Source organism: Roseibium sp. (assembly GCF_965229775.1).
Classification (GTDB): domain Bacteria; phylum Pseudomonadota; class Alphaproteobacteria; order Rhizobiales; family Stappiaceae; genus Roseibium.
In genome coordinates, this window is the sequence record NZ_OZ245929.1 from 4,735,366 (window position 1) to 4,850,708 (window position 115,343).

At 59.1% G+C, this 115,343-nt stretch carries 102 protein-coding genes, 1 tRNA gene and 1 pseudogene (2 of these 104 only partly in view); 58 read left to right on the top strand and 46 right to left on the bottom strand.

From position 1 onward, the window contains the following. Positions 1-921: the 5' portion of an alpha/beta hydrolase gene (locus ACO07N_RS21335; RefSeq protein ID WP_421982955.1), read on the bottom strand. 96 nt of this gene lie to the left of the window's left edge; only the first 921 of its 1,017 coding nucleotides appear in the window; its start codon is at positions 919-921; its stop codon lies off the left edge, out of view. Between the two features lie 120 nt (positions 922-1,041). Between ACO07N_RS21335 and nagZ the strand changes: the two genes are divergently transcribed. From nagZ to ACO07N_RS21390, 11 genes are all read left to right on the top strand, one after another. Beyond that, the gene (nagZ, locus tag ACO07N_RS21340; protein ID WP_421982956.1) at positions 1,042-2,061 is read left to right on the top strand and encodes a beta-N-acetylhexosaminidase; all 1,020 of its coding nucleotides are present in this window, start codon (positions 1,042-1,044) and stop codon (positions 2,059-2,061) included. 11 nt (positions 2,062-2,072) lie between these two features. Further along, positions 2,073-2,912, top strand: coding sequence for a segregation and condensation protein A (locus tag ACO07N_RS21345; RefSeq protein WP_421982957.1), 840 nt, complete (start codon positions 2,073-2,075; stop codon positions 2,910-2,912). After that, complete coding sequence (gene scpB, locus ACO07N_RS21350; protein ID WP_421982958.1) at positions 2,902-3,600, top strand: SMC-Scp complex subunit ScpB; 699 nt, start codon at positions 2,902-2,904, stop codon at positions 3,598-3,600. The genes ACO07N_RS21345 and scpB overlap by 11 nt, the downstream gene beginning before the upstream one ends. Then, on the top strand, positions 3,600-4,739 hold the full coding sequence (locus ACO07N_RS21355; protein ID WP_421982959.1) for an ABC transporter ATP-binding protein: 1,140 nt from the start codon (positions 3,600-3,602) through the stop codon (positions 4,737-4,739). Before scpB ends, ACO07N_RS21355 begins: the two co-directional genes overlap by 1 nt. Positions 4,740-4,872: 133 nt before the next feature. Next, complete coding sequence (locus tag ACO07N_RS21360) at positions 4,873-5,097, top strand: twin-arginine translocase TatA/TatE family subunit (protein WP_305985536.1); 225 nt, start codon at positions 4,873-4,875, stop codon at positions 5,095-5,097. Between the two features lie 40 nt (positions 5,098-5,137). After that, positions 5,138-5,596, top strand: a complete 459-nt coding sequence (gene tatB / locus ACO07N_RS21365) for a Sec-independent protein translocase protein TatB (protein WP_421982960.1) — start codon at positions 5,138-5,140, stop codon at positions 5,594-5,596. Beyond that, positions 5,593-6,393: a twin-arginine translocase subunit TatC gene (gene tatC, locus ACO07N_RS21370; RefSeq protein WP_421982961.1), complete on the top strand. Its 801-nt coding sequence runs from the start codon at positions 5,593-5,595 to the stop codon at positions 6,391-6,393. The genes tatB and tatC overlap by 4 nt, the downstream gene beginning before the upstream one ends. 72 nt (positions 6,394-6,465) lie before the next feature. Next, positions 6,466-7,746 carry a serine--tRNA ligase gene (gene serS / locus ACO07N_RS21375; RefSeq protein WP_421982962.1) on the top strand — a complete coding sequence of 427 codons (1,281 nt, stop codon included), beginning with the start codon at positions 6,466-6,468 and terminating at the stop codon, positions 7,744-7,746. 109 nt (positions 7,747-7,855) lie between these two features. Beyond that, positions 7,856-8,614: a 5'/3'-nucleotidase SurE gene (surE, locus tag ACO07N_RS21380; RefSeq protein ID WP_421982963.1), complete on the top strand. Its 759-nt coding sequence runs from the start codon at positions 7,856-7,858 to the stop codon at positions 8,612-8,614. A gap of 20 nt (positions 8,615-8,634) precedes the next feature. After that, positions 8,635-9,327 carry a protein-L-isoaspartate(D-aspartate) O-methyltransferase gene (locus tag ACO07N_RS21385; protein WP_421982964.1) on the top strand — a complete coding sequence of 231 codons (693 nt, stop codon included), beginning with the start codon at positions 8,635-8,637 and terminating at the stop codon, positions 9,325-9,327. 280 nt (positions 9,328-9,607) lie between these two features. Continuing rightward, complete coding sequence (locus ACO07N_RS21390) at positions 9,608-10,954, top strand: peptidoglycan DD-metalloendopeptidase family protein (protein WP_421982965.1); 1,347 nt, start codon at positions 9,608-9,610, stop codon at positions 10,952-10,954. A 46-nt stretch (positions 10,955-11,000) separates the two neighbouring features. Here the strand turns inward: ACO07N_RS21390 and ACO07N_RS21395 are convergent, their stop codons facing one another. Next, positions 11,001-11,873 carry an ATP-binding protein gene (locus ACO07N_RS21395; protein ID WP_421982966.1) on the bottom strand — a complete coding sequence of 291 codons (873 nt, stop codon included), beginning with the start codon at positions 11,871-11,873 and terminating at the stop codon, positions 11,001-11,003. Between the two features lie 238 nt (positions 11,874-12,111). Between ACO07N_RS21395 and yajC the strand changes: the two genes are divergently transcribed. From yajC to ACO07N_RS21420, 5 genes are all read left to right on the top strand, one after another. Beyond that, positions 12,112-12,444, top strand: coding sequence for a preprotein translocase subunit YajC (yajC, locus tag ACO07N_RS21400; protein ID WP_421982967.1), 333 nt, complete (start codon positions 12,112-12,114; stop codon positions 12,442-12,444). Positions 12,445-12,512: 68 nt separating this feature from the next. Then, entirely contained in the window at positions 12,513-14,123 is a 1,611-nt protein-coding gene (gene secD / locus ACO07N_RS21405; RefSeq protein WP_421982968.1) for a protein translocase subunit SecD, read from the top strand. Positions 14,124-14,138: 15 nt separating this feature from the next. Next, positions 14,139-15,089, top strand: a complete 951-nt coding sequence (gene secF, locus ACO07N_RS21410) for a protein translocase subunit SecF (RefSeq protein WP_421982969.1) — start codon at positions 14,139-14,141, stop codon at positions 15,087-15,089. Positions 15,090-15,100: 11 nt separating this feature from the next. Beyond that, complete coding sequence (locus tag ACO07N_RS21415; RefSeq protein ID WP_421982970.1) at positions 15,101-15,478, top strand: Mth938-like domain-containing protein; 378 nt, start codon at positions 15,101-15,103, stop codon at positions 15,476-15,478. Between the two features lie 27 nt (positions 15,479-15,505). Next, positions 15,506-16,357 carry a phytoene/squalene synthase family protein gene (locus ACO07N_RS21420; protein ID WP_421982971.1) on the top strand — a complete coding sequence of 284 codons (852 nt, stop codon included), beginning with the start codon at positions 15,506-15,508 and terminating at the stop codon, positions 16,355-16,357. A 38-nt stretch (positions 16,358-16,395) separates the two neighbouring features. Here ACO07N_RS21420 and trmFO read toward each other — a convergent pair whose 3' ends face one another. The 4 genes from trmFO to uvrA all read right to left on the bottom strand — a co-directional run bounded on the left by trmFO (position 16,396) and on the right by uvrA (position 22,027). Beyond that, a complete protein-coding gene (gene trmFO / locus ACO07N_RS21425; protein WP_421982972.1) occupies positions 16,396-17,814 on the bottom strand; it encodes a methylenetetrahydrofolate--tRNA-(uracil(54)-C(5))-methyltransferase (FADH(2)-oxidizing) TrmFO in 1,419 nt (472 codons plus the stop codon). A gap of 359 nt (positions 17,815-18,173) precedes the next feature. Continuing rightward, positions 18,174-18,323 (bottom strand): DUF1127 domain-containing protein, encoded by a 150-nt coding sequence (locus tag ACO07N_RS21430; protein ID WP_421982973.1) that lies wholly within the window; start codon positions 18,321-18,323, stop codon positions 18,174-18,176. Between the two features lie 391 nt (positions 18,324-18,714). Further along, complete coding sequence (locus tag ACO07N_RS21435; RefSeq protein WP_421982974.1) at positions 18,715-18,867, bottom strand: DUF1127 domain-containing protein; 153 nt, start codon at positions 18,865-18,867, stop codon at positions 18,715-18,717. Positions 18,868-19,096: 229 nt separating this feature from the next. After that, the gene (uvrA, locus tag ACO07N_RS21440) at positions 19,097-22,027 is read right to left on the bottom strand and encodes an excinuclease ABC subunit UvrA (protein WP_421982975.1); all 2,931 of its coding nucleotides are present in this window, start codon (positions 22,025-22,027) and stop codon (positions 19,097-19,099) included. Between the two features lie 452 nt (positions 22,028-22,479). Between uvrA and ACO07N_RS21445 the strand changes: the two genes are divergently transcribed. Continuing rightward, positions 22,480-23,010, top strand: coding sequence for a single-stranded DNA-binding protein (locus tag ACO07N_RS21445; protein ID WP_421984468.1), 531 nt, complete (start codon positions 22,480-22,482; stop codon positions 23,008-23,010). 540 nt (positions 23,011-23,550) lie between these two features. Next, entirely contained in the window at positions 23,551-25,485 is a 1,935-nt protein-coding gene (locus ACO07N_RS21450) for a L,D-transpeptidase family protein (protein ID WP_421982976.1), read from the top strand. A 71-nt stretch (positions 25,486-25,556) separates the two neighbouring features. Here the strand turns inward: ACO07N_RS21450 and ACO07N_RS21455 are convergent, their stop codons facing one another. Further along, positions 25,557-26,762: a zinc ABC transporter substrate-binding protein gene (locus ACO07N_RS21455; RefSeq protein ID WP_421982977.1), complete on the bottom strand. Its 1,206-nt coding sequence runs from the start codon at positions 26,760-26,762 to the stop codon at positions 25,557-25,559. A gap of 117 nt (positions 26,763-26,879) precedes the next feature. Here ACO07N_RS21455 and ACO07N_RS21460 point away from each other — a divergent pair, with 117 nt between their 5' ends. Together ACO07N_RS21460 and ACO07N_RS21465 are read left to right on the top strand one after the other, a co-directional pair. Next, positions 26,880-27,362, top strand: coding sequence for a DUF3291 domain-containing protein (locus ACO07N_RS21460; RefSeq protein ID WP_421982978.1), 483 nt, complete (start codon positions 26,880-26,882; stop codon positions 27,360-27,362). A 273-nt stretch (positions 27,363-27,635) separates the two neighbouring features. Continuing rightward, the gene (locus tag ACO07N_RS21465; protein ID WP_421982979.1) at positions 27,636-28,913 is read left to right on the top strand and encodes an HlyD family type I secretion periplasmic adaptor subunit; all 1,278 of its coding nucleotides are present in this window, start codon (positions 27,636-27,638) and stop codon (positions 28,911-28,913) included. Between the two features lie 98 nt (positions 28,914-29,011). Here the strand turns inward: ACO07N_RS21465 and ACO07N_RS21470 are convergent, their stop codons facing one another. Then, on the bottom strand, positions 29,012-39,298 hold the full coding sequence (locus ACO07N_RS21470) for a cadherin domain-containing protein (RefSeq protein WP_421982980.1): 10,287 nt from the start codon (positions 39,296-39,298) through the stop codon (positions 29,012-29,014). A 200-nt stretch (positions 39,299-39,498) separates the two neighbouring features. Between ACO07N_RS21470 and ACO07N_RS21475 the strand changes: the two genes are divergently transcribed. Together ACO07N_RS21475 and ACO07N_RS21480 are read left to right on the top strand one after the other, a co-directional pair. Continuing rightward, positions 39,499-41,214, top strand: coding sequence for a peptidase domain-containing ABC transporter (locus ACO07N_RS21475; protein WP_421982981.1), 1,716 nt, complete (start codon positions 39,499-39,501; stop codon positions 41,212-41,214). After that, positions 41,211-43,424: a peptidase domain-containing ABC transporter gene (locus tag ACO07N_RS21480; RefSeq protein WP_421982982.1), complete on the top strand. Its 2,214-nt coding sequence runs from the start codon at positions 41,211-41,213 to the stop codon at positions 43,422-43,424. The genes ACO07N_RS21475 and ACO07N_RS21480 overlap by 4 nt, the downstream gene beginning before the upstream one ends. Before the next feature lie 110 nt (positions 43,425-43,534). Here the strand turns inward: ACO07N_RS21480 and ACO07N_RS21485 are convergent, their stop codons facing one another. The 8 genes from ACO07N_RS21485 to ACO07N_RS21520 all read right to left on the bottom strand — a co-directional run bounded on the left by ACO07N_RS21485 (position 43,535) and on the right by ACO07N_RS21520 (position 52,569). Then, entirely contained in the window at positions 43,535-44,830 is a 1,296-nt protein-coding gene (locus ACO07N_RS21485; protein WP_421982983.1) for a BatD family protein, read from the bottom strand. Next, positions 44,827-46,341 carry a VWA domain-containing protein gene (locus tag ACO07N_RS21490; RefSeq protein WP_421982984.1) on the bottom strand — a complete coding sequence of 505 codons (1,515 nt, stop codon included), beginning with the start codon at positions 46,339-46,341 and terminating at the stop codon, positions 44,827-44,829. Before ACO07N_RS21490 ends, ACO07N_RS21485 begins: the two co-directional genes overlap by 4 nt. Next, entirely contained in the window at positions 46,338-47,321 is a 984-nt protein-coding gene (locus ACO07N_RS21495; RefSeq protein ID WP_421982985.1) for a VWA domain-containing protein, read from the bottom strand. The genes ACO07N_RS21490 and ACO07N_RS21495 overlap by 4 nt, the downstream gene beginning before the upstream one ends. Continuing rightward, positions 47,314-47,790, bottom strand: a complete 477-nt coding sequence (locus ACO07N_RS21500; RefSeq protein WP_421982986.1) for a DUF4381 domain-containing protein — start codon at positions 47,788-47,790, stop codon at positions 47,314-47,316. The genes ACO07N_RS21495 and ACO07N_RS21500 overlap by 8 nt, the downstream gene beginning before the upstream one ends. Next, positions 47,783-48,790: a DUF58 domain-containing protein gene (locus ACO07N_RS21505; protein WP_421982987.1), complete on the bottom strand. Its 1,008-nt coding sequence runs from the start codon at positions 48,788-48,790 to the stop codon at positions 47,783-47,785. The genes ACO07N_RS21500 and ACO07N_RS21505 overlap by 8 nt, the downstream gene beginning before the upstream one ends. A 10-nt stretch (positions 48,791-48,800) precedes the next feature. Continuing rightward, on the bottom strand, positions 48,801-49,796 hold the full coding sequence (locus ACO07N_RS21510; protein ID WP_421982988.1) for an AAA family ATPase: 996 nt from the start codon (positions 49,794-49,796) through the stop codon (positions 48,801-48,803). 62 nt (positions 49,797-49,858) lie between these two features. Continuing rightward, the gene (locus ACO07N_RS21515; protein WP_421982989.1) at positions 49,859-50,725 is read right to left on the bottom strand and encodes an HAD family hydrolase; all 867 of its coding nucleotides are present in this window, start codon (positions 50,723-50,725) and stop codon (positions 49,859-49,861) included. 239 nt (positions 50,726-50,964) lie between these two features. Further along, positions 50,965-52,569: an arylsulfatase gene (locus ACO07N_RS21520; protein WP_421982990.1), complete on the bottom strand. Its 1,605-nt coding sequence runs from the start codon at positions 52,567-52,569 to the stop codon at positions 50,965-50,967. Positions 52,570-53,212: 643 nt separating this feature from the next. Between ACO07N_RS21520 and ACO07N_RS21525 the strand changes: the two genes are divergently transcribed. The 5 genes from ACO07N_RS21525 to ACO07N_RS21545 all read left to right on the top strand — a co-directional run bounded on the left by ACO07N_RS21525 (position 53,213) and on the right by ACO07N_RS21545 (position 58,573). Then, a complete protein-coding gene (locus tag ACO07N_RS21525) occupies positions 53,213-53,935 on the top strand; it encodes a response regulator (RefSeq protein ID WP_421982991.1) in 723 nt (240 codons plus the stop codon). Positions 53,936-53,940: 5 nt separating this feature from the next. Then, positions 53,941-55,110 (top strand): FIST N-terminal domain-containing protein, encoded by a 1,170-nt coding sequence (locus ACO07N_RS21530; RefSeq protein ID WP_421982992.1) that lies wholly within the window; start codon positions 53,941-53,943, stop codon positions 55,108-55,110. Beyond that, the gene (locus ACO07N_RS21535) at positions 55,107-57,350 is read left to right on the top strand and encodes an ATP-binding protein (protein ID WP_421982993.1); all 2,244 of its coding nucleotides are present in this window, start codon (positions 55,107-55,109) and stop codon (positions 57,348-57,350) included. The genes ACO07N_RS21530 and ACO07N_RS21535 overlap by 4 nt, the downstream gene beginning before the upstream one ends. Positions 57,351-57,443: 93 nt before the next feature. Continuing rightward, positions 57,444-58,166: a hypothetical protein gene (locus ACO07N_RS21540; protein ID WP_421982994.1), complete on the top strand. Its 723-nt coding sequence runs from the start codon at positions 57,444-57,446 to the stop codon at positions 58,164-58,166. Beyond that, the gene (locus ACO07N_RS21545) at positions 58,163-58,573 is read left to right on the top strand and encodes a hypothetical protein (protein WP_421982995.1); all 411 of its coding nucleotides are present in this window, start codon (positions 58,163-58,165) and stop codon (positions 58,571-58,573) included. Before ACO07N_RS21540 ends, ACO07N_RS21545 begins: the two co-directional genes overlap by 4 nt. A gap of 86 nt (positions 58,574-58,659) precedes the next feature. Here ACO07N_RS21545 and ACO07N_RS21550 read toward each other — a convergent pair whose 3' ends face one another. Then, positions 58,660-59,442: a quinoprotein dehydrogenase-associated SoxYZ-like carrier gene (locus ACO07N_RS21550; RefSeq protein ID WP_421982996.1), complete on the bottom strand. Its 783-nt coding sequence runs from the start codon at positions 59,440-59,442 to the stop codon at positions 58,660-58,662. Positions 59,443-59,752: 310 nt separating this feature from the next. Here ACO07N_RS21550 and ACO07N_RS21555 point away from each other — a divergent pair, with 310 nt between their 5' ends. Beyond that, on the top strand, positions 59,753-60,790 hold the full coding sequence (locus tag ACO07N_RS21555; RefSeq protein ID WP_421982997.1) for a quinoprotein relay system zinc metallohydrolase 2: 1,038 nt from the start codon (positions 59,753-59,755) through the stop codon (positions 60,788-60,790). Between the two features lie 8 nt (positions 60,791-60,798). On the opposite strand, the gene ACO07N_RS21560 is transcribed toward ACO07N_RS21555, so the two are convergent. Further along, on the bottom strand, positions 60,799-61,371 hold the full coding sequence (locus ACO07N_RS21560) for a hypothetical protein (protein ID WP_421982998.1): 573 nt from the start codon (positions 61,369-61,371) through the stop codon (positions 60,799-60,801). A gap of 216 nt (positions 61,372-61,587) precedes the next feature. Between ACO07N_RS21560 and ACO07N_RS21565 the strand changes: the two genes are divergently transcribed. The 7 genes from ACO07N_RS21565 to ACO07N_RS21595 all read left to right on the top strand — a co-directional run bounded on the left by ACO07N_RS21565 (position 61,588) and on the right by ACO07N_RS21595 (position 68,058). After that, a complete protein-coding gene (locus tag ACO07N_RS21565; RefSeq protein WP_421982999.1) occupies positions 61,588-62,700 on the top strand; it encodes an S-(hydroxymethyl)glutathione dehydrogenase/class III alcohol dehydrogenase in 1,113 nt (370 codons plus the stop codon). A gap of 11 nt (positions 62,701-62,711) precedes the next feature. Then, positions 62,712-63,575, top strand: coding sequence for an S-formylglutathione hydrolase (fghA, locus tag ACO07N_RS21570; RefSeq protein ID WP_421983000.1), 864 nt, complete (start codon positions 62,712-62,714; stop codon positions 63,573-63,575). Continuing rightward, positions 63,572-63,994: a c-type cytochrome gene (locus ACO07N_RS21575; RefSeq protein ID WP_421983001.1), complete on the top strand. Its 423-nt coding sequence runs from the start codon at positions 63,572-63,574 to the stop codon at positions 63,992-63,994. Before fghA ends, ACO07N_RS21575 begins: the two co-directional genes overlap by 4 nt. Positions 63,995-64,132: 138 nt before the next feature. Beyond that, on the top strand, positions 64,133-65,932 hold the full coding sequence (gene xoxF5 / locus ACO07N_RS21580; RefSeq protein ID WP_421983002.1) for a lanthanide-dependent methanol dehydrogenase XoxF5: 1,800 nt from the start codon (positions 64,133-64,135) through the stop codon (positions 65,930-65,932). Positions 65,933-66,121: 189 nt separating this feature from the next. After that, positions 66,122-66,598: a c-type cytochrome, methanol metabolism-related gene (locus tag ACO07N_RS21585; protein WP_421984469.1), complete on the top strand. Its 477-nt coding sequence runs from the start codon at positions 66,122-66,124 to the stop codon at positions 66,596-66,598. 31 nt (positions 66,599-66,629) lie between these two features. After that, positions 66,630-67,475, top strand: a complete 846-nt coding sequence (locus ACO07N_RS21590; RefSeq protein ID WP_421984470.1) for a substrate-binding domain-containing protein — start codon at positions 66,630-66,632, stop codon at positions 67,473-67,475. A gap of 1 nt (position 67,476) precedes the next feature. Then, positions 67,477-68,058 carry a PQQ-dependent catabolism-associated CXXCW motif protein gene (locus ACO07N_RS21595; RefSeq protein ID WP_421983003.1) on the top strand — a complete coding sequence of 194 codons (582 nt, stop codon included), beginning with the start codon at positions 67,477-67,479 and terminating at the stop codon, positions 68,056-68,058. Positions 68,059-68,081: 23 nt separating this feature from the next. Here the strand turns inward: ACO07N_RS21595 and ACO07N_RS21600 are convergent, their stop codons facing one another. After that, on the bottom strand, positions 68,082-68,582 hold the full coding sequence (locus tag ACO07N_RS21600; RefSeq protein WP_421983004.1) for a DUF3280 domain-containing protein: 501 nt from the start codon (positions 68,580-68,582) through the stop codon (positions 68,082-68,084). A gap of 108 nt (positions 68,583-68,690) precedes the next feature. On the opposite strand from ACO07N_RS21600, the gene ACO07N_RS21605 reads away from it, so the two are divergent. The 6 genes from ACO07N_RS21605 (at position 68,691) to ACO07N_RS21630 (ending at position 73,822) form a co-directional block, all read left to right on the top strand. After that, a complete protein-coding gene (locus ACO07N_RS21605; RefSeq protein WP_421983005.1) occupies positions 68,691-69,899 on the top strand; it encodes an ABC transporter substrate-binding protein in 1,209 nt (402 codons plus the stop codon). A 30-nt stretch (positions 69,900-69,929) separates the two neighbouring features. After that, positions 69,930-70,931, top strand: coding sequence for a PQQ-dependent catabolism-associated beta-propeller protein (locus tag ACO07N_RS21610; RefSeq protein WP_421984471.1), 1,002 nt, complete (start codon positions 69,930-69,932; stop codon positions 70,929-70,931). 151 nt (positions 70,932-71,082) lie between these two features. After that, positions 71,083-72,012, top strand: coding sequence for an ABC transporter substrate-binding protein (locus ACO07N_RS21615; RefSeq protein WP_421984472.1), 930 nt, complete (start codon positions 71,083-71,085; stop codon positions 72,010-72,012). A 27-nt stretch (positions 72,013-72,039) separates the two neighbouring features. Continuing rightward, positions 72,040-72,765 (top strand): ABC transporter permease, encoded by a 726-nt coding sequence (locus tag ACO07N_RS21620; RefSeq protein ID WP_421984473.1) that lies wholly within the window; start codon positions 72,040-72,042, stop codon positions 72,763-72,765. After that, positions 72,762-73,394, top strand: coding sequence for an ABC transporter ATP-binding protein (locus ACO07N_RS21625; protein ID WP_421983006.1), 633 nt, complete (start codon positions 72,762-72,764; stop codon positions 73,392-73,394). Before ACO07N_RS21620 ends, ACO07N_RS21625 begins: the two co-directional genes overlap by 4 nt. Next, positions 73,391-73,822 carry a hypothetical protein gene (locus ACO07N_RS21630; RefSeq protein WP_421983007.1) on the top strand — a complete coding sequence of 144 codons (432 nt, stop codon included), beginning with the start codon at positions 73,391-73,393 and terminating at the stop codon, positions 73,820-73,822. The genes ACO07N_RS21625 and ACO07N_RS21630 overlap by 4 nt, the downstream gene beginning before the upstream one ends. A 319-nt stretch (positions 73,823-74,141) precedes the next feature. On the opposite strand, the gene ACO07N_RS21635 is transcribed toward ACO07N_RS21630, so the two are convergent. From ACO07N_RS21635 to ACO07N_RS21645, 3 genes are all read right to left on the bottom strand, one after another. Continuing rightward, positions 74,142-75,128: an aminopeptidase gene (locus ACO07N_RS21635; protein WP_421983008.1), complete on the bottom strand. Its 987-nt coding sequence runs from the start codon at positions 75,126-75,128 to the stop codon at positions 74,142-74,144. A 3-nt stretch (positions 75,129-75,131) separates the two neighbouring features. Beyond that, a complete protein-coding gene (locus ACO07N_RS21640) occupies positions 75,132-75,530 on the bottom strand; it encodes a cupin domain-containing protein (protein ID WP_421983009.1) in 399 nt (132 codons plus the stop codon). Between the two features lie 135 nt (positions 75,531-75,665). Beyond that, on the bottom strand, positions 75,666-76,559 hold the full coding sequence (locus ACO07N_RS21645) for a LysR family transcriptional regulator (RefSeq protein ID WP_421983010.1): 894 nt from the start codon (positions 76,557-76,559) through the stop codon (positions 75,666-75,668). 87 nt (positions 76,560-76,646) lie between these two features. Between ACO07N_RS21645 and ACO07N_RS21650 the strand changes: the two genes are divergently transcribed. Beyond that, entirely contained in the window at positions 76,647-77,834 is a 1,188-nt protein-coding gene (locus ACO07N_RS21650; protein WP_421983011.1) for an amidohydrolase family protein, read from the top strand. 25 nt (positions 77,835-77,859) lie between these two features. Then, on the top strand, positions 77,860-79,242 hold the full coding sequence (locus tag ACO07N_RS21655) for an amidase (RefSeq protein WP_421983012.1): 1,383 nt from the start codon (positions 77,860-77,862) through the stop codon (positions 79,240-79,242). On the opposite strand, the gene ACO07N_RS21660 is transcribed toward ACO07N_RS21655, so the two are convergent. From ACO07N_RS21660 to ACO07N_RS21675, 4 genes are all read right to left on the bottom strand, one after another. Then, complete coding sequence (locus ACO07N_RS21660; RefSeq protein ID WP_421983013.1) at positions 79,216-80,895, bottom strand: ABC transporter ATP-binding protein; 1,680 nt, start codon at positions 80,893-80,895, stop codon at positions 79,216-79,218. The genes ACO07N_RS21655 and ACO07N_RS21660 overlap by 27 nt on opposite strands. Before the next feature lie 3 nt (positions 80,896-80,898). Beyond that, positions 80,899-81,837 (bottom strand): ABC transporter permease, encoded by a 939-nt coding sequence (locus ACO07N_RS21665; protein ID WP_421983014.1) that lies wholly within the window; start codon positions 81,835-81,837, stop codon positions 80,899-80,901. After that, complete coding sequence (locus tag ACO07N_RS21670; RefSeq protein WP_421983015.1) at positions 81,834-82,784, bottom strand: ABC transporter permease; 951 nt, start codon at positions 82,782-82,784, stop codon at positions 81,834-81,836. Before ACO07N_RS21670 ends, ACO07N_RS21665 begins: the two co-directional genes overlap by 4 nt. 75 nt (positions 82,785-82,859) lie before the next feature. Beyond that, positions 82,860-84,488 carry an ABC transporter substrate-binding protein gene (locus tag ACO07N_RS21675; protein ID WP_421983016.1) on the bottom strand — a complete coding sequence of 543 codons (1,629 nt, stop codon included), beginning with the start codon at positions 84,486-84,488 and terminating at the stop codon, positions 82,860-82,862. Positions 84,489-85,048: 560 nt separating this feature from the next. On the opposite strand from ACO07N_RS21675, the gene ACO07N_RS21680 reads away from it, so the two are divergent. Next, a complete protein-coding gene (locus tag ACO07N_RS21680; RefSeq protein WP_421983017.1) occupies positions 85,049-85,846 on the top strand; it encodes an MBL fold metallo-hydrolase in 798 nt (265 codons plus the stop codon). A 9-nt stretch (positions 85,847-85,855) separates the two neighbouring features. On the opposite strand, the gene ACO07N_RS21685 is transcribed toward ACO07N_RS21680, so the two are convergent. The 6 genes from ACO07N_RS21685 to ACO07N_RS21710 form a co-directional block, all read right to left on the bottom strand. Then, complete coding sequence (locus ACO07N_RS21685) at positions 85,856-86,668, bottom strand: hypothetical protein (RefSeq protein ID WP_421983018.1); 813 nt, start codon at positions 86,666-86,668, stop codon at positions 85,856-85,858. Beyond that, positions 86,668-87,285, bottom strand: a complete 618-nt coding sequence (locus ACO07N_RS21690; protein ID WP_421983019.1) for a cysteine hydrolase family protein — start codon at positions 87,283-87,285, stop codon at positions 86,668-86,670. The genes ACO07N_RS21685 and ACO07N_RS21690 overlap by 1 nt, the downstream gene beginning before the upstream one ends. Before the next feature lie 19 nt (positions 87,286-87,304). Beyond that, positions 87,305-88,111: an ABC transporter permease gene (locus ACO07N_RS21695; protein ID WP_421983020.1), complete on the bottom strand. Its 807-nt coding sequence runs from the start codon at positions 88,109-88,111 to the stop codon at positions 87,305-87,307. After that, a complete protein-coding gene (locus ACO07N_RS21700) occupies positions 88,108-89,130 on the bottom strand; it encodes an ABC transporter permease (RefSeq protein ID WP_421983021.1) in 1,023 nt (340 codons plus the stop codon). The genes ACO07N_RS21695 and ACO07N_RS21700 overlap by 4 nt, the downstream gene beginning before the upstream one ends. Next, complete coding sequence (locus ACO07N_RS21705) at positions 89,127-90,242, bottom strand: ABC transporter ATP-binding protein (RefSeq protein ID WP_421983022.1); 1,116 nt, start codon at positions 90,240-90,242, stop codon at positions 89,127-89,129. Before ACO07N_RS21705 ends, ACO07N_RS21700 begins: the two co-directional genes overlap by 4 nt. 152 nt (positions 90,243-90,394) lie before the next feature. Beyond that, a complete protein-coding gene (locus ACO07N_RS21710; RefSeq protein WP_421983023.1) occupies positions 90,395-91,507 on the bottom strand; it encodes an ABC transporter substrate-binding protein in 1,113 nt (370 codons plus the stop codon). Positions 91,508-91,837: 330 nt separating this feature from the next. Here ACO07N_RS21710 and ACO07N_RS21715 point away from each other — a divergent pair, with 330 nt between their 5' ends. Beyond that, complete coding sequence (locus tag ACO07N_RS21715) at positions 91,838-92,956, top strand: isopenicillin N synthase family dioxygenase (RefSeq protein ID WP_421983024.1); 1,119 nt, start codon at positions 91,838-91,840, stop codon at positions 92,954-92,956. Here the strand turns inward: ACO07N_RS21715 and ACO07N_RS21720 are convergent. The 6 genes from ACO07N_RS21720 to ACO07N_RS21745 are packed head-to-tail and all read right to left on the bottom strand — an operon-like array spanning position 92,953 to position 97,709. After that, positions 92,953-94,029 (bottom strand): hypothetical protein, encoded by a 1,077-nt coding sequence (locus ACO07N_RS21720; protein ID WP_421983025.1) that lies wholly within the window; start codon positions 94,027-94,029, stop codon positions 92,953-92,955. The two genes, ACO07N_RS21715 and ACO07N_RS21720, sit on opposite strands and share 4 nt — an antisense overlap. After that, positions 94,026-94,601, bottom strand: coding sequence for a helix-turn-helix domain-containing protein (locus tag ACO07N_RS21725; protein ID WP_421984474.1), 576 nt, complete (start codon positions 94,599-94,601; stop codon positions 94,026-94,028). The genes ACO07N_RS21720 and ACO07N_RS21725 overlap by 4 nt, the downstream gene beginning before the upstream one ends. Positions 94,602-94,603: 2 nt before the next feature. Beyond that, positions 94,604-95,572 carry an isopenicillin N synthase family dioxygenase gene (locus tag ACO07N_RS21730; protein ID WP_421983026.1) on the bottom strand — a complete coding sequence of 323 codons (969 nt, stop codon included), beginning with the start codon at positions 95,570-95,572 and terminating at the stop codon, positions 94,604-94,606. 59 nt (positions 95,573-95,631) lie between these two features. After that, positions 95,632-96,210, bottom strand: a complete 579-nt coding sequence (locus tag ACO07N_RS21735; RefSeq protein ID WP_421983027.1) for a carboxymuconolactone decarboxylase family protein — start codon at positions 96,208-96,210, stop codon at positions 95,632-95,634. Between the two features lie 8 nt (positions 96,211-96,218). Further along, complete coding sequence (locus ACO07N_RS21740; protein ID WP_421983028.1) at positions 96,219-96,965, bottom strand: amino acid ABC transporter permease; 747 nt, start codon at positions 96,963-96,965, stop codon at positions 96,219-96,221. A 15-nt stretch (positions 96,966-96,980) separates the two neighbouring features. Continuing rightward, positions 96,981-97,709 carry an amino acid ABC transporter ATP-binding protein gene (locus ACO07N_RS21745; protein ID WP_421983029.1) on the bottom strand — a complete coding sequence of 243 codons (729 nt, stop codon included), beginning with the start codon at positions 97,707-97,709 and terminating at the stop codon, positions 96,981-96,983. 145 nt (positions 97,710-97,854) lie between these two features. On the opposite strand from ACO07N_RS21745, the gene ACO07N_RS21750 reads away from it, so the two are divergent. The 4 genes from ACO07N_RS21750 to ACO07N_RS21765 all read left to right on the top strand — a co-directional run bounded on the left by ACO07N_RS21750 (position 97,855) and on the right by ACO07N_RS21765 (position 101,308). Then, entirely contained in the window at positions 97,855-98,631 is a 777-nt protein-coding gene (locus ACO07N_RS21750) for a transporter substrate-binding domain-containing protein (RefSeq protein ID WP_421983030.1), read from the top strand. 62 nt (positions 98,632-98,693) lie between these two features. Then, a complete protein-coding gene (locus tag ACO07N_RS21755) occupies positions 98,694-99,320 on the top strand; it encodes a glutathione S-transferase family protein (protein ID WP_421983031.1) in 627 nt (208 codons plus the stop codon). Beyond that, positions 99,317-100,081: a creatininase family protein gene (locus ACO07N_RS21760; protein ID WP_421983032.1), complete on the top strand. Its 765-nt coding sequence runs from the start codon at positions 99,317-99,319 to the stop codon at positions 100,079-100,081. The genes ACO07N_RS21755 and ACO07N_RS21760 overlap by 4 nt, the downstream gene beginning before the upstream one ends. 846 nt (positions 100,082-100,927) lie before the next feature. After that, a complete protein-coding gene (locus tag ACO07N_RS21765) occupies positions 100,928-101,308 on the top strand; it encodes a hypothetical protein (RefSeq protein ID WP_421983033.1) in 381 nt (126 codons plus the stop codon). A gap of 10 nt (positions 101,309-101,318) precedes the next feature. Here the strand turns inward: ACO07N_RS21765 and ACO07N_RS21770 are convergent, their stop codons facing one another. From ACO07N_RS21770 to ACO07N_RS21790, 5 genes and pseudogenes are all read right to left on the bottom strand, one after another. Continuing rightward, positions 101,319-101,855 (bottom strand): hypothetical protein, encoded by a 537-nt coding sequence (locus tag ACO07N_RS21770; protein WP_421983034.1) that lies wholly within the window; start codon positions 101,853-101,855, stop codon positions 101,319-101,321. A 123-nt stretch (positions 101,856-101,978) separates the two neighbouring features. Beyond that, positions 101,979-102,389 carry a hypothetical protein gene (locus tag ACO07N_RS21775; RefSeq protein WP_421983035.1) on the bottom strand — a complete coding sequence of 137 codons (411 nt, stop codon included), beginning with the start codon at positions 102,387-102,389 and terminating at the stop codon, positions 101,979-101,981. Positions 102,390-102,674: 285 nt separating this feature from the next. Further along, positions 102,675-102,764 (bottom strand): annotated as a pseudogene (locus ACO07N_RS21780) (hypothetical protein); the annotation flags it as partial. Between the two features lie 179 nt (positions 102,765-102,943). Beyond that, positions 102,944-103,017, bottom strand: a tRNA-Gln gene (locus ACO07N_RS21785). A gap of 287 nt (positions 103,018-103,304) precedes the next feature. Then, entirely contained in the window at positions 103,305-103,523 is a 219-nt protein-coding gene (locus ACO07N_RS21790) for a hypothetical protein (protein WP_421983036.1), read from the bottom strand. A gap of 30 nt (positions 103,524-103,553) precedes the next feature. On the opposite strand from ACO07N_RS21790, the gene ACO07N_RS21795 reads away from it, so the two are divergent. The 5 genes from ACO07N_RS21795 to ACO07N_RS21815 all read left to right on the top strand — a co-directional run bounded on the left by ACO07N_RS21795 (position 103,554) and on the right by ACO07N_RS21815 (position 109,075). Continuing rightward, a complete protein-coding gene (locus ACO07N_RS21795; RefSeq protein WP_421983037.1) occupies positions 103,554-104,981 on the top strand; it encodes a Ppx/GppA phosphatase family protein in 1,428 nt (475 codons plus the stop codon). Between the two features lie 2 nt (positions 104,982-104,983). Further along, a complete protein-coding gene (locus tag ACO07N_RS21800; protein WP_421983038.1) occupies positions 104,984-105,694 on the top strand; it encodes an RlmE family RNA methyltransferase in 711 nt (236 codons plus the stop codon). Positions 105,695-105,729: 35 nt separating this feature from the next. Next, the gene (locus ACO07N_RS21805) at positions 105,730-106,083 is read left to right on the top strand and encodes a YunG family protein (RefSeq protein WP_421983039.1); all 354 of its coding nucleotides are present in this window, start codon (positions 105,730-105,732) and stop codon (positions 106,081-106,083) included. 148 nt (positions 106,084-106,231) lie between these two features. Then, positions 106,232-107,734 (top strand): IMP dehydrogenase, encoded by a 1,503-nt coding sequence (guaB, locus tag ACO07N_RS21810; protein WP_421983040.1) that lies wholly within the window; start codon positions 106,232-106,234, stop codon positions 107,732-107,734. A gap of 51 nt (positions 107,735-107,785) precedes the next feature. Beyond that, a complete protein-coding gene (locus ACO07N_RS21815; RefSeq protein ID WP_421983041.1) occupies positions 107,786-109,075 on the top strand; it encodes an RsmB/NOP family class I SAM-dependent RNA methyltransferase in 1,290 nt (429 codons plus the stop codon). A gap of 38 nt (positions 109,076-109,113) precedes the next feature. Here ACO07N_RS21815 and ACO07N_RS21820 read toward each other — a convergent pair whose 3' ends face one another. Further along, positions 109,114-110,319 (bottom strand): tetratricopeptide repeat protein, encoded by a 1,206-nt coding sequence (locus ACO07N_RS21820; protein ID WP_421983042.1) that lies wholly within the window; start codon positions 110,317-110,319, stop codon positions 109,114-109,116. A gap of 266 nt (positions 110,320-110,585) precedes the next feature. Here ACO07N_RS21820 and guaA point away from each other — a divergent pair, with 266 nt between their 5' ends. Then, positions 110,586-112,142: a glutamine-hydrolyzing GMP synthase gene (guaA, locus tag ACO07N_RS21825; RefSeq protein WP_421983043.1), complete on the top strand. Its 1,557-nt coding sequence runs from the start codon at positions 110,586-110,588 to the stop codon at positions 112,140-112,142. A gap of 69 nt (positions 112,143-112,211) precedes the next feature. Next, the gene (locus tag ACO07N_RS21830; protein WP_421983044.1) at positions 112,212-112,751 is read left to right on the top strand and encodes a hypothetical protein; all 540 of its coding nucleotides are present in this window, start codon (positions 112,212-112,214) and stop codon (positions 112,749-112,751) included. A 9-nt stretch (positions 112,752-112,760) separates the two neighbouring features. Here ACO07N_RS21830 and ACO07N_RS21835 read toward each other — a convergent pair whose 3' ends face one another. After that, positions 112,761-113,093, bottom strand: a complete 333-nt coding sequence (locus ACO07N_RS21835) for a TraR/DksA family transcriptional regulator (RefSeq protein ID WP_421983045.1) — start codon at positions 113,091-113,093, stop codon at positions 112,761-112,763. A gap of 151 nt (positions 113,094-113,244) precedes the next feature. Here ACO07N_RS21835 and ACO07N_RS21840 point away from each other — a divergent pair, with 151 nt between their 5' ends. Further along, positions 113,245-113,622 carry a hypothetical protein gene (locus ACO07N_RS21840; RefSeq protein WP_421983046.1) on the top strand — a complete coding sequence of 126 codons (378 nt, stop codon included), beginning with the start codon at positions 113,245-113,247 and terminating at the stop codon, positions 113,620-113,622. 262 nt (positions 113,623-113,884) lie between these two features. Here ACO07N_RS21840 and ACO07N_RS21845 read toward each other — a convergent pair whose 3' ends face one another. Next, the gene (locus ACO07N_RS21845) at positions 113,885-114,520 is read right to left on the bottom strand and encodes a MarC family protein (RefSeq protein ID WP_421983047.1); all 636 of its coding nucleotides are present in this window, start codon (positions 114,518-114,520) and stop codon (positions 113,885-113,887) included. A gap of 226 nt (positions 114,521-114,746) precedes the next feature. Here ACO07N_RS21845 and gyrA point away from each other — a divergent pair, with 226 nt between their 5' ends. Further along, positions 114,747-115,343, top strand: the beginning of a protein-coding gene (gene gyrA / locus ACO07N_RS21850) for a DNA gyrase subunit A (protein WP_421983048.1). Its footprint extends 2,226 nt past the window's final position; only the first 597 of its 2,823 coding nucleotides appear in the window; it begins with the start codon at positions 114,747-114,749; its stop codon lies off the right edge, out of view.

The following is a 115,343-nucleotide window of genomic DNA, read 5'->3' on the forward strand; positions in this document are numbered from 1 at the left end:
GTCGACGCCGTGTGCCTCGAGTTTTCTGCGCAATCGTCTTGCGCCGTAAACGAGATTGTATTGATCGACGGAACCGCAATCGATCCACAGGCCCTTCAGCGACTTCAAGGCCGGGATATGGCTGTCGATCATCTCGACCGGATCCCAGGACAGCCAGGCTTGCCAGCGCTCCTGGATGATTTCACAGGTCTCCATGTCGACGGGTAGCCTGATGCCGCAAAACACCTCGGGATCCGGATCCGGGTCATAGGTCGCCGCCATTGCGAGCGTCATCAGGTCATGCAGCGCATTTCCAGGGTACTTCGGCCCCTGCTCGAAGCCGGTGACGAAGGCTTCGATCGATCCGGCCTTGGCGATCGCCCGAACGGCGTTTGGCATCTCCGGCAGGTAGCACAGTTCGAATGCCATGTCGCCGGAGTGACATGCGGCTGCCGACCAGACGTCAGAATGCATCATCGCATGCACGATGGAGCCGTAGCCCCCCGAGGACTTGCCGAACAGCGCCCGCAAACCGGGGCCGCCGCATTTGAAGCGTCCCTCGACATCTTCCAGCATTTCCGTTGTCAGCCAGGTTGCCCAGGGGCCCATGACATGGCTGTCGATATACTGGTTCCCGCCAAGCCGGGTGAAGCAGTCCGGGAAGACGACGACGACCGGCGGCAGCTCGCCGTCATGGATTAGCCGATCCAGCCGTTCCGGCACGTTTTCACCGAAATTCTTCCAGTTGGCATGTGCGGGACCGCCCGCGGTGAAACCGACAATGTCGACCAGCAGTGGCAACCCCGCGCCATCGTGCCCGTGTGGCAAATACACGACAATTTCGCGGGTCGCCGTGTCGCCGAGCCGGTTCTGACCCAGAATTTCGGACCGGTGGGAGACCCTGTGGAGCGTGCCGGCCGGAATGTCTAGTCGTGCGCGCATGGGGTCTCCAATCCTGACTGAGTGAGCAATTGACTGCCTAGATTGCAAGTTCAGGGGATGGACGCAAGAGGAAGCTCTCGGTTTCTTGACGCGTTATGGGGCGGCGTTTAAGCCGGGACCATGACCAAGGCTTTTGTGTCCGGCTGCGCCGGAGTGACACTCACCCAGGATGAAATCGCGTTCTTCAGGGAAGCGGATCCCTGGGGCCTGATCCTGTTTGCCCGCAACGTGGAATCGCAGGATCAGCTTCGTGCGCTGACATCCGCGTTTCGAGAGGCTGTCGGAAGGCCTGACGCTCCCGTTCTTGTTGACCAGGAAGGCGGCCGCGTCCAGAGGATGAAGCCGCCGAACTGGCCCAAATATCCGGCACCGAAGCTCTATGGCGATCTTTTCCGGTCTGACCCCGGAAAGGGTGAGCGCGCCGCGTGGCTGGGCGCGCGGCTGATCGCGTCGGATCTGACCGAGGTTGGCATCACGATCGATTGTCTGCCCTGCCTGGATGTGCGGTTTCCGGACACCGTTGATGCAATCGGTGATCGATCGCTTTCCGGCGATCCGGACGTCGTCACGCGTCTTGGCCAGGCCATGATCGACGGTGCTGTTGCCGGGGGTGTCCTGCCGGTGATCAAGCATATTCCGGGTCATGGCCGCGCGCAGGTGGACAGTCATCTGGAGCTGCCGCGTGTCGATGCGGACATTGCCGCACTGAAAAGCGTGGATTTCCGCCCCTTCAAGGCACTTTCGGGCGTGTCATTGGGAATGACTGCCCATATCATTTACACTGAGATCGACCCGGAGACGGCCGGAACGCAGAGCGCGAAGGTTATCCAGGATGTGATCCGAGGGGAAATCGGATTTGAAGGCTGTCTGATGAGTGACGATATCTCGATGAAGGCGCTTGGAGGTGACTACGTCGAGAGATCGCGGAAGATCATAGCGGCGGGATGCGACATTGTCCTGCATTGCAACGGCGAGATGAGCGAGATGATTGCCGTCGCCGAGGCAGTGCCCGACCTGGCCGGCGTATCGGCGCAGCGATGCGCAACGGCGCTGGACGGGTTGAAACCGCCCGAACCCGGCTTTGATTTGGCTGCGGCCCGGGATGAGTTTCGTGACATCACCGGGTTGACCATGGCCTGACCGGAGAGTGAATGGCTGAACTGGAAACGCATAGGCAGATTTCGGACGACGGGTCTTACGACCTGCTGAGCACTGTCGGCGCCGAGGAAGAACGTGCGATCTCCGAACCGCAGCTTGTCGTGGATGTCGAGGGGTTCGAAGGCCCCCTGGATCTTCTGCTCGGCATGGCGCGCACGCAAAAGGTCGACCTTGCGAAAATCTCCATTCTGCAGCTCGTCGAACAGTACCTGACCTTTGTCGCCGAGGCGCGGCGGATGCGTCTGGAGCTGGCGGCCGACTATCTTGTCATGGCGGCATGGCTTGCTTTCCTGAAATCCAAGCTGCTTCTGCCGGAGCAAAAGGACGAGGACGAACCGACCGGTGAAGAACTGGCGGCAGCTCTCGCGTTCAGGCTGCAGCGGCTGGAAGCGATGCGTGAGGTGTCGGAAAAACTGATGAACCTGAACCGGCAGGGGCGGGACGTCTTCCATCGCGGCGATCCCGAGACCATGTCGGTGCAGCAGAAGAGCATCTGGGATGCCTCCATCTATGACCTGCTCTCGGCCTATGCCATCCAGCGGCAGAGGCAGTCGGTCACGTCGGTCAGGGTTCTGAAGCGGACAGTCTGGTCGCTGCAGGAGGCGCGGGAACTCCTCACCAGGCTGGTCGGCCGCGTCAGTGAATGGGCGCCCTTGAACGCCTATCTGCGGGACTATCTCTACGACAACAAGGACTGGGCAACGATCGTTGCGAGCACCTTTTCCGCAAGCCTGGAAATGGTGCGCGAGGGGCAGGTCGAAATCCGCCAGGGCGAAGCATTCTCGCCGGTCTATATCCGCTCCATCGTGAAGGAAGACGCGCATGACGTCTGAGGATGGGCAGCCGGATCTCGTCGGACACTCCGAAATAGACGTCCATGCCGATCTGGCCGGCCAGCGAATGGTCGAGGCTTTGCTGTTTGCCTCAAACGAACCGCTTTCGCTTGAAGAACTGACCCTTCGCGTGCCTGAGGGAACGGATGTACTTGCGCTGCTGGAGCGGCTGCAAAAGCTCTATGAACCGCGCGGTGTCAACCTGGTGCGCCTTGCCGGCAAATGGTGTTTCCGGACGGCCGAGGATCTCTCGTATCTGATGCACCGCAATGTCGAGGAACAGCGCAAACTGTCGCGGGCCGCGCTCGAGACCCTTGCAATCATTGCGTATCATCAGCCGGTGACGCGCGCCGAAATCGAAGAGATCAGGGGCGTTTCGACGTCCAAGGGCACGCTGGACGTCCTGCTTGAAACAACCTGGATCCGGATGCGGGGCCGCCGGCGGACACCGGGACGGCCGGTGACCTACGGTACCACGGAACAGTTCCTGGTCCATTTCGGGCTTGAAAACGTGAAGGATCTGCCCGGGCTCGAGGAGCTGAAAGGCGCCGGTTTGCTCGACAGTGCGGTTCCCGCCTCGTTTGTTGTCCCGACACCCAACGACGAAGTGGCATTGACGGAGGACGAAGATCCTTTAGAAGACGGGTCTTTCTTTGATGACGACGCGGAAGAGACCGCCGGAGCTTGATGCCACAGGAAGACAAGCCGCAATTTTCCAGCGGAAACGGACATTCGCTGAACTGGGGTGCGCCCGGAACGGCCGGTGCCACCATCGCGGCCGGTCTCGTCTTTGAAGACATCTCCCATGACTATGATGGTGTGCCCTCCGTCAGGCATCTGAGTCTCTCGGTCGCGCCCGGTGAGATTCTCTGCCTGCTGGGCCATTCGGGCTGCGGCAAGACGACCCTGATGCGGATCGCTGCCGGCGTTGAACGGCAAAGCCATGGCAAGGTCCTGATCAATGGACGTGAAATCGCAGGCGACACGGTGTTCCTGCCGCCGGAAAAACGCGGCGTTGGCCTGATGTTCCAGGACTATGCGCTGTTTCCGCATATGACCATTCTGGCAAATGTGATGTTTGGTTTGACCGGCCTGTCGAAGACGGAGGCGCAGGCCGCTGCCTTTGCCGCGCTTGGCCGGGTCGGTCTTGCGGACTATGCCGCGGACTACCCGCACGCCTTGTCGGGCGGCGAGCAGCAACGTGTCGCGCTGGCCCGCGCGCTCGTTCCGCGGCCGGGCATCCTCCTGATGGATGAACCTTTCTCCGGCCTCGACAAGCGCTTGCGGGACAGCGTGCGGGATCAGACGCTCGCCGTGATTCGGGAGACACGCGCAACCTGCATCATCGTCACCCACGATCCGGAAGAGGCGATGCGCATGGGCGACAAGATTGCGCTCATGCGGCAGGGACGGCTGGTGCAGCACGGGACGGCCGCTGAACTCTACAACAAGCCGGTCGACCTGTTTGCGGCCCGTTTCTTTTCCGAACTGAACCAGATCGAGGGAAAAGTAACGGCCAAGGGTGTTGAAACTGCGCTTGGACTTTTGAAAATTGAGAATTGCGAAAGCGGCGAGCGCGTCGACGTCTGCATCCGCCCGCAGGGCATATGCCTGAACAAGGCGGGGCTGTGCGGTGTGCCCGGCCGGATCACGTCGAAAAGATTTGTCGGCGAGGTCGATTTGCTGTCTGTTGCGATCGATGGTCTCGATCATCCGGTGCAGGCCAGGGTCCGTGCCGGAAGCGACTGGGAAGCGGGAATGGACGTTGCGGTTGATACTGATCCGAAAGACGTGCTTGTTTTTTCCCGCAAGGAGTCCCAAGTCTAGGTAAAGACAAGGCCCTGAGTGTCATCAATCTGTCTAACGGCGAAAAATGTTCTTCAGGTGTATGTTGCAGGGTGAGTGCCCTTTTTGTAAAAGGGCCGAAGGGCTTTAAAGCCGTTTATCAGGAGTTTGGCGTATGGGCATTAGTATTTGGCAGATCTTGATCATCGCAGTGGTGGTGGTTCTGCTTTTCGGACGTGGCAAGATTTCCGAGCTTATGGGTGATGTTGCCAAGGGAATCAAAAGCTTCAAGAAAGGCATGGCCGAAGACGACACCGCCGATGCTCCGAAGACCATCGATCATCAGGCCGGCGACGCGGCTCCGTCTGCGAAAGCTGAAGATCAGACCAAGGCGAGCTGATCTAATCTGCATCGCGTCTCCTTAAGGGACGAGAGTTCTCATGTTCGATATCGGCTGGACCGAGCTCATGGTGATTGCGTGTATTGCAATCATCGTTGTAGGGCCAAAAGACCTGCCGCGCATGTTGCGCACGCTTGGGCAGACACTGGGAAAAATGCGGCGCATGTCGCGTGAGTTCCAGTCGACGTTCAATGACGCCTTGCGCGAAGCCGAGCAACAGGCCGACATTGCCGACATGAAAAAGCAGGTCGAGGATGCGGCAAACTTCAATCCGCTTGGTGATCTGAAGAAGTCGATCGAGGAAGATGCGGCGCAAAAGGCATCCCGGCCCATGACGACCAAACCGGCGTCAGCCGAGAAGGAACCGGCGACGGAAGCCGCTCCCGCTCCCCCGGACGAGGCTGGCACCGCAAAAGCTGAATCAGACCCGGCAGCCGCGAAGGCCGATACCGCCAACACGCCGGCCAAGGCACCGGCGACGGAAGATGTTAAGGCATGAGCCAGGATGATATCGACGCCTCGAAGGCGCCCTTGATCGAACATCTCATTGAACTGCGCCAGCGGCTGATGTGGTCTATCGGCGCCATCCTGGTGATGTTCGTCGTCTGTTTCTATTTCGCGACCGACATCTACAACATCCTGACGATCCCCTATCTGCGCGCCGTCGGCGAGGGACATCCGGTGGAGATGATCTTCACCGCGCCGCAGGAATGGTTCTTCACCCAGTTGAAACTCGCCTTGTTCGGCGCGCTTTTCCTGGCCTTTCCCGTGATCGCGAGCCAGATCTACATGTTTGTGGCTCCCGGCCTCTACAAGCATGAACGCGGTGCGTTTCTGCCGTTCTTGATCGCGACCCCGATTCTCTTCCTGATCGGCGCGTGCCTCGTGTATTTTCTCGTCATGCCAATGGCGATGGGATTCTTCCTGTCCCAGGAGCAGCTTCCCGGCGAAGGCCAGGTTGCCATTCAGCACCTGGCGAAGGTGAGCGAATATCTCGGGCTCATCATGATCCTGATTTTCGCCTTTGGACTGGTTTTCCAGCTGCCGGTCGTTCTGACTCTGATGGGACGGGCAGGTCTCGTCAGTTGCGAAGATCTCAAAAAGAAGCGCAAATATGCCATTGTCGGTGCCTTTGCAGCTGCTGCAATTCTGACCCCCCCTGATCCGATCTCGCAGATCGGTCTTGCGCTCCCCACTTTGCTTCTCTACGAAGTCTCCATTCTGTCCGTGAGGCTGATAGAACGCCAGCGCGCGCAGCGGGAAGCTGAACGCGAAGCGGAAGACGCAACAGCCTGATCCTTTTCAGTCAGCGTTTTTTGGTCTCCCGGACGGAGTTTTTGGACAACGACCGTCATTCGGGAAGCGAAGATGTTTGACATAAAGTGGATACGGGAAAACCCGGACAGTTTTGACCAGGCTCTGGCCAGACGCGGATTCGAAGCGTCGTCGGCCCGACTGATTGCACTGGATGATTCCCGCCGCTCTCACATCACCAAGCTTCAGGAAGCACAGGAACGGCGCAACGCTGCGTCCAAGGAAATCGGCAAGGCAAAGGGCTCTGGCGATGACGCGCGCGCGCAGGAACTGATTGACGAAGTCGCCCAGATCAAGGCCTTCATTCAGTCCGGCGAAGAAGAAGAACGCCGGCTGGTCGGCGACCTTGAAGCCGCGATGGCGGTCATTCCGAACCTGCCGCATGACGACGTGCCGACAGGCAAGGACGAAAACGACAACGCCCTTCTTAAAACGCACGGCGAAAAGCCGGCCTTCCGGTTCAACGAGGCTCCGAAAGAGCATTATGAACTCGGCGAGGCGCTCGGCGACATGGATTTCGCGGCCGCTGCGAGGCTGTCCGGCTCGCGCTTTGTCGTGCTGAAGGGTCAGATCGCGCGCCTGGAGCGGGCTCTCGGCCAGTTCATGATCGACCTGCATACCGAGGAGCATGGCTATACGGAAGTGTCGCCGCCGCTTCTCGTCAATGACGCGCCGCTTTTCGGAACAAGCCAGCTGCCCAAGTTCGAAGAGGATCTCTTCAAGACGACCACGGATCACTATCTGATCCCGACCGCGGAAGTGCCGCTGACGAACCTGGTGGCCGGCGAAATCGTTCCGGAAGACAGCCTGCCGCTTCGCGTGACGGCGCTGACCTACTGTTTCAGGTCCGAGGCCGGGTCTGCCGGACGCGACACGCGCGGCATGCTGCGCCAGCACCAGTTCCAGAAATGCGAGCTGGTTTCGGTGACAACGCCCGACACGTCCCTGGCCGAACTGGACCGCATGCTCCAATGCGCGGAGAAGGTGCTGCAGAAGCTCGGGCTCCATTACCGGGTCATGACCTTGTGCACGGGAGACATGGGCTTCGGCGCGCGCAAGACCTATGACATCGAGGTCTGGTTGCCGGGGCAGGATGCCTATCGCGAAATCTCGTCCTGCTCTGTCTGCGGAGATTTCCAGGCAAGGCGCATGAACGCGCGCTTCAGACCGGCCGACAGCAAGCAACCTCTTCACGTACACACCTTGAACGGATCCGGCATCGCCGTCGGCCGGGCCCTGATCGCGGTTCTGGAGAACTACCAGAATGGCGACGGAACGGTCACTGTGCCGGACGTTCTGCGGCCCTATATGGGCGGTCTGGAAACGATCGGCTAAGTGAATTGACCCGAACGGGCGGCAAGCGAACGGGCTCGCCGCCCGTGAACATTTCATTGCACCAGGCGCCAAGTTTGGTTTTTCTCATTCCGGAGGGGGACACTTCCGCATGCGTATCCTGATCACGAACGATGATGGAATCCACTCCCCGGGACTGACAGCCCTGGAACGTATCGCCCGCACGCTGTCGGACGACATATGGGTCATTGCACCTGAGACCGATCAGAGCGGCGTTGCACACTCTTTGACGCTGAGCGATCCGCTGAGGCTGCGTGCGCTTGATGAGCGGCATTTCGCCGTCAGGGGCACACCGACGGATTGCGTGATCATGGGCGTGCACAACGTTCTGAAAGGCAAACCCGACCTTGTCCTGTCCGGCATCAACCGCGGACAGAACATTGCAGAAGACGTCACCTATTCCGGAACGGTTGCCGGGGCGATGGAAGGGGCGATCCTCGGTATTCGATCGATTGCCGTGTCGCAGGCCTATGACTGGGATGTCAGGGCAGAACCGAATTTCGCCGTCGCGGAGACCCACGCGCCGGAGTTGTTCGCGAAACTCATCGACTTCGAATTGCCGCCCTACAGCCTGCTCAACGTCAATTTCCCCGCATGCGCGCCTGACGCCGTGAAGGGCACAAGGGTCACGGTTCAGGGGCATCACGAACAAAGCGGGCTGACAATCGACGAGCGTCAGGACGGTCGTGGTTACCCCTATTATTGGCTCCGATTTCGCGAAAGGGGCAAATCCGTATTTGATAATTCGGACCTGCAGGCAATTGCCGATGGATATGTGTCCGTTTCCCCGCTACGCATAGATCTGACGGCGCACGATCTTGTGGGTCATTTGAATGATGCGCTGAAATAAGCCCTTGAAGGGAGTTGTGCATGGCCGGTCTCCCGCCCGGCGACGATGGGGCAAGGCAATCGACGGCATTGCCGGACGAGGCGGAAGCGCGTGCCGCGCTTGTCCTGACGCTGAGACAGCGCGGTGTCGGTGCCAGAAATGTCCTGACGGCGATTGAACGTGTGCCGAGGCGCCTGTTTCTTCCTGCCCGCCATCATGGCCTGGCCTATGAGGACGTCACCTTGCCGATCGAATGCGGTCAGACGCTGTCGGCACCGTCCATGGTCGCCTACACGGTTCAGGCGCTGGATATCGCGCCGGACCATTCGCTGCTCGAGATCGGTACCGGATCAGGTTATCAGTCGGCTGTCATGGGACACCTGGCGGAAAGGGTCGAGACCGTCGACCGTTTCGCGACTTTGACTGATCTCGCCAACCGCCGTTTCGCGGCCCTGAAACTTGACAATGTCACGGCCACCCAGGCAGACGGTTTCGACGGATTGAAGCAGAAAGGCCCGTTTGACCGCATCGTGGTCACGGCTGCGATCACGGCCGTCCCGGACAAATGGGTTCAGCAACTCAAACCAGGCGGTATCCTGGTCGCCCCGATCGGGCAGGCAAAGCAACCGCAGTCCCTGATCCGGTTCACAAAGTCCGAGAGTGTGATGACGGCGGACACGCTGATGCCGGTGAGAACGGTCATGCTGCAACCTGGAATCGCAATGACGCTTTGAGACCTGCGTGCTGTGAAATGGGATGCAGGCAGACGAATCCCTTGGGGTGAGTCGTCGGCCGATTTACTATGTTGCGCGGGATGGAACAGGTATTCCAAACGAAAAATCGACGGAAACAGGCCGATTTCATCGTATTCGCCCCGCATCTTTAGTCTTTATAAACCTTACTGCCGTTTACTCTTAACCATAACAGCCATTGTTAGCGGTATGAGTATAGGCGATGAAAAAGCGGATGCGTTCCCTCCGCGGGGATCTACTGGGTAAAGCAGCGACAGCATCATTGGTCGCAGTATTTCTCTCGGGTTGTTCCAGCGCCGTCGAGCGGTTTGGAGAACCTCCTTACTACACGGGAAACACGCAAAATCAGCGTGAGATCCTGAACGGGGCTCCAGCGCCTGCTCAGCCGACATATCAGGACATTGCCAACGGTCCGGGCGGAACATCCGCGGGATTGCCGCAGTCGGGTTCGGCCCCGGTCACGACGGGTTCCGTTTCCAGGCAGCGGTCGGACATCCAGTCAGCGCCATTGCCCGCGCCGGCGGTGGCGTCAGCGCCCGTCAGTCAGTCCGCGGCACCGGTCTCCACGCTGCCTGCGCCTGAGACTGTCAGTGCTGCAAACGGCAAGAACTGGAAAGGCTGGACCGGAACCGGCGGCACACGCGTCACGGTTCGCCAGGGCGATAGCCTCAATTCGATTTCCCGCCGCTACGGTGTGCCGGTGCAGGCCGTTGCCTCGGTCAACGGCATCAGCGATCCAAACCAGGTCAAGCCCGGGCAGAGCATCATCATTCCGACATACGTCTATTCCGAGCGCAACGGCCATTCCAGCGCGACGGAAGGCGAGAGCGGCAAGGTCAAGCTTCCGGCGGTGGCAAGGAACGAGACGGTGATCACGGGTTCAGTGCCGACGAATTCAGGAACTGCACCGCGTCCCGGACGCAAGCCGGCTCAGCAACCGACGTTCACGCAGATCAGTGTCAGCGAAGCCGTTGTCGAGGAAGTGGACGTCGTGCAGGTTACCGCGCTCCCCAAGCGCAAGCCCGCGGTCTCGAACGCCAGCCTGACGACAGCATCCATTGCCACGGCGACGCCTGCAAAGACCACGGCTGCACCGGCAGTTGCCGCGCCGTCCGCACCGGTACAGAAAGTTGCCCTGCCGCAACCCGCTTTGACACAGGAACCCCGTCCGACGGAGCCTATCAAGACCCCGAAAGTCACCAACACGCCCAAGGAGGCGGTGACATCGGACGCGAAGTTCCGCTGGCCCGTGCGCGGCCGGATCATTTCCGACTTCGGTACGAAGCCGGGCGGCGGCAAGAACGAAGGCGTCAACCTGGCTGTCCCGGAAGGCACGCCCGTGAAGGCCGCGGACGACGGGACCGTGATCTATTCCGGCAACGAGTTGAAGGGTTACGGCAATCTCGTGCTCGTGCGGCACAGCGAAGGCTGGGTGTCCGCCTATGCCCACAACAGCGAGTTGAAGGTAAAGCGCGGCGACACGATCCGCCGGGGCGACGTGATCGGTCTTGCCGGTGCCACCGGATCGGTGAACCAGCCGCAGGTGCATTTTGAACTGCGCAAGGGCAACAAGCCTGTCGACCCGCTGAACCACCTGCCGAAGCGGTGACGGACCATCTTCGAAAAGTTGAGAGCCCGGCTAATGCCGGGCTTTTTCATGTCAGCGGTTTCCCCAGCCGTCCCGCCAGATCCTGAATGAACTGGTAGGCAACGCGTCCGGAGCGGCTGCCGCGGGTGGTTGCCCATTCCAGGGCCTCGGGCCGCCATTCTTCCTCCGGCAGCTCAAGATTGTGAAACGCGACGTATCCACGGACCATTTCCAGATAGTCGTCCTGGCTGCATTTGTGGAAGCCGAGCCAGAGACCGAAGCGGTCGGACAGCGAAACCTTCTCCTCGACGGCTTCAGCGGGATTGATGGCTGTCGATCGTTCATTCTCGATCATGTCGCGCGGCAGAAGGTGCCGCCGGTTGGACGTCGCGTAGAAAATCACGTTGTCCGGGCGGCCCTCGATTCCGCCCTCAAGTACCGCCTTGAGTGACTTGTAGGACGTGTCGTCGTTGTCGAAGCTCAGATCATCGCAGAAAATGATGAAGCGAAACGGCGCCGTCCGGATCAGGGACATGAGGCCGGGCAGCGATTCGATGTCCTCCCGGTGGATTTCGATCAGCTTCAGGTCGGAGCTTTGCCTTTCCTGATTGATGGCCGCGTGCGCTGCCTTGACCAGCGAGGATTTGCCCATGCCGCGTGCACCCCAAAGAAGGGCATTGTTCGCCGGCAGCCCTTCCGCGAACCGCCGTGTGTTGTCCATCAGAAGGTCGCGAACGCGCGACACGGCGCACAGGAGCGAGAGTTCAACGCGGTTGACCTTCTTCACGGCCTGGAGGTTTCCGGGGTCCGGTACCCAGACAAAGGCGTCGGCGCTTGTCCAGTCCGGTGTCTCCGCCCGAAGTGGCACGGCTCTGCCGATCAGCTCGATCAGGGAATCGAGTTTGGCATTCAAAGAAGCAAGGTCGTTTTGCGAGTTCATTTTTCTTGCAACCCCATTCAAAAAGGCCCATGTGAGGCCCTGAAGCACGTGGCGGGAGGATTAGCATGGGGCAGGGAAGGCGAAAACATCTGTTATTCCCATACCGGTACGCCAGAATCCGCTTGCAAAGCTTGAAATGAGGCGCGCCGCCGTTATAGTCCGCGCCACCAGAATTCAGTGCGTTTGACCGTTTTGCGAAGAGGCAAGACGCCTAACAAACGCCACCTAGGAGAGTTGAATGTTCATCACCCCAGCGTACGCGCAATCCGCCGGAGCTGCAGGTCCGGGTTTCCTGATCCAGATCCTGCCCTTCGTGGCCATTTTTGCGATCATGTATTTCCTGATCATCCGGCCGCAGCGCCAGCGCATGAAGCAGCATCAGGAAATGGTGTCCAACCTGCGCCGCGGTGACACCATTGTGACCACGGGTGGGCTTATCGGCAAAGTCTCCAAGGTGGTAGATGACAGTGAGCTTCAGGTGGAACTGTCCGAGGGGGTCAAGGTTCGCGTGGTGCGCTCCATGGTTCAGGAAGTGCGCTCCAAATCAGAGCCCGCCAAAGAGAACTCCTGACAGAACGGCCCGCTCCGATCTATTTGCCGGCCGGACAGGGGTCCGTCCGGCCGTATTAAGGCTTAAACATGCTCCATTTCGCCCGTTGGAAAATTGTGCTGATCCTGATTGTCGTCGCCGCAGGTTTCATCACGACGCTGCCGAATTTCTTCACGGCCAAACAACTGGAAAGCTGGCCTGACTTCCTGCCGAAGAACCAGATGGTGCTGGGGCTTGATCTTCAGGGCGGGGCCTATCTTCTTTATGAGGTGGATCAGGCCGACTACATCAAGAAACGCTTCGAAGCGCTCGAAGGCGATGTGCGTGACACGCTGCGGGAAAACCCGAGAATTGGGTATACAGGGCTGGACGCCCGGCCGGATTCCGTTCAGGTCAGGATCCGGGATCTGACACGCCTGGACGAGGCACGGGAGCGGCTCGCACCGCTGGTCAACCCGCTGGTTTCCAACCTGTTCAGCGGTCAGCCGGTCGACGAGTTCGAAATGACGGTCGAAGACAACGGGCTCGTGCGGTTCACCTATTCCGATGCGGGCCTCGACAACCGGCTTCAGGCCATCGTTCAGCAGTCGATCGAAGTCATCCGGCGCCGTGTCGATGACCTCGGCACGACGGAACCGAACATTCAAAGACAGGGTACGGACCGGATCCTCGTGGAAGCACCGGGTGAAGGTGATCCCGAACGTCTGAAGGAAATCATCGGCACGACGGCCAAGCTGACCTTCCATCTTGTCGACCGCAACATGACCGGCGAACAGGCGATGCAAAGCCGGCCGCCGGCCGGAACGTCGGTGTTCCTGTCCGTCGACGACCCGCCGATTCCGTATCTTCTTGAAACCAGGCCGCTTCTGGGTGGTGAGGACCTGGTCGATGCCCAGGTCGCCTTCGGCCAGTATTCGAACGAGCCAGTGGTGACCTTCCGTTTCAACCAGTCGGGAGCGCGGGAGTTTGCGCGGATCACGACCGAGAACGTGAACTACCCCTTCGCGATCGTGCTGGATGAGGAAGTCATATCCGCCCCGGTGATCCGTGAACCGATCATCGGCGGGTCGGGCCAGATCTCCGGTGATTTCACCATCGAGGCAGCACAGGACCTTTCCACACTGCTGCGCGCAGGTGCACTGCCTGCGCAATTGACCGTGATCGAGGAACGTTCCATCGGGCCGGGTCTCGGTGCAGACTCGATCGAGGCCGGCAAGATCGCGTCGATCATCGCCGGTGCTGCCGTCGTCATCTTCATGATCCTTGCCTATGGCCGCTTCGGCATCATTGCCGATCTGGCCCTGATGACGAACATTTTCCTGATCTTCGGCGCGTTGACGGTGCTTCAGGCCACGCTCACGCTGCCGGGTATCGCCGGCATCGTGCTGACGATCGGCATGGCGGTTGATGCCAACGTGCTCATCTTCGAGCGAATACGCGAGGAATCTCGAGCGGGAAGATCGGTCATATCCGCCATCGACGCAGGCTACAGCCGTGCGCTCGGGACCATCCTTGACGCGAACATCACCACGCTGATTGCGGCGGTCATCCTGTTCCAGCTGGGGTCCGGACCCGTGCGCGGCTTCGCCGTAACGCTCGCGATCGGGATCTTCACGACCGTCTTCTGTGCGTTCACCTTCAGCCGTTTGCTGGTTGCGCTTTGGATACGGCGCCGCCGGCCTTCCGTACTTCCGATCTGATCCGGGGAAAAAGAAATGTTGCTAAGACTCGTTCCGGACAACACGCACATCAAGTTCATGTGGCTGCGGAAGTTCAGTTTTCCGTTGTCGATCGTGCTTGTCATTGCCTCCCTTGCCGGGTTTTTCACCGTTGGCATGAATTACGGGATCGACTTCAAGGGCGGGACGATCATCGAGATCAAGACGGACGGACCCGCCGATATCGGTGCGATCCGCTCCGAACTGTCATCGCTCAATCTCGGTGATGTCCAGGTGCAGGAATTCGGTGCACCCGACGACATTCTGATCCGCGTTGAGGAGCAGCCGGGCGGGGAACTCGCCCAGCAGACCGTTGTGCAGAACGTGCGCACGATCTTTGAAGACGACAATGTCGACTTCCGCCGTGTCGAAGTGGTCGGTCCGAGGGTCTCGGGAGAGCTGGCCCAGGCCGGTGCGATCGCGGTGGCGGCTGCGCTTCTCGCGATCATGATCTATATCTGGTTCCGCTTCGAGTGGCACTTCGCGGTCGGTGCGATCCTGACGACAGCGAACGATGTCGTGGTGACGATCGGTCTCTTCGTGCTTTTGCAGCTCGACTTCTCGTTATCGAGTATCGCGGCGGTCCTGACTATCATCGGTTATTCGCTCAACGATACCGTGGTGGTCTATGACCGCATCCGGGAAAATCTGCGCAAGTACAAGAAGCGTCCGCTGACCGACATCCTGGACCAGTCGATCAACGAAACCTTGTCGCGCACGACGATGACCTCTGTCACGACGCTTCTGGCGCTGATCGCGCTCTATGTGTTCGGCGGCGAGGTGATCCAGTCCTTCACGCTTGCCATGATCTTCGGCATCGTGATCGGGACCTATTCGTCGATCTTCCTTGCTGCTCCGTTCCTGATCCTTCTGAACCTGCGCCCGGACGCCATGTCGCGGAACGACGGGGATGGCGAGAAGGAAGCAAAAGAAAAAGCGACGGCTTAAGAGCCGTCCTGATGGAGATCCGCGACGCCCACTTTCCGGGCCGTGCCCCCATTGATGCCTATGGCAATGGCGGGTTCCGTTTTGCAAACATGTCGCACAAGGGGGCGCTGCTGTGCGTCCCCAGCGGCATTTACGGCTGGCACGTCGATGATCCCTCGCAATTCAGCGAAGAGGCGTTCGAACGGGTGTTTCAGGAACAGTCCGATATAGAGGTTCTGCTGGTCGGAACCGGTGTTGACCTGCGCCCGCTGCCATCGGATCTGAAAACGCTGTTTCGCGAGGCGTCAATCCTGTCCGACCCGATGTCGACAGGGGCTGCCATCAGAACCTTCAACGTGCTGCTGTCCGAGGACCGGGCCGTTGCGGCTGCCCTGTTGCCGGTAGACTAATCTCGAACCAGTGCCATATGGGCGTTTATGACAACCGACTTCGATCATGCAGCCGAAACGGCACGCCTCTATGACCGGGACAGGTATCTGTGTGCGCTTCTGGCCCCGGAGGCACATCGCGCCGCACTGATGTCGCTCTATGCGTTCAATGGGGAGATCGCGCGCGTGCGTGACGTTGTTTCCGAACCGCTGCCCGGCGAAGTCAGGCTGCAATGGTGGCGCGACCTGCTGGAGGGAACCGAACACGGCGCGGCGGCATCCAACCCGGTCGCGAACGCTCTTCTCCAGACGATCGCGGCCTACAACCTGCCGCGGCAAAGCCCCATCGCCATGACCGAGGCACGGATCTTCGATCTTTATGACGATCACATGCCAAGCCTCAACGACCTCGAAGGCTATGCTGGTGAAACCGCTTCAAGCCTGATCCAGCTTGCCTGCCTGGTTCTCAACGCGGGTGAGGACCCGGGTACGGCGACGGCCGCGGGGCATGCCGGCGTTGCCTATGCGCTTACCGGGTTGATGCGGTCATTGTCGTGGCACGCGTCGCGCCGGCAAATGTTTCTGCCGCGTGATGTCTGCGAGAGGCACGCGCTCGATCCGGAGACGGTATTCCGCGGAGAAACGACACCAGAACTACACGCCGTACTCAGGGAATTGCGGGATCATGTGCGCCATCACTTGATGCGTGTCCGCAAGGAAAGCGCAAACGTTCCTGAGGCCTGCTGGAACGCCTTTCTGCCGCTCGTCCTCGTTGAGCCATATCTCAAGCTGCTGGAAACCCGGACCCCGGACCCGCTGAAACAGCCTACGGACATGTCGCAGCTCAGGATACAATGGCTCTTGTGGCGCGGATCAAGACGGCCGTTCGACCGCCTCTGAGCGTTAGGGTCCGTACCCTGAGGCGCACGGAACGCGCGTCACTCTGCCGCGAGCACATCCACGCCGAGATCCGCCTTCCATCGCGCGAAATCCTCTTTGGCGCGGTTGGTCATGGCCAGTTTCTTCGCCCTGGATTTTTCCTTGCCCTTGAGGCGCTTGCCGTCTTCATCCCTTGTCGGCGTTTCGACTGTCGGAAACAGACCGAAATTGACATTCATGGGCTGGAACGAGCGGGGTTTTCCGGCGCCGTCCTCGCGCGTGATATGGCCGCCGGTGATATGGCCGAGCAGGGCCCCCATAGCCGTCGTCGCAGGCGGGGAGATGACCTGTCTTCCCTGGGCCTCCATGACGGCGAAAAGTCCCGCCATGCAGCCGACGCTCGCAGATTCGACATATCCTTCGCAGCCGGTGATCTGGCCTGCGAACCGGATGCGGGGATCCGCCTTCAGGCGCAGGGAACCGTCCAGCACCTTCGGAGAATTCAGGAACGTGTTCCGGTGCAGCCCGCCAAGCCGCGCGAATTGGGCATTCTCGAGCCCCGGTATCATGCGGAAAATGTCGGCCTGTGCGCCGTATTTCAACTTCGTCTGAAACCCGACCATGTTGTAGAGCGTGCCGAGGGCATTGTCCTGCCGGAGCTGAACGACGGCATAGGGTTTAACGTCGGGCTGGTGTTCGTTCGTCAGCCCCATCGGTTTCATCGGCCCGTGACGGAGCGTCTCCCGTCCCCTGGACGCCATGACTTCGATCGGTAGGCATCCGTCGAAATAGGGCGTATTGGCTTCCCATTCCTTGAAATCAGCGGTTTCTCCGGCAAGAAGTGCATCGATGAACGCTTCGTAGCCGTCCTTGTCCAATGGGCAGTTGAGGTAATCCTTGCCCGTGCCGCCGGGTCCCACCTTGTCATATCTCGACTGGAACCAGGCTTTTGACAGGTCGACCGTGTCGAAATGCACGATCGGTGCGATCGCGTCGAAAAATGCCAGCGAGTCTTCTCCGGACGTTTCCAGCACGGCCGCCGAAAGCGCTGGCGAGGTGAGGGGGCCGGTCGCAATAATCACCTTCTCCCAGTCCGCGGGCGGCAATCCGGCGACTTCCTCCCGGTCGATACGGATGAGCGGGTGCTCCTCAAGCGCCTCCGTCACCGCATTCGAAAAACCCTCCCGGTCCACGGCCAGCGCGCTTCCGGCGGGAACCTGGTTCGCATCGGCGGCTTCCATGATCAGGGAGCCGAGCTGCCGCAGTTCGTGGTGGATCAGCCCGACGGCGTTCTGTTCCGAGTCGTCGGAGCGAAAGGAGTTGGAACAGACCAGTTCTGCAAGTCCGTCCGTCTGATGCGCGTCTGTCTTGCGGACAGGCCGCATTTCGTGAAGGACGACGTCTAGTCCGGCCTGGGCCATTTGCCAGGCCGCCTCGGATCCGGCCAGGCCGCCACCAATGACATGAATCGGGCTCATTTGAGTATCCTGGGGTCTTGTCGGGGCCCTGGGAACGCGATTTGTCTGCGTACCGGCCCGGTCAAAATCATGACGCCCTGATTACAGGCATCGGCCGGTCTCCGCAATGACTTCAGGGTACATCGAGCCGGCCACCTGCAGCTTATATGTTGCCAATCGGATGGCTGGCCTGCGAAATTGCGGCATTTACAGAGTCGGTCACTGGACTGATGCAGCGGCTCCCCTGACCACGCACAAAAAAACACCTGCCGGTGGGAGGAGGTACCGGCAGGTGTTTTTTATGAGCACCTGCGCAAGAAGCGCAGAGCAAACGCAGTCCGGAAACTGGGAGGAGGATGTTTCCGGACTGCAATCAGGTATTACTTGACGGCCTGACGTGCAAAGCGGCTGATGTCGGCACGTGCAATGCCGAGATCGTCCAGTTCACGGTTGGTCAGGCTGGACAGCTCGTCATAGGTCTGACGGAAGCGTTTCCAGTTATTGTATTTGCGTACAACAGTATCGATCATGGTTTAGGCCTTTCGCTATCTCTTGGCCATGGCACCGCGGATCGGCGTCTGGCCCGTTCATCTCTTGCAATCGACATATAGAGATATTGTGCACTGCGAGGTAGTGGGAAATTCGCGAAGCTGATATGCAAAAAATGCAAGGATACAGATAGTTAACGATTCAATCGCATGGCATAAGACACACGCTTGCCGATTCTATCTCGCAAGTGCGAAATAGACGTGACGACTGCTGCGATGTCATGAAACCGGATGCCGGACAAACGAACGCCCGCCAGTGGGAGGAGGTACTGGCGGGCGTCGTTTCGACGATGCAGGACTGGGAGGAGGATGTCCTGCGTGTCACACGTCGTCAGGCTGGGAGGAGGATGCCCTCGGACGCGATCTCTAATTTCTAGCCGTCAATTCCCCGGCGAGCGACGAACTTGATGTCGCTACGGCTGATGCCGAGATCCTGGAGTTCTCTGACCGAAAGGCGGGACAATTCGTCAACCGCACGACGGTAGCTCACCCAGTTGCTGTACTTCTTGCGCACAGTGTCGAACATTTTCTTATTCCTTGTTGCGCAGCACGTTCTGCCGTCTGCGTCGTTGTTGATTAGATATATAATTCACCAAGTGAAATAAAAGAAGTGCCATATCCGCATGACAGGCATGCAATTTGTGCAATGCAATAAATTTTATGTGATCGGAAATGCGCGCATCAAGAAAACTCTCTTTATTCAGTTACATATAGAGATAAGTGCGACGCACAAGAATTCAAGAGGCGCGATGCCGCTATTCAGCGGCGTCCGACGCGCGGTGGGGGCGGCGCTGAAGAAGTTCTCTCAGGAACTGTCCCGTGTAGCTTGCCTCGATTTCAGCAACATCCTCGGGGCGCCCGGTGGCGACGACCGTGCCGCCGCCGTCGCCGCCCTCCGGACCGAGATCGACGATCCAGTCCGCGGTCTTGATGACTTCGAGATTGTGCTCGATCACCAGAACCGTGTTGCCCTGGTCCACGAGTTCGTGCAGCACGTCGAGCAACTTGGCAACGTCATGGAAATGAAGGCCGGTCGTCGGTTCGTCCAGGATATAGAGCGTGCGCCCCGTCGACCGCTTCGACAGCTCCTTGGCAAGCTTGACGCGTTGCGCTTCACCGCCTGACAGCGTCGTCGCCTGCTGTCCCACCTTGATATAGCCGAGACCCACGCGCGCGAGGGTTTCCATCTTGTCCCGGACAGCCGGAACTGCGGAAAAGAAACCTGCGGCTTCCTCGACGGTCATGTCGAGAACATCGGCGATGGACTTGCCCTTGAATTCCACTTCAAGCGTTTCGCGATTGTAGCGTTTGCCCTTGCAGACATCGCAGGTCACATAGACATCCGGCAGGAAGTGCATTTCGATCTTGATGACGCCGTCGCCCTGGCACGCTTCACAGCGCCCGCCCTTGACGTTGAACGAAAACCGGCCGGGCTGGTAGCCGCGCGCCTTGGCTTCCGGCATGCCCGCAAACCACTCGCGAATGGGGGTGAAGGCACCGGTATAGGTCGCCGGGTTCGAGCGTGGTGTACGGCCGATGGGCGACTGGTCGATATCGATGACCTTGTCCAGCACTTCGAGGCCTTCGATGCGGTCATGTGGGGCCGGGTTGTCGCGGGCGCCGTTCAGGCGCCGGGCGGCAGCCCTGTACAGCGTGTCGATCAGGAAGGTGGATTTGCCGCCGCCCGAAACGCCGGTAACGCATGTGAACGTGCTCAGCGGGATATCGACGTCAATGTCCTTGAGATTGTTGCCGCGGGCGCCCCGGACGGACACCTTGCGCTTCTTGTTGATCTTGCGCTGACCGTCCGCGCGCGAAATCATCCTGCTGCCGGACAGGTATTCACCGGTCAGGGATTTCGGATTGGCCATGATCTCGGACGGCGATCCCTTGGCGACAACCTGCCCGCCATGCACGCCCGCACCCGGTCCGACGTCAACAACATAATCCGCCGTCAGAACGGCATCTTCGTCATGCTCGACGACGATGACGGTGTTTCCGAGATCACGCAAATGCTTCAATGTTTCCAGAAGCCTGGCATTGTCGCGCTGGTGCAGGCCGATCGACGGTTCGTCCAGAACATAGAGAACGCCGGTGAGGCCGGAACCGATCTGGGAAGCCAGGCGAATACGCTGGCTTTCGCCGCCCGACAGGGTGCCGGAGGAACGCGACAGGGTCAGGTATTCCAGGCCGACATCATTGAGAAATTTCAGCCGCTCGCGGATTTCCTTGAGGATCCTGCCGGCGATCTCCGATTGCTTGTCGTTGAGCTTCTCGGGGAGGGCATCGAACCAGTCCCTGGCGCTGCGGATAGAGAGTTCGGTGATCTCGCCGATATGTCGATCGGCGATCTTGACGGCGAGCGCTTCGGGTTTCAGCCGGAAACCGCTGCAGGCGGGACAGGCGTGATCGGATTGGAAACGCGCGAGTTCTTCGCGTACCCAGGTGGATTCGGTTTCGCGCCAGCGGCGCTCGATATTGCCGATGACGCCCTCGAACGCCTTTTCGGTCCGGTAACTGCGCACACCGTCGTCATAGACGAATTCAATCTCCGTCTTTCCGGTTCCATGAAGGATCGCGTCCTGAACCTCCGCCGGCAGATCTTTCCAGGGCGTCGACATCGTCACCTTGTAATGCCTGCAGAGCGCCTCGAGTGTCTGCGCATAGTAGGGAGATGTCGATCCCGTTTTCGCCCACGGCAGAACCGCGCCTTCGCGCAGGGAGAGCGAATGATCCGGCACGACAAGATCCTCTTCGAAGGCGAGCGTCGTTCCCAGGCCGTCACAGGTCGGGCAGGCGCCGAAAGGATTGTTGAACGAAAACAGGCGCGGTTCGATTTCCGGGATCGTGAAACCGGAGACCGGGCAGGCGAACTTTTCCGAAAATATGATCCGCTCCGGGTCGCCCTTGTCGTCGGTCTTGTCGGCGAACTCCGCAATGGCGATGCCGTCCGCGAGCTTGAGCGCCGTCTCGAGGGAATCCGCAAGCCTGCCCGCGATATCATCGCGCACGACAATCCTGTCCACGACAACATCGATGTCGTGTTTGAATTTCTTGTCGAGGGCGGGAGCCTCGGAGATTTCGTGAAAGGTTCCGTCGATCTTGACGCGCTGGAAACCCTTTTTCATGAGTTCCGCGAGTTCCTTGCGGTACTCGCCCTTGCGCCCGCGCACCATCGGCGCCAGCAGATAGAGCCGGGCTCCTTCCTCCAGTTCCATGATCCTGTCGACCATCTGGCTGACGGTCTGGCTTTCGATCGGCAGTCCGGTTGCCGGCGAGTAGGGAATGCCGACGCGCGCAAACAGAAGACGCATGTAGTCGTAGATCTCGGTCACCGTTCCGACCGTGGACCTGGGGTTCCGCGACGTGGTCTTCTGCTCGATGGAAATCGCCGGCGACAGGCCGTCGATCTGGTCGACATCGGGCTTCTGCATCATTTCCAGAAACTGCCGCGCATACGCGGACAGGCTCTCGACATACCGTCTTTGCCCCTCGGCGTAGATCGTGTCGAACGCGAGCGAGGATTTGCCGGAACCGGACAGGCCGGTCATGACGATGAGCTTGTCGCGCGGAAGATCGAGGTCCACACCTTTGAGGTTATGTTCCCGCGCACCGCGAATGCTGATGACCTTGGTGGGGTCATGCGTCCAGTTATCTTCTTTCCGACTGTTTCCGGACTTCGACATTCTGAAATTTCCTGCCGTGAGGTGCGCCGGTCCGAGCCCGCCGCTGAATGGATTGCAACTGGTTTTGACCGCGTGGCACCAGGTCGCCTCTACCCGATATAGCAGCTATGTGCGCAACATCCAGTGAGACCAATTGGCCGCCTTCAAAAATACGCTGAATGCGGCCCTTCGATTGAATTCCTTTTACAGAAATGATAAGAACAAAACAAGTACATCGCTGCTGGAGGCGGTCGGATTTGCCCCGCTGTCGGCAAGAAGGCAGGCCGCATCCCGGTTTTCCCGGGCCTGCCTTGTGGAAAATGAGGGCAGCCACCGGAAAACTGCGGCGAAACGGTTGGAGTGTCGTTACGGTTCTGCTTTCTGGCAGCTTCACAGGCAAGCGGTCTGTCGTGGACATGCGTGTGAGCGGCACGAAGAGCCGGAACGGCCGTGGTAATGAACAGGAGTACAGGATGGCGGGCAGCGTCAACAAAGTCATATTGGTCGGCAATTTGGGTGCCGATCCGGAGATCCGCCGGACCCAGGACGGTCGTCCGATCGCCAATCTTCGCATCGCGACGTCTGAAACCTGGCGTGATCGCAACAGCGGCGAACGGCGCGAAAAAACCGAATGGCACCGCGTTGTGATCTTTAGTGAAGGGCTGTGCAAGGTCGCCGAGCAATACCTGCGCAAAGGCTCCAAGGTCTATCTGGAAGGCCAGCTTCAGACACGCAAATGGCAGGATCAGTCCGGTCAGGACAGATACTCGACCGAAGTGGTTCTTCAAGGGTTCAATTCCAACCTGACCATGCTCGACGGACGCGGCGAAGGCGGGCAACCGGGCGGTTTGCCCGACTACGGCAACGACTCCCAGGGCGGCGGCGGCTTCGGCGGCGGCGGTGGCGGATATGGCGGCAGTTCGGGTGGGGGCGGCTCACAGGGCGGCGGCTTCGGCGGCCAGAGTGGTGGCGGCGGCCCGATGGACGACGAGATCCCGTTCTAGGCTGGGCTGTCGAACTTTCGGCGGAAACAAGAGCTGTCCGGCTATCCTAGCCGGGCAGTATTGGCAACGGAAGCTGCAAGTTGCGCAAAGGTTTAAGCGCGGTCATGATCTCGCAGAGCACCCACTGACGGCCTGCCGGCGCTCTTGTCGAAACGGTGCACATGTACTGCTTTCGGGTGCCGGATGACCGGCGATCCCGAACACGCGCGGCAAATTCGTCACACTGTTTTGAATTCAAAAGCTGTGAATGAAGCTTGCTCTTAACCATCTCATCAAGACTGATATAGTATTAACCAGTTTGCTTTTCGTATTTCGCGGCCGTTTTCCGGACTTTTTCCGAATGAATTGGGCCGTAACGCGAGGGGACTTGGTGCGGGAGGGCAGCCTTCCGGGCAAATGATTTACGTCGGTGCGCGACGAGTGACGGCTTGAGGTGGCGCGCTGATTTTTGACCGGTTTACGAATTCGTGGGTTGAGACAATGCAGGCAAACAAGATGAAAAGTGCAACGGACGGTGCTGGCGTTTCGAGACGGGGCGGGATGAGAAGACTGTCCGTCAATTCCCTGAAAGCCTGTCTGATGGCAACTGTCCTTGCATCCGGCTTCAGTGTCGCGATGCCTGAAACGGCGTCGGCGCAGGGCCTGTTCCAGCGCCTTTTCAATCCTGAAAATCACCGCAGGCAACAGGAGCGCCAGCGTCAGGAAGAGTTGCGGAAAAAGGCGGTTTCCGTGAAGGTCGCGGCGCCGCGCTATCTCAACTACACGCCCGACACGCTGAAAAAAGTGTCCCTGGCACCGCTGTCGGAAAAGAAAACCGCGGAACTTCAGCCGGCAAGCGAAGGTGCCGAAACCGCTGACGCCGCAAACGTCGAGACGGATATCGCCCCGGTCGAGCCCGTCGTCCTGACGGCCTTCGACGAAGCGCGCCCGGCGCTGAAGGGCCTTTCGGTCACCGTTCTTCCCGAAGTCGGCGAGGCGCTGATTGCCTATTACCGCGAGCATCCGGACTTTGTCTGGGTCGACGATAACGGCGTCACACTGAAAGCTGCAAAAGCACGTCGGGAGATGGCGTCCGCCGCCGAGTACGCGCTCGTTCCCGAAGACTATTTTGTACCGCTCCCGGCGCTTTCCGGTCTTGGGGAAACAGATCGCGACGCAGCGCTGATGCGGTTTGAAATGCAGATGAGTGCCGCGGCACTGTCCTATGTCCTTGATGCAACACGCGGCAGGGTCGATCCGAACAAGATCTCCCAGTATCACGACCTGCCGAGGCACGACGTGGATCTGGTCGCAGCTCTTGAAGGCCTTTCTGCGGCGGAAGACATGCAAAGCGAGTTGGTCTCGCATCAGCCGCAAAACGATCATTTCCGGGCGCTTGCATCCGAACTGAAGCGCCTCAAGGCCGAGGATGAAGAGGCTGACCAGATCGTCATTGCACCGGGAACGTTCCTGAAAGCCGGCAAATCGAGCCCGGAGATGAAGAACATCGTCGCGGCAATCGGGAAAAACGGCTCGGACGAACTGAAGGCCGCCCATGGCGACACTCTGAGCGGATATGACGGCTCCGATGCTTACGCTCCGGCTCTGGTGAGCCTGGTGAAGGCATTTCAGAAGGAGGCCGGACTGACGCCGGACGGCATCGTCGGCAAGAACACGATCAAGGCTCTTGTCGGCGAAACCAACGCCGCGAAGATTGCGAAAGTCGAACTTGCAATGGAGCGCAGCCGCTGGATCCCCGAAGAACTCGGCAACCGCAAGGTGTTCATCAACCAGGCGGCATTCACCGCAACATATACCGCTCCGGGCGAAGATCCCCTGTCGATGCGCGTCGTGGTCGGCAAGAAATCCAACCAGACCAATTTCTTCTACGACAAGATCGAGATCGTTGAATACAATCCCTACTGGGGCGTTCCGTATTCGATCATCGTCAACGAGATGGTTCCCAAGCTTGCACGTGATCCGTCCTACCTCGACCGGGCCGGTTACGAAGTGACGACACCGGGTGGCCGCAAGATTTCCTCAGCCTCGGTCAACTGGTATGCCGTTGCCGCAAAGCAGACATCGGTGAATGTGAGGCAGTATCCGGGCCGCTCCAACGCGCTGGGGGAAGTCAAGATCCTTTTCCCGAACCGGCATCACATCTACATGCACGACACGCCGTCGAAAAACCTGTTCAACAAGGACGTGCGCGCCTACAGCCACGGCTGCATCCGTCTGCACGATCCGAAGGGCATGGCGGCGGCCGTTCTCGGCAAGTCCAAGGACTATGTGACGTCCCGGATTGCTGCGGGGCAGAACGAGCAGGAACAGGTCACGGGCGACATTCCGGTTTATGTTTCCTACTTCACCGCCTGGCCTGAACTGGATGGCAGCGGCATCGGCTACTACTCGGACATTTATGATCGCGACCGTTACCTGTTGAAGGCGATCGAGAAAACCGAGGCCGAGCGCGCAAAGGCACGGTCTGCAGGCTAAGACCAGACCCTTGAACGTGAAACGCCGGGCAACATGCCCGGCGTTTTTTTATGGCGTTTGTCGTGTGAGCGCTACGACTGTCCGGAGAGGCAGTCCGCGAGAGATTGCGACATGCTGGTGAGAAGGTTCGGATAGAGATCCGGCCCGTTCTCCAGTTCTGTTCCAAGCGGATCCAGAGTGCCTTTCCGTGCTTCGGTTCCTTCCAGGACAACATCGACAAGCTTGGCGTCGAACTGCGGTTCCTGGAAGACGCAGGTTACGTTCAGGTCGGACATCTGGTCCCGGATTTCCGCGATACGGCTGGCACTTGCGACGGTCTCGGGCGTGAGCGTGACCGCACCGCTGGCCTCGATGTCGAAGTGATGTTCGAAGTAGTGGTAGGCGTCGTGGAAGACCACGAAGTTCTTCCCTTTCGCGGGCGCCAGCGTTTCGGCGAGGTCGTCTTCGAGCGCTTCAATCCGTTCCGCGAAAGCGGCGGCGTTTTCCCGGTAGGTTGCTGCGTTATCGGGATCGACTTCTGAAAGCGTCTCCGCCATGGCGGCCGCAATCGCGATGCCGTTGTCCGGGTTCAGCCAGATATGCGGATCCATGCCGCCTGCATGGTCATGTCCTTCATGATCCGCGTGTCCGGCATGCTCTTCGTGATCATGCTCGTCGTGATCAGCATGTTTTTCATGATCGTGTTCATCATGGTCATGTTCAGCATGTTCTTCATGCTTTTCGTGGTCATGATCACCATGCTCAGCATGTTTCTCATGATCGTGTTCATCGTGATCATGCTCGGCATGTTCTTCATGCTTTTCATGGTCGTGATCATCATGCTCGGCATGCTCTTCATGATCGCCGTGATCGTGATCATGCGCGTCGAAACTGGCACCCTCGCGGAAGGGCAGCAGGTCGATACCCTTGGCCTCAAGCAGTTCGACTTCAACTGCGTCGGCAGTCATGGCTTCGATCGGCTTGGCAAGGGACGAAGACAGGGACGGGCCCACCCAGAACACGACATCTGCGCCCTGGATGAGGGCGGCCTGGGATGGCTTCAGGGCAAAACCATGTGGTGATGCTGCCCCATCGATGAGGATCTCAGGTTCGCCAACACCGTCCATGACTGCCGCAGCGATGGAGTGGATCGGCTTTATCGTCGTGACGACGCTGGGTGCATCCGCGTTTGCAGCCGACATTCCAGCGGCCAGAGCGAAGGAGCCTGCCAACACGGACCTGGTCAGCGTGCGGCCGGATTTCCTTGCGGTGTCGGAGAGGGTGGTAGAAGGTATCATGTGTCGAACCGATCGGCAGAGTAATTGTGTAACGCGTAACTTTATAACGTTGCTTCAGATCCGGCGCAAGCGCACATGCTGCGACAATGCGGCCGGAGAACACGAGGATGGGTCCAAATGCGGGAACATTACATCGCGGAACTGAATATCGCCCGGCTCAAATACGAGATCACCGATCCGCGCGTCGCTGATTTCGTCAATAACCTCAACAGGGTAAATGCGGTTGCAGAACGAAGCGAAGGGTTTGTCTGGCGTCTCGTCGAAGATGCAGGCAAGGGCGAAACGACCGTGATCATGGATGATCCCCGGGTCATCCCGAATCTCTCGGTGTGGAAGGATGTCGTCTCGTTGGAAAAGTTCGTGTTCCAAACGGTCCACAGACGCGTCTATGCGCGCAGGGCGGAATGGTTCGGGGCCATGGAGAAGATGCATTTCGTCATGTGGCCCGTGCCCGCCGGGCACCGTCCCGATCTGTCCGAGGCCCTGGACCGGCTCGACAGGCTCAACACGCTTGGGCCATCTGAAGAGGCGTTCGGATGGGACTATGCGAGAACCAACGAAATCTGGCGGACGCAACGCTGCTCCGAGACGGCTGCCTGAAGGAATCTCGTTCTTTGGCACGACCGCGCGGAGCTTCTGGCCTGCATTCAGTTGTTTACGTTGTCGGGAAAACGGAAACTGAGACCAAAAAACAAAAAGCGCATAAGAAGTAATAACTTATAGCTCATCTGAAAGAGGCGGTCGGACGCAGGAGACGCGCCCGGATTCAGCAGATGTTTACTTTAATGGCGCACTGTTCAGCCACGAGTTTCAACGTGGTTCCAGTCCGTCATGTTTCGCCGCAAGTCAGCCAAAGAAGAGTATTCACTGGATATGCCCCTGGAGCTGGAGGAGGGACCGCCTCCTTTCGCATACAGGCGCATTCTGCAAGTTCTGTCCCTGGGCGCAGCCGCCTTTCTGGGCTGGTCGGTCGTCGGACAGGTTCGGGAAGTCGCGAAGGCATCCGGGGAAATAGTCCCGGCCGGAAAGGTTCAGACCGTCGGACACCTTGAAGGCGGCATTGTCGCCGAAGTCCTGGTCCAGGAAGGCCAACTCGTCGAGAAGGGAACGCCGCTCGTCCGTCTGCAGGAAACCGCGACGTCCAGCGACCTGGAGCGCGTGCGCACACGGCTTCAGTTTCTTGAGCGCGAGGAACAGCGTCTTGTCCTCAATCCGGATTTCTCGAACATAAGCGACTTGCGATCGGGCGAGGGGTTCGATTTCAGCGAAGCCCAGCAGGCAGCCTCCGAGGCGCAACAGCGCGCGCGCGAACAGGAGCAAGAGGCCTTGAAGGCCAGGATCGATGAACGCGAGGCGGAGCTTGCCAGCGTCGTGGAGCGAATTGCGTTCCAGCGGACGCAGGTCGAGATCGAGCAGGAGAAGTTCACGATCCAGCAGACACTCTTTGATCAAGGCTATTCATCCAAGCGGCGTTTTCTCGACGCGAAATCCGCGCTTCAACTGTCACAAAGTGTGTTGAGTGAACTTGTCGGCAGGAAGGGTCGAACGGAAGCCCAGCTTGCAGAAGCAAGGGCAAGCCTCGAACGGTCGATAGCTTCTGCGGCCGAAGAGTTGGCCGAAGAGCGGAGCAGGGTTGTTCAGGAGCGAAACGAACTTGCCTTCGAGGCGGAAAAACAAAGGGACCGGTTTGACAGGCTCTTTGTGAGAGCGCCCGCGAGCGGTCATATCAAGGCGCTCAATCTCAAGGGGCCTGGCAGCGTCCTGGCTCCCGGAGATGTCGTTGCCGAAATCGTCCCGAGCAACAGCGATCTTGTCGCCGAAGTGCGCGTGTCACCGCGGGATATCGGCCACGTGGAAGTGGGCGACGAAGCCGAGATCGCAGTCACCACCTTCGATCCGAATATTCAGGGAACACTGAAAGGCGAGGTCACCGTCCTGTCCGCTTCCAGTTTCCGCGATGAATACGGCAACTACTATTTCAAGGCGTCTATCCCGCTCTCATCCAACATGATTGGGCGCGGTGCCCAGGCGGAAACGATTTCGCCGGGCATGGTCGTCGACGCCAAGATCGTCACCGGCTCCAAATCCGTCATGCAGTATCTGCTCAAACCGGTGACGCGCGCCATCGGCGATCCGTTGAGCGAGCGCTGAACGACGCGCAATGCGCGGCGAAGTCTGCAAAGAAAAGCCCGGTCGAACCGACCGGGCTTATCTGTATGTGCGCCGATAGTCGTCGGCACCTGGCTCGCCTACCAGCGAATCTCCTCGATCTGGGCAAAGTCGATCTTGCTTCCATCGCTGAAATCGATGGTCCCTTCGGCGTCTTTCGAGAGCTCCAGCCTGCCGTTCTCGGTGTCGGTCTTTTCAACCGAGCCGTTGGTGATCGTCACGGTCCAGTCGGTACCGTACTCGCCGGCTGCTGTCACGCCCGGTCCGCCGCCAAGGTCGATAACGTCGGTCCAGGCCGTGCCTGCACCGCCTTCGATGACATCGTTGCCGTCACCCAGGCCATGCATGAACAGGTCCGACCCGTCACCGCCGGAAAGCGTGTCGTCTCCGGTACCGCCGACTATGATATCGTCGCCGGAACCACCCGATATCGTGTCGTTACCACCGTCTCCGAACAGGAGGTCGCGCCCGCCATTGCCGGTAATCAGGTCATTTCCCGCCACCGATCCGCCTTCGATGCGGTCATTGTGGTCGCCGGTTGTGATTGTGTCGTTGCCTCCGACGCCGTCGACGGAATACGAACGGTCGCCCGTGCCGGTGAAACTTCCGTCGGCGAGACCGCCGGTCATTTCGTAGCTGTAAGTGCCGTTCACGTTGACGGTGAAGGTCTCGGACGCTTCCTTGCCATCCGCGGCCGTGGCCGTGACGGTGAGATCGATCGAGCTTTCCACCTGACTGTCGAAGAAAGCGTGATCGGCGATCGTCACGACACCATCCGCGTCGATGCTGAAGCGGTCGTCGCTCAGCGCATAGGTGAGGGCGCCATCGCCGGGTGTGAGTGCGGAGACGGATATGCCGACCTCCGACCCCGCGTCTGCGGTTTCGTGAATTTGGTTGCCGGTCGAGTTTGAATCAAGCAGCGTGATTTCGCTGCTGAGTGACAGGTCACCGGCGGCAACCTTGCCATCCGCGAAAGTGAACTCTTCAACATTGCTGATCGTCTTGGTGCCGTCCGGCGACCCGGAACGCGTGTCCACGATGGTGTGGCTGCCGTTGCCATTGTCGTAGATCGCATAGTCGGCCTGGTTCCCGGACAGAACCAGCATGTCGTTGCCTGCGCCGCCATCGATGCTGTCATTTCCACCGAACCCGAAAACGACGTCGTCTTCATCCGTACCGACGATCGTGTCGGCGTCCGTCGTGCCAAGTTCTATCCCGACTGTCTTGTCAAAAGTAGCCCCCTCGGCATCTGCGACCTGAACCGTGACCGTGTCGCTTTTCGCCGTGCTCGCATCGTGTTCGCGCGCGAGCGAAACAGACCCGGTATTCGAATCTATCTGGAATGCGCCGTCGCCGTCGTCCAGGAAACTGAAATGGAACGTGTCTCCGCTGTTTTCGTCGGCGACTGACTCAATGCCGGTCAGCGTTGAGCCTGCTGCGATGGTCTCTTCCCCGGCACCATTCGAGACGATGACGGCATTGCTGCCCGGGTCACCCCAGTCTCCTCCGGAAACCGGATGTTCGGTGAGGCCGGTGATGGTGGCGTCGCCGCTGACCGTGATCTGGTAGGGTCCGGTCGATGAACCGGACGTCGGATAGTCAGATCCGCTATCCAGCGCTTCGCCGCTATCGAGAGGATAGCTTCCGATGACAACCATGTAGGTTCCGGCTTCAAGACCGGTCTGGCTCAGGTAGCTGTCATAGGACGAGGTGCTGCCGTCACTGCCTGCGGCACCGTCATCATTGCTGGCAACGAGGGTGAAATCACCGCCGCCATTGTCCCGGTAAAGATAGATCTGGCTGTCGAGGCTGCCTGATTCATATCCCCCGGCCAGCACGTCGATGGTCAGGTCGCCGCCATCGTGACTGATTGACCAGTGATCGACCGACTGGTTGCCGAACCCGTCGGAAACGATCTCGCCCGTGACCACCGCATCGCCGCCGACAACTTCAGTGATCGATAGGCTTTCATTGGCGGTGAGGGTAACGTCGGTCGGTGCCAGATTGACGATGTCGGCGAGTGAATAGGTGCCGTCGGCGAATTCGAAATTTTCGACATTCGTGAGCGTATCCGTTCCGTCGGGTGAACTGGGCCGGGTGTCAACGATCGTGACGGTTCCGGCATTCTCGGAAACGGTGTAGTCCGAAAGATTGCCGGAAAAACGGGCCGTGTCCGTACCCGTGCCGCCGTCGATGGTGTCGTCACCCTCGCTTCCCGCAAGTGTATCGTTGCCAGCGCCGCCGATGATGTTGTCGTCGCTCGTCGATCCGGTAATGGCATCATCCCGGTCCCGACCTTCGATCTGGTCCACGCCGGTCAGTTCGACACCGGTGAAGTCCCAGTCGATCTGGGAATCGCTGCGCTGTGCTCTCAGCGTTTCGCCGGAGACGCCGCTTCCGTCGATTTCCTCGATTCCCTGGGTCGCCGCATTGAAGGTATCTTCCAGCTCGAACTCGGTGCCGGTATTCTCGGAAAGAACGATCCGGTCCGTTCCCGTCGTGCCGGTGTCCGATATGATGTCCGCCCGGCCGTCGCCGTGAAGCATGTAGGTATCGCTGCCTTCGCCGCCCTGCAGGGCATCGTTGTCCGCGCCTGCGCCGCCGTCCAGCGTGTCGTCACCGGCACCGCCGATGATGGTGTCCGTGCCGTCGCCCCCATCCATGTCGCCGCCATCGTCATGTGCGGTGATGGTATCGTTGCCGGTTCCACCCGTGATGGAGCTTTCCGCAACCCCGGTATCGGTCATCGTGACGCCGGTGTCCGCCAGTTCCATGCTTTCGGCGACATCGGCCACGTTGATTGTGAAAGTTTCCTCGGAGGTCGAACCGTCCGTCGAGGTTGCCGTGACGACGACATCAATGCTCGGCTCTGTCTCGTAGTTGAATTCCGCGCCGGCTGCGACAGTGACTGTACCATCGTCCGCCACCTCGAAGCGGGCGTCATCGACGGAATAGGAAACGCTATCGGATACATTGGAGTCTTCGGCGCTGACCGTGACGCCGACGCTGTCTCCGGCCGCCGCGTTTTCCGAGATCGCGTCGTCCGATGCGTCCGTGTCACTCACGGCGCTGACCCGTTCCGCGATCAGGTCGCCGGCCAGCACGTTACCGTCGGCAAAGGTGAAGATCTCCACGTCATGGACTGTATCCGTCCCATCAGGCGAATCCGGGCGCGTATCGGAAATCGTGTAGGACCCGTCGGCATTCTGAACGATGTCGTAGTCGTCGCGGTCTCCGGAATAGATGGCGGTGTCGGTGCCGCTGCCGCCGGAAATCCGGTCGTTACCGGCGTCGCCCTGGAGCGTATCGTCGTCTTCCTCGCCGGAGAGGTTGTCGTTTCCGGTGCCGCCGAGAAGCGTGTCGTCGCCGCCGCCGCCATAAATGGTGTCGTTGCCGGAGCCTCCATCCAGCAGGTTTGCTTCGGTGTTGGGTCTTGTTCCCATCTCATCGTCGATGAAGTCGTCGCCGTCGCCGCCGTAAACCGTATCGGCGCCTGTGCCGAACTCGATGTGGTCATCGCCCTTGCCGCCGTGGATGGTATCGTCGCCGCCGCCACTGAAGATTTTGCTGCCGTCGTCATGCGCGGTGATGGTTTCCGCTGCGTCCGTTCCGTGGATCTCCGGTTCGGCGACACCTTCATCGACAAAAACGGTTTGACCGGGCTGCAGACTGAATGTCTCGGCAACATCGGAAACGGCGATCTCGACGACGTCCTGCGAGCTCGTTCCGTCAGAAGAGGTGGCCGTGATCGTGAGAGAGATGGTCGGTTCGGTTTCGAAATCGAACGAAGCACCGGACGCAACCGTGACCGTGCCGTCGGCAGCGACATCGAAGCGCGCATCGTCAACGGTGTAGGTCACCGCGTCGGTGATATCGGCATCGGCGGCCGATGCCGTCACACCGACGGTTGTTCCCTCGGTCGCATCCTCGGCAATGGTGTTTGCGCTGCCGTCCGTGTCCGTGACGGCGGTAACGCCGGTTTCGTTGACATCGGATACGTCGATCGTGAAGGTTTCTTCAGACCTTGAGCCGTCGGAGGAGTGAGCCGTGACCGTGACGTCGATCGAGCCTTCCGTTTCCGCATCGAACGACGCACCTGCGGCAACAGTCACCGTGCCGTCGGCAGCGACGTCGAAGCGCGCATCGTCAACAGTGTAGGTAACCGTGTCGGTGATATCGGCATCGGTGGCCGATGCCGTCACACCGACTGTTGTTCCCTCGGCTGCATCCTCGGCAATGGTGTTGGCGCTGCCGTCCGTGTCCGTGACCGCGGAAACGCTGGTTTCGTTGACGTCTGATACGTCGATTGTGAAAGTTTCTTCAGACGTTGAGCCGTCCGAGGAGTGAGCCGTGACCGTGACGTCGATCGAGCCTTCCGTTTCCGCGTCGAACGAGGCTCCCGCAGCAACGGTGACTGTGCCGTCGGCGGCGACATCGAAGCGAGCATCGTCGACGGTATAGGAAACCGTGTCGGTGACATCGGTATCGGCGGCTGATGCCGTCACGCCAACCGCCGTTCCCTCGGCCGCGTCCTCGGAAATCGTGTTGGCGGAAGCGTCCGTATCCGCAACAGCGGACACGCCGGTTTCGTTGACATCGGCCACATCGATTGTGAAGGTTTCTTCGGATGTCGATCCGTCCGAGGAATGAGCCGTGACCGTGACGTCGATCGAAGCTTCCGTTTCCGCGTCGAAGGAAGCGCCTGCAGCAACGGTGACCGTGCCGTCGGCCGCGACATCGACGCGCGCATCATCGACGGTGTAGGTCACCGTGTCGGACGCATCGTCGTCGGCGGCCGCTACAGTCACGCCGACCGTCGTTCCCTCGGCCGCATCCTCGGCAATCGTGTTGGCGCTGCTGTCCGTGTCCGTGACGGCTGTAACCGCAAACTCGTTGATGTCGGCGACCGTGATCGTGAAGGTTTCCTGGGACGCGGAGCCATCGGTCGACGTGACCGTCACCACTACATCGATCGTTCCCTCCGTTTCCGCGTCAAACGTCGCTCCGTCGGCGACGGTCACCGTGCCGTCGGCGGCAATGTCGAAACGGCTGTCATCGACCGAATAGGACACGGCATCGCTGACGTCTCCGTCGGACGCTGACGCGGTAATACCGACTTCGGTGCCAGCTGCGGCGCTCTCTGCAATCGAATTGACCGAAGCATCCGTATCCGTGACGGCGGACACGTCCATTTCGTCGACATCTGCGATCGCGATTTCGAAAGTTTCGGACGACGTCGATCCGTCGCTGGAGGTCGCGGTGATGGTGACGTTGACGGTTGCTTCGGTTTCTGCGTCGAACGTCGCACCTTCCGCAACAGTAACCGACCCGTCATCGGCAACGGTGAAGCGGTCGTCGTCGACCGTATAGGAGACGGTATCGGTTGCGTCGTCATCCGTCGCGGCAACGCTCACGCCGGTCTCTTCACCCGCGCCCGCATCTTCACTCAGGATGTTGGCAGCCCCATCCTCGTCCGTAATCGCCGAGACGGAATATTCCGAGATGTCGGAAATGAAGACGGTCACGTCTTCGCTATAGGAGAGGCCGCCTGAGTCGGTTGTCGTCACGGTCAGCGTGACGCTGTCGGCGCTTTCGCGATCAAGGCTCTCGGTGTCCCTGAGCTTCAGCACCATCAAGCCGATGCCGTTTGCGACGATCTCGAAGCGGTTGTCCGAGACGGAATAGGTGTGCTTGTCGCTGACATCCGCGTCGGTGGACGAGACGCTTCCGACCACCGCGCCATTCACGCCTTCGGCAATGGTCAGCGGAATTTGGGTCAGGGAAATGTTGTCGAGCAGCGCGCCGTAGCTGTTGTTGTCTTCCGCCGTTTCGCGGAACTCGAGAACATCTTCCCCACCGGTGCCGACAACCTGAAGGTCCATTGACGCCCAGTCGCCGGTCTCCGGATCGAACCGCGAGATCAGTTCGTCGTTCCAGTAGACCTCGACCGTGCTGGTCTCGGAGCTTGACCGCGCCATTGCATCGAAGGACAGGTCATAGACCTGCCCAAGTGTCGTTTCGACGGACTGCGAGATCGAATTCACACCTCCGTCCGAATCGAGTTCCAGATGCTTGTCACCGTCCGTGGCATCGACGCTGCCGAGATTGTTCCAGACTTCGATTGATCCTTCCGAGGACCAGGAACCGGAGGGATCGGACTTGGTGTGTGTCCAGGACCCGTTCGAAACGTCAAAGGCTTCGAAACTTCCATTCTGGATCAGGTTTCCGGGCTGTCCCGTGATCAGAATATCCGTCGGCGCGTTGTCGTTGACGTTTCTGACCTCCACGGTGAAGGTCTGCGAAGAGGTCGAACCGTCCGAGGATTCCGCCGTGACGGTGACATCGACCGAAGCCTCTGTTTCAGCATCGAAGGATGCGCCTTCGGCAACCGTAACCGTGCCGTCATCAGCGATCTCGAAGCGCTCGTCGTCGACCGAATACGTGACGGTGTCCGAGACGTCGTCGTCCGCGGCGTAGGCCGTGACCCCGATTTCGGTGCCCGAAGCGGCATCTTCGGAAACGATGTTTTGGGACGCATCAACGTCCTCGACATCGGAGGCATCGAACTCGTCGACATCGGCGACCGTGATCGTGAATGTCTGCTGGCTCGACGTTCCATCGCTCGATACTGCCGTCACGACGACGTCAAGCGATCCTTCGGTTTCCGCATCGAACTCCGCGTCTTCCGCAACGCGCACCGTGCCGTCCGCATCGATTTCGAAACGGCCGTCGTCGACGGAATAGGAGACGGTGTCACTGACATTCGGATCTTCGGCATGCGCCGTGACGCCGACAAGCGACCCGGCTGCTGCGTCCTCCGAGAGCGTGTTTTCGGCATCATCCGAGTCTGTGATTGCAGTTATATCTTGCGCGATGAGATCGCCAGCGAGAACATCGCCATCCGAAAAGCGGAAATTCTCGACATTGCGAACGGTATCCGTGCCATCCGGCGCGCCATCGCGCATATCCGTGACCGTAAAACTTCCGTCCGGGTTCTCGGTGATATCGTAGTCATCGCGGCTGCCGCTGAAGACCGCCGTATCGGCGCCCGCGCCGCCGTCAAGTTGATCGTCTCCGGCGCCGCCGGTCAGCGTGTCGTTGCCATCCGCGCCGTCAATGACACCGCCGTCTTCATGCGCGGTGATCGTGTCATTGCCGGAACCGCCGGTAATGCTGGTTTCGGCGACCCCCGTATCGGTGAAGACGACACCGCCGTCATTCAAGATGAGGTTTTCGGCGACATCGTCGAAGCCGACGGTGAAGGTCTTTTCGATGGAGGCTCCGCCGGGATCGGTCGCGGTCACGGTGACCTTGACGGACGGGTCGGATTCAAAATCGATGCTGACGCCGTCCTTCAGCTTCAAGGTGCCGCCGAGGACCTCGAAACGGTCGTCGGAGACGGCATAGGTGTGCACGTCGTCATTGTCCGGATCCGAGACGGACAATGCACCGACAATGGCGCCTGCGCTGTTTTCGGAGAGGGCGGCGGTGTTGAAGTTGTCCAGCGTCGCATCCGCATAGACGGAGAGACCTTCGTCGTGGATTTCTCCAAGGAAATCTCCGCCGACATGGCCCTGACTGTGTCCTGAAATGTCGCCGACACCGATACCGTCGCCACCGTCCCAATCGCCGTCAGGCCATCCGGAGCGCTGCGCTGCAAGGCTGTTGCTCCGATCCATATCGTCGAGCGCAAGCGTATCCGAAAGAAGCAGCGTGATCGTGCCGGCATCCTTGCTGAGTTCCAGAAGGAAATTGTAATCGGTGCCGGGAGATATTTCCGCGCTCAGTTCAAGATTGTTGCTGTCGCCCGCGTAAACGTTCAGCCGCCCGTCTTCGATGACGACATTGAGCCCGAAGACATTGCCGCCCGTTTCAAAAAGCGTTTGTGCCGTGGAGACGTCCCCGGCCGTCGTAAACGACAGGGCAAAGACGTTGTTGTCGGTTTCAAGCCCGAGTTCTGAGATGCTGGTGCTGGATGTGTAGCCGTCGGCGGCGGTGAAATCGGCCTTGTTTTCCGTATCCAGTTCAAGCGTGGCCGGCGCTTCATTCACATCCTGGACCGCGATCGAAAACTCTTCGGAGTGGCTCAACCCGCCGGCGTCCGTCACCTTGACGGTGATCGTGTGGGTGTCGGCGGTTTCGTGATCGAGAAGGGCGCCGTCCTTGACGCGGATTTCGTCGCCAACGATCTCGAAATAGCCGGACGGATCGTTCATGATCTCGTAAGTGTGTGTGTCCCCGTCATCGGGATCTGTTGTCGAGAGCCGCGCGACGACCGTTCCACCCGCGCTGTTTTCGTCAACAACCGGCTGCATGTAGGTCTCGAGGGTCGCATCGGCATAGACCGAAACGCCGTCGTCGCCAATGGTTCCGAGGAAGTCGCCTCCCGCGTGCCCCTGGCTGTGGTCCGCCAGTGTGCCGACGCCAATGCTGTTGCCCCCGTCCCAGTCGGTATCGGTCCAGCCATCCTTTTGGTCAGCGAGGCTGTTGTCCGCGTTCATCTCGTTGAGAGGCAGTTCGTCAGATACCAACAGGGTGAGGGTGTTCGTTTCCTTGTTGAGTTCAAGCGCCAGATTGTAGTCTTTCCCGGCCTCGACAGGCGTGCTCAGTTCGACATTGTTGCCTTCGCCGGCATAGACATTGAGGACGCCGTTCTCGATGACGATGTTCAGGCCATAGTAGTTCCCGCCGGTTTCAAACAGTGTCTGCGCGGTCTCCACGTCGCCGGACGTGGAAAACGAGACGGTCACGACAGTCCTGTCTGCTTCCAGGCCGAGGTCGGAAATACTTGTCGGAGATGTATAGCCGTCCGAAGCCGTGAAATCCGCCGCGGCAACCGAAGCGCTGAGATCGATATCTCCGGGTGTCTCGTTGATGTCGTTGACCGCGATGGTGACATCTTCCGAATAGGAATGACCGGCCGCGTCCGTGACCGTGAGGGTCAGAGTGTGCTCTTCCGCCGCTTCATGATCGAGCAGGGCGCCGGTCTTGACCCGGATCTCGTCTCCGACGATCTCGAAATAGCCGGACGGATCATCCGCGATTTCATAGACATGTGTATCGCCTGCATCCGCATCGGAGACGGACAGCTTCGCAACGACCGTTCCAGCGGAACTGTTTTCATCGATATCGGCGTCTGAAAGCTGGATATCGGACGGGGTTTCGTCGTTGATGTCCGTGACGCTGATCGAAAAGGTTTCGCTCGAGCTGGAGCCATCGCTCGACGTCGCCGTTACCGTGAAGCTGACATCGCCTTCCGTGTCGGCATCGAAAACGGCGCCTTCTGCCAGCGTGACAACGCCGTCCGCATCGATCTCGAAACGGGGATCGTCGACTGCGTAAGAGACGGTTGCCGTGGCGTCTTCGTCGGTGGCCCGGGCCGTGACGCCGACAGCAGTCCCGGCCCCGGCGTCTTCGCTGATCCGGTTTGCAGCGCTGTCGACATCCGTTACGGCCGAAATGTCGCTCTCATCGACGTCGCCCACCTCGATCGTGAAAGTTTCTTCGCTTGATTGACCGTCCGCGGCAAGGGCGCGCACGACAATATCGTGCGAACCGGCCGTTTCGGCGTCCAGTTCACCGGCAACGGTCACCACGCCGGTCATGGGGTCGATGGCAAACAGGCCGTTCGCGTCGTCAACCAGGCTATAGGTGACACCGGAGGCGTCGGCTGTTTCGGCGTTCGCGGTAATGCCGGTGAGCGCGCCGATCGCGGCATCTTCGTCAACGGCATTCTGATCGTTGTCGATATCCGAAACGCCGGACAAATCGGAACTCGTCTCTGTTGCCGGCTCTTGTTCCTCGTTCGAACCGGCGACCGGCACGGAATCTGTTGCCGGAATCGCGGCGGCCTGAGCCTCGGAATCCGGCTGACCGGTCGCGGGATCGACGGCGGCTGGATCGTTGAGGCTGACGCCTGACGGCTCTGCCCGTTCAACGAGGGGCGCTGAAGCGGAACTGCCGCTGTTCTTGACGATCGTATCGGTGGAGGGGCGCTCGTCGGCTCCGGGTTCGGCAGTTCTCTCTGCGCCCTCGTCGGCCGCACCCGCGGCGACAGGCGCGTCGTCCCTTGTTGGCTGCGCACCGTCTTCAGTACTGGGCGAGGGTGCGCCGTCCTTGAGGTCTTCCTCCGGCAGGGGTTTGTCCAGGTGGCTGCCCAGGTGCAGATTGGAAATCACCTGCTCGCTGGAAGCGCCCATGTCCTGTTCAAGGTGATAGTCGTGTGCCTTGTCGAGATGCCGGTCTTTGGAATCGAGAAGGCCGGAATGAAGATATTCGTCGGAACCCAGCGTCGAACTGGAATCCCCGCTGCCATCATTGGCCTGGGGCTTGCTGTCGGAGGTCCGATTTTCGGTGTCTTTTGCCATGCGGCCGCCTGCTCACACGATTTCCATCATGCGAGTGAACGATGTTGTCCTTAATAAAGCGAAAAATTTCCGAGAAAATTCTTTTTAATTTCAGAAATATATTCGTGCGCAAGCCCTTAAGGTAAACGTTTTTTTAAACCCGCCGGAGCACCTTGTGAGGACGTGGGGACGACTCTGGTTAGTCAATGTTGAAATCATTCTTGTCATCTTTTTTTCTGCGCAGAATGCGTGTCGCGCATTCTCCAAGCGGCAAATGGATATCGTCTCCGCGACTTCCCCGGGATGTTGTGGTCGCTTCGATCTTCGCAAATATCCTCGGTCTGGCAATGCCGCTCGCTGTGCTTCAGGTTTATGACCGGGTTCTGCCGAATGCATCGACGGACACATTGCTGGTTCTCACATTCGGGGTCGTTTGCGTTCTTGCCGCCGATGGTCTCATCAAGGTCGCGCGGGCTGCCGTCGTCGGCAGACTGGGGGCAAGTTTCAATCACCAGGCGCACAAGGAACTGTTCCGGCGCGTGCTGGATGCAAAACCCGAAAACTTCGCCGGCACGCCGGTCTCACTTCAGGTTCACCGGCTGAGATCGCTGCAGTCCATCGCCGATCACTACGGCGACCAGGGGCGGTTGCTCGCAATCGATCTTCCTGCCGGAGGAATTTTCCTCGCGGTTCTGGTCTTCATAGCCGGACCATTGGCTCTGGTGCCTGTTGTCCTGCTCGCGGTCTTCATCCTGTTCGCGCTTCACCGCAGCCGGGTGCTTCAAAAGGTGGTTGCGGACCGGGCCGCGCAGGACGACCGGAAATCCGATTTCGTGCTCGAAGTGCTGTCTGGCGCCAAGACGGTCAAGTCGCAGTCGATGGAAGCATTGATGATTCGCCGTTTCGAGCGCTTGCAGAAGGAAACGGCGAACCTGAGCGCCCGCTACATGCTTCTGGCGGGGCAGGCCCGCGACGCCTCGACGGTGTTTGCGACACTGACGACCGTCTTCGTCGTCCTGTTCGGTGCCGTCATGGTCATCAACGACGGCTTCAGCATCGGCGGTGTCGCGGCGAGTACGCTTTTGTCCGGGCAGTTCGTGCAACCTTTTCTTCGCGCGATCAACCACCTGACGGACATGCAGCGCCTGAAGCATGATTATGCGCAGGTCGAAAAACTGTTCGATCTTCCGCCGGTCGAAAAACGGGCGGAACTGAAGACGGATCCGGTCGGTTCAGTCGAACTGATAAACGTCTCGATGGATATCCAGAATGCGCGGCGGCAGGTTTTCACGAATGTGAATTTGTCGATCAAGCCGGGTGAATTTGTCGGCTTCAGCGGCGCGGACGGGAGCGGCAAGAGCACCTTGATGAAGCTCTTCGCCGGGGAACTGTCGCCTCTTGCCGGGGACGTCCTCGTCGGTGGGCATGATTTCTCCGGTCCGTTGAAACATGCCCTGCGCAAACACGTTGCCTATGTCGACAGCCGGTCGGCTGTGTTCAACGGCTCGATCATCGAGAACCTGACCATGTTCGGCGCGGTCTCCGACATCGCGCGCGCCCGGATGGCCGCTAAACTGATCGGTCTGGAAAAGGAAATCCATCTGCTTCCGAGAGGTTACGACACGCAGCTCGGCGCCGATCTCGGAGGAAAGGTCCCGGCCTCGACCTTGCAGCGCATTTGCATCGCAAGGGCGCTGGCGGGGGAGCCGAAAATCCTGATTCTCGACGAGGCAAATGCACAGCTGGACCAGCAGGCTGAAAAGGGACTCATCAGCGCGCTCTACCGCTTGAAGGGACATCTGACCGTCATCATCGTTGCGCACCGCCCGTCAATGCTTGCCGTCGCCGACCGCCAGTACCGGCTTGAAGACGGCAGGATCCACGAGATCACGCAGGAAACCGGACCCAATCCGCAAAGTGTGGAGATTTCAGCGTGACCCGTGCCCTGTTCGATCTTGAGGACCTGAACCCGCAGACCAATCCCGTTCACCGTCAATGGAATGAATTGTCGGATCAATTGGGAAACGAAGCCGCCGAAACGGCCTTCAACAAGCTGAGTGAAGGAAAGACCCCGGCCGAGAGATGTCTTGTGCCGTTGCTGCGCGAGATGAACTGGCAGGGCAATGACCGGCTCCTGTTCGAAGCTCTGCCGCACTTCGACCGGATCGCGTCGATCCAGGACCTCAGAACGGTCCTGAACAGGATAAACGTTTCGTCCACCCGCTACCGCGCCAATCCCGCCGACATTGCCGTTTCGCAACTTCCGTGCATCAGCGTGACGGCCGACGACGTTCTGGTGCTCGCGACCAAAACCGAGAGCGGGGACTTTCGCGCCTTTTCCGGCTTGAAGGGTGAAGCCGTCATCGTCTCGGCGAAGGACATCGCGCGGCACGAGGTCTACACGGTCGCGGAAGAGACGGAAACGGACAGGAACGCTTCCGGCAACCGCCGTTGGTCGTCACTGGCGTCAAAACAGTTCCGCACCAGCATCGTTTCAATCCTGGCGATCGGCTTCGTGCTCAATATTCTCGCTTTGGGGCCGCCATTGTTCATCATGGCGATCTACGACAAGGCGATGGGTGCCAAGTCGATCGAGGTGCTTCTGACGATGGCAGCAGGCATTGGCATCATCGTCCTGAGCGAACTGGCTCTGCGCAAGACCAAGAACACCCTGCAGTCCTATCTCGGCGGGCGCGTCGACGCGATTGTCGGCAACAAGACTTTTGAGAGGATTTTGCATCTTCCCTATTCGATGCTTGCCGAAGCCCCGATCGGAACCCAGGTCATGCGGTTGCGGTATTTCGACAGCGTTCGCGACATATTTCAAAGCGCGCTTTTCACCGCGATCGTCGATATCCCGTTCACGCTGATCTTCATTGCAGCGATCTTTCTGATCGGCGGGCCTGTTGCCTATCCGCCGCTTGCACTGCTTATCATCTATTCTGTCATCGCCGTTTACGTGTTGCCCAAGGTCCAGCGCGAAGTGGCCGCGGTCGGCGAGCACAAGTCGAAGCTGAACAGTTTCATGATCGAAACGCTTCGAAACCAGCGTACCCTCCGGGATCTTTCGGTCGAAGATACCTGGCTCGAACGCTTTTCCGGCCTGTCAGCCAACTTCAACAAGTCTAACATCCATGCGCGCAATCTGACTCACCAGTTGCAGACGGTGTCGCAGACGCTCATGACGATCTGCGGCGTGTTTGTGCTGGGAATAGGCGCGTTGCAGGTGATGAACGGCGACATGAGTCTCGGGGCGCTCATTGCCACGATGGCCTTGTCCTGGCGTGTTCTCAACCCGATGAACCAGGCCTTCCTGAGCATCACGCAGCTTGCACAAAGCAGAACGGTGCTCGAGCAGATCGACAATCTGATGAAGGTGCCGCTGGAGCGCGAACCCGGCTATCTGCCAAGGATCACCCGCGACATTCAGGGAGACCTGAAGATCACCTCGCTCGTGCTGCGCTATCCCGGTGCCACCGAGGCGTCGCTGAAAGGCGTCGAACTGACCGTCAAACAGGGTGAACTGCTCGCGATCACCGGCCCGAGCGGCTCCGGCAAATCGACCCTCTTTCAAGCCATCACGGGTCTCTATCAGCCCCAGGTCGGGTCCATTCTTTTCGACGGACTGGACGTTCGCCAGCTGGACTCGGCCGAATGGCGATCGCGGATCGGCTACGCACCTGACGACCTCGATTTCTTCTACGGAACCGTCAAGCAGAACCTGCTTCTTTCAGAGCCGGGAGCGAGTGACAGCCGGATCTTCGAAACCGCCGAAGGCCTCGGTCTCCTGTCCTATCTTGAGGAAAACTTCGAGGGCCTGGAGACGCGCCTGAACAGCGAAGTTCTGAAGAAGATTCCGGACAACATGAAACAGCGCATCGTGCTTGCCCGGGCGCTCGTCAAGAGGGTGCCGCTCTACCTCTTCGACAACCCCGGCATGCATCTCGATTTCGACGGTGATCGCAAGTTCATGGACATGATCGGACAGCTGCATGGCAAGGCCACCGTTCTGATCAACACGCAACGTCCAAGCCACATGAAAATGGCCGACCGCGTGGTCGTGTTCAATTCCGGCCAGATCGCGATGATGGGCCCGCCTAGCCAGGTCGTTCCGGTCCTGATGGGACAGACCGCCAAGGCCGGCTGAGCCTGGTGCGCAGGAAAGAGTGCAAATCAAGTTGTTTAGGGTCGAGACCCGTCAATCGGCATGGAAACGGTTGCGGAACACGGGGCTGGGCAAAAGGCAGTGCTGCCGATCTAGCGGGGATTGATGTCGGGCAGACGGGCATGCGTTTCCGACTGCCTTTTCCTGTGGAGGCTCAGGCGCATGCCTCGAACGGTTTCAAGAAGATGTCTCCAACGGGTGTCGGTATCCTCACGCCCGTTTGGCCTTGCTGGTGAGTAGGAAAGCGCGCTGCATGCGTGAACTGCCCGCTCAAAATCCTTCCAGTCGCCGGATCGAATGTTGCCGTCAACGGCGGTCTTCCACCTGGACGCACGCTGCAGCGTCCCGTTGAGGTCGTGCTGTCTTATTGCGGCGGTCAACTTGCGGAACAGATAGCTTTCCGACGTGTAGTATCGTTCCTTGAGTGCCGCTGCTGATCGCTTGGCACCCGGAGACAGCAATCGCCACGCGACCGTGGCCAGAACGGCGACAAGCGCGATCAGGACGAGCCATCCGAACAGGCCCCGCCAATCGAACGGATCTGCCTGCTGCTCCGGCTGTGCCCCCGCGGTGCCCGTCACTTGAAGCGCGATCTCCGGAACGGTGGCGGTTTCGATTTTGCCGCTTTCAAGATTGTACCAGGAAAGGCTTTTCTCCGGGATCGCATACGAACCTGCGGTCTCTGCGACCAGAGACGTTTCCTCGCTTCTCGTGCCAGAAAGCAGGCCCCTGTCTTCCTTTTCGTCGAGAACCGGCTCCTTCGGATAAGAGGCCAGCCCGTCGCCCGGATCCGCGTCGGAGAGCGGCGGCACGAACATCGGGGCTACACCCGTCACCTTCACGGTCGTGGTTATGGTCAGTGCATCGCCCACTTTCATGCTTTCGGGAGTGCCTTTGACAGTCCGTTCCAGTGTCAGCGACTTCGCGGCAAGAAACGGGTCGAGGCCCTGGGCGCCTTCGGGGATCTCTCCGGTGATTTCGAACCCGTCTGTCTGGGCGTCGACGACGACCGGTTGCTGGTTGTCCGGATCCGCGTAGGTCACCTTGATGGTGCCGGGCGGTATCTGAAACGTGCCCGCCGTCATGGGATAGAGACGGTAAGATCGCGTCACGCCGGACCATGTCTCGCCGCTAATCGTCTCACTCGTCGGGCCCGATGCCCGCGACGGCAGCCGCACAACGACGTTGGGCGTTTCGTAACTCGGAAAAACGGGCGGCGAGGGGAGCCATGTGGGGACGAGCACCGTGACCCTGTAGATCAACGGCTGGCCCGGAATGGCGGTGTCCTTTTCCAGAGACGTCCTGATTTCGGGGATCTGGGCGTCCTGTGCCCAGACGGGGACGGCAATCAGAAACATGGCAAGGACCAGCAGCCGGACGATCGTCATTGCGGCCCCCTTGCGTTTTCGAGGGCGAACCGGCTTTTCAGAAAATCGCCGGTCTGCGTATCGACGGTGCGCATCCATTGTTCGGCCGTTTCCGGCATCGTTTCACCGCTTTGCTGCTGGGTCTCCGTGCCGCGGCCGGCTTCGTTGTCATAGACGGTGTCATCAGCGCCGATGCCCGCCTCTTCGCTTGTATCGGACTGCTCCCGGGTTCTTTCGATATACTCCAGTATGTACTTGGCGAGCTCCAGGTTCTTCCTGGCGGCCTCGTTCGCCGGATCGCGGTCAAGCGCCTTTTGAAACGCGTCTATGGCGTCCCGGTAGGACCGCGACTTCATCAGCGACATGCCTTCGCCGAGGGCGGCATCGGAGCTGTCCTGCCAGGCATAAAGTTTTGCGGCTTCCTCGTATTTGCCGGACTTGTAGAGCGCGTAGGCCTTCCAGGAGGGATCGGTGAAGAGCTCGGCCGCCTTGGCGAAATCCTTTGCCTCGAAGGCCATTCGACCCTGCTGGTCGGGCGTGAAGAACCAGTCACGCCATCCCTCCGCACGTGCGTCATCTGCAGGGAGTGACAACACCGCGACAAACAGGAACACCGACCATCGCATGGACCACCCGCGCCGGAACCAGAACAGCAGGATCAGCGCGGCGGGCCACGCGAACCAGACGCCCTGATCACGCCACTTGGCCTTTTCGTCCTGCGACAGAGCCGCCTGATAGGCCGCGTCTATGTTCCTGACGGCTTGTTCCACATCGCGCGTGTCCGCGCTGACCGTCACAACGCGCCCCGGCGGGAGGTCACCCGTATCCCTGCTGAAGACCCAGAAACTCAGCGAGGCGCCGCTGGCAGGATCCCTTCCGGAAATCGAGGCCTGTTCCTCACTTGAGAGCGTATCCAGCATGAACAGGATCGAACCGGGCTCCTCCTGACCGTCCAGCAGGGATTGCGCAAGCTGCAGCGCGCTTCCTGCGGCACTGCCCTTCACGGGCATCACGCTTGGGTCGAGACCTTCGAGAAACGGTTTGAGAACGTCGGGATCTTCGGTGAGCGGGACAACCTGGTGGGCGGAGCCGGCATAAGCGACCAGGCCTGTTTTCGCGCCGGCGCGCGCCTGCAAAAGATCCAGTATCTTGTGTTTCGCGCGCTCCAGGCGGGTTGGCGGGATATCCGGCTCCATCATCGATTCAGAAACCTTGAGCGCGATCACAAGGGGCGCTTCATCGGACACCAATGGATTGGGTTGCCGCGACCATGTGGGGCCGGCCGTCGCGACAACCAGCAACGACAAAACGAGCGCAACCGTATCGATGGGCCGCAGAACGGTCCGTTTCTCCGCCCCGATCGTCAGGGCGGCGGCAAGATGCGGTGCGATGACGGACGGCATCTCGGTCCTCGGCCCCGATCTGAAACGCGCATACCACCACAGACCACCAATGACCGCCAATGAGAGCAGCCACCAAGGCCTCAGAAAATGAAACTGCGAAAGAGCCTGCGCCAGATTATCGAAGGTCATGCGGTTCTCCTCAAGGAAGAACCGAGCACGATCGATCCAAGCGCGAGCAGTCCGATCAGGACTGCAAGCCCGAGAAAGTACGGGCCAAGGGCATCCCTTGGACGGTAGCTGGCCGTATCAACTTCGCGCGGGGCGAGGGCATCTATTCTGGCGTAGATTTCGCTCAGCGCATTTTCGTCGCTGGCGAAGAAATACTGTCCACCGGCCGCGTTCGCGATGTCTTTCAGGCTCTGTTCGTCCAGCCGCTGTTCTCCCGTGCCGGCCGGGTCACCGACACCGATGGTGACGATGTCGATGCCCTCCTTGGCGGCAATGCCTGCGGCATTGATGGGCGTCATGCGGCTGCCCGTGTCGGCTCCGTCGCTAAGAAGGATTAGCAGCCGTTCCTCGATCTGGCTGGCCTGAAAGGTCTTGATTGCGAGCCCGATGGCATCTCCTATGACGGTTTGCGGGCCGGCCATGCCGACTTCGGTCTGGTCAAGCAGGGCACGGACGGACGAAAGGTCTTCGGTGAAGGGCGCCTGTACGTAGGCCTTCGACCCGAAAACGATCAGGGCGACCCGGTCGCCGTCCCGCTCGGAAATGAAGTCGCCGACGACGCGTTTGACGGCGTCGAGCCGTTGTGCGCGTTCGCCGTCGCTGGAAGGAAAGTCGACCTGATCCATGGACCCGGAAATGTCGATCGCCAGCATGACGTCGCGTGCTGCCTTTTCCTGTACGATCGGATCGCCGACGCGCACGGGCTGCGCAAGCGCGCAGACGACCAGGCACCAGACAAGAGAGGCTGCAAGAGACTGAAGGCGCGAACGGCTGATCACCACGGAACCGGATGTCGGCTGCTGTCCGGCTGCCGAGGCAATGCTGCGGAAATACGGGAACCGCACGGAGGAAACACGCTCCTTGTGCGCCGGCAGGAGCAAGAAGACCAGCAGCGGCAACGGCAGCATCAGGAAGGCGAGGGGCTGGTCGAATTCAATCATCCGAACGCTCTCTTCGGTGCCGCTTGATCCACTCTTTCACAAGCAGTCTGAGGGGTTCACCGACCGGCTCCTCTTGGTAGGGAGCCGTTGCAAGCACCTTTCCCGGGCCGTTGGAAAATCCGCTACCGCCATAGGCTTCGTCCAGAAACGTCAGCCATCTGTCGCCGAAAAGCGAAGCGACGGCCGACCGGGGATAGGCGGCAAGCGCCGTCCGCCGCACGAGATGGGCGAGGGATGACGCATCCTGTGCGATGTTTCCGAGTTCAGCCAGAGCCGCGCGGCGGTAGGCGTCCCGGCGCCAACGTCGAAAGAACATCCCGACGAGTGCGGCGCCAAGCACCAGCAGCACCAGCCCCAGCCAGACCCAGCCCATTGTCTGAGGGGTCATCGAGATCGGCCCCGGTTCCGGGACGGGCTCCAGGAGGTCAATCAACTCGGCCAGGCTCAGGCCTTTCCACTCCTCATGCATCGGCAGTTTCCCGGCGCCTGGAGCGAAGACCCATGAGGCGGCGCATCTGGTCGACCGTGTCACTGCCGGCGCTGAGCGGCAGCACGGGGGTTCCGTATTTCTGTTGCCACTTCAGGATCTCCGCAATGCGGCCCGACGCGAAGTCCGACAGCTTTCGGTGGGCTTCCGTCGTGCCCGTATCAAGTTCGACCTGAAGTTCGCCATCGGAGACGACAAGCTTCATGTTCCTGGGCACATCTTCCGAGATCGGGTCGGTGACCGGACACAGAATGACATCATTGTGCCTGGCGATGGTGCCGACGAGCTTTCCGGTCCGCGCGTCAAGGCCGTCGAAGTCGCTGATCACGATAACGAGATGGTCCCGGCGGGCGATGCGGGCGACCGAGGCGAGCGGCTGGTTCAGGAACAGCGGATGGTCGACTCGCGGTGCCTCGGCATGAAGCATCCGGTTGGCACGATCAAGTGCCGTCAGGAACCGGTTGACCGCCGTCCGTCCCCGTTTGGGGCGAAATTCGGAGACATGACCGTCTCCGAAAATGACGGCACCGACACGATCGCCCTGGTCGAGAACGCGAAAGGCAACAAGGGCCGCCGCCTCTGCCGCTGTCACCGATTTCATGTTCAGCCGGGTTCCGAAAAACATCGACATGCGCTGGTCTACGACAAGCAATGCCGGACGGTCGCGTTCTTCGCTATAGACCCTGACATGGGCTTCGCCCGTTCTTGCCGTCACTTTCCAGTCAATCGTTCGAGGATCGTCTCCCGGCAGGTAACCCCGCAATTCCTCGAAATTCAGCCCTCGGCCACGCAACCTGGACGCATGCCGTCCGTTCAACACGCTTGAAACCGGCTGTCGCGGCAGCAGGGTGAGCTTCCTGGCCCGGCCTTCGAGAGACCGCAGATGCGGCAGGTTGACCCTTACTCTCGTATCGATCTCTTCAGGCCCTGGATCTGCGGCCGAAGTCAGACCGGCTCGGGACCTTGCAGAGGCATCACGCATTCTGGCCTCCTCACGTCAACGCGACCTGCGCCACGATTTCATCGACGACCTTGTCGGGGGAAACACCGTCCCCGTCAGCCTCGAAACTCAGGCTCAGCCGGTGGCGCAGCACATCATGGGCAATGGCCCGGATATCAAGCGGATCGACATAGTCGCGTTCCTGCAGCCAGGCATGCGTGCGGCTGCACTTGTCGAGCGCGAGCGAGGCTCTCGGGCTCGCCCCGATTTCGATCCAGCGCCCAAGATCCGCGGAGAACCTGTCAGGGGTCCGTGTCGCCTGGACCAGATCCGCCATGTAGCGTTCGCTTGCCTCGGACACGTGGATCGCGGCAATCTCGGACCGCGCCTTGAAGATGGCGTCCTGTTCGATCGGAGCAGACGCAGTTTTTCCGCCACCGTCGCCGGTTCCGGAACTGAGGGTCGCCGTTTCCTCGCCGCGCACCAGCCGGATGATCTCGATTTCGTCCTCCACCGGCGGATAGGTGATCAGCACATGCATCAGGAATCTGTCCATCTGCGCCTCGGGAAGCGGGTAGGTGCCCTCCTGTTCAACCGGGTTCTGCGTCGCCATGACCATGAACAGCGGCTCCATCTTGTGGGTCTTGCCGCTGACCGTGACCTGGCGTTCCTCCATCGCCTCCAGCAGAGCCGCCTGAACCTTGGCCGGTGCCCGGTTGATCTCGTCGGCCAGGACGATGTTGGCAAAGATCGGGCCTTTTTCGAAACGGAACGTCCCGGTCCCGCCGGACTGGTGGTAGACCTCTGTGCCGGTCACATCCGACGGCAGCAGATCAGGCGTGAACTGAATGCGGCTGAAATCCGCTTCCATGTTCTTGGCCATCGCCTTGATCGCACGCGTCTTGGCCAGCCCCGGCAATCCTTCGACCAGCAGATTGCCGTTCGCAAGCAATCCGATGATCAGACGGTCGATGACATCTTCCTGTCCGACAATCGCGCGCTGCATGAGCTCCTTGAGCTTTTGCACCTGTTGAAGTGCTTCCGACATTTGAAACAGTCCGTGAATCGTTTAGGGGAGTGGTTGCGAATAAGATCTGGTATCGGTCGGGCTCAGTTGCCGGTTCCCGACCAGATACGTTTCCAGTCTTCGGCCATGTCGACAAGCAACCAGCCGCGTGCTTCGGCTTCGTCGAGCCCTCTGACCAGCTTGCCCACATGGCTGTCCCGATCATAGGCCCATTCCCTTTCGCCGTCCGTATGGTGCACGATCAGGCCGAGACTTGGTCCTTCTCCCGCGGTGGCCCACTCAAGCATCTCGAAGTCGCCGTCGGAGTTGCCTCCAACGAAAATCGGGCGCTTTCCGATCTTGCTGTCGATGCCGATTGGTTTTCCAGCCTTGTCATCAATGAAGGCGATCCCCGGATCCTTGATGATCGTCGGCACACCATCGACGACCTCGTAGCGCGTTTTGCCGGCGCTGCCGATGACATTATTCGGCGGCACACCATAGGCTTCCTCGACGAACGCGCGCATGAAATGAATGCCGCCACCGGAGACCAGATAGGTCTCGAAACCTTCGTCCCGCAGATATCTCAAGAGTTCCAGCATCGGCTGGTAGGTCATGTCGGTATAGGCGAGATCTTTGGTCGGGTGCCTTGCCGTTTCGATCCAACTGGCAACATCAGCCTGAAACTCCTGTACCGACAGATCTGAGTGAGACACCATCACTATTTCAAGGAGGCCGTCTTCACCAGCCTTGGCGACGGTCTCCATGTCGCCGGCTGCAGCCGCCTTCAAGACATCGCTTGAGAGAATGGAAGGGTCCTTCGCGGCCATTTCCTTGAGCCGGTCAAGTGCATAAAAGAGCTGGAAATAGACAGGTTGCTCAGACCAGAGCGTCCCGTCATTGTCGAAGACGGCGATCCTGTCTGCTGGCGTGACATATGTTTCCGACGTCGGGTCGGTCACCTCGTTCACAAATTTGATGATCCGTGACTTTGTTTCACCTTCTTGCCAGGAGGGAAGTGGGTCAGCGATTGCCGGTCCCGCCAAAACAGCCAAAACGGCAACACACAAGGAAAATTTCATACCGCTCTCCGGGAAAACGACCTGCAATAACTCATGTTCGATCATGAAAACCGGACGCGTACTCGCGTCATGTTCAAGATCCGCCGGCGGCAAACGCACGCTGCCGCCGGCTGACAATTGCTGTGGAATTATTGGGCGCCGTGGGGCGCGCTCAACTTGTCCATGACCTGATCCAGCGAGAAGCTGGCGGCTTTCTGGCGTGGCGGGAATTCCTGGAACGTCGCCAGGAACTCACCGACATATTGCTGGGCGGGAACCAGAAGATAGACACGATCGATCAACCAGTCGTAATAGGTGTTCGATGTCCTGTATGACCGCTCGTACGGATCCCGGCGCAAGTTGAAGATGAGTGGAACGCGCAAAGGCGTGAACGGTTCGATCCAGGCTCGAAGCGTCGCATATTCCTTCTGCTCCATGAAGATCATTTTCCAGTCGTTGTAGCGAAGGGCCGTCAGGTCGCCATCATCCGAGAAATAGAAGATTTCCCTGCGCGGGCCTTCATCAGCTTCGCCAAGCAGGACGGGCAGGAAATTGTAACCGTCCAGATGGACCTTGTATTCCCGGCCGATCGCCTGGACGCCGCCTTCCTTCAGCTGTTCCTTGATATCCGGCACACCGGCAGCCGCCAGGTAGGTCGGCAGCCAGTCCATGTGGTGCATGATCTCGTTGGAAATGGAACCGGCTTCGATCTTGCCGGGCCAGCGCACCATGGAGGGCACACGCCATCCGCCTTCCCAGTTGGTGTTCTTTTCACCGAAGAACGGCGTCGCTGCCGCATCGGGCCACGTGTTGTAGTGCGGGCCGTTGTCCGTCGAATAGTGGACAATGGTGTTGTCGGCGATGCCGAGTTCATCCAGGAGGTCAAGAAGCTGGCCGACCTGCATGTCATGCTCGATCATTCCGGCGGTGTATTCATCGACATTCCGCCCGGCGATCTGGTTTGCCTGCTCGCGCATTTCCGGTTTCACGTGGGTGCGGAAATGCATGCGCGTACCGTTCCACCAGACGTAGAACGGCTTGCCTTGCTCGTTGGCGCGCTTGATGAAGTCGATTGCAGCGGTAATCGTTTCCTCGTCGACCGTCTCCATGCGCTTCTTGGTCAGCGGGCCGGTATCTTCAATGGAACCGTCCGCAGACGACTTGATGACGCCGCGCGGGCCGAAGGTTTCACGGAACGTCCGCCCGTCGGCCATGACCGCATCACCCGGATAGTCCTCGTTTTCCGGCTCTTCTTCTGCATTCAGGTGGTAGAGATTGCCGAAGAACTCATCGAAGCCGTGGTTGGTGGGGAGGTGCTCATCCTTGTCGCCCAGATGGTTCTTGCCGAACTGACCGGTCACATAGCCCTGCGCCTTGAGGAGACCGGCGATTGTCGGGTCCTCTTCCTGCATGCCGAGATCAGCGCCGGGGAGGCCGACCTTGGACAGGCCCGTGCGGAAAACGCTCTGGCCCATGATGTAGGAGGACCGGCCCGCCGTGCAGGATTGTTCGCCGTAATAGTCGGTGAACATCATGCCTTCCTTGGCGACGCGGTCGATATTCGGCGTCTGGTATCCCATGAGGCCGAATGTATATGCGGAAATGTTGGACTGCCCGACGTCATCTCCCCAGATGACGAGAATATTGGGCTTGTCTTCCGACTGCGCCAAAGCCGGCGCAAAATCCGCCAGTGCAAGCGCGCCGAAAGCGCAAACGGCCAGTCTGGCCGCGTTAAAATTATGCCTGAATTTCATGACTCATTCCTTCCCCTGCGCATTCGCAGCGTGTCAAAAAAGTGAAACACGCCAATGCCTTGGTGATCGGCAGAACAATCAGAAAATGAATTTTCCGCAGCGTCAATGATCGAGGCGGATTAATCTGGCCCGCATGCCAATAATCAGTCGCCGAACGCCAAGCAAATTAATGTTGGAGAAGGCGGATGGTCTCCGCCCCGCGAACCTGCGGAGATGGACAATGTCTATTTTACGGAGGTTGCGAAATTTTTTCTTGCGCGCTCGCGTCAAATCGTTGGCTTGATCGCGTCTGCGTGAATCGTCTGACCGGTAAAGGTGACACATCCCGTCACACGGCAAAGGATCACGCAGCGGCAAGACTATGAACGTCAGCAGGCCAAACGTGGTTAAGTCTCGCACCTGTAGAATGAATTCATTTTAAAATATCGCGAAATTAATCTCAAAATAAGGAGAATGATCGTTATCCAGTGATTGCTTGCAGGCTAAATTGAACCAAAATTTTCGTGAATAAAATCAACGTGCAGCCAAACCAATACTTAAGTATCGGTTTCAGTGTGGGTCATGATATTTTTATCAGTATTATCCTTGCAACTTTTGCAAAGTAAAAGGTACTTTGTTCGCCAGACTGGGAGGAAACAGTCTCATGAACATCAGTGCCAAGAAGCAGGAACCCGTTCAGATCCGTTCGATCCTGGTGATTGACGATCACCCTCTGTATTGCGATGCACTTGCATCCACACTGGAGCGGCTCTTCAAGTCCCGAACGGTCAAAAAGGCGAATTCCCTTCAGGACGGGTTGCGGCAGGTCAATTCGCGCCTGCGCCCCGATCTGGTCATTCTGGACCTGAAACTTCCGGACGCCACCGGTATCAGCGGTTTCATGAAGGTGAAGAACCGGCTCCCGGACGTACCCGTCCTCGTGATTTCCGCTGAATCCTCGGATGAGTCGGTCAGCGCGCTCATGTCGGCCGGCGCGGCCGGCTTCATTCCCAAGGACGCCTCGGTCAACGTTTTGCAGGAAGCGCTTTTTGAGATCCGGGAAGGGCTTCGCTTTTTCCCGCCCGGATTCACCCCGACGAAGAGATCGGCGCAATCGGACCTGACGTCCCAGGAGATCGCCCAGAAGATCGCCGACCTCACGCCGCAGCAGAACCGCATCATGAAGCTGATTTGTGCGGGCAAGCCAAACAAGCAAATCGCCTACGAAATGTCGCTCGCCGAGGCGACCGTGAAAGCGCATATCACGGCCCTGTTGCGACGGTTGAATGTCAGCAATCGCACGCAGGCGGCCGTCATGGTCAAGAGTGTCAGTCTCGACGGCGCGCCGCCGATACCCGAAGCCGATGCGAGGGCGATGCTGAGCTGATCGGGATGACGGTTCTACTGGAAAAAAGGCTCGACAAGCCGAAGGCGGTGCAGATCGGCGTGTCGCATGCAAATTCAGAGGCGGACGCGGTGCGGGAGGCCATTGCGGACTTCAACACCGACGCAATCTGCTTCGTCCTTTTCTTCATGCCTGACCATCTTGATCCGGAAAAGGTTTCGAACGAATTCGCGCGGCAGATGTCGTCTGCAACGGTCTTCGGCTGCTCGACGGCGGGGCAGATTACGGCACAGGGCTACGAAAAGCACGCCTTGCTGGTCATGGCCTTTCCAAGGCGCCACTTCCGCTGTTCCTCCGCTCTAATCAAGCCGCTGAAGCCCCTGTCGATCGAGCGGACCGCGAACCGGGCCAGGGTGCTCGCGGAAAGGTTTCCAAGAACCGGCAACTGGAGGACCGTGGCACTTGTCATCGCCGACGGCATGTCCAAGCAGGAGGATCTGCTCGTCGCAGCTCTCAATGCCGGCCTGGGAGAAATCCCGGTATTCGGGGGGTCAGCCGGAAATGGCCTCGCATTCGGTGAAACCTACGTGTCCCACGGGGGGCACGCGCACAGGAACGCTGCGCTTGTCCTCCTCATAGAAACCGACCTGTCTTTCAGGGGCATCGGTTTCAATCATTTCCAGCCAACCAGCCGGCAGATGGTCGTGACGCGCGCTGTGCCGGAAGAAAGGCTTGTGCTGGACATAAACGGTGTCCCGGCCGCACGCGAGTATGCGCGTTACGTGAACTGCCCGGTGGAGCAACTCTCGCCGCAGGTGTTTGCGGAGAACCCTGTCCTGATCAGAAGCGGACAGAGCTGGCATGTGCGCGCAATACAGCAGGTTGAAGAAGGCGGCGGTCTCTGGTTCCTGTCCGCGATCGACGACGGCCTGGTTCTCACGCTCGGACAGGGAAGGGAGATCCTGCAAACGTTGGATTCAGGGCTCGATCATTTTCGCGAACACAACCAGAAGCCTGACTTCATCATCGGATTCGACTGCTATCTGCGCAGGCTGGAAATCGAGCAGAAGAACCTCACGGCGGATGTTTCGGCAATCCTGCGCGAGAACCACGTCTTCGGTTTCAACACCTATGGTGAGCAGCATCTGGGTGTGCACGTGAACCAGACGTTCATAGGGGTCGCCTTCTTTCCGCCAAGCGACGGAGCACTCTATTGATCGATCCGAGCGAACCCCTTGAGACCCAACTCGAGCGCCAGGGCAAAATAATCGAGGCGCTCATGCAACGGGCTGCCCGGGAAAATGACGTTGGCCGGTCCGCGTATTCCCTGTTTCAGTCTGCCATCGCGCTTCAGGGTGAGGTCTGGGAGAAGACGAAACATCTCGAACAGGTTCTGGACACGCTCGGGCAGGCGAGCAACCGGCTCAAGAATTCCGAATTCGCCCTTGAACAGACCGAACGCAACCTGGCCGACGCGCTGGACGCAATGGAAGGAGGCTTCGCGCTTTTCACCGGAGATGCGCTCGAAGTCTGCAACGCACAATTCAGGAACATGGTGCCCGGCATCTGCGAGAAGATCGTCAACGGGATCAGTATCGCCGATTATTTCGAAGCCCTTGATGGCTGCCCGCAGGTCATAACGAAAGGCGCGTCGCTGAACAAGGCGAACGGCGCAAACAGCCGCAACGACGCCGGGTCCGCGAAATATCCTTCCGTGTTCGGCCTGAAGAACGACCGGTGGTTCCAGATTACGCAAAAGCGCACGTCACCGAGAAAAACGGCACTGCTCTCGACGGAAATCACCAATATCGTTCTACAGAACCGAATCGAGAAAGACCAGCTGATCGACAAGCAGTCGGTTTTCATGAAGGCGGCGTTCGAACATATTTCCCAGGGGGTGTGCACCTTTTCGCCGTCAGGCTCCCTGATTCTGCGGAACGAGCGCTTCCGCAAGCTTCTGCGTCTTCCGGTGACGCTTGTCCGGAAGGGCACGCCACTCGGCCAGATCCTTGCCTTCTTTGCACGCCACGAACTGGCGGCTGAAACGGGTGCAAGCATCGAGGAGGAATTCCTTGCCGCGATCGCACCGGACCGGGAAGGCATAGACCGCAAGGTCAGGCTGACCTCGGGCGACATACTGAACATTGGCATTCACCGTCTTCCCGACACCGGACTCATCATGAATGTCATCGACTTCACGGCCGAAGCACAGATGACGGACGTGCTGGAAAAAAGAGTTGGCGAGCGCACGCGCGAGCTTACGGAAGCCAATGAGCGTCTGCAGCGCCAGCACGAAGAGCAGATCCGGATCGACGACCAGCTGCGCCAGGCCAAGGAGCGCGCGGAAGAGGCCGTGTCTTCGAAAACCAGGTTCTTCGCGGCCGCGAGCCATGATCTGCTTCAGCCCGTGAACGCGGCAAAACTTCTCATCTCCACGATGACCGAAAGCACGTCGGAAAAGGTTGTCGCGGAAACGGTCTCCCGCCTTGAGCGCTCATTCAAGTCGATCGAGTCCCTGCTGCATGCTTTGCTGGACATCTCCAGACTGGACTCCACGGGCACGGAACTCAGCCTCAGCACATTCAACATCGGAGAGCTGCTTTCGACGGTTCAACGGGACTGCCGCCAGCTTGCCGAGGAGAAGGGTATCAGACTTGATATCGTCCCGAGCAGCATCTGGGTCAGAAGCGACCAGCGCTATCTCGTCCGGTCGGTGCAGAACCTGATCGTGAACGGCATTCAATACACGCAGGAGGGCCGCGTGCTGGCCGGGTGCAGGCGCAAGGGCCCGAACGTCGTCATAGAAGTCTGGGACACGGGCATCGGTATCTCCAAGAAGGATCAGAAGCGCATTTTCAACGAGTTCACCAGAGCCGCGCCCGACAGCGCAGGGGTCGGTATGGGGCTCGGGCTGTCGATCGTGGATCGCGCCTGCCGCCGGTTGAACCATTCCGTAAACGTGCGATCGAAACCGGGGGTTGGATCCGTCTTTTCGATTACGATACCGATCTGCGACGCGCCGGCGGTGACCGAAAACAGTGAAAACACGGCCTTGCCGCGTGTCCCGGGCGCCATGGATGTCATCGTGCTGATCGTGGAGAACAATCCGGATGTCATGTTCGCGACAGCCCGGCAAATCGAATCCTGGGGCGGCAGCGTTCTGACGGCCGCATCGACGAAGGAGGCGCTCACCTGCGTGCGCGAACTCGGCATGCCGCCGGACATCATTCTGGCCGACTACCAGCTTGATGCGGACGACAACGGCATCAAGACAATCGTCGAATTGAGACGCGCGACAAAAACCGACATTCCCGCGATCATGATCACTGCAAACCGCGAAGAGGATCTTGCCGAACAGAGCAGGGCGCATGGCTTTACCATCCTGACCAAGCCTGTCGAGCTTTCGAGACTGAGGCCATTGATCGACTGGGAGACGAGACAACTGAACGCCGGCTGAGCGGCCCGGCCCCTGGACCCCGGGGCAGGACACGGGGAATACAGACAAATGTCTGTGCTGACTTATGCGGCGGCACCGGTAGAATCTGAACGCATGGCAACACGACAGATCGAGACCCTGAAGGCCGCGACAGGACTGCGTCCGGTTGCGATAGGCCTGTTGACGCTCGCACTCCTGTGCGCGGCGATGTCTCCGGGATTTGCCGCGGGGACGCACGAGCTCTTGTTCCGGGAAGGGACGCTCGACACCATTTCCGACAAAGCGACGCTTGAATACCGGCGCAGCGTGTCGGCACCCGGCAGCCGGCCGCTCGAGCAGAAGAATACCGGACCGATCAGCTTGCAACTGACCTCCGATGACATGGCAGAAATCCATTTCGGTGCGCAAGGTGACCGCAGGCGCGTCGGAGCGTTTCCGGCCAGCGTCGGCAATCCGCTTATCATGTATTTTCTGGAAACCGTGGTCAGGGACCTGTCCGGACTTGCCGGGGGCAGTCCTTACTACATGCGCAACAGGATCAAGGCGGAGCTGCTGAAGGAACACCCGGTACAGGAGGTGACCGTGAAATGGGGGGATCGTCAGGTCGAGGCGCAGTCGGTCGTGCTCTATCCTTTCTGGAATGATCCGGCCAGCGACAGGATGCGGGGGATCGAGACACTGGCTCTGTCCGTGACGGTCTCCGGCGAAATCCCCGGCTGGTATTACGCTCTGAAGGCAGAAACGAGCGAAGAGCGCGGGACGCGTTCAGCGCTTCCGGACACGTTGCCCGCCTATAGCAGTACGATCCTTTTCCAGGGCCTGGAGGGTGAAGAATGAGCGCTGACATCCACGTGTATGCCGGTCGACAGGTCCAACCGCGCCGGCGTCTTGTCTGTGCGTTGGCCCTTCTGGGAACACTTGCCGTGACCGCTCCTGCGTTCGCTCAAGCGGATAGGGGATTGCAGCACCTGAACGACTATCCGACCGAGGCGCGAGCCGAATACGTGTTTGCCTGCATGGCCACCAACGGGCAGAGCAGCGACGTTCTGCGCCGGTGTTCATGCTCGATCGACATCATCGCGACCATCATTTCCTATGAGAGATACGTCGAAGCGGAGACGGTATTGTCTCTGCAGCTTGTGGGCGGCGAACGCATGTCCCTGTTCCGCACGGCAGCCAGTGCGAAGAAACTGGTCTCGGATCTCAGAAGAGCCCAGGCGGAAGCCGATATCCGCTGCTTTTAAGATTGCATGGCTCCGCAACGGGCCGGATGCACTCCGTATCCACCCGGACGCGCCTTCCTTGACAGGGAGCGATCTGGCTTTTCTGCTCAGCTCTGTCTGTCCTTGGGAACGGTCTTCTCCCATTCATTGCCTTCGGTGTCCTCCGCCCGGATCACCAGGTCGTCGGTGCCGTTGTCCGTGTACTGGAAACGGATCACGGGGTTTTCGGACAGGGAAATACCGCCTTCGACCGTAAACAGCGTTTCATCGCCCTGGCGCACTTCAATGAAATTGACAAAATGCGCGGAAATGAACAGCTGCGTGACCTGATCGCGTTGCAGCCCGGAATAGTTGGGATGCCGGATCATGATCTGGGCCTCCCGCCGGTTGGTCGATTTCTCGACGGCCGGCGTGAAGTGCTTCGCCCGGATCTGACCCATTTGCGACATGGCAAGTTCAGGCGATTTGGTGGCCGGTGCCGAGCAGCCTCCCGAGGCCTTGACGAAGCGTCCCGCCATGACCGGGCCATCTGCCGTGTCGGCGACGACCCGGACATTTGAGTATTGATTGACGCGTACCCTGATTTCCATGTCGATCGGATGCATCGAGCCGCTGAAGGTGAGTTCTGCAGCCACAGGTGCCGGGTTTTCGTCAATGACCAGAAGTGCCTTGCCGATTGTAGGCGAATTCGGTGAGGACTGGCGTATCACGATTGGGACCGTGGCCGCGTCATGCGCGCGGTAGGGCGCATCAAGTTCTATGATCCCGTTGGCGGGCTTCGGCAGGGTGTCACCGACAATGTCCCCCCGCAGCTCAGTCCAGCTGCCTTTGGGCTGCAGAGGATTTCTGATCGCATCCGTGTCTGCAACCGCAAAACTTGCAGAAAGCAAGACTTGCAAGCCCACAAAGATCGCGGCTGGTCCGGAAATGCCGGCTTGCAGCAAATTTTTCGGTATTATCGTCATCGTCCAGGTCTCTCCCGTCGACCCGTCAAGAACACGCCCGCAGACTTCTGCCGACTACTCGCTGGACGCGCACCAGACTGCGATTTCTCAATTTCCGGCATCTCGGGAATATTAGCATCTTTGCGGTGTTACCAAAATCAATCCTTTGGGATGTATTGCGGCGACCTTTGCCGGTTGAAAGACTGGGTGCCGACGATCAAGTGAACCGGAAAGTCCAGACAGGGATGCAGCGCAGATGTATGAAATTCTGATCAGTTTGTGCCTGCTGGAAGATCCGGGCGTTTGTCGTCAGCAGCTTCTTGCCGGTCACGAAACACGAACGGAACAGGAATGTGTCGAGCGCAAGGAAAACATGGATGCCGGTACCTTCGCATTGGACGAAACGAAATATAGGGCGTCCGGCGCGGTTTGCGCCATCTCCGCCGCCGGTTTGCCGCTGCAGCAAGTCGCAGAAGGCATCTACGTGCACACGGGAGCGGTAGCGGAGCCAAATCCCGGCAATGGTGGAGACATCGCCAATCTAGGCTTCATTGTGGGTGACAAGGCCATCGCCGTGATCGATGCAGGCGGATCCCGTGCCGTGGGAGAAGCGTTTTACCGGGCAATCCGTTCTGTCAGTTCGTTGCCGATTTCACATCTTGTCCTGACCCATGTCCATCCGGATCATCTGTTCGGGGCGTCGGTCTTTGCCGAAGCCGGTGCGACGGTCATCGGCCATCCAAATCTTGAAAGAGCCCTCAGGGACCGGGAAGAAAGCTACTTGTTGACCTTCGAAATCGGCGTCGGACAACGCGGGTTTCTGGGAACGGAGACGGACTTTGCCGTATCTGCGCTGAGCGAAATCGATCTCGGAGGACGCGTTCTTGACTTGATGTCCTGGCCGGTTGCCCATTCGACAACCGATCTCACCGTTTGGGACCGCGCCACGGGGACATTGTTCGCGGGCGATCTCGTGTTCAACCGGCACATTCCCGTCCTCGACGGATCATTGAAAGGTTGGTTGCAGGTGCTTGATCAAATAGAGGAAATCGACCCAAAGAAAATCGTGCCCGGTCATGGCGCACCCTTGATGGAACCGGCCGCGGCGATTGCACCGGTCCGCGCCTATCTCGACCTCCTGGAGAAGGACACGCGCGCGTCGCTGGACGCCGGCAATCGCATGAGCGACGCGGTTGGGACCATCGGCCTTGCGCAAGGAGGGAAGTGGGAGCTGTTCGAAGTCTATAACGCCCGCAACGCAACGGTCGCCTTTACGGAGCTTGAATGGGAGTAGGGCGCACCCTAACGCGCATATTTCAGAAGCAACTGGGCGATGGCATAGAGGCGTTTTTCGATCAGAACCGGGGTCTCGCAGACATGTGTCAGCGACCTTGTCCGGTCACGGAACACCCGTTCATCCCAATCCAGCTGCTCCTCTAGGAGGTCAATCCTGTCGAAGTCCGGATCGGCGGTTTCTTCGATGTCCCGCATTTCCGAGCGCGTGGTTTCGATCCTTTCCGACAAGGCGATCTGTTTCAGGGAATATTGCTCGATGCCACTGATGACATCGCGGCGTGTCTTGCCAAGCGTGGTGAAAATCTCGGCAAAGATGAACAGCATGGTTTGCGGGTCGGCGAATTCGGTATTTCCTGAAAAAGACTTTACCGCGTCTTCCGCCTCGACCAGCGACACGCGGCGCAACGATAGTAGCGCAACAAGATTGCGTGCCTCTTCTGGAAGAGGGCGGCGTGTGTCCAGGTCGAAAGCGTCGGGGAGCGCCCGGTTCCACATGAGACCGATGGACAGCTCCTGAACCTTTCGCTGCTGGCAGGGCCAGGTGGGGTCATCGAACATGGCCGCCTGCGCGTTGCCCATGGCGAAACCGGCAGAAAGTAGTGATGAAATAAAAAATGATCCTATTTTCGCACTATATTTCATATTCTGCGTCCTCGTTCGTATTCATTGTAAGCGAGGCAGAAATTTTGTCTACACGCCGAAACACACACTAAGGTCGCAATTGTCTCAAAAGGGCTTGGGAATATAGTCGCTGATACAGACGGACACTTCAATATTTCCGGACGGAGACTTTGTATGAAAACTCGTGCAGCAGTTGCAGTTGCCGCCGGAAAACCGCTTGAGGTGACCACAGTCAATCTGGAAGGTCCGCGTGCCTTCGAGGTGCTTGTGGAGGTGAAGGCCACGGGCATTTGCCACACCGACGAGTTCACGCTGTCCGGTGCGGATCCGGAAGGTCTGTTTCCGGCGATCCTGGGTCACGAGGGTGCCGGTGTCGTCGTGGAAGTGGGGCCGGGGGTCACCACGCTGAAGCCGGGCGACCATGTCATTCCGCTCTATACGCCCGAGTGCCGCAACTGCGAATACTGCCTCAATCCGAAGACCAATCTGTGCCAGGCGATCCGCTCCACCCAGGGGCAGGGGCTGATGCCGGACGGCTCGTCCCGCTTCACCACGCTCGATGGCGATCCGATCCTGCACTACATGGGCACCTCGACCTTCGCCAACTACACGGTTGTGCCAGAGATCGCGCTGGCCAAGATCCGGCCCGACGCGCCCTTTGACAAGGTCTGCTACATCGGCTGCGGCGTGACCACCGGCATCGGTGCGGTGATCAACACGGCCAAGGTGGAAGAAGGCTCGCGCGCCATCGTCTTCGGCCTCGGCGGCATCGGCCTGAACGTGATCCAGGGTCTGCGCCTTGCCGGTGCGGACCAGATTGTCGGTGTCGACCTGAACCCGGCCAAGGTGGAGATGGCGACGCGTTTCGGCATGACGGATTTCGTCAACCCGAGCGAAGTGGAGGGCGATCTCGTTCCGTATCTGGTCGATCTGACCAAGGGTGGTGCGGACTACACCTTCGACGCGACGGGCAATGTGCAGGTCATGCGCGCAGCGCTTGAATCGGCTCACAAGGGCTGGGGCGAGAGCATCATCATCGGCGTGGCCCCGGCCGGGGCCGAGATTGCCACGCGTCCGTTCCAGCTGGTGACGGGCCGGTCCTGGCGCGGCACGGCCTTCGGCGGCGCGCGCGGACGCACGGACGTGCCGAAGATTGTCGACTGGTACATGGACGGCAAGATCGAGATCGATCCGATGATCACCCACACCATGCCGCTCGAGGACATCAACAAGGGCTTCGACCTCATGCATGCAGGCGAATCCATCCGCTCCGTCGTTCTTTACTAGGTAGCCTAGCCATGGAAACCCTTGCCGAAAGCAAATGTTTTGGCGGCGTGCAGACCGTTTACAAACACCAGTCTGCAGCCTGTTGCTGCCAGATGACGTTTGCGATCTTCCTGCCTCCCCAGGCGGCAGAAGGGGCGGTGCCCTGCCTGTGGTACCTGTCGGGACTGACTTGCACGCATGAGAACGCCATGACCAAGGCCGGTCTTCAGGCGCACGCGGCAAAACACGGCGTGGCACTCATATTTCCCGACACCAGCCCCCGCGGCGACGGCGTCGCCGATGACGAAGCCTACGATCTCGGTCAGGGAGCCGGATTTTACGTCAATGCGACGAAGTCCCCCTGGAAGACGCATTTCCGGATGTACGACTATGTCGTGAAGGAATTGCGCGAACTGGCGCAGATTTCCTTCCCGATCAGCGAGCGGCACGGGATCACCGGTCATTCGATGGGCGGCCACGGCGCGTTGACCATCGCGTTGCGCAATCCCGGGCTCTATCGATCCGTATCCGCGTTCGCTCCGATCACAAATCCGACCCAGTCTGCCTGGGGCCGCAAGCAGCTCACGGCGTATCTGGGCGACGATGAGGCCGCATGGGCCGACTATGACGCCACGATCCTGCTGCGCGAGCGTGGCTGGAACGGCGACATCCTGATTGACCAGGGTGCCGACGATCAATTCGTCAATCTGCTCAGGCCGCAGGCGTTCGCCGGCGTGGTGACGGAGACCTGTCAGCCGGCCGTGATCCGCATGCAGAAACGCTACGATCACTCTTACTTCTTCGTTTCGACATTCGCTGGCGATCATATCGCTTGGCACGCCGAACGGCTGAAGAGCCAATCTCGGCAACAGGAAAACGGCAAGGGGACCGCATGAGAACACCGGTCTCATCACGGCGAAGCCTGCCGCTTTTCGCTCTTTCATTCCTCTGGGCCCTGCATCCGGCGAATGCTCTGGAACCGGGTGACCCGGTCAATGGCGAGAAGGTTTTCCGCAAATGCAAGGCCTGTCATGCGGTCGGTGTGGACGCGGCCGTGAAGACGGGCCCGGTTCTGAACGGTGTCGTTGGTGGCGCCGCGGCAAATCAGGCGGATTTCAAATACTCCAAGGCGCTGCGGGAAGCTGCGGAACAGGACCATCTGGTTTGGACCGTCGAGAACCTGGACGTCTTTCTGACCAAGCCGAAGAAATTTCTGCCCGGCACCAAAATGAGCTTTGCGGGGCTTCGCAAGGAAACGGACCGGCAGGACATCGTCGCTTACCTGGCGACGTTCGAAGAAGAGGGAGGGAACTGAGACCAACAGTGGAACAGACGGCTTGTCTGACCGCCGTATCGGACCCGGGCGCCTGCAGTCGCGCACTCCGGCAGCCCGAACGGCCGTCGGCGATGGCCTGACGCATGAAATGCCCCAGTCTCGCTACGGGAGGAAGACATGAGACACATACTCATATCCGCAGCTGTGCTGGCTTTAGGAGCCGGAACAGCCCACGCAGATGCGAATCTGCAGAAAATGATGGACGACCCGAACCAATGGGTCATTCAAACGGGTGATTACAAGAACCAGCGCTTTTCCAAGCTGGACCAGATCAACAAGGACAACGTCAAGGACCTCCAGGTCGCCTGGACGTTTTCCACTGGTGTGCTGCGCGGACATGAAGGCTCGCCGCTTGTCGTCGACAACGTGATGTATGTGCATACGCCTTTCCCGAACACGGTCTATGCCCTCGATCTCGACAACGACGGCAAGATCATCTGGAAATACGAACCGAAGCAGAATGCCGACGTCATTGCCGTGATGTGCTGTGACACGGTCTACCGCGGCGTTGCCTATGCCGACGGCAAGATCTTCCTTCACCAGGCCGACACGAAACTGGTCGCCCTCGACTCCAAGACGGGTGAGGAAGTCTGGAGCGTCGTCAACGGCGATCCTTCGGTGGGCGAAACCAATACCGCAACCGTCATGCCCGTGAAGGACAAGGTCCTGGTCGGCATTTCCGGCGGTGAGTTCGGGGTCCGCGGATCCGTGACAGCCTACAACATCAAGGACGGTTCTCTCGCATGGCGGGCCTATTCCATGGGTCCTGACAGCGACATTCTGGTCGATCCTGAAAAGACCATGCATCTCGGCAAGCCGGTCGGCAAGGACAGCGGCCTCAACACCTGGGAAGGCGATCAGTGGAAGATCGGCGGAGGCACCACGTGGGGCTGGTATTCCTATGATGCCGACGAAAACCTGATGTACTACGGCACCGGCAACCCGTCGACCTGGAACCCGGCGCAGCGTCCGGGCGACAACCGCTGGTCCATGACAATCATGGCCCGCGACGTCGACACCGGTGTTGCGCGCTGGTTCTACCAGATGACGCCGCATGACGAATGGGACTACGACGGGGTCAATGAAATGATCCTGACGGAGCAGGAATTCGGCGGCGAAACGCGCAAGCTCCTGACCCACTTCGACAGGAACGGCTTCGGCTACACGCTGGATCGCGTGACGGGCGAACTACTGGTCGCGGAAAAGTTCGACCCGAAGGTCAACTGGGCGACGGAAGTGGTCATGGATCCGAATTCGGACCAGTACGGCCGGCCGCAGGTTGTTGCGCAATACTCGACCAAGCAAAATGGCGAAGACGTCAATACAACGGGCATCTGTCCTGCTGCACTTGGTTCCAAAGACCAGCAGCCGGCGTCCTACTCGCCGGAAACCGGTCTTTTCTACGTGCCGACCAACCACGTCTGCATGGACTATGAACCATTCCGCGTCAGCTACACGGCAGGTCAACCCTATGTCGGCGCGACCCTGTCCATGTATCCAGCGGGTGACAGCCATGGCGGCATGGGCAACTTCATTGCCTGGGACAACGAAAAGGGCGAGATCGTCTGGTCGATTCCGGAACAGTTCTCGGTCTGGTCCGGTGCCCTCGCAACCTCCGGAGACATTGTCTTCTACGGCACGCTTGAAGGCTATCTGAAGGCCGTGGACGCCAAGACCGGTGAAGAGCTGTACAAGTTCAAGACACCGTCCGGGATCATCGGCAACGTGATGACCTATACCCACAACGGCAAGCAATACGTTGCCGTCCTGTCCGGGATCGGAGGCTGGGCCGGCATCGGACTTGCAGCCGGATTGACGAACCCGAACGAGGGGCTTGGTGCGGTCGGCGGGTATGCCGCGTTGAGTGACTACACCGCTCTCGGCGGTCAATTGACGGTCTTCGCGCTCCCGAACTGACCGGCATCCTGACGCCTTGGGCCGGCGCGGATTGCCGCGCCGGCCTTCGCCGAAATCCAAGCGAAACGCCGCCGGTACCAAGATCCCCAGGGCGGATCCGAAGCCATCCGGCGAGCCAGCCCCGAAGGACAGTTGATGCGCACGAACACTCTTACCGGCATCCTGGCGGCAGCGGCCTGCATGTTGACGATGGCAACTGCCTCGAACGGCGAGAATGTCGTTGACGACGCCCTTGTTGCGGTCGCGTATGAAGAAGGTGGCCGGTATTTCACGGATGATGACATTCCGACATACAGGATCCAGGAGGACGGAACCGTCGACTGGCTGACCTATTCGGGCTTTCGCCGCTACCACTCCGAATGTCACGTCTGTCACGGACCTGAAGGCGAAGGGTCGACCTACGCGCCTGCCTTGAAGGTTTCCGCCATCGAGATGGACTACTACGACTTTGTCGATGTGGTCACGAATGGACGGAAGAAGGTCAACGCCTCCGCGAATTCCGTCATGCCAGCATTCGGAACCAATCCGAACGTCATGTGTTACCTCGACGATATATACGTCTATCTGAAAGCACGCGGCACCGATGTCGTGGCGCGTGGCAGACCGAGCAAGAAGGAAGCGAAGTCGGATGACATCCGGGAGCAGGAAAATGCCTGCCTCGGGTAACCGGCGAGGGCAGGTGGCTTCAGACCGGTGGATGAACAGGCTCGCCGCACTTCTGGCCGCGTTGGTTGCAGTGCCGGCTGGATCGCTTCAAGGCACCGTTGACCGTGCCTTTGCGCAGACGTCGGATCTCGTGTCCACATCCGAGTTCCGCGTGTGCGCCGACCCTGCGAACTTGCCCTTGTCGCACGAATCCGGATCGGGTTACGAAAACCGGCTGGCGGAGTTGTTCGCCGGGAAACTCGAGCGACCGGTTGCGTACACATGGTTTCCGATGGCAACCGGCTTCGTACGCAATACGCTCAGAGCGAACCGCTGCGACGTGATCATGGGCTATGCGCAAGGCCATGAACTGGTTCTGAACACCAACCATTACATGACTTCGGCCTACGCCCTGATCGTGCCGAAAGACAGTACCCTTTCCGACGTGAAAACGCTTTCCGACGCTGCCCTGAAGGGCAAGCGTCTCGGCATTGTCGCGGGATCGCCGCCTGCGTCGCACCTGGCCCGAAACGGCATGATCGCAAAGGCGAAACCCTATAACCTGTTCGTTGACCGCAGGGTGGAGTCACCCGCAGTCGACATGCTTGACGACCTGAGGGCGGGGACCATCGACGCAGCGGTGCTCTGGGGCCCGATCGGCGGGCCTCTGGTAAAGTCGGATTTTCCGGAATTCCAGCTCACACCTCTGCTGCAGGAGGAAAATCCACCGCGCCTGTTTTTCCGCATCACCATGGGGGTCAGGCCAGGCGAGAAGGTGTGGCAACGCAAGCTCAACTCCCTCATTCGCAGAAACAGAACCGAAATCAACGCCATTCTTCTGGACGCCGGTGTTCCGCTGCTGGATGACATGGGAACGCAGACCCTGAAGGGAGACTGACATGGGTTTCGCGGCCGCTTCTCCGAGGATCAGCGGTATACGCCACGGCCTGGCCATTCTTGTCCTGGCACTTCTCGTGACACCGCTGGCAGCCCAGGACATCGCCGAGCCGGACGGCTATCGGGGCAAACCCTACCGGGCACCTGTGCCGGGCACCTTGGCCGGCGCCACGGTTCTGTCGACTGACGAGGCCCACCGGATATGGAAGAACGGGGAGGCGCGTTTCATCGACGTGTTGCCGCGGCTTCCCAAACCGGCAAAGCTCCCGGAAGGAACCGTCTGGCGCGACAAGCCGCGGAACAGCATCCCCGGAAGCATATGGCTGCCGAACGTGGGTTATCAGACAATCCCTGAGATTGATGCGGCTTATTTCAGGCAGGGTCTTGCGGCTGTAACGGCAGGCGACAAGTCGCAACCTGTGGTGATCTTTTGCCAGGCGGATTGCTGGATGTCCTGGAATGCGGCGAAACGGGCTGTCGAATATGGCTACACGGACATCCATTGGTATCCGGACGGCACGGATGGCTGGCGTGCGGCAGGCTATCAGCTTGAACGGGTAGAACCGGAAGAGCGGCCCGATTGACTGAATTCTGGTCCTGCGATGCTCTAATCCCGGAAGACGCCGTTTTTCAGAATGTAGGTCATGCCCCGTCGCCAGGACGTGTCGGTGTTCGATCGCACATCGACAGCCATTGCGCGCAGGATTTCTCCCGTCCGGACATCCTTCACGGACAGGTTCATCGAGACAATGAGGTTCGAGATCTTATGGACGGAACCGGCCACGGCATAGTCGGCGCCAAGTGTTTGGCCAAACCGGATATCGCAGCCGTAGCACTGGCCCGGATTGGCAATGTTCGCAAGTTTGTTCTCGATCGGCGCCAGGTCCACAAGCATCAGACCTTCATCCAGAAATCTCTGTTCCACGAGACGTTCAACCAGCGCCAGCCGCTCGGTTTCGTCCGCGCGTACGCCGTTGTAAGCGCCTTCTGTGGACATATCCACGAAGCCGAGCCCCAGAAACGCGACCTTGGCACCGTGACGCAGGCCTTCAGCGGACGCGGCCGACATCATCGCGATGCTCGTCAAAGCTGCAATGAACCCTCTCATCCTATCAGAATACGGCGTTAAAAATGCACGACAATCGATCCTAAAGTATCGATTTTGCGACGGTAATTTCTTTGGCAAAATCTGGAAAAGCAGGGATCGGACCGGTTCATGATACGCTCTTTGATTGTAGCTGCCACTTGCTGCTTCGGTTTCGCGACCGGCCTGCTCGGTCATGCAATCCCGAGCCCGGCCTGGGCGCTGGATATCAATGTCGGGGTCCTGCGGGTCGATCGTCCGGTTCTGGCACCCGTCTCCCGTTTTGACCGTAGACCCGACAATCTGGGGTTCGCGGGTGCACTGCTCGGAAACCAGGACAACGAAACGACCGGGTCCTTTCTGGGGCACAGCTTCTCCTTCGAAACACGACCCACGACACCGGAAAACCTTGAGGCGGATGCCGCGGGCCTGGTCGAGGCCGGGGTCAGGATCATCGTTGTTCTGGGCCGGGGAGAGGACGTGCTGACGGTCGCCGACAAAGCCGGCCCGGAGGCTCTTGTCTTCAACGCCGCAGCGCCCGAGGTCGAACTGAGGGGAGAGAACTGCCGTCCCAACCTGCTTCATGTCGCACCAAGCCGGGCCATGCTCGCCGACGCGCTCGCACAGTTTCTGGTCTGGAAGAAATGGACCCGCTGGCTGCTGATTTCCGGATCCAATCCGGACGATAAGCGGCTTGCCGAGGCCTATCGCCGTTCCGCAACGAAATTCGGCGCCGAGATTGTAGAAGAACGTGTTTTCGAGGACACGGGCGGATCGCGCCGTTCCGACAGCGGTCATGTCCTGGTACAGCGTCAGATCCCCGTTTTCACGCAGGAAACAAGGGAGCACAATGTCGTGGTCGCCGTGGACGAAAGCGACGTGTTTGCGCTTTATCTGCCTTTCCACGCCTGGACGCCGCGCCCGGTTGCCGGATCGGGCGGCCTGCGGCCCGTGAGCTTTCATGCCGCGCATGAAGCCTGGGGCGCGACGCAGTTCCAGAGGCGGTTCGAGAAACAGAACGGCAGATACGTGCACCCGGAAGATTACAATGTCTGGGTCGCGTTTCGCGTCATCGGTGAAGCTGTCGCCCGGTCTTCCAGTGACAATGCGGCCGTTCTTCGGGACTACATCCTGAGCGACGCATTCGAACTGGCCGCGTTCAAGGGGCAAAAGGTGACCTTCCGCTCCTGGAACGGCCAGCTCCGGCAACCCGTTCTGCTGACGGACAGCAAGATAACGGTCAGCGTTTCGCCACAGGAAGGATTTCTGCACCACCGCTCGCCCCTGGACAGCCTGGGGATCGACGAAGCGGAAAGCGCCTGTTCGGCCTTCGGAAACTGACGCGAATGGAGGAATGACACCATGAACCGGATGCAGTCGCTGGCTGGACGATACGGCCTGATAGCCGGTGTCTTCCTGCTCTCGCAAACGATGCTGCCGTCTTCTCCGGCGTTTGCCAACAAGGTCTATGTGAGCAACGAGAAGGGAAACACGGTCACCGTGATCGACAGCGAAACCTGGGAGCCGATCACCGAATTTCCGGCCGGCAACAGGCCGAGAGGCATCGGCATCAGCCCCGGCGGCGACCACCTTTATGTTTGCGCGTCCGACGACGATACCATCAAGGTATTCGACGCCCAAACCTACGAGTTCCTGTGGTCCTTGCCCTCCGGGCCCGATCCGGAGTTGTTCGTGATAAGCCCGGACGGCAGCAAACTCTATGTGTCCAACGAGGACGACAATCTGGTCACCGTCGTGGACACGCAAAAAAGGACGATCGTCGCCGAAGTGCCCGTTGGCGTCGAGCCGGAGGGGATGGCGATCAGTCCGGATGTCCGCTTCGTGGTCAACACCTCCGAAACGACCAACATGGCTCATTTCATCGCGACCGAAGACTACCAGATCAAGCACAACATCCTGGTTGATCAGCGGCCGCGTTATGCGCGTTTTACCAATGACGGCAGGACGCTCTACGTCAGTTCGGAGATCGGCGGTACGGTGTCCGTCATCGACATGCTTGGTGAAACCGGTCCGGAACTGACCGGAAAGATCAGCTTCGAGGTTTCCGGTGTTCAGCCGGAATGGCTGCAGCCCGTCGGCATGCGGATCACGTCTGACAACAAATGGCTGTTCGTGGCATTGGGCCCGGCCAACCGGGTCGCGGTAATCGACACCGCCAGCAATGAAGTTGTTCGATACGTCCTTGTCGGACAGCGCGTCTGGCAGCTCGATTTCACCCCCGACGAAAAGTATCTGCTGACCACGAACGGCAATTCCAACGACATCACCGTCATCGATGTCGCCAGTCAGGAGGCGGTGAAATCCATCCAGGTCGGACAACAGCCGTGGGGCGTTGTTGTTGCGCCCGACTGAGCGGCCAGGCCTGAAACGCGGAAACCGGGAGAACACCATGAACCGTTTGCGAGAAGTCGTTGCAGCGTCCGCAACATGGATGCTTGAACAGCTGCTGCGGGGGCTCCCGGTGCGTCTCGGCCTTGCCGGTGCCGGTCTGGCCGTCTGGTTCATGTTCGCAGGCGCTGCGTTCGCCTCGGACCAGCCGGTTCTGCGCGCTGCTGTTCTGAAAATCGGCACGGTCAACTGGGAATTGGACACCATCAAACGCAATGGTTTCGACGCCGAATCCGGTTTTGAACTGATTGTCCAGCCGTTCGCGGACAATGGTGCGACACGTGTCGCACTTGAAGGAGGCGAGGCGGATGTAGCGGTTGCGGACTGGATCTGGGTCGCCCGGCAGCGCGCCGCCGGCAAGGACTATGTTTTCATCCCGTATTCCAAGGCGGTCGGCGGGCTTGTGGTTCCGGAAGACAGCCCGGCAAGAAACCTTACTGATCTCAAGGGACAGAAAATCGGCATCGCGGGCGGGCCTGTCGACAAAAGCTGGCTGATCCTGCAGGCCTATGCCCGGAAGGAATACGGCTTCGATCTTGCTGCGGAAACCGAACAGGTTTTCGGCGCCCCGCCGCTCATTTTCAAGACGGCGCTACAGGGCGAAACAGCCGGCGCCATTAATTTCTGGCATTTCCTCGCCAAGATGAAGGCGACCGGAATGCGCGAACTCGTTTCCGTCGAGACGGCCGCGACGTCACTCGGTCTGGATCCGGACATTCCGCTCCTGGGCTACGTCCTGAAGGAAAGTTATCTTCAGGAGAACCCGGCCATCGCCCTTGCGTTCTACAAGGCGTCGCGCATGGCCAAAGATCTGCTGGCCAATAACGACGCGGCCTGGGAGCCCTTGCGTCCGCGCATGAACGCAAAAACGGACGCGCAGTTCGAAACTCTTCGCCGTGATTTCAGGGCAGGCATTCCCGCGCCGGGGAACGTCAGCGAGGACGGTGCGGCCACCTTCTTTCTGCTGATGGCGCGCCTGGGTGGCGAGAAACTCGTCGGCAACACCCGCGAACTCCCCGCCGGTCTCTTCGTTGAACTTGAGTGACACAACGTGCCCGTCTCGATCGTCCGCATGGTTTCCCTGGTCGCATTTCTGGCGGCCTGGTCCCTGCTGGCACGGATCAGCGGCGACCCGACGGTGCTTCCGTCACCAGTTGGCCTCCTTGCGCCGTTTGTTCAGGAAGTGATGTCAGGCGCGTTGTTCGAACACCTGTCGGCAACAATCCTTCGCGTGATCGCAGCGTTCTGCATTGCCATGACGGCCGGCGTGTGTCTGGGACTGGTCATGGGCACCTACCCGGAGATCGATCGGTGGCTGGACCCCTGGCTGGTCGTATTCCTGAATTTGCCCGCGCTTGTCCTGATTGTCCTCTGTTATCTCTGGATCGGTCTCACGGATGTCGCTGCCGTCGCCGCGGTTGCGCTCAACAAGATACCCGGCGTGGCTGTCGTCCTTCGCGAGGGAGCGCGCGCGCTCGATCCGGACCTGCGCGCGATGGCGCGCGTCTACAGGGTGAGGCGCGCGGCGTTTCTGCGCCATTTCGTTCTGCCCCAGCTCGCGCCCTACATCGCAGGCGCGGCCCGTTCCGGGCTCGCGGTCATCTGGAAGGTGGTGCTCGTTGTCGAGTTTCTGGGCCGGTCCAACGGCATCGGATTCCAGATCCATCTCTATTTCCAGCTGTTCGACGTGACCATGGTTCTCGTCTACGCGCTGAGCTTCATCATCTTCATGCTGGCCGTCGAATGGGTGCTGCTGCAGCCCGCGGAAAGCAGGGCCAGGGCCTGGAGGCAGGCATGATCTGCGTCGACATAAAGGCCAAGAACTTTGGTGCATCACGAATTCTGCAAGATGTTGCGTTCAAGGTGCCGAAAGGCGATTGCCTCGCAATCCTCGGCAAGTCGGGTGTCGGCAAATCCACGTTGCTGCGCCTCGTCGCCGGACTCGATCAGGACTACGAGGGCACGGTCCGGCGCCCCGGGAGAATGGCCTTCGTTTTCCAGGAACCGACGCTGCTGCCGTGGCGGACAGCGCTGGACAATATCCTGATCGTTCATCCGGAACTTTCGGAAACGTCCGCGCGTGACATGCTGGCGAATGTCGGTCTTGACGACAAGACAGACCTGTTTCCGAGGCAGATGTCGCTCGGCCAGCAGCGCCGGTTGTCGCTTGCACGCGCCTTTGCCGGCTGCCCGGAACTGCTGATCCTCGACGAACCGTTCGCCTCGCTCGACCGGAAAACCGCGGCTGCGATGATCGCATTGACGAAACGTCTGATCAGCGAAAACGCGCAGTCGACCTTGTTCGTCACCCACAGCAAGGAGGAGGCGGACGAACTGGCCGACAGCACGCTGCTGCTTGCCGGCACACCCGCAACCGTCGTCAGGGACGGGACACTGTTTCAATATCAAAGGGAGAAAGCATCATGAAAAGACTTGCCGGACTGTCCATTGTCCTTAGCATGCTGGCAGTGCCCACCGTTGCACACGAATTCGGTTTCGCCGGAATTCTCGACAAATCGAACCGGGAAGAATTGCCGGACCTCATCCTGTCCTCCGGCAAGCCGATCGCGGATGCGCCGCTCATCTTGAAGTCAGGCACGATGTACGAGGTGGAAATCGTGTCGGACGGAAGTGCGGAGCTTGCGCTCGAAGGCCCCGGTTTCTTCCGGGCGATCTGGGTCAACGAAGTCGTGATCAACGGCCTCGAGGTTCGGCCCTTCGGACTGGAAAGCGTCGAGTTCGATGACGCCGGAACCATGGAAATCGAGTTTCTGGCGATCAAGCCCGGCCGGTATTTCCTGCGCCAACCCGGATCCAAAGGTGAAAACCAGCGGGTCGAGATCACGATCCAGTAGCGTCGGCCGGCCAGTCATCGGTCCATGCAATCGGTGTTTCGACCTCGCCGTGGCCCCTGCATGGAACGATCCTGCCGGCGGAAGAGGGATGAGCCGGTTGTGTCCGGTTCAAGAAACTCTATCCAACTTGTGCCGTTGAGACAGCGGCGCAACTCTGTTGAGCGCCAAGCCGGGATACGGTGTGTTCTCCCGGAACTGTCGTCCCGGCCTTCCGCTGCGCTTTTGCCGGAATGACAGGAGCATTGACTGGGGATCGCCTGAATAGACAATCACCGGGTTAAACCGGACGGCGGTGGGCCTGACCGCAAAAGGATGGCCGTCAGAACAGAATGCGTCCGTTTTCAACGATCATGCGATCATCCAGAAAGACGGTCGGGTTCAGCACCACGAGGTCTATGTGAACGTTGCTTTGCACCGTGCCGCCGTAATAGACATTATCGCCGATCGCGATATGAACCTGGCCCTGCCGCTTCTTCACCTCCTGAAAAATCCCGTCAGGACGGGATGAAGGATTGAGGCCGATACCGAATTCCGCAATGTTGTCGGCCTGCGGAACCGTTGAGACAATTGTCCTGAGTTCGTCGGCCTGCGGGCAATCCCCCATGACCTCGACAACCTTTCCCATCTCGACACGGATCTTGATCGGCACATCCGGTTTTCCGACGATCGCCGCCGGCCCATCCACAACGAATACGCCGTTTGCCTGTCCCTCGATGGGGCGCGAGGACACTTCCCCGTCCGGCAATCCTGCCATGTATCCCGCTTCCCGCACATAGCCGCATTCGATGATCACATCATCAAAGGCGATGGGCGCTTGTATGTCGGTTCCAGCTTCGGACGTGATCCGCATCTCCCGGCTGTTCCGCCAGATCTCAGCCAGGGCATCTCCGGATTTTTTTACTGCCGCATAGTCCGCCGTGGCACCACCGGCCGTCAGCGTATCAAGGTCGCGCATGGCCAGGGACATGACACGAAGGCGTTTTGCCGCCAGCAACTGTTTCACCTTCGCGGCATAGACAGGTGCGCCGCTGGACTTCGTCAGGCCGATCAGAACATCTGCCTGCTCCAGACCATGCTCGATAACAGGGTTCATCAGGTTCTTGTTCGCAGCCGAGCGGGAAGGTTGCAGCAAAACCGCATATTCGGCTCCGATCTTGTGCATCGTCTTCTGAAGCGCCGCTATCATTTCACGCGGGCTGTCCTCGTCGCACATGATCGCCACCTGTTCCGTGGCTTTCACGTCCATGAGCTCGCCGGCAATCTTGTCGGCCGCTTCCTCTGGTGACAGTTTCTTGTCGTCCGCCATTTCCTAGAACTCCGCAGCCTGAAGGTTTTTTGCAGGCAAAATATCGGCTTCGCTCAGTCGCGGCATATACATGACGATGATGTTTGCCCCGGCATGTGAAACCACTTCAACACGATGCTCCAAACCTTTGGGAATGAATATGAATTGACCTGGATGCATGACGACACTGTCCTCGATCCCGAAGATCTTCAGTTCACCGGACAACATGTAGACCATCTGATCCGACACTGCGTGGAAATGCGGGTCGGCGCCGCCACCGTGGCCGAGAAAACCATGAATGACCTCGATATCCGACGGGTTCTCATGCCTTGGCCACAATCGGTGATTCAGCGTTTTCGCGTGTCTTGGAGGCGAAAATGAGCCCAGTTTTGCAGGGTCGACGAGAAGATCGGACAGTTTCATGTTGAAGTCTTGTCTGTCAAATGAGCAAAGCTTTTGAACTTCGGTACGTTCAACAGGAAAGTAAGACGAACACGGATATTGAGTGTATCAATATTATCGAATGCTTTGTTCAGTTTTTCTAACTTCGTGGCAAGTTTACATTTGTTCGATGGAGTCAAACAGGGTTGCACGAAGCATCTCGGCTGCCGGCGAAAGCGATCGTCCCCGGACAGTGAGAAATCCCACTTCACGTGTCAGTTCCGGTTCGGCCAGCGGCACGGAGACGAGAGACTCATGATCGGGGCAGGCAGACCTTGGCAAAGCCGAAACGCCGAACTGTTTTTCAACCAGACCCCAGAGCGTTCCAAGTTGAGAAACCTCGTGGACAGGGCTTGGCATCAGTTCGGCAATGGCACTTGAAGATCTGAGTTGTTGACCGACATTGGTTTCGGAACTCAGGGAAATGTAGCTGAATTCATGCAGGTCCTGCCAGCACACAGGCTCGGGCCGGGAGGCAAGGGGGTGGTCCCTTGGGCACAACAGGCAATAACTTTCCTGAAACAGCGGCTCGAAATTCAGTTCCGGGCTACGAACGGGACCACCGGCTATCCCAAAATCCGCGTCGTGGTCCAGGACAAGATGTTCCACGCTTGATCCGGTGCCATCGCGGATCGTCACCTGTATGTCCGGGTATTTTTCTTTGAAGCTCAGGATCACGGACGGAAGAATGTTGATCGCAATGGAAGCGAGGCTCGCGATCTTTACGCGCCCTTTGCTGAGCTGCCCCTGGCTCGACACCTCCTGGAAGGTCATTTCCATTTCCTGCAGCCATCTCTGGATGCGCGGATAGAGCTGCTCGCCTATCATTGTGAGCTGCATGTGGCGCGTCGTTCGATCAATGAGCCTTGTTGAAAGGACATCTTCCAACTGACTGATGTTCTGGCTCAGCGCCGACGGGGAAATACACAATTCGTCCGCCGCTAGCGCGAAGCTGCCAAGCCGCGAAACACTCTCGAAAGCACGAAGATGCCGGATCGTTGGATATATCATGATTGCTTCATAATAGCTTTCAATTTTTAATTTTACAAATTAATAGCGGTTGGCTGTACTGGCCGTATGATGCTGATAAAAAATGCTATGCTCTACGCGCCGGACTTTCGCGGTCCCGCCGACCTCCTCATCATTGGTGAACAGATTGCTCAGGTTTCAGAGCCTGGTGCGGCGACACCCTTACCCGGTACGAAAGTGATCGATGCGCAGGGTCGCGCCATCGGCCCCGGTTTCATCGACAACCATGTTCATGTCCTGGGCGGTGGCGGAGGACTGGGCTTCCGGTCCCGGGTGCCTGAGCTGCAGACAAGTCAGCTGACCCGCGTCGGCACGACAACCGTCATCGGCATGCTGGGGTATGATCAATCGACCAAGGACATGCGCGGGCTTCTGGGCAAGACAAAGGGCTTTATCGGCGACGGGATCTCGGCCTTTGCGCTGACCGGCGCCACCTTGAGGCATCCGGTTCCGACGCTGACAGGGGATCTGTGTGACGATATCGCCTTTATCGATTCCATTATCGGCGTGGGGGAAATTTCTATCTCCGAGCTGGGCTACGGGTATGACAGTCTCGGACCGGGGGCGCAGTACATCGCCGAAACCCTGGTACAGGCCCTGCTGGTCGGGCGTCTGGCAGGAAAGGGTGGCATATTGTGTCTTCAGGTGCCGCCCTATTTCGAGCAGTGCCTGAAACCGCTCTTTGCAATGCTTGACAAAAGCCACGTCCCGATCGAGCAGATGGTACCGTCACACGTCAATCAGACCGACGGCTACATGGCGGACGCGATCACGTGGGGCAATCGTGGCGGCTGGGTGGATGTCGGTGCGAATTACCGGCCTGACAACCACTACGCTCGCTCAACCCAGCCTGCAGAAGCTGTCACACAGCTGATCGAGGCCGGGGTTCCGATGCACAAGATCCTGATAAGCTCGGACGGCAATGGCGCGCCTCCAAAAGAGGAAAAGGGAGAAGCAGTCCCGACCCGAGCCAACTACGGTCATGTCGGAAGCCTGCACATGGTATGGCGGCAATTGATCGAACAGGATCGCCTCAAGCCGGAAGAGGCACTGACCCTCGTCACGAGCAATGTGGCAACGGCATACCACCTCAAACAAAAGGGGCGTGTCGATGTGGGAATGGACGCAGATCTGCTAATTTTCGACGAGAATTGGAATGTCGACACCGTAATCGCGCGTGGCAAGGTCATGGTCGAAGAGCGTGAGGTAGTGGTGCGAGGCATGTTTGAGACAACAATTCTCGAGGGTCTCAAGTAATCCGAACTGTCTCAAGAGGTTTTCCTTGTCACTGAGCAACACTGCCAAAAAACTCGCCCGTGGAGAGGTTTCTTCCGAGGAAATCACGGATGACTGTCTGACAAAAATCGCCGGGTTGGACGGGAAACTCGGCGCATTTGTTTCCGTGTTTGAAAAAGAGGCGCGCAATGCGGCAAGAGCCGCCGATGCTCTGCGGTCCATGGGCACCGAACTTGGCCCCCTGCATGGAATTCCTGTCGCGGTGAAAGACCTTTTCCACATCAGGGGACATGAAACGCGGGCCGGGACACGAAGCCATTCGATACCGCCCGACCTGGCGTCCGCTGCGGCCGTCCGGAAACTGACCGATGCAGGCATGATCGTGATCGGCAAAACGCATACGGATGAATTCGCCTACGGCGCCTGGGGCGTGAACAGGTTGTGCAGTTCCCCCTGGAATCCCTACGATTTGGAAACGCACCGCGTCGCCGGAGGGTCGAGCAGTGGCTCGGCGGTCGCTGTCAGCGCGGGATTGGTCCCGTTCGCTCTCGGGTCTGATACGGGCGGTTCTGCGCGGGTGCCGGCCTCTTTTTGCGGATGTGTTGGTGTGAAGCCCTCGTTCGGATTGATTGACAGGAAAGGTATGGTTCCCCTCAGTCCAAGTCTTGATGTCGTCGGATTTTTTGCCAACAGCATCGGCGATGCAGCCTTGCTGTTTGACGTGCTGGTGGACACAGACACGGCCGGTGCAAAGCCAGAGACACGCGTCAGCGGCGAACACAGAGGCCGGAAAATTCAAAAACTCGAAAGCGTGTGCATAGGGTTCCTTCCAACGCAGTTTCTTCGGAACGTGAATAGCGACATCTTGCGGCTCTATGAAAAGTCGCTGGATGCATTGAAAGCGTCCGGAGCGACAATGGTGGAGTTTCGGCCACCGCGGCCGTTCAGTGCCTACCTGACCGACACGGTCAACCTCGTGAGCGCGGAAATCTACGCCACGTTCGGGCAACTGGCGGAGAAGCTGGACTGTGAAATGCAGCCTTTCATCCGGGAGCGCATTCTGGATGGCAAGGCCGTTTCCGCCTCGCAATACTCGGTCCTGTTGAAACGCCGCAACGATGCGATTGCGGAATTGCGTCATGCCATGGACGGTATTGACGCACTCGTGACGCCAACAAGTGCTGACGTCGCGATACCGGTTGCCGAGGTCGACTTGACTGCCCCGGCAACACCTTATGCCCGGTTCGTGAACTATCTGGACCTTGCCGGTTTGTCTTTGCCCTGCGGATTGACGCGTACAGGTCTGCCGGCCGGTTTGCAGGTGGTGGTCAAGCGTTTCGACGATCGAAGAATGTTTGAAGTCGGCGCATGCATTGAGAAAGCCCTGGGTAAGCTGCAAGCATCAGCCTTGGGGAACAAGTGGCGCTGATTGCATCGATCTCGCCGTAACCGTATCCTCCAGCCACCCAATGCGCATTTCCGGTACCGATCTGATCAAAAGTTTCGTGTAGGGATGTTGAGGGTCCTTCAAAATTTGTCGGGTTGGACCATTCTCAACGATCCGCCCCGAGTTCATGACCACGATGTCGCTGGCAAGCGATGCGACGGTGGAAAGGTCGTGACTGATAAAGACAATGGAGACCCCGATTTCCCGCTGCAGTCGCTTGAGCAGTTCGATGACGTTTCCGCCAACGATCGTATCAAGTGCCGACGTGACCTCGTCGCAGAGTATGACTTCCGGCTCCGCAGCCAGCGAGCGCGCCAGGTTGACACGCTGTTTCTGGCCTCCTGACAGTGCGTCGGGATGCCGGCTTGCGAATTCCGGGGTCAAGTCGACGAGGCGCAGCAGTTCGTCTACGCGCGCGCGTTTGTCTTTGCCCTTGAGGCCGAGATAGAACTCCAGCGGCCGGCCGATGATATCGCCGACCCGTTGCCGCGGATTGAGCGCGGTGTCTGCCATCTGATAGACGAATTGGATCTTTCTCAACTGCTCGATCGAACGTCGCCGATAGGACGGTTCGAGTTCGCGACCGTCAAGGAGAAGGGCCCCCTCGGAGGGTGGAAGCAGGCCGGCATAGACCCTTGCCAATGTCGACTTCCCGCTTCCAGATTCTCCAATGACCCCGACTGTCGACCGTTTTGGAACCGAGAAGTCGATGTTTTCCAGAACGTTGACGGCGGGCTTGCCATTCCAGGCTTTGCCATATCCGGCAGAGACATCGAGCATCGTGGCGACATCTTCTGTTTTTTTGGTGCTGCCCTGGGTGACGTCCGCGACGGTATCGGCACTCCAGGGTTTTGCGGCCGCCATAAGCCGTTTGGTGTAGCTGTGCTTCGGGTTGTTTATGATGGCGTCGACCGGGCCTCTTTCCATCACCTCACCACCATACAGGACGACGATGTAGTCGGCGATTTGCGCGACGACGGCGAGGTCATGACTGACATAGATGGCGGCAGCGCCTTCTTCATGGATGACCTTTTTGAATGCCTTGAGTACCTCGATCTGGGTTGTCACGTCGAGCGCCGTTGTCGGCTCGTCGAGGACAAGCAGATCCGGCTTGCCGCAAAGCGCCATTGCCGCCATCAGCCGCTGCAATTGCCCTCCGGAAACCTGGTGCGGATAGCGATCGCCGATCGTCTCGGGGTTCGGCAGATCGAGCGACTTGTAGAGCTCCAGGGCTCTTGCATCGGCTTCCTGGCGGGACAGCAGGTTGCGGGTCACGGAAGCTTCGACAACCTGCTCATTGATCTTGATGGACGGATTGAACGTCGCCGCAGCACTTTGTGCAAGGTAGGCGACCTTGCGTCCTCTCAAGGGGCGCAATTCAGCCGTGGTTTTCCGGCAGAGGTCTTGGCCGAGCAAACGTGCCTGGCCGCCTGAGAATTTCAAGCCAGGCTTGCAGTAGCCGAGCGCAGACAGAGAGATGGTCGTCTTTCCCGAACCGGATTCGCCGATGAGCGCAACCACCTTGCCTTTCGGAACCTGAAAATCCACGCCCTTGACGATCTCCAGTTCGCTTCCGTCTGATTGCGGTGCACTTACGCGCAGTTGATGTGCTTCGAAAACAATATCGGTCGACATGTCTTACATCCGCCCGGAGAGTTTGCCGCCCGCGAAGGCCGAAATGTCGTCGACGATGAGGTTGATTCCGATCGTCAGCGTCGCAATTGCGACCGCTGGTGCGACAACCGGCACCAGGGAACCGTCATAGGACTGGAATGCACCAAGGTTCTCACGCACCATGGAGCCCCAGTCCGCGCGCGGAGGCTGCACGCCAAGCCCGAGGAAACTGAGGCTCGAGACGAACAGGATAACGTATATCAGGCGCAGGCCGAAATCGGAGATGAGCGGCATAGCGGCGTTCGGCCATATCTCGCGTGCGACCAGCCACCAGGTGTTTTCACCGCGTAATCTTGCGGCCTCGACAAAGTCCATGACCATGATTTCGACGCCGAGCGCCCGCGCAAGCCGGTAAACGACAGTGGCGTAGACGAGACCCGCTGTGACGATCAGGATTGGGATGGAAGACCCGACTGCAGCGACCACCACCAGACCAAGCATGATCGTTGGCAGGCTCAGAAAGGCATCGTTGATGCGACTGAGCACCATGTCGGTTTTGGGGCCGGCAACAGCAGCGCCAACTCCGAGGATGACCCCCACAACATAGGCAAGCAGGGTTGCTGCTATGGAAATGCCGATCGTTCGACTGGCGCCGTACATGAGCCGGCTGAGAATGTCACGATCGCTGAAGTCGGTTCCAAGCGGCGCTCCTGCTCTGGGGTGTTGGAACTCGCTGTAATCATCGGGAAAAGGGAGGTCGTTTTCGCCATAGGGGGCAAGCCAAGGTCCCAGGATCGCAACAAGCAACCAGAACGTCACCACCGCTGCTCCAATCCATCCGCCGAACGTCAAACGGAATTTTCTGCGCGGAGGACTGTCCTGCAATTCGGAAAACGCTGCATCGTCGTCTTCCTGCGCGACGAAATGGGTATCCATGTAGGTGTGATGGTCTTTGCTGCTCACTTGGAATACCTCAACCGGGGATTTGAAACGATTGCAGCAATGTCGGCGATCAGCATCAGGCAGACGTAAGCTGCGCAGAAAATCATTCCAACGGCCTGGACGACCACGAAGTCACGCGTTTGCACACCCTGCACGATCAGCGTCGCAAGTCCTGAATACGCAAAGAAAATCTCGACGACGATCACGCCCGTGACCAGATAGGCGAGGTTCAGTGCCACCAGGTTCACGATGGGGCCGATGGCATTCGGCAAAGCGTGACGCAGGATTATTCTCTGGCGGGACAACCCCTTCAGTATGGCCATTTCGATGTAGGGCGAACTCATGACATTCAAAACGGCTGCGCGGGTCATCCGCACAAGTTGCGACGCTATGATCAGGCACATGACCCCGATTGGAAGCGCGAAATGCTTGATCAGCTCCCAGAAACTCAGTCCTTCGATGCTGCCGATCACGACGGAATTTCCAACGCCGAGCCAAAATACAAAAATGAGAACGAGGAGGGTTGCCGTGAAAAACTCAGGCGCGGCAACGAGACTGACCGTCACGAGTGTCAGCAGCCGATCATAGAGGCTCCCTGGAAACATGGCGGCGAGAATGCCGAATGTGAGCGAGATTGGCACCCCGATCATGGCCGTCAGGAGGCTGACGATGAGGGTATTTTTGTAGCGGTCGGCGATCAGTTCGCTGACGGGCGCATCTCCGGCGAGCGAGTTCCCGAGGTCGCCCTGCAAAAAGGCGAACAGCCAATTCAGGTACTGTTGCCAAACCGGCAGGTCGAGCCCCAGTCTGGTGCGCAACGCGGCGAGGTTTTCCGGCGTCGCCTCCTGTCCAAGGCGGATCTGTGCCGCATCGCCCGGCAGCACCTTGGTGCCAAGAAAAATGATGATCGACACCGCACAGATGGTGATGGTGCCGATCACAAGCCTCTTAAAGATCAGATACAACATGCGAAGCGGCCTCTGAGGCAAACCAGATCAGTGTTTCGTCGAAGGCCGCTTGTCGAAGTTGCATTCGATCGTCTCCTAGGCGTCGTCCCGCCACAGGAACGGCGGGCTTTCGCAACCACCGAAATTGTTCAGCGGTACATGCGTCCGGCCTTTCACGTGATCGGCGGCACCGTCGATATAGTTCGTGTGTGCCGGGAAAATGCTGCCACCCGTTTCATGAATGAGTGTCTGCATGTCGCAGTACATCTGTTTTCGCTGCACCGGATCGGTGACCGCCAGAACATCCACCAGAAGTTTGTCGAATTGTTCGTTTTTCCAGTAGGATTCGTTCCACTTTGCCGTGGAGGCGAAGGCAACTGACATCATGATGTTCGCGGTGGGACGCATGTTCCACTGGGTGGCACAGAACGGCGCGACTTTCCAGACGGAACTCCAATAGCCGTCGGTCGAAACTTTTTGCACATCGATGTTCATGCCGATCTTCTGCGCTTCACGCTGGAGGAAGAGCGCTTGATCGACAGCGCCAGGCGTGACATCGGCAACAACAATCGGAACAGCGGTGTTTCCGACACCGGACTTGTCGAAGTGGAATTTCGCCTTGTCCGGATCAAGCATGCGCTGCGGGATTTCCGCGCAGTGATCGGGGTAGGCCGGACCGATCGGCTGGTCGTTTCCGAGTGTGCCTTGTCCTTTCAGGACACCTTTCACGATCCGTTCGCGGTCCATCAGATACTGAATGGTCCGAATGAGATCGGTATTGTTCGAAACGGGCAGGTCGCGGCGAGCTGCAATCCCCATGAAAGCCCCGGACTGCAATGCCCAGATTCCGACACCGTCCGTCGACTCGATCTTTCCGATCGTCCTGGGATCGACGTTTGCCATTGCGTCGATCTCGCCTGAAAGGAGCGCGTTGAGGCGGGCGACGGGGTCGGGGATTGCAAAGTGTTCAAGCTCATCCAGGTGTCCACCATCTTCCCAGTAGTTGTCGAAGCGCGCGCCGACGCAGCGGACACCGGGCTTGAACTCCTTCACCGTGTAGGGTCCGGTGCCAACCGGGTTAGCGAAGTCCGTCCAGCCGTCCGGTATGATCTTGAACTGGAAAGTACCGAGCGCAATCGCAAAATCTGCATTCGGTGAACTCAGGATTGCACGGACTTCGTAATCATTCACCTTCTCCCAACGGTCCACCATGCTGAACAACGTTGCACCGGTGGAAGCGGAGTCGGGACCGACATGCCTGTTCATGGAATAGAGGACGTCATCGGCGGTCATCGTTTTGCCGTTGTGAAACTCCACGCCCTTGCGCAGTTTGAACGTCCATTCGGTCGCATTGTCGTTCGTTGAGATTTCTTCCGCGAGTTCCGGCTGGTAACTCAGATCGTCCTGAAGCCGAACCAGAGACCCGTAAAACATCCGGCCCCGGAAATAGTCGATGTTTGATTTGAAGGCAGCAGGATCAAGCGTGTCGCCGGGGCTATGGGCCTCGATTGCCATAACCAGCCGGCCACCTTTTTTCGGAGTTGCGGCGATGGCCTGCTTGGTGGACCCGAAGATCGCGCCAGCCGCGCCCGCCGTTGCACCGGCCGCCATCATCCATGCCAGAAACTCCCTCCTGGAAGCGCCTCGCTTGATCATTTCTCTGACAGTCGCTTCGTCGGCCTGCGTCAGGTCAAGGCGGTTTGCGCTCTTGTATTCGTTTTCCATTTGCTTGATCTCCGTGAGACTGCCTGTGGTACTGACAACAGCAAAACGCAGAAGCTCGGATTAAAAAAATTAAATTTTCCGACGGATTATTTAGTCTAGCTGAAAAGACAGGATGTGCCCAAAGTTTAGACAGCGGAGTCTTGTTGGATTTACCTCAGAAAACCGAGTCGTTGCACATCAGGCAAGCAGTTTTGAAGGTCCGTCTGAAGCGCTTTTCGATCATCGCATTGAGGATCTTGAAGGGATTGAGGTCCACGGAGTTGATGTTTTTTTCCTAAAACCGGTCACACCTGCTCTTGATTGTTCTTGTTCCCGCAATGGGACTCCGAATTCGGAAAAGCAGGAAGGGGAGCTGTGCTGCCCAATTAAGCGTCATTGCTGGCCACTAATTGCTCTTTTACAACAATTTCAATTGTTTAGAGTAGCGGAGGAACAGCCTGATCAAGGGATCGCCCGGCCTGTGACACGGAAATGAGAGCCCGCCGTTCGTCCGGCGTGAATACGCGTATCTGCGGGCATGATCATGCTCCCGTTCGAACGCCTTCCGCATCGGAGTACGAATGCCCAACGTCTCAAGTTACCCGATCGCAAACGACTGGTTTTCGATCTCCAGGGTCGATGATACGACGGACATGTTGCTGGAACCGCATGTTCATGTTCTGGAACAGGCGAACATGTTCTTCGTGCGCGGGTCCGAACGCGACATGATCATCGACACCGGAATGGGTATCGTTCCGATCGCACCTTATGTCGACCCGCTGTCGGCCAAGCCGCATTCCGAGATCATCTGCGTGTCGACCCACACGCATATCGACCATATCGGCGGCGTCCACGAATTCGACACGCGCCTCGTGCACCCGATCGAAGCGGACGAGATGGCGTCTCCCTCCATCATGAGCACGATCATCCGGGATGAAATCGATCCGGTCCTGCTGGAGCTATTTGCGTCCTCGGGTTATCCGCCGCTGGACGAACTGCTCATCTCTGCGTTGCCTTATGAAGGTTACGAGCCGGCCTCCTATACGCTCAAGGGCGCGCCCGCCACCGGACTGCTCGAGGAAGGTGATACCGTCGACCTCGGCGACCGGCAATTCACCGTCCTGCATGTGCCGGGACACTCGCCGGGCAGCATCGCGCTGTTCGAGGAAAAAACCGGGATCCTGTTTGCCGGAGACGCGATTTATGATGGTCCACTCATTTATGACGGGCCGGGAATGAGCGTTGACGACTATGTGGTCACCATGAAGAAGCTGCAGGCACTCGACGTGACAATCGTTCATGGCGGTCACGATCCGAGTTTCGACAGGAAACGCCTGAACAAAATCGTCGAAAAATACTTCCGGATCTGGGGTGTCTGAGGCGCCGTCTCAGGACAGCCCCTTGAGTTCGGCAACAGTCCAGTGACGCGTGAACGCGTTGCCGTCGAAACGCGCGTGATGGGTCACCAGCCGATCATTGCCGGTTCGGAGGTTTTCGCAGAGTACCTTTCCAACGCGGTTCGGCTGGCTCGACAACTCGATGACAGCGGCGCCTTGCTCAATCCGGCCGAAACTGTACTCCGGCTGGAACAGGTCGTTGAGTTGATCCCGGTCGCAATCGGTCAGCGCTTGCGCAAGCGCGTCTTTCCATGGGCGCGCCAGGTTCTTCCGGGTGGGCCGGTCACAGGCGAACAGAAATCGGGATGATGCGGTGATCAGAAATCCCCAGAAACCGCCTGCGCATGTGAACACCCGGCCTTCCGGCGCAGGTTCGTCAATTTGTTGCTCCAGCCACAGCTCGACAAAATCAGCGTCGATACCGTACTCGAAAAGGCCGCCTGAGGCTCGCTCAAGACGGCCGATATCCCGCCCGGTCTCCGGCCCCTGAAGATTGATTGCCCTCTGCCAGGTGCAAATCCCGTTTTCCACCGCCGCCCAGCCGGCAAACCCCTCCGAGGCGGCGAGGGCCAGCAGGTCGTCCTGCGAGAGGTCGGCGAGGCGGGCCGCCGTCACCCCATTCGAAAACCTGGCCGGAATGCGCAAATCGGCATAAAGGCCCCGGGACTGAAACCAGTAGACCTGCGTGTCGTGATCTTCAAACTCCGGCGCCTCTGCCGGAGCCTTGATATAGGCGCGGCGCCAAAGACCTTGTATCGCGTGGTCGGTAACGGGCTCTGACACCGTGTGCGCGATGCGGTGCATCAGGCCGCCGCGACGCTGTATGAGCCGAAGGCGGCAATGATTTCATCGGATGAGCGAACAGCACCCGTTTGCAGATACTCCATCGCATCGAGCGCGGCAGAATGAGCTTCCGGATCGGAACCGCCGACGCAATCCTTCACGACACGGCAGTAAAAATCCTTCTGGTGGCCGTCCGCGAACGTGTAGTGAACGCACACATTGGTCAGCCCGCCGACCATGAGCAGCGTGTCGGCCTTGAGGCCGCGCAGCAGGATATCGAGATCGGTTCCGATGAAGCAGGAATACCGCCGCTTCTTGATGACGTAGTCATCCGGCCGGAGCCCGACGATATCGTCGGCGATTTCCGTTCCTTTGCGCCCTTCGACGCAATGAACGTCTTCGGTGCCGTCCAGTTCACGGCCAAAGTCGACCATGTCGGGGCGGTGGGCTTCCTGAAAGAAGATCACCGGAATATCGCTCGCACGCGCGGCATCGATCACCGTGCGGGCCTGGCGCATCGCAGTCGTGTAGGCGGACATCTTCGGGATGCCGCCGTCATAGTTTTCAAGAAACGCGCTCTTCTGGATGTCGATCACCAGCAAGACGGGTTTGCCGACGATCAGGGGCTGTTCGGGCATGGCTGTTGTCCTTCTGAGGTCAGGTGTCCTTGCGCGCCGGATCGGCACCGAGCAGGCGGGGCAGGTCACCGTAACGGGCAACTGCGCTGAAGACGGCGATCGAAACCAAAAGGAAGGTAATCGCCCCGACTGCCATGGTCGGCGTGAAACCGTTGCGCAACGAGTTGAAGATCTGCAGCGTTACCGTGCTGTAGGCGGAGGCGGACACGAAAAAGATGACGATGAATTCGTGGAAGCTCAACACCACCACGAAGAAGAAGCCGGACAAGGTGTAGGACAGGGTCTGCGGCAGGATGATCGTCCGCAGGATCGTCGCTTCGTCGGCACCCATGGTTTGCGCCGCGTCCAGATGGTACTTGTCGATCGATTGCAGCCCGATCGAAATCGTCACGAGCGGAAGCGCTGCAAGCAGTGCCGTGTGGCTCAGGATGCCGGTGAAGATGTTCCCCAGGCCGCCGACAAAGGTCCACAGGAAGCTGAGACCGACCCCGAACACGATGGGCGGCAAGGCGAAGGGCAGTCCGGCAAGCCCGGTGAGGGCCCGGGACAAGGGCGTGTTCCGCTTCCACTGGTCATAAGCGATCGGCCAGGTGATCAGCACGGCCAAGGTCGCGCTTGCGAGCGCGACAATGACGGAGTTTTCCAGCGAACGGAGCCAGACCGGTTCTGATATGAAAAACTCCCCGAAGCGGGCAAGTGTCGGGTCTTTCGGTGGAAACAGCATCGATCGGCCGCCATTGAGGGCGGACAGGCACACGATCACGATCGGCAGACTGATATAGGCTGCACAAATAAGCATGAAACCGTGTTTGAATGCGGCTTTCATCTGACCCGTTTCTCCGCAAGACGGCTGAGCCACAGGCTCGCCAGGATGAACACGCCGGCCGTGATCAGGAGCACCACGGCCTGGGCGGCGCCGAAGGGGGCGTTGAGCGTCGCACCCCGGATCGCCTCGTAGATCGAAACGGGCAGGGTCTGGTGCGCGGGTTCCGCGAAATAGGTGACGGTAACGTAGGCACCGAGCAGGTAAACGAACAGCAGCAGCAAGGTGCCCATGACGGGTATGCGGACAACGGGCACGATCACCGTCCGCATGACGGTAAAGGACCCGGCTCCCATGGTGCGTGCGGCTTCGATCATCGAGCGATCAATGCGCGACAGCGGTGCGTAGAGCAGGATCACCGCGTAGGGCCAAACCAGATAAGCCATGGTGAGAACCGTCGCCAGCTGCGATGTCTTGAACTTCACATTGCGCGGGTTCGCCAGACCCCAATCCTTCAGCACGGCAAGCCATCCCGTTTCCTTCAGCCAATCGGTCACTCCGGTTATCTTGAACAGCGCAGGCAGGCCCGAGCGGTTGGACAGCATGATGTCCCATCCCATCACGATGAAGACTTCCGACATGGACAGGCTGGCCAGAATGAACACCAGCCAGGCTGCCTGAACCGGGCGCGAACACTGACTGAGGAAATAGGTGAAGGGAAAGGCGAACGCGATTGCGATCAGCGATCCAAGGACTGCATAGGCCAGGGTGTACCCGAGCTTGTAGGCGTAGAGCAGCGTGATCTCGTCAGGCCAGCCGATGCCGACGAAAACGCGTGCATAGTTGCTCGGGTCGAAGGCCCACACCCAGCTCGCGCCTTCGATCTTCTCGCCGAAGCTGACGGCGATGACGAGCAGGATCGGTGACAGGAAAACAAAGATAAGAACGGCAGAAATCGCCGTCGTTATGATCGACCGCGTGCTAAACCGTTGGACGTCGCCGGCCGTCGCCTCCTGCTGGCCGCCCCTGAGGGAGCCCCTTTGGGTTTGCGCCAGGGAGGCCGCTGCCGTCAGATCGCTCATGCGGCGACATTCTCGCGCGGGTCAGCAGTTTGCCCCGCCTCGTCTGCAGCAGCAGTGGCGGCTTCGCCGGGGAAACAGAGGAGGGCGCCGGGTTTCATTCTGACCCCCGTCGTTTCGCCCTGGTTGACAGAGGCGGTGTCGGAGGACGGCATTTCGCAAATCACCCGTCCTGCACGCGTCTCGACGAAGACTTCCCGGGTCGGACCGACATCCCTTACGAAGCTGACAGGGCCGGTCAGGGTGTTTGGCGCAGTCTCGTCAACGGAACACAAGTCCACATTCTCCGGCCTGCAAACGAGCTGAACCGGTGCGCCGTCCACAAAAGGCGCGGGACTTTCGAGATCAAACGGGCATTCGCCGGCAAAGACACGACCGCCGCGAACAACGCCGTGGAGAAAGTTCGCCTTGCCGATGAACGCGGCCACGAACGGCGTTTCGGGGCGCTGGTAGATGTCTGTCGGCGATCCGATCTGTTCGCAGACACCATTGCTCATGACGACGATCTCGTCAGCCATTGTCATGGCCTCCCGCTGATCATGGGTGACGACGATCGTGGTGATGTTCAGCTGCTGCTGCAGCAGGCGCAATTCGACCTGCATGGTTTCGCGTAGTTGCGCGTCCAGAGCCGACATGGGTTCATCGAGCAGGAACACTTCCGGCTCCTGGGCAAGCGCACGTGCGATCGCGACGCGCTGGCGCTGGCCGCCTGACAGTTGTCCGATCCGGCGGTCGTGGAAATCCGCCATCTGAACGAGATCGAGCAGTTCCTGTGCGCGTCTTGAACGTGCTTTCTTTTCCACGCCGGAAATCATGAGGCTGTAGGCGACGTTCTCGCCGACCGACAAATGCGGGAAGAGGGCAAAGGACTGAAACACCATGCCAAACTTGCGCTTGTTGGCAGGCTGCGTCGTGATGTCCTCGCCATTGAGTGAAAGGCTCCCCCGGGTCGGCGTTTCGAGCCCGGCAATGATGCGCAGCAAGGTCGTCTTGCCGCAGCCCGAGGGTCCCAGAAGCGCCGTCAGTTTGCCCGTCGGAAAGACGAGATCGATGTTCTGCAGCGCAGTGACCTCGCCATATGTCTTTCTGACGTCCTTTAAGACCAGTCCGGCCATGAAGCAGCTACTTTCGAAACATTCTTTATTCGTGAGTTTCGGCTTTTGCGCCCGGTTGAAACCCGGAGCGAAACGCAGAACCTGACGCATTGCCGGAAAGAGGCGGGATCGACAGGACCGTGCCCGTCTCACCCGCCCCAACAAGGACATCGTCAGGCGCCGGCGAGCATCGCGTCCCAGCGCTCCTTGATGAACGTCTCGTTGTCGAGATACGACTCGTAAGCCGGCGTGATGATCGGCGACCCGGAAACGAATGCGAACTCTTCATCCGTCAGGTCAGTCAGTTCCCTGTTGACCAGCGGAGCGGTGCCGATGTTGCGCGACATGAGTGCCTGCGTCGCCGGATCACTGGAGAACGCCATGAACTCGTACGCTTCGCCGGTTTTCTCCGAAAGCGGGCTGAGGCACCAGGACCCGTAGCCGATCGGGTTGCCCTCGGCGGGGAAGAGCGGCTTGATGGGGAAACCGTCGGACGCCATGATGTTGGCGACGTCCAGGTAGTAGGAGCCGGCGATGACGTCTTCGTTTTTCATCGCCTGTTCCATCTGGCTCTCGGCCGACCACCAAAGCGCCACATGCGGCTTGAGTTCGGCGACCTTGTCCAGAACCGCGACGATCCCGTCTTCGCTCATCAGCGTCTCGGCGCCGTCGAAGAAGGTTTTTGCCGTGATGTCGAGCAGGCGTCCGTCGATCTTTTTCGATATTCCGAGCGAGCCTTCAAAAGCTGGGTTCTCCCAGAACTCCTTCCAGCTGGTCGGAACCGGCGTCACTTCGTTTGGGTTGATCACCATGGCGTTGAACCACGCCATTGAGCCGACGCCGACCAAACCGTCCGGACCTTCGTAGAGGAATTCCGCGTCGAGATTGGTCACCCCGGGGATTTTCGATGCGTCGAGCGGCTTGAGCATGTCGCCAATGCGCGTCGCCTTGATCATCGTGTCCTTGCCGTAGAGCGACACGTCGGCCGGCACCGTTCCGGAGGCCGCAGCCTGCTGCATTGTCACGAGCCAGTCGCTGGAGTTCGGCTGGGTGACCGACTCGACCGTTATGCCGGTCGCTTCGGTAAAAGCCGGGTAGACGAACTTCTTGAAGCTGTCTTCGAAGTACCCCCCGTAAGACCCGATCTTGATCGAGCGCGCCTGGGCGATTGCCGGCATGGCAAGCAGTGAACTGCCCGCGGCCAAAGCTGCAGTGCCAGCCGCCCCTTTCAGGATTGACCGGCGTGTCAGGTCAGCCGCGCCCCGTGTCTTGAATTTCTGCGTCATCCAGCGTGTTCCTCTCAGAATTCGGCGGCCCCTCGCTCGCCAACCTTGGTGGAACCTCATTGATTTTGAGGCATGCCTTTGGGAAAGCACATTGCATGCCAAACAAAAGTTTCAATGGAAACAGAGAGATAGAAAGATACTCGACTGTGGCGCACAGCACCGCTGTGCGATTGATAGGCGTTTTGCCTAATTTTTCTACAAACACATTTATTGTGCAGAGCGTTGTTGCTGATATCCTGAAACGGACAGTACCGCTCTGTTCCATCAAACGTGATGGGCAAGGCCGTCACCAACCACACCGTTTGCCGCACCAAACATCGGAGTCTCATCATGCGTGATCTCTTGGACCCAAACACGCTCGCTCAAGAGGCCGGTGTTGACGGAACCGATGACCAGATCGCGCTGAGTTCGGACAACGTGACGCTGCCGGTTATCGATCTGTCCGGCCTCCACGGCGACGATCCTTCGGCTCTGGCGGTTGTTGCCCGTGAGCTGGGCAAGGCGGCAAAGACATCCGGTTTTTTCTACATCCGGAACCACGGCGTCGATCAGGCCCTGATAGACGACGCGTTCGCCGCCTCCAGGGCGTTCCACACCCGGTCCCGGCGCTACAAGATGAAATACTGGTGCGGCTACAGCACCAATCATCGCGGCTATGTCCCTTTCGAGGAAAACGGCAGTGCGTTCCCAAAGACGATAAACTTCAACGAAGCCTGGGACATGTCGTTCGACGCGCCCGCCGACCATCCGGACTACCTGGCAGGCTGGCGCATGACCGGTCCCAATGTCTGGCCGGATCTTCCTGGCTGGAAAGACACGATCTCGCGCTACTATGACGCCGTATTCTCGCTCGGCCTGAAGCTGCTGAGTGCGTTCGAACTTGAGTTGGGCGTTGAAGCTGGAACGCTCCGCAAACACGTCAATTGCCCGACATCGCAGTTGCGGCTTCTGCGCTATCTGGAAAATGATGTACCGGCGAGCAAGGACTTCGTCGGTATCGAGGCCCATTCGGACTTCGAGTGCTTCACCATTCTGCTCCAGGGCGGCCCCGGCCTTCAGGTGCTCAACACCGATGACTACTGGATGGAGGCACCGCCGATCCCCGGCACGTTCATCGTCAACATCGGAGATATTTTCGAGACCTGGTCGGGAGGGCTTTACAAGTCGACGCAACACCGCGTGGTCAACACCGGCAAGGAACGGTATTCGATGCCGCTGTTCTTCGGTCTCGATTATGACGCCGTTGTTGAGCCGCTGCCGCAATTCAGAACTGCGGAGACGGCCGAAAAATATCCGCCGATCAAGGCCGGTGACCACCTTATGCGCATGACCGTCGGTGCCTTCCGGTACATATCCGATGCCGTCGACAAGGGTGAGATTGAACTCGATTTTGCCGTGCCCGAAAGCAACCCGTTCAAGCGCCCCGCGAAGACGATCGCGCAAGACTAGCCGGGCAGACCGACCGGGACCCGGGGCGCCGAGAACAGCGCCGGCAATTCCTGCCAGGTTCTCAGGACCATCGCAGTCTGCGCGAAATTTTGCGGCTGCAAACGTCCGTCTTGCCATAGCGGCACACCGTCGAAAGCAATCGTCGGATCAAGGATCATCCAGCAGATCTCACCTGGAGGTTCACTTCCGCAGGTATGAAAATGCAGAAAGCGCGGACTGCCGAAGATGTTATTTGACCAGCGATCCGGATCGGCATCGATATCGTCTTCATAAAAGCAGGCAGGATGAATGCCGGCATGCCACGAGTGGATGGCATCCTTGTCGAGACCGAATAGATCGGAAACACGGCCGTAGTGCTCTTCGATCGCCTTGATACGGGTCCTGTCACCATCGAACCCTGCAATTCGTCCCTGGCTGACCTTGGCCATGACGACGCCGTCAATTGGAACGGCCGCCGGCGAATAGGATCGCGACCCGGTGGGTGTCAGCCAGCGGGTCAGCGCCACCTGACCACTGATTGCGCGCGTGAGGACGGGCTGCGGAACGCACAGCGGAAATCTCTTCACGGAAACCTCGCCCTCGATCTCGTCCTCCATCACGACATTGCCGTGCAGGCGGGTGCCGAGAGGACAGCTGATCTCCACACGGGTCGACGCCCGTGCAATCGCATCGACTGCCTTTTTCAACGCCGTCATGGCATCGTGGCTTGTCGCCGCATAAGGGGATTTCAGTGTTTTTTCGTCCCGCGCGTAGAGCATCGCGACGGTCTTGCCGGGCAACTTGTCGACAAACCTGTCCTGGTCGCCGATACGGGCGAGGTATACGATCGCATCGTGCGCGGCCAACTGAGCTTCATAGTTTTCCGGCAGAGGGCCGTCCGGTCCGCCAACGTCAATTGTTGATACAGAACATCCCAGGGTCTCCAGCGCTGCCTTGATCAGTGTTGAAGCCCCGGCATCGTACCAGCCGAGCGCCGGATCTTCGCAGACGATCAACGCTCTGGTCCCGGCTTTCACCTTCATGCATTTTTGCAGCAGGTTGTCGACGCCGGCCGTCTTCAAGGCCTCGCTCATCTCTGTATCTCGGCCTGCACGGTCAGGAACCTGAACTCCGGTGTCTTGACCGACAGGATCCCGTGACGCATCTCGGCATCGACGCAGATACTGTCTCCCGCACGCAGATTGAATTCCTGCTTGCCGTAACCGTACGTCGCTTCGCCTTCCAGCGCGTGAACGAAGACAACGCCACTGCCGACATAGACGGGTGGAACGGCCTCCTGCCGCTTGAGCGTCACGATGCGGGCGCCGAACTGGAGATCGCGCCGCAGATGAACCGCGAGGTTTTCAAACTCGTGCACATGTTCGTCCACGATCCGGGTCGACTTGAGACCGGCACCGCTTTCCACAAACGTGTAGTCCGTATGGTCTGACGTCGTTTCACGGAACAGGCTGACAAGCGGAATTTTCAGCGCTGCGGCCAGGGCGCTCAGCGTGGAGATCGACGGAGAAACCTGTCCGCTTTCAATGCGGCTGATCATGGCTCCCGAAACGCCGGAGAGCTCGGCCAGATGCCGCGCGGAAAAGCCGTTTCTGTTCCTGAAATCCTTGAGAGCGGCACCAATCGCACCGTCAATGTCATTGTCCATGCTCACTCGGTCTTCCGGTATGCGAAGGCGCGATCGAACCGCCACTGCAGATAGTCGCCGCAGGTTATCGCATCCTCGACGGGATTGTGTTCGATACCATAGATCTCGCGCGCATCAATCATGGTTTCCGGGTTCGGATCAAAGGCCAGGACAAGCGAAAGGCGCTCCTTGCCGGAACTGTTCACGACCCTGTGCGGTGTCGATTTGTAGGCCCCGCCTGTCCACCGGGCAAGAAGATCGGCGACATTCACGACCAGGGTTCCCTCGATCGGCGGCGCCTGCAGCCAGTCACCATTGACATCTTCGACCTGCAGTCCGCCGACAGCGTCCTGGCACAACACGGTCAGCACACCAAAATCCGTGTGCGGCCCGACCCCGAACTGGTCGGCTCCCATGTCTTCCGGCTGTGCCGGATAATAGACAAAAGATGCCCGGCTCAGGGGACGCGAGGCCGTTTTGAGGAAAAATCTCTCCTCAAGTCCCAGGCCAATCGCGAAACCGCGCATGAGATGATGCGCGACTTCGTGGGCCTGCCGAAAATACTCCATGGCAGCCGGTTCCAGATCTGGAAGGAATTCGGGCCACCGGTTGCGCCCTCTGAGCGGATGATCGGCAACCGTGTCCCCGTTTTCATCCTGCATGCCCCAGACGAAGCTTTCCTTCAGGTCCGCCTTGAGCTTGTCACCCATCCTGGCGCCGCCCGGTGACAGCCATCCTCTGTGGCTGGATGACACCCGCACCGTATCTTTCTGCTCCGGCAGGCTCCTGAAAAAGTCGAAGGCGAGGCTGCGGGCCGAAGAAATGCACTGTTCGGGTATCCCGTGACCGCAGATATAGATGAAACCGAGGCCGGTGCTGGCCGCGTGCAGGGCCCTGGCGACCGAAACCGGATCGGTTCCGTCTCGCAGGGAGGTGATGTCGATGACCGGGATCTCGTTCGAATCCATCGGTTTGGCTTCAGCGTAGACCATCTTGCTGCCCGTCAGTGGTAGGATGTTGCATTTTATGCAAATTATTTATCTATATGCAACTAATCTGAGCCGTAATATCCGACAATATCTCCGTCCGTGGTGACGCCGAGACCGTTGAGATGCCGGTTCACGTAGTTGAAGTACCCGATGATCTGGTTGGCCTCCAGGATCTGGCCGTCATCGGCGCCGTGGTCCCGCAGCGCCGTCACGTCGGATCTGGTCATGTCCGCGGGCCGCAATGTGAGCTTTTCGGCGTATTTCAGTAACTGCAGCTCAAGGCCTGAAAACGCGTCTTCCGGCTGCCGGGCACTCAGGGCCGTTTCGATCTGATCCGCACGTGCGTCGTCACCGATCAGATGGCGCGCGTTGGCCCAGTGATTGGCGAGCGAGTAGGGGCAGCCGTTCAGGATCGACACATAGGAGGAAATGGTTTCCTGAAGCCATTCGGGCAGGGTGTTGGCGTCATCATGCAGGGCGGCGCGATAAAGGATGACGTGGCCCTTCATGGTGTTCGGCCTGAGGGAATGGACCCGCATCACGTTGTCGACCGTGCCATGCGGCGTCCGGGCAAGGCGAAGCACGTCCGCCAGTTCGGCACTGGCATCCTCATCGGAGATCATTTCGATCCAGGCTGTCATGGTTCCTCCTAGCCGCGTTGATCTGACTGCAGTTTCCGCTCCAGCCACCGGACCCCGGCCGAAACGATCAGGATGAGCACAAGGTATTCGAGGACGAGCACCGTGTAGATTTCCAGGGGGCGGTACTCGACGACGACAAGTTCATTGGCCTTGCGCGTCAGTTCCTGCATGCCGATCACCGAGACGAGCGAGGACATCTTCAGCATGTAGACGAGCTGGTTGCCCAGGGCCGGAAGTATCCGCCGCACCGCCTGCGGAAGAATGACATAGACCATCATGTCGGTGTAACTGAGCGAAATCGAGTGAGCGGCCTCGTACTGGCCCTTGTCGATGGATTGAATGCCGGCGCGAAAGATTTCCGCTTCAAAGGCGCTGTCCGACAAGGCGAGGGCGATCACGCCGGCCCAGAACACCGTGATCGTGAGACCGGTCATCTGGGGCAGCCCGTAATAGACCCACAGGATCAGGACAAGAATGGGCACGGCCCTGACCAGTTCGACATAGATCCTGTTGAACCGCCTCAGATACGGATTGGAAGACAGGCCGGGCAGCGCCACGGCGAGACCGAGCACGATCGAGATCACGATGGCGGTGAAGGACAGCAGCAATGTGTAGTAGAGGCCGCTCAGGAGGAACTTGAGATTGTTCCATCCGGCAGGCACCGTCGGGTCGACCACGTACCAGCCCCAGTTGCCGGAACAGCCGCTGAGCAGCAGGGCGAGGCCGCAAAGAACAGCAAGTCGGCAGACTGTCATCCGGCTCTCCCTGTGTCAGTGTGCGAGGATTTTAGAGAGGAAGTCACGGCATCGTTCCGTCCCGGGATTGCTGAAGAACTGGTCCGGTGCAGCTTTTTCGACGATCTCGCCATGGTCCATGAAAACCATCGTGTCCGCGACGCGCTTGGCGAACCCCATTTCATGGGTCACGCAGATCATCGTCATGCCGCTTTCGGCAAGCTCCGTCATGACGTCGAGCACTTCGTTGATCATTTCCGGATCGAGCGCGGACGTCGGCTCGTCGAACAGCATGATCTCAGGTTCCATGCACAGGGACCGCGCGATCGCGACGCGCTGCTGCTGGCCGCCGGAAAGCTGCCGGGGAAACTTGTCGGCCTGTTCTGGAATGCGCACGCGCTCCAGGTAGGACATCGCCAGGGCATCGGCATCCGCCTGGGACAATTTCCGGGTTCTGAGCGGTCCGAGCGTCAGGTTCTGCTTAACGGTGAGGTGCGGAAACAGGTTGAACTGCTGGAAGACCATGCCGACGGACGACCGCACTGCACGCAAACTCGAACCGGAATGGGTCAGTTTGTTTCCCCCGACTTCAATAAGGCCGTGATCGTGCTGCTCAAGCCCGTTGATGCACCGTATCAGCGTTGATTTCCCGGAGCCGGATGGTCCGCAGACCACGACCTTTTCTCCTGTAAGCACCTCAAGGGAAACATTTTTCAGGGCCTGAAAGTCTCCGAAGGTCTTTGAAACATTTTCGACTTTGATCATGGCCTTCGCGGACAAATTCGATTTTGCTCAAAAGGAAGTCTTGACCATTAGTTAGTCATGTATTTGAGTGTAGTGCAATAAATTTATCATGTAGCAAAACTGCAGTGCACAACGAACCATCACCTCATCCTGAGAGGAGAACGGCATGAAACTGATCAAGACAACGGCGACGCTTTGCTTTCTGGCACTTGCCACCCTTCCGGCGTCGGCCGAGTCGGCGCTCAACGACATTCTCAACGGCGGGGTTCTCAAGGTCGGCACGACCGGGGACTGGAACCCCATGACGATGAAGGACGTCGCGAACAACACCTATACCGGTTACGACATCGACGTCATGACCGAGCTGGCAAAGGACCTCAATGTCGAGGTCGAGTTCGTTCCGACCGACTGGAAAACACTGGTCAGCGGTGTCACGGCAGGCAAGTACCACATCACCGGTTCCGCGTCCGTGTCTCCGGCACGGGCCAAGGCGGCCGGCTATTCGACCTCCTATTTCTCGCTGGCAACCGTTCCGCTCATCCTTGAAACCAGCGCGGACAAGTTCAAGGACTGGGACGACCTCAACAAGAGCGACGTGACCGTGGCCGCAACGCTCGGCACCACGCAGGAAAAGCAGGTCAAGGATTTCTTCCCCGATGCGACGCACCAGATCGTCGAAGCCCCGGCCCGTGATTTCCAGGAAGTGCTGGCAGGGCGCGCCGACGCGCATATCACGTCCAACGTCGAGGCACTCAAGCTCGTTGAAAAATATCCGCAAATGATGATCGTGCCGGTAAGCGCCCCGAAGGCGCCGACGCCGATTGCCATGCTTCTGCCGCAGGACGACCAGGTGTGGATCAACTACGTCAACACCTGGATCGCGCTGAAGACGGAGCGGGGGTTCTTCGACGCCCTCGGCAAGAAGTGGCGGCTCAAGGAGTGACGCTTGTACGCCTGTGAACAGGGAGCAGGGGGCGTTCGAACCGGAATGCCCCTTCATCCGGCGTGCTGAAGCTCTATGCCGTCCCCGTGAGCCTCTACTGCGCCAAGCTGCGCATCGTGCTCCGCCACAAGCAACTGGAATGGGAAGAACTCCCGCCTCCCGGGGGCTACGGGTCGAAGGCCTACAAGGACCTTGTTCCGGGCGGCAGCCTGCCGGCTCTCGAACATGACGGGCATCTGCTTAGTGATTCGGAGGCAATCGCCGAATATCTCAATGAACTGCAGCCCGAACCGGACATGCTGCCGGGCGGCAGGCTCGAACGTGCCAGGATCCGCGAACGGTCGCGGTTTCACGACACCCGGCTTGAACCGGCCTTGCGCGCGCTCTTTCCGATGATCGGCCGCAATCCGGACGCCGAGGCGGTTTCAGAAAAATGGAGCGCCCTGGCGGAGAGGCTCGAACAGATGGAATCACTGCTCCCGCAGGCCACGCCGCAATTGACCCTTGCCGATTGCGGGATGCCGGTCACCTGCCTTTGGATCGATGAACTGGCGCGGCACTTTATGGCACGTTCCATCGTGAGCACCCGCATGCAGCGCTATCTTGAGGGCCTGAACGCCCACGGCGCCGTAGCCAGTGAACTTGCGCAATACGCACCGCGCCTGAAGACATGGATGGTCTCCAAATGAGACTTGATCTATGCAGCTGGCTCGAGGTGGAGGCCTATCTCCAACGAAACACGACGGTTATTTTGCCCACCGGTTCGACCGAACAGCATGGTCCGATGGGACTGATCGGCACGGATGCGCTGTGCGCCGGGACCATCGCCCGGCTTGCGGGCGAGCGAACCGGAACACTCGTCGCCCCGACGCTTGCCTATACGCCGGCACCGTTCAACACGGCGTTTCCCGGAACAATCTCTGTCTCGGCGGAAACATTCAGGACGGTGGTTGCCGAGATCATGACGGGCCTCTACGGACAGGGATTTCGCAGGATCTATGTGCTGAACGGTCATGGGGCGAACCTGGAGCCGATCCGCTTGGCCGCCAGTGGCATCGAAGCTGCCGAAGACCGGGAATTCCGGTTGCGTTCGTGGTGGGAGTTCGAGGCCGTCGGAAAACTCAGGACCGAACTCTATGGCGATTGGGAGGGCATGCATGCAACGCCGTCGGAAGTTGCCATCACCCAGGCAACCCATCGCGTCCTGCCGCCCGGAACGGCGACGCAGCCGCCCCGGAAACTGTCCGCGGACTACATCAGGAGCCACGCAGGAGACCGGCACGGCCCACCCGACGAACACCGCCGCGATTTCCCGGACGGGCGCGTCGGCTCACATTCCGCGCTCGCAAGACCTGAACACGGCACGGCCCTGATCGAGGCAGCGGTTGATGGCTTGACCGGAGATTTGCAGGAGTGGCTGGGGAACCTCCAGCCAGACCTGTTTTTATAGCATTGTTTTTATTGAGTAATTTCGTTTCTGGTTCCGCGACTTGTGCCGTGATCTTAACTGGCGATTCAACCGCACTCAGTGCATTTGATCATTTTATACCTGCCAGCGGATCATAAGAACACCAACGATCATGAGGAGCGAAATCGAGCATGCTGGCACTTGCCCAAAAGTATACCGACAAATATCTTTTTTTCATTGATGAGTCCCATGGACGAGGCATGCGGGAATTATCACCATCAACAGGTTATATACAACCTGATTTCATGCGGACTCGACCTAGAGTAGAGAATCGAGTACAAAATAGCAACCCTGGTCCACCGAAGCCCCCGACTGGCCAGTCGGGCATACCGGAGGTGGGTAACCAGAGGCCCGTGCCTGCACTGCGATTCACCCGCCTCAAAAGCGGACAAGTTGACCAGCCAGCGGGAGGCCCATGGGAGGTCTGAAGCGGTTCATGAACGTGGAAGGTCAGCCGGTTTATCCCGACAGCGGTCTATCTGTCGGAGATACGTTTTCGCTTCCTTTAGTCGGGCGGCGTCGACGCTGCCGAGATCAAGGATCGCAACTATGCGTAAATTGATTTTCGGAGTCGTGGTGAAGGTAGATTTGGCGTTATGCCTGTTTGCAATCGCTGCGATAATAAAAACACTGTCTTAGACAGGGAGGGCGCCAGCGACGGTTGGTGTCCTTTTCTTTTCATGGGTCAGATGAAAGTTAGATCGGAACGCGAGACGCAGACAGCTCTTGATTAGGTTTTAGGAATATTGCAATTTTTGCCAGCTGCTTTGAAGAATTTGAGTTGAAATCTGAATTAGCTTTCCAAAAACCGAACTGTTGGAGGTTGTTGTGAGAAGTCTGTTTCAAAACATTGCTATTGCCTCATTTCCTGCGTTAATTTTTGGCACCGATGCGATCGCAGCCACACACTGCGTTGGACAAGTGGATTCTGTGCGCCTAGTGAGAACTGAGCAGGGGGGGCAACAACTCTATGAGGTGAGTATCTACGTACTGAAAGTTCCAGACGTAATCCGGTGGCAAAAGGTGCTCAACACATATGACAGGGCAGATGCACAAAAAGAAATTGACTATTGGTTTGACATCAAAAGCGAAATTGAGAGCATAGCGGTCTATGGCCCATCACTTGGAGCAGAGATAGAATGTAAAGGAGCTGCTCCAGGAGAGTCTGTAGACGACGGGTATTTCAGCTACCAAATGATCGTTAAGTAGTCTGCAAACTTCAAAGTTTGTTCAAACTATTTGGATCGAAGGGCAGGGCGATCTTTTGCATGGCATGGAGTTTGCGCTCTAGCGAAAATTCCGCGTAGTTCTCCTCATGAGATCCTTTGCCCTTGCACCCCATGATCGCCCGGCGCAAATCATCCGATACATTAGGATCGTTGGTCGGGGCTTTAACGATGGCGTGTCGAAGCCCATAGGTAGAGCGCTTCTCCTGCTGCAGGCCACTGTCGCGCAGGAATTTGTTTGCGGCGGCGGAGAAGTTATCGGAGCCGTCCCAGTAGCGCTTGACGCCCTCATCAGCCTTTAGCGCCTTCGCAGCATTGAGCGCAACTCCTACCAGAGGAACCGCACGGATTCGCGCATTTGCCTTAAGGGTACCGTGCTCGCGCTCACTGTCGCCCTCCAGGTTATCGACAATGATGTGCGGTATCTTTGCATCAACCATCATGCGTTCGACCGGCATGCGCAGAATTTCAACTGCGTTGCATCCGGTCTCGACCAGAATAAGCAGGATGCGTCGGAGCTCTGGATTCATGGTTTCCAGTCCAGTCCCGTTGAGCCACTTATCCGCGATCCATTGCTGATCATAAGCCAGCCGTTTGCGTTTCTTTTCCTTAAATGTGCGTTTGTCGAACGGGTTGCGCTCATAATATCCCAGTCACTCTGCAACCTTCTCCCAGATCAGACGCATATCGCTGGCCTCTTTGATGCCGGCGCCGCTAGTGTATTTCTTGCCGGTCACCGGATCGCCTGCGCGGATACGTTGACTCCACCAGTCTTTAAACCCGACAGCCTGCTCGCGAGTTAAATCGAGTGGGGGGATGTCGCCGATAACTTCAATGAATCGGTTGGCCGACCGCCGTTTCTGGTTTTCGTAATTCCGCGTTTGCGATGGGCCGTGCTCGGCGGTGACCTCGATGGCAACTTTGTCGAGAAAGATCTCCAGGGCGCGCGATACATTCACATTGTCCTCGCCCTTCAACTCACCAGCGACATCCTTGATTGCAGCGTTGGCTTCCTCATTCTCAAACCCTACTTTCCTCAGTGCGGCGCCTTGCATTGTCTCCATTACGAAAGCCTAAAAGCGGCGGTTTTCGGCTTGTCCAAATAGGCCTGAATTTTTGCCGCGTTTACTGGATCTTCCATAAATGCGCGCTGACTCTTCCGGTGTATCGCGGAAGTATTTCTTTGCTTCCTCGAGGGTCTCAAGAAGCATTAGACTGTGCATCTCGCGGCGGGCTGCCTCAATGAGGATCTCACGCATTTCGGGATTGGTCGGCAAGCCTTCAACGTCTTTTCGGAAGGGGAGGAAATCAGACTGCCTGAGATAGTTGGCAGGATCACCCCGCAGAGCTCACCACTGCAGATCTAGTTGAGCGTTCAACTGATCGCGGAGCCGGATTGCTTCCATGCGACTGTCGGTGTGCAGTGATTTTTTGATCTCGCACCTGCCAACTTTCTAGACAAGGTTGGTCGGAGCCCGGCGCCGAAACAGCCACGTTCCACCGGCCAATTGCTCGAGATGTTTTTCGCTTTTACCCATAACCGCGGATTCCATTTGTGCCGCGATCATGGCGCTGGAAACGGCGGCGTCTAGCAGTTCCTAGAGTTTTTGGGAGAGATTGGCTGGGGAACCTGGATTCGAACCAGGACTAACGGAGTCAGAGTCCGCGGGTCTACCGTTAACCTATTCCCCAATCGGCCCGTCGCTGCGGGCGTCTGTTTTCAGCAGCGTTTCGAGGATGTCTCGCGAGCTTTTGAATGTGCCGCATATACATCCATCGCAATCGCGATTTCAAGTGTCGTTTTCGACTTTTTTGTGAAATCGGAAATCGATTGCATCGGCAAGGTGCAAGATTTTGAGACAGAAAGCTTTTCCAGCGCCGGGCAACCTGATACAGTTTTGGCAACGACACATTGGCCACGGTAGAAGCTGGCAAAACAGCTGCAACCGGCGGGCCTGAAAGGCAAAATCGTGACTGAGTCAGGTCAGGAACCGCCCGGAATCGGGCGACGTACCGCTGACGCGTCCGGGGAAAACGGAACTCGATCCGAGTTCAGCGGGCCAAACCGCCGGCGGCGCAAGCGCCGGTCCGGTCAGGGTCCGAAAGGCGGAGCTGCAGCCGAAAACAGGCAAGTTGCGCCGCCAGGTGACAGGGCCGATGAAGGCCAGCCTCGTCACGTTTCCGGACACGTCGATCATACGCACTCCGCACAGGATGGGGGACCGCCTGTGCAAGGAGAGGGTGCGAAGCGCCGCAAGAAGCGGCGGCGGGGGCGTGCGGACACAGAACGGCGAGCGGCAGCATCTCATCATGCGCCCTCCGAACATCCGCAGAATTCGGACGCTGTCACCAGTCCCAAGGGCAAGAAGGCCGCAAACAGGCGCGGCAGACGCCGCTGGCAAGCTTCGAAAAACGCAAAGAACGGCCAGGCTCCGCATCCGGAACCCAAGGCCGGGCAGCCTGCCTCCGGTGGGGACAGGGCACACAGCCAGGCCACGCAGGCACGCAAGGCGGACAAGAGGGTTCCGGAAGAGCGGAACCCGCGCACGCCGCCGCCCCAACATGCTGCCCGCGCCAATCCGGCAAAGGGGCCCGCGGCACGTCGTGGCAGAAACGGCGCCAACAGGTCGCCGCTCTACGCGGCGCTTGATCTCGGCACCAACAATTGCCGTCTGCTGATCGCACGCCCCGAAGACCGCGGCTTTCGTGTGGTCGATGCCTACTCCCGCATTGTCCGGCTGGGCGAGGGGGTCGGATCCAACAAGCGTCTCAGTTCCGCAGCCATGGACCGCGCCATCGATGCACTTGCCAACTGCCACCGGAAGCTTGCCGACCGCGGTGTCCTGAGATCGCGGCTGATTGCCACTGAAGCCTGCCGGGCAGCCGAAAACGGCACGGACTTCATCGATCGCGTCAAGTCTGAAACCGGTCTCGCACTGGAAGTCGTCAACCGGGAAACCGAAGCCCGTCTTGCGGTTGCCGGATGTGCATCCCTGGTCGATCATGACGCGGACGGGGTCATCCTGTTTGATATCGGCGGCGGGTCCTCGGAAATCGTCTGGCTCGATCTTCGCAACCGGTGCGGCGCGCGCGGCTACGCATTGACCCGTTTCATCCGCTCCTGGATCTCGTTGCCTGTCGGCGTCGTCAATCTCGCCGAGCGCCACGGCGGCGTTCATGTGACGCCCGATATCTTCGAAGCCATGGTCGATGATGCCGCTGACCATCTGTCCGCTTTCAGTCTTGCAGACACGCTTTCCGAAGCCATCACCTCCGGCCGCGTCCACATGCTCGGAACGTCCGGAACGGTGACCACGCTTGCCGGCGTTCATCTCGGCTTGCGCCGCTATGACAGGCGCAAGGTCGACGGCACCTGGCTGGAAGACAGCGACGTTTCGAAGATGATTGATCAGCTGCGCGACATGCCGTATGAGGCGCGCGTTGAAAACCCCTGTATCGGCGCGGACCGGGCGGACCTCGTTCTGGCCGGGTGCGCGATCCTGGAAGCGATCAGGCGCCGATGGAGCTGTTCGCGCCTGCGCGTCGCCGACAGGGGACTGCGCGAGGGCATCCTGACCGAACTGATGGCGGCGGACGGTGTCTGGTCGCATCGTTCCCCCCGCAAGCGCCAGGACAGACGGCGCTGGAAGGACTGACAATGAGCCGTTCAAAGAAGGGATCCGGCGACCGTGGCCTGCACGTGAAGGTCAAGACTGCAGCCGGCCGGAGGGAATCGTCCACCCGCTGGCTCGAACGGCAGTTGAACGATCCCTACGTGCGCCGTGCGAAGGCGGACGGGTACCGGTCAAGGGCCGCCTACAAACTCATCGAGATCGACGACAAGCACAAGCTTTTGAAACCGGGCTATCGGGTCGTCGATCTTGGCTGCGCGCCGGGCGGCTGGTGCCAGGTTGCCGTCGAGCGCGTGCAATCGAGTATCGAAGCGCCAAAGGTCGTGGGCATCGACTACCTGGACATGGACCATGTGCGCGGCGCGATCTTTCTGAAGAAGGACTTTCTCGACGACGACGCGCCCGCAGCCCTCATGGAGGCCCTCGGAGGCCACAGGCCCGATGTCGTGCTATCGGACATGGCAGCGCCCACCACCGGTCACAAGCAGACGGACCATTTGCGAACGACCCATCTGTTCGAGATCGCGATCGACTTTGCGCGGCGAAATCTCGTGCCGGGAGGATCGTTTCTGGCCAAGGTCTTCAGGGGCGGAACGGAAAACGCCTTGCTGCAGGAACTCAAAAGAGAATTCAAGACCGTCGCGCATTTGAAACCGCCGGCAAGCCGTAAGGAAAGTCCGGAGCTCTATGTGATTGCGAAGGGGTTCCGTGGGAGCAGCCTGGATTCGTCAGACTGATTGCGCGTGAACGGATCGTCAAAGGAAGGCGCTGAATGCATCACATCAAGAAATTCTCGCAAGCCCTTGAAGCGGCGTGGAGCAGTCAGTCAAGCACGCTCTGGACGGCTGAAAATCCGGCGGCGGGACAGTGCGGTGTCACGGCGCTCGTTGCCAGCGATCAGCTGGGCGCCGAGATACTCAAGACACGCTACGGCCCGATCTGGCATTTTTACAATCGAATTGATGGCAAGCGCCACGATTTTACGCAAAGCCAGTTCGACGCTCCGATTGTGTATGACGATTTGCCGTCGACACGTGACGAAGCGTTTGGCGACACCGACGCGCGTCAATACGCCTACCTGAGCGATGCGGTGAAACAGGCGCTGGCGCAGGAAAAGGCCGATTGAAAAACGCTGGGTGGGAATTCCACTTTGCATTCTGTCACCTGCATGTTATTCACCCGCGCCAACTTCTCCGGCACAGCCGAAGCGACTCGCCAGACGCAGTCTTCCCGACCGGGACTGCGTCTCTAGCTATTTTAAAGGGGAACTGGCCATGGCATCCTTCTTTGTCCCGTCGACCGGACAACAAGCACTGACATTTGATGACGTGCTGCTGATACCCGGCCATTCGGAAGTTCTGCCGGGCGAGGTGGACCTGAAAACAAAGGTCACCCGTGAGCTGGAACTGAATATCCCGATCCTGTCGTCAGCCATGGACACCGTTACGGAAGGACGGCTTGCCATCGCCATGGCGCAGGCAGGCGGGATCGGTGTCATTCACCGCAACCTGACCCTCGACCAGCAGGCCGAGGAAGTCCGGATGGTCAAGAAGTTCGAATCCGGCATGGTCGTCAATCCGCTGGTCATCGGCCCCGATGCAACGCTGCAGGACGCCCTGGACCTGATGAAAAGGTTCGGCATCTCCGGTGTTCCGGTTGTCGAGAACGGCGGAACGGGCGGGCAGGCGGCAGGCAAGCTGGTCGGCATCCTGACCAACCGCGATGTCCGCTTCGCCTCCGACAACCAGCAGAAGATCCGTGAACTGATGACGAGCGACAATCTCGTGACGGTGAGCGACAACGTCAGCCAGGACGAGGCAAAGCGTCTCCTGCACCAGAACCGGATCGAAAAGCTGCTGGTCGTGGATGATGCGCGCAACTGCATCGGCCTGATCACCGTCAAGGACATGGAAAAGGCGCAGCTGAACCCCAACGCCTCTAAGGATGCGCAGGGCAGGCTGCGCGTTGCCGCCGCCACGAGCGTCGGCGAAGAAGGCTTTGCGAGGGCCGAGAGACTGGTCGACGCAGGCGTCGACATGGTCGTTGTCGACACCGCGCACGGTCATTCTCAGAAGGTCCTCGACATGGTCGGCCGAGTGAAGAAACTGTCAAATTCGGTGCAGGTTCTTGCCGGCAACGTCGCGACATCCGAAGCGACAAAGGCGCTGATTGATGCCGGTGCGGATGCCGTGAAGGTCGGGATCGGTCCGGGCTCGATCTGCACGACACGCATTGTCGCCGGTGTCGGTGTGCCGCAGCTCACCGCCATCATGGAATCCGTCAACGAGGCGGACAAGCAGGGCGTGCCGGTGGTCGCCGATGGCGGCATCAAGTATTCGGGCGATCTCGCCAAGGCAATTGCGGCCGGTGCCGCCTCGGTCATGGTGGGGTCTCTTTTGGCCGGAACCGAAGAGAGCCCCGGTGAAGTCTATCTCCACCAGGGCAGGTCCTATAAGTCCTATCGTGGCATGGGATCGGTGGGCGCCATGGCGCGCGGGTCGGCGGATCGCTATTTCCAGGCCGAGGTGCGCGACAGCCTGAAACTTGTTCCCGAAGGCATTGAGGGCCAGGTGCCCTACAAGGGCGCGCTCGGCAGTGTCTTGCATCAGCTCGCCGGCGGTTTGCGCGCCGCGATGGGATATGTCGGCGGCCGCGACATCCTGGACTTCCAGGAAAAAGCCCGGTTCGTGCAGATTTCCGGTGCGGGCCTGCGAGAAAGTCACGCTCACGATGTCACCATCACGCGTGAAAGCCCGAACTATCCATCCAGCGTTTGAGTTTGATTTTCCGGTCGTGCGAACGAAGCCGGACAGGGACCAAGGGTCGACATGAAAGACGGCGGACGCCTCGCGGCTGCAATAGAAGTTCTTACCGAGGTGGAGAACCGTCACAGGCCGGTTCAGGCTTCGCTCAAGGATTGGGGCACCTCGCACCGGTTTGCCGGGTCGGGCGACCGGACCGCGATCGGCAATCTCGTTTTTGACGCCATGCGCAAAAGAGCCTCGCTCGCCGCGGTCATGAAGGACACGTCTCCAAGGGCTGCCGTTCTGGCAACCTTTGCTCTGACTTGGGAAAAAGGGCTCGAGGCTCTGCTGGAGGCTCTCGAACAGGACCGGCATGCACCTGAAGCGCTGACAACTGCCGAGATGGTGAACCTGACGGAAACAGGTGCCGCCTTGGCCCCCTGGCAGCAGGCGGACATTCCCGAGTGGCTTTGGCCTGAATTTGAAACCCTGTTCGGCGACGATGCGGTAACGGAGGGTAGGGCGCTTGCCACCCGCGCGCCCATCGACCTTCGCGTCAACACGTTGAAAGCGGACCAGGACAAGGTTCTGAAACGCATTGCCCATACCGGAGCCGTGGCAACGAAACTGTCGCCACACGGCGCACGCATTGCTGCGAAACCGGGCGCTGGCCGCCTCCCGCATGTACAGGCGGAAGAAGGCTATCAGAAAGGCTGGTTTGAACTGCAGGACGAGGCCAGTCAGCTGGCGGCGGCCATGGCCCTTGCCGCGCCAGGTGAACAGGTTCTCGACTATTGTGCCGGCGGCGGAGGCAAAACCCTGGCTTTGGCGGCGGCCATGCAGAACAAGGGGCAGCTTTATGCGTTTGACGCGGACCGCCTGCGGCTGGCTCCGATCCATGAGCGGCTGAAACGGGCGGGCGTTCGCAACATTCAGGTGAGAGACCCGGTGTCGTCCACGCTTGAGGATCTAAAAGGCCAGATGAACCTCGTGTTCATAGATGCGCCCTGCACGGGAACCGGCGTCTGGCGGCGCCGTCCGGACTCCAAATGGCGGTTGACCGAAAAGGCCCTGTCAGACCGGTTGGAGGACCAGCGCACGGTGCTACAGCGCGCGCGTGAATATGTCAGGCCTGGCGGCCGGCTGGCCTACGTGACCTGCTCGCTTCTCCGGCAGGAAAACCAGTTTCAGGTCGACTGGTTCCTGGGAGAAAATGACGACTTTGAGCTCGTTTCGCTGAGCGAAACCTGGCGCGAAATGTTTCCCACACAACCTCTTCCCAAATATGCCACGTCCCGCGGGGAGTTGCTGTTCACACCCGCTTCGACCGACACGGACGGGTTCTTTGTTGCGTTGCTGAAGCGCAGATCCTGACAGGCCTCCAGCGTCAGGAGCAGCCGGTCATCTTCAACTCACGTGCGGTCACGCCGCTGCAGACCAAGAACTGTCGGAGCAGGCCCGTTGCCGGGGCCATTTGCGTCTGTTTCTTCCGTGCGCGGGGAGGCAGACACGTCTTCGCGACGCGTATCGCCAGAGTGAACAGGCGCATCTGTCCGCTGCGGTTCGTTCAGAGAATCGCCGTCCGGGCGCTCGTCCCGGGTCGAAGCCCGCGCAGGCTGGTCCTCGCGGGGTGATCCGGACAATCGTGAAGCGGAAACAAGCTTCAACGCGGTTTCCCGGACGCGCGGATCAAGGCCGTTGTCTGCGGCCAGTCCCGTCAGCACTGACCTTGCTTCTTCGGGATGTTTCAAGGCGGCAAGCGCTGCACCGATCGCATTGAGTGGTTCCTGCGCCTGCCGGCCCGCGTCGTGAGCCTTCATGGCATAGTCGAGCGCGCGCGCATGTTCGCCGAGTTTGCGGTTCAGGACGCTGAGCCGCACAAGGCAGGATTGGGACGCGGGTGCGAGTTTGAGCGCAGCGTCCGCGGCCAGCAGCGCGTCCTGCAATTCGCCTTTCCCGGCAAGGGCATCAGAGAGCAGTTCCAGCGCAAGCGGATCCGTCGGCGCGAGTTCGTTTGCCTTGATGGTGTACTCGATCACTTCGTCATAGCGTTTGCGCCGGAGCAAAACGTCCGCGAGGCCCAGCAATGCGCCGGTTTGCGACGGGTCTGATTTCAGTGCCTTTCTGTACGTCGCGATCGCCGCCGCGCCGTTTCCCGTTTTTGCCTGTGTTTCCGCCTGTAGTGTCAGGACAGCAGGGGAATGGGGCATAAGGACCGTGAGCCTCTCGACGCTTTCCAGCGCCGCGTCTGCCCGCCCTTCCTTCAGACAGACCGTGGCAAAGCCGAAAAGCGCATTGCGATTGTCGGGAGAACGGTCCAGCACGTCCTGAAAATTCTGGGCCGCGTTTTCGAGATCGCCAAGAAGCAGCTGACAGTTTCCAAGGCTCGCGCGCGCGTCGAGATTGTCGGGTTCCGTGAACACGATGCGCCGCAGTTGCGATTGCGCTTCTTCCAGATATCCGGCCTGAAGAAGTGCGGCGGCTGTGCGATACGCGATTTCCGTGTCCTGGGGAGACATTTCCTGAGCCCGCAGATAAGACACCAGCGCCTTGTCGAGGTCCCCGGACTTCTCCAGTGCAAGGCCTTCTTCGAATGCTGATCGTGCATTTGCGGTCATTTGAGTTCCGGGCTGTCAGAGGTTCGGTTCTTGTCTGACTTCAAGAAACCGATTTCAGTAAGAATGGCGAGCTTAGTTGACCGACGTTGCGAGGGTCAAAACGGAAATTCCTCCGTACACAGGCTTGTCGCCGTACACAACGCGCAACGGAAGGCGAGCCTTCCCCCGGGGGCTTTGATTCTGCCCGGCTCGAAAATGTGGTGAGACAGGCATTTTGCCGACGAATCCGGGTTCTCATTCCAAAAAAGACCGGTTAGAAGCTGGCCATGACCCATCATGACCGCCTCCTCATCATCGATTTCGGCTCCCAGGTCACGCAGCTGATCGCCCGGCGCCTTCGCGAGCTGAACGTTTACTGCGAAATTCACCCTTTCCAGAACGTGACCGATGCATTTCTGGCGGAGTTCAGGCCGAAGGCGGTCATCTTCTCCGGAGGCCCGTCCTCGGTCTTTGCGGACGGCGCTCCGATGCCGCCGGAAAGCGTTTTCGCTTTGGGAATACCCATCCTGGGGATCTGCTACGGCCAGCAGGTGATGATGCACTGTCTCGGCGGCAAGGTCGAAAGAGGGCATGGAACCGCCGAATTCGGACGCGCCTATGTGACGCCCGCCGAAGCGCGGTTATCGCTGCTTGACGGCTGGTTCAACGACGACAGGGAACAGGTCTGGATGAGCCATGGCGATCATGTCAGTGAAATTGCGCCGGGTTTCGATGTCTACGGCACATCCCCGAACGCGCCGTTCGCCGTTACGGCCGACACCGGCCGGAATTTCTTCGCGGTTCAGTTCCATCCCGAAGTTCATCACACGCCGAACGGCAAGAAGCTCTACGAAAACTTTGTCCGCATAGCCGGTTTCGAAGGCGACTGGACCATGGGCGCCTATCGCGATGACGCGATCGCCAAGATCCGGGAGCAGGTCGGCGACAAGAAGGTCATTTGCGGCCTGTCTGGTGGTGTCGACAGTTCGGTCGCCGCGGTGCTGATCCACGAGGCCATCGGCGATCAGCTGACATGCGTCTTCGTCGATCACGGCCTTCTGCGCCTGAACGAAGCAAGCGAAGTGGTCACGATGTTCCGTGACAACTATAACATTCCGCTGATCCACGCCGATGAATCCGACCTGTTCCTGAATGCGCTGGACGGCGTGTCCGACCCGGAACAGAAACGCAAAACGATCGGCAAGCTGTTCATCGACGTGTTCCAGAAATACGCCAACGGGATCGAGGGTGCGGAATTCCTTGCGCAGGGAACACTTTATCCGGACGTGATTGAAAGCGTGAGCTTCTCGGGCGGCCCGTCCGTGACCATCAAGTCCCACCACAATGTCGGCGGCTTGCCGGAAAAAATGGGTCTCAAACTCGTCGAACCGCTGCGCGAACTGTTCAAGGACGAGGTGAGGGAACTTGGCCGCGAACTCGGCCTGCCGGACAGCTTCATCGGCCGTCATCCGTTCCCGGGTCCGGGCCTTGCGATCCGCTGCCCGGGAGAAATCACCCGGGACAAGCTGGAGATCCTGCGCAAGGCCGACGCGGTTTACATCGATCAGATCCGCAAGCACGGTCTCTACGATGAGATCTGGCAGGCTTTTGTCGCCATTCTTCCCGTCCGCACGGTCGGTGTCATGGGCGACGGCCGCACCTACGACTACGCCTGTGCCCTCAGAGCCGTGACATCCGTGGATGGCATGACGGCGGATTATTATCCCTTCACGCATGAATTTCTCGGTGAAACCGCAACACGCATCATCAACGAGGTGCAGGGCATCAACAGGGTCACCTACGACATCACGTCCAAACCTCCCGGCACGATCGAGTGGGAGTGAAGACGCAATGCGCCTGGACCACTGAACGGCCATGATCAGGCAGCCCAGACGATCTCGCGGGAAGTGGTCATGAGAAACTCATTGGATCTGACCCCGAATTGCGAAAACTGCGCGGCCCTTTGCTGCGTCGTCTTTGCCTTCGACAAGTCGGATTCATTCGGGATCGACAAGGCCGCCTGCGAGATATGCCCCAATCTGGACGAACAGGACCGCTGCCGCATCTTCGAAAAACGGCAGGACCTCGGTTTTGGCGGCTGCATCACGTATGACTGCCACGGCGCCGGTCAGCGGGTGACACACGAGGTCTTCAACGGCAGACACTGGCGTGACGATCCGGCGCTCACGGAGCGAATGGGAGCGGCCTTGTCCGTGCTGCGCCGAATTCATGAACTGCTGGTGCTGCTTTCGTCGACAAGGCGCCTGCCGCTTTCGGACCAGGAATTGCAGACGCTCGACAGGCTTGAAGACATTCTCAACCCCGGTGCCGAGTGGACCGAAGAGACGCTGGCGGTGTTCCCGCTAGCCGACGTCACGCATGAGGCAAATGCGTTTCTGCGATCTCTGAAACATCACGCCGGGGCGTTGACTGGGGAGCGGCCTCATTCATGAGTCCGTACCCTATCGCGCGCACTTGATGCAGAAGGCGGCGGCCGGGTCGACTTCCAGCCGCTTTTCGGCAATCTCCTCGCCGCATTCGACACATTCCCCGTATTCACCTGCCTCCAGACGATGAAGGGCAGCGGAGATCTTCTGGATATCGGCACGCCTTTGTCTTTCCGATGCCTGGGCCATGGCTTGACCCTGCAGGGCATCCATGCGCGACAGTCGCCCGACCGACTGCTGGTCGAGCGTTACCGGTGCGCGTGCCTCCTCGGAGATATCGCTATAAGCCTCCAGCTCGGTCTTTAGCGCCGTGAGCTTTTCTCGAACAAGGTCTTCATCCAGCGGCATGGCTTTCCTCCATTCAACAGAATGGAGAATTCGGGCCAGGGCCGCAAGCAACCGCGTGTTCCGGCCTCATGGATGCGGATGACACACTCGTGACTTTGTGCCGCAAACCGTAATTTGCAAGTATTGGTCCGACCTGCGTGGGAGTTCAGAAATGCGTTTTCGAGGAATGAGTGTGATTGGTGCACAGCTGCTTCTGGCGGCGTTGCTTGTCACCCCGGCGAAAGCCGATAACGTGGAAATTGTCGAGGCAAGCGCACGCCAGTCTGGCAGCACCTGGACCTTTTCCGTGACGCTGAAGCATGGCGACACGGGCTGGGACCACTATGCCGACCTGTGGCAGGTCTTTACCCCAGACGGAGAGCTCCTTGGAGAACGTGTTCTGCTGCACCCGCATGTAGAAGAGCAGCCGTTTACGCGATCGTTGTCCGGTGTCGAGATACCGGACGGCATCGATGAGGTGGTCATCCGCGCAAGGGACAGCGTGCATGGCGTTGCGGACCAGGAATACCGGCTCGTCCTGCCGCGCTAGGGTACGGACAGATAAATGAGACTGAAATGGCATGCGAAATGGCGAGATCCCGTTAGGAGGGGTGCGCGGAGCGGGCTTTCTGCCCGGTCAAGCACGCTGACGCCACGGGGTGAAGCCATTTCCATGTCCTTCGGATTTGAACGGATTGCGCCTCCTCCGCGTTGCGAAAGGCTCGAAAATGAACCACATTTCCCGCGCTTCCGCTCCTTGAGGAGACGCAATCTGCCTCAAACCATTTCGGCCTCATTTATCTGTCCGCACCCTAACGCGCCATGAGCGCCAGTACGCCGTCAGCGACGAACTGGACCGACAGGGCGGCCAGAAGCACGCCCAGAAGGCGCGTGATCACCAGCTGCGCGGTCTCGCCAAGCAGCCGTTCCAGCCGGTCTGCGAGCAGAAACGCACCGAGGCAGCTCAGTAGGATGACGGCAATCACGCCCCCAAGCCCCGCGTAGGCAACCGTATCGGGGGCCTGGCTGGAGAGCAGAATGATCGCCGAGATCGTTGCGGGTCCGGAAATGAGCGGGATCGCCAGCGGAAAAATGGCGACTTCATTGACCGTCCCGTGGTGCCCCTGGGCTTCGACGGCTTTCTCCGCGGTTTCCGCCTTCCGCTCCTGTCTCTTGCCGAACACCATCTCGATCGCGATCAGAAACAGGAGAATGCCGCCCGCCACCCGGAACGCGGAAACGGAAATGCCGAGAACGTTCAGAACGGTCTGTCCCGAGGCATAGAAAATCAGCAATATGCCTGCCGCGGTGGCGGTCGCCCGGACCGCCACTTTCCGTCTGTCGGCCGCGCTCATTCCAGCGGTGACAGCGAGGAACATCGGAGCAAGACCGACAGGGTCGATCGTCACGAAAAGCATGGCAAACGCGTTGATGAAATAGTCCAGCATTCGTGTCATCCGATGCAGAATTGTGGGTGTGGATTCGGCCTTGTTACATGGGATTTGACATCACTTCGAGTGGCTGCGCGAAAATGATTTTTCCGGCCTGTGAATATGCTTCGCAACCCATTGAATAAAAACAAGAAAAGCCAATGGGAAAAGTGACCGGAAATTTGGACCGCAACCTTGAATCGGATATAAAAGACGCAGCAATAACAATGAAGTGAGATCTTCCTTGTCCGACCAGGATAACAACACCCAATCGGACGGTCTGCCGTCCGATATCAAACCGGTCTCCATCGTCGATGAAATGAAAAGCAGCTACATCGAATATGCGATGAGCGTCATCGTTTCGCGTGCGCTGCCCGACGTCCGTGACGGACTGAAACCGGTACACCGGCGTATTCTCTATTCGATGCACGAAAACGGCTATGAGTGGAACAAGCCTTACCGCAAGTCCGCACGTGTTGTCGGCGACGTCATCGGTAAATATCACCCGCACGGTGACAGCGCGATTTATGAAGCGCTTGTGCGTATGGCGCAGGACTTTTCGCTGCGGCTGCCCCTGATCGACGGACAGGGTAATTTCGGGTCGATCGACGGCGACCCTGCGGCGGCGATGCGTTACACGGAATGCCGGCTGGAGAAAGTCGCCCACAAGCTCCTGGACGACATCGACAAGGACACGGTCGACTTTCAGGAAAACTACGACAACTCCGAAACCGAACCGGTCGTTCTTCCAGCGAAATTTCCGAACCTCCTTGTCAACGGAGCCGGCGGCATCGCCGTCGGTATGGCGACGAACATTCCACCGCACAATCTGGGCGAAGTG

Bases quoted from the DNA above. Each gene is read 5' to 3' on its own strand.
- yajC (WP_421982967.1), top strand. From the start codon at position 12,112: ATGTTCATCACCCCAGCGTACGCGCAATCCGCCGGAGCTGCAGGTCCG.
- ACO07N_RS21385 (WP_421982964.1), top strand. From the start codon at position 8,635: ATGGCCGGTCTCCCGCCCGGCGACGATGGGGCAAGGCAATCGACGGCA.
- ACO07N_RS21730 (WP_421983026.1), bottom strand. From the start codon at position 95,572: ATGGTCTACGCTGAAGCCAAACCGATGGATTCGAACGAGATCCCGGTC.
- trmFO (WP_421982972.1), bottom strand. From the start codon at position 17,814: ATGAGCCCGATTCATGTCATTGGTGGCGGCCTGGCCGGATCCGAGGCG.
- ACO07N_RS21500 (WP_421982986.1), bottom strand. From the start codon at position 47,790: ATGCATGAGGAGTGGAAAGGCCTGAGCCTGGCCGAGTTGATTGACCTC.
- ACO07N_RS21455 (WP_421982977.1), bottom strand. From the start codon at position 26,762: ATGATACCTTCTACCACCCTCTCCGACACCGCAAGGAAATCCGGCCGC.
- ACO07N_RS21750 (WP_421983030.1), top strand. From the start codon at position 97,855: ATGAAACTGATCAAGACAACGGCGACGCTTTGCTTTCTGGCACTTGCC.
- ACO07N_RS21540 (WP_421982994.1), top strand. From the start codon at position 57,444: ATGGCAACACGACAGATCGAGACCCTGAAGGCCGCGACAGGACTGCGT.
- ACO07N_RS21705 (WP_421983022.1), bottom strand. From the start codon at position 90,242: ATGGCCGGACTGGTCTTAAAGGACGTCAGAAAGACATATGGCGAGGTC.
- tatB (WP_421982960.1), top strand. From the start codon at position 5,138: ATGTTCGATATCGGCTGGACCGAGCTCATGGTGATTGCGTGTATTGCA.
- guaB (WP_421983040.1), top strand. From the start codon at position 106,232: ATGGCATCCTTCTTTGTCCCGTCGACCGGACAACAAGCACTGACATTT.
- ACO07N_RS21585 (WP_421984469.1), top strand. From the start codon at position 66,122: ATGGCAACTGCCTCGAACGGCGAGAATGTCGTTGACGACGCCCTTGTT.
- ACO07N_RS21805 (WP_421983039.1), top strand. From the start codon at position 105,730: ATGCATCACATCAAGAAATTCTCGCAAGCCCTTGAAGCGGCGTGGAGC.
- ACO07N_RS21675 (WP_421983016.1), bottom strand. From the start codon at position 84,488: ATGGAAAACGAATACAAGAGCGCAAACCGCCTTGACCTGACGCAGGCC.
- ACO07N_RS21595 (WP_421983003.1), top strand. From the start codon at position 67,477: ATGGGTTTCGCGGCCGCTTCTCCGAGGATCAGCGGTATACGCCACGGC.
- ACO07N_RS21720 (WP_421983025.1), bottom strand. From the start codon at position 94,029: ATGAGCGAGGCCTTGAAGACGGCCGGCGTCGACAACCTGCTGCAAAAA.
- ACO07N_RS21815 (WP_421983041.1), top strand. From the start codon at position 107,786: ATGAAAGACGGCGGACGCCTCGCGGCTGCAATAGAAGTTCTTACCGAG.
- ACO07N_RS21485 (WP_421982983.1), bottom strand. From the start codon at position 44,830: ATGACGATCGTCCGGCTGCTGGTCCTTGCCATGTTTCTGATTGCCGTC.
- ACO07N_RS21645 (WP_421983010.1), bottom strand. From the start codon at position 76,559: ATGATATATCCAACGATCCGGCATCTTCGTGCTTTCGAGAGTGTTTCG.
- ACO07N_RS21740 (WP_421983028.1), bottom strand. From the start codon at position 96,965: ATGACAGTCTGCCGACTTGCTGTTCTTTGCGGCCTCGCCCTGCTGCTC.
- ACO07N_RS21770 (WP_421983034.1), bottom strand. From the start codon at position 101,855: ATGAATCCAGAGCTCCGACGCATCCTGCTTATTCTGGTCGAGACCGGA.
- ACO07N_RS21525 (WP_421982991.1), top strand. From the start codon at position 53,213: ATGAACATCAGTGCCAAGAAGCAGGAACCCGTTCAGATCCGTTCGATC.
- tatC (WP_421982961.1), top strand. From the start codon at position 5,593: ATGAGCCAGGATGATATCGACGCCTCGAAGGCGCCCTTGATCGAACAT.
- ACO07N_RS21615 (WP_421984472.1), top strand. From the start codon at position 71,083: ATGTTCGCAGGCGCTGCGTTCGCCTCGGACCAGCCGGTTCTGCGCGCT.
- ACO07N_RS21790 (WP_421983036.1), bottom strand. From the start codon at position 103,523: ATGATCGACGTGTCCGGAAACGTGACGAGGCTGGCCTTCATCGGCCCT.
- ACO07N_RS21775 (WP_421983035.1), bottom strand. From the start codon at position 102,389: ATGGAGACAATGCAAGGCGCCGCACTGAGGAAAGTAGGGTTTGAGAAT.
- ACO07N_RS21450 (WP_421982976.1), top strand. From the start codon at position 23,551: ATGAGAAGACTGTCCGTCAATTCCCTGAAAGCCTGTCTGATGGCAACT.
- ACO07N_RS21495 (WP_421982985.1), bottom strand. From the start codon at position 47,321: ATGATTGAATTCGACCAGCCCCTCGCCTTCCTGATGCTGCCGTTGCCG.
- ACO07N_RS21760 (WP_421983032.1), top strand. From the start codon at position 99,317: ATGAGACTTGATCTATGCAGCTGGCTCGAGGTGGAGGCCTATCTCCAA.
- ACO07N_RS21745 (WP_421983029.1), bottom strand. From the start codon at position 97,709: ATGATCAAAGTCGAAAATGTTTCAAAGACCTTCGGAGACTTTCAGGCC.
- ACO07N_RS21355 (WP_421982959.1), top strand. From the start codon at position 3,600: ATGCCACAGGAAGACAAGCCGCAATTTTCCAGCGGAAACGGACATTCG.
- ACO07N_RS21555 (WP_421982997.1), top strand. From the start codon at position 59,753: ATGTATGAAATTCTGATCAGTTTGTGCCTGCTGGAAGATCCGGGCGTT.
- ACO07N_RS21575 (WP_421983001.1), top strand. From the start codon at position 63,572: ATGAGAACACCGGTCTCATCACGGCGAAGCCTGCCGCTTTTCGCTCTT.
- ACO07N_RS21725 (WP_421984474.1), bottom strand. From the start codon at position 94,601: ATGGACAATGACATTGACGGTGCGATTGGTGCCGCTCTCAAGGATTTC.
- ACO07N_RS21415 (WP_421982970.1), top strand. From the start codon at position 15,101: ATGGAGATCCGCGACGCCCACTTTCCGGGCCGTGCCCCCATTGATGCC.
- ACO07N_RS21710 (WP_421983023.1), bottom strand. From the start codon at position 91,507: ATGACGCAGAAATTCAAGACACGGGGCGCGGCTGACCTGACACGCCGG.
- ACO07N_RS21670 (WP_421983015.1), bottom strand. From the start codon at position 82,784: ATGTTGTATCTGATCTTTAAGAGGCTTGTGATCGGCACCATCACCATC.
- serS (WP_421982962.1), top strand. From the start codon at position 6,466: ATGTTTGACATAAAGTGGATACGGGAAAACCCGGACAGTTTTGACCAG.
- ACO07N_RS21620 (WP_421984473.1), top strand. From the start codon at position 72,040: ATGGTTTCCCTGGTCGCATTTCTGGCGGCCTGGTCCCTGCTGGCACGG.
- ACO07N_RS21530 (WP_421982992.1), top strand. From the start codon at position 53,941: ATGACGGTTCTACTGGAAAAAAGGCTCGACAAGCCGAAGGCGGTGCAG.
- fghA (WP_421983000.1), top strand. From the start codon at position 62,712: ATGGAAACCCTTGCCGAAAGCAAATGTTTTGGCGGCGTGCAGACCGTT.
- ACO07N_RS21840 (WP_421983046.1), top strand. From the start codon at position 113,245: ATGCGTTTTCGAGGAATGAGTGTGATTGGTGCACAGCTGCTTCTGGCG.
- xoxF5 (WP_421983002.1), top strand. From the start codon at position 64,133: ATGAGACACATACTCATATCCGCAGCTGTGCTGGCTTTAGGAGCCGGA.
- ACO07N_RS21680 (WP_421983017.1), top strand. From the start codon at position 85,049: ATGCCCAACGTCTCAAGTTACCCGATCGCAAACGACTGGTTTTCGATC.
- ACO07N_RS21420 (WP_421982971.1), top strand. From the start codon at position 15,506: ATGACAACCGACTTCGATCATGCAGCCGAAACGGCACGCCTCTATGAC.
- ACO07N_RS21630 (WP_421983007.1), top strand. From the start codon at position 73,391: ATGAAAAGACTTGCCGGACTGTCCATTGTCCTTAGCATGCTGGCAGTG.
- ACO07N_RS21685 (WP_421983018.1), bottom strand. From the start codon at position 86,668: ATGCACCGCATCGCGCACACGGTGTCAGAGCCCGTTACCGACCACGCG.
- ACO07N_RS21715 (WP_421983024.1), top strand. From the start codon at position 91,838: ATGCGTGATCTCTTGGACCCAAACACGCTCGCTCAAGAGGCCGGTGTT.
- ACO07N_RS21505 (WP_421982987.1), bottom strand. From the start codon at position 48,790: ATGCGTGATGCCTCTGCAAGGTCCCGAGCCGGTCTGACTTCGGCCGCA.
- ACO07N_RS21700 (WP_421983021.1), bottom strand. From the start codon at position 89,130: ATGAGCGATCTGACGGCAGCGGCCTCCCTGGCGCAAACCCAAAGGGGC.
- ACO07N_RS21660 (WP_421983013.1), bottom strand. From the start codon at position 80,895: ATGTCGACCGATATTGTTTTCGAAGCACATCAACTGCGCGTAAGTGCA.
- surE (WP_421982963.1), top strand. From the start codon at position 7,856: ATGCGTATCCTGATCACGAACGATGATGGAATCCACTCCCCGGGACTG.
- ACO07N_RS21460 (WP_421982978.1), top strand. From the start codon at position 26,880: ATGCGGGAACATTACATCGCGGAACTGAATATCGCCCGGCTCAAATAC.
- ACO07N_RS21690 (WP_421983019.1), bottom strand. From the start codon at position 87,285: ATGCCCGAACAGCCCCTGATCGTCGGCAAACCCGTCTTGCTGGTGATC.
- ACO07N_RS21800 (WP_421983038.1), top strand. From the start codon at position 104,984: ATGAGCCGTTCAAAGAAGGGATCCGGCGACCGTGGCCTGCACGTGAAG.
- ACO07N_RS21435 (WP_421982974.1), bottom strand. From the start codon at position 18,867: ATGTTCGACACTGTGCGCAAGAAGTACAGCAACTGGGTGAGCTACCGT.
- ACO07N_RS21395 (WP_421982966.1), bottom strand. From the start codon at position 11,873: ATGAACTCGCAAAACGACCTTGCTTCTTTGAATGCCAAACTCGATTCC.
- nagZ (WP_421982956.1), top strand. From the start codon at position 1,042: ATGACCAAGGCTTTTGTGTCCGGCTGCGCCGGAGTGACACTCACCCAG.
- ACO07N_RS21830 (WP_421983044.1), top strand. From the start codon at position 112,212: ATGAGAAACTCATTGGATCTGACCCCGAATTGCGAAAACTGCGCGGCC.
- ACO07N_RS21510 (WP_421982988.1), bottom strand. From the start codon at position 49,796: ATGTCGGAAGCACTTCAACAGGTGCAAAAGCTCAAGGAGCTCATGCAG.
- ACO07N_RS21360 (WP_305985536.1), top strand. From the start codon at position 4,873: ATGGGCATTAGTATTTGGCAGATCTTGATCATCGCAGTGGTGGTGGTT.
- ACO07N_RS21560 (WP_421982998.1), bottom strand. From the start codon at position 61,371: ATGGGCAACGCGCAGGCGGCCATGTTCGATGACCCCACCTGGCCCTGC.
- ACO07N_RS21640 (WP_421983009.1), bottom strand. From the start codon at position 75,530: ATGAAACTGTCCGATCTTCTCGTCGACCCTGCAAAACTGGGCTCATTT.
- ACO07N_RS21600 (WP_421983004.1), bottom strand. From the start codon at position 68,582: ATGAGAGGGTTCATTGCAGCTTTGACGAGCATCGCGATGATGTCGGCC.
- ACO07N_RS21820 (WP_421983042.1), bottom strand. From the start codon at position 110,319: ATGACCGCAAATGCACGATCAGCATTCGAAGAAGGCCTTGCACTGGAG.
- ACO07N_RS21470 (WP_421982980.1), bottom strand. From the start codon at position 39,298: ATGGCAAAAGACACCGAAAATCGGACCTCCGACAGCAAGCCCCAGGCC.
- secD (WP_421982968.1), top strand. From the start codon at position 12,513: ATGCTCCATTTCGCCCGTTGGAAAATTGTGCTGATCCTGATTGTCGTC.
- ACO07N_RS21590 (WP_421984470.1), top strand. From the start codon at position 66,630: ATGAACAGGCTCGCCGCACTTCTGGCCGCGTTGGTTGCAGTGCCGGCT.
- ACO07N_RS21625 (WP_421983006.1), top strand. From the start codon at position 72,762: ATGATCTGCGTCGACATAAAGGCCAAGAACTTTGGTGCATCACGAATT.
- ACO07N_RS21345 (WP_421982957.1), top strand. From the start codon at position 2,073: ATGGCTGAACTGGAAACGCATAGGCAGATTTCGGACGACGGGTCTTAC.
- ACO07N_RS21735 (WP_421983027.1), bottom strand. From the start codon at position 96,210: ATGACAGCCTGGATCGAAATGATCTCCGATGAGGATGCCAGTGCCGAA.
- ACO07N_RS21610 (WP_421984471.1), top strand. From the start codon at position 69,930: ATGCAGTCGCTGGCTGGACGATACGGCCTGATAGCCGGTGTCTTCCTG.
- secF (WP_421982969.1), top strand. From the start codon at position 14,139: ATGTTGCTAAGACTCGTTCCGGACAACACGCACATCAAGTTCATGTGG.
- uvrA (WP_421982975.1), bottom strand. From the start codon at position 22,027: ATGTCGAAGTCCGGAAACAGTCGGAAAGAAGATAACTGGACGCATGAC.
- ACO07N_RS21490 (WP_421982984.1), bottom strand. From the start codon at position 46,341: ATGACCTTCGATAATCTGGCGCAGGCTCTTTCGCAGTTTCATTTTCTG.
- ACO07N_RS21835 (WP_421983045.1), bottom strand. From the start codon at position 113,093: ATGCCGCTGGATGAAGACCTTGTTCGAGAAAAGCTCACGGCGCTAAAG.
- ACO07N_RS21445 (WP_421984468.1), top strand. From the start codon at position 22,480: ATGGCGGGCAGCGTCAACAAAGTCATATTGGTCGGCAATTTGGGTGCC.
- ACO07N_RS21465 (WP_421982979.1), top strand. From the start codon at position 27,636: ATGCCCCTGGAGCTGGAGGAGGGACCGCCTCCTTTCGCATACAGGCGC.
- ACO07N_RS21845 (WP_421983047.1), bottom strand. From the start codon at position 114,520: ATGCTGGACTATTTCATCAACGCGTTTGCCATGCTTTTCGTGACGATC.
- ACO07N_RS21635 (WP_421983008.1), bottom strand. From the start codon at position 75,128: ATGGCGGACGACAAGAAACTGTCACCAGAGGAAGCGGCCGACAAGATT.
- ACO07N_RS21650 (WP_421983011.1), top strand. From the start codon at position 76,647: ATGCTCTACGCGCCGGACTTTCGCGGTCCCGCCGACCTCCTCATCATT.
- ACO07N_RS21545 (WP_421982995.1), top strand. From the start codon at position 58,163: ATGAGCGCTGACATCCACGTGTATGCCGGTCGACAGGTCCAACCGCGC.
- ACO07N_RS21430 (WP_421982973.1), bottom strand. From the start codon at position 18,323: ATGATCGATACTGTTGTACGCAAATACAATAACTGGAAACGCTTCCGT.
- ACO07N_RS21605 (WP_421983005.1), top strand. From the start codon at position 68,691: ATGATACGCTCTTTGATTGTAGCTGCCACTTGCTGCTTCGGTTTCGCG.
- ACO07N_RS21695 (WP_421983020.1), bottom strand. From the start codon at position 88,111: ATGAAAGCCGCATTCAAACACGGTTTCATGCTTATTTGTGCAGCCTAT.
- scpB (WP_421982958.1), top strand. From the start codon at position 2,902: ATGACGTCTGAGGATGGGCAGCCGGATCTCGTCGGACACTCCGAAATA.
- ACO07N_RS21565 (WP_421982999.1), top strand. From the start codon at position 61,588: ATGAAAACTCGTGCAGCAGTTGCAGTTGCCGCCGGAAAACCGCTTGAG.
- guaA (WP_421983043.1), top strand. From the start codon at position 110,586: ATGACCCATCATGACCGCCTCCTCATCATCGATTTCGGCTCCCAGGTC.
- ACO07N_RS21520 (WP_421982990.1), bottom strand. From the start codon at position 52,569: ATGAAATTCAGGCATAATTTTAACGCGGCCAGACTGGCCGTTTGCGCT.